Origin of the sequence: Priestia sp. FSL W8-0524 (assembly GCF_038005965.1) — a bacterium.
In the GTDB taxonomy this organism is placed as follows: Bacteria; Bacillota; Bacilli; order Bacillales; family Bacillaceae_H; genus Priestia; species Priestia zanthoxyli.
Map to the genome: position 1 here is coordinate 807,399 of NZ_JBBOUG010000001.1, position 115,343 is coordinate 922,741.

Sequence of the window (115,343 nt, forward strand, 5' to 3'; positions counted from 1 at the left end):
GAAAAGATGAGCTGGGAGGACTTGTAGCAAATATCAACCACCTTTCTCATTTTTTAAAAACATATGTGGCCGATTTAAAGAAAAGTCAGGAAGAAAGTGAGTACCATGCGTACCACGACTTTTTGACAGGATTGCCGAACAGAAGATATTTTAAAGAAGAATTAAACAGGCGCTTAATTGAGTCGAAGGAAAAGTCCATTCGTCACGTAGCCGTGTTATTTATGGATATAGACCGGTTTAAAGATATTAATGATACGCTAGGGCATTCAAAAGGCGATCAGCTTATACAGCTGATCGCCAACCGTATTAAAGAATGTCTGCCTCCTGCTAACAGCTTTCTTACAAGGCAAGGAGGAGACGAGTTTGTCATTTTATTCAGTGATTTTACACCGGAAGAAGTTAAAGGTATCACCGAGAAGATCATTGCATATGTTCAACAGCCCTGCTACATTGACAATGATGAAGTTTTCGTCAGTATCAGCAGCGGGTTAAGCTTTTATCCGGAGCACTCTACGAATTTGGACACGCTTATTACGTATGCAGATGTCGCCATGTATGCTTCAAAAAGACAGGGCGGCAATAAAGTAAGTATTTATCATGATTCGTTAAATCAAAAACAAGCTGAAAAAGTTCACATCGAAACGCGCTTGCGAAAAGCAATTCAAAAAGGTGACATTGACGTTTACTATCAGCCTAAAATAGAAGCAAAGCGCAATGTAATCACCGGCGTAGAAGCATTAGTTCGCTGGAATGACGCAGAACTTGGATTTGTTTCTCCGGAAGTATTTATCCCTATCGCAGAAGAAACTGGTTTGATTCAGTCTCTATGGGAAGTTGTCATGAAAAAAGCTTGTTCTCAAGTCAGCAAATGGAACAAGGATCGAAACGAAAAAATGACGCTAGCGGTTAACTTTTCTCCGCGGCAGTTTCAAGATCCGATTGTGTTAGTTAATGAAATACAGCAATTTCTTTCGCTTCATAGATTTGATTCCGCATGGTTTGAAATGGAAATTACGGAAAGTACATTGCTGATGAACGCGGAAGAAACGATTAAAGCTTTACATCTGTTAAAGAAATATGGTATATCAATTTCTATCGATGATTTTGGAACCGGATATTCTTCATTGAGCTATTTAAAAAAATTACCAATCGATTGTTTGAAAATCGACCGGTCTTTTATCCAGGATATTCAAGAAGATTACAGCAACAGTGAAATTGCGCAGGCGATTATCAGCTTATCTCAAAGCTTAAAGCTTGAAGTAATCGCAGAAGGTGTGGAAGAAGAATATCAAAAAGCGTTTTTAATGGAAAATGGCTGTGATCACATGCAGGGGTACTTGTTTAGCAAGCCTCTTGCTGCAAAAGATTTTGAAGCAGCGTTTTTAAATAGCTGAAGCAAAACCATCATTTAAAAATAAACTTACTAAGAAAAGGGAAGAGGACATAAAAAGATGGCACTTAGCACACAAAATTTAATTGCTCAAAAATTTTTAGAAACAGTAGGCACGAATTCAACTGAAATAGATAAAAAAATAGGTCAAGCTGACACATTTATGAATGCGGTGAAAGAACTGATAGATTTATGCGGAGATAATCCGGAAAGAGACGGCCTTGAAGAAACGCCGTACCGCGTGTTAAAGGCGTTTTTAGAATACACGGAAGGCTACCGTGAAGATCCGAAAGCTCATTTGGAAAAAACATTCGATGTGAATCACAATGAACTGGTATTGATACGAGATATTGAATTTCACTCAATGTGTGAACATCACTTTGCGCCGTTCTTTGGCGTTGCGCACGTTGGATATATACCGGATAAAAAAATCACAGGTTTATCTAAAATCGCTCGTACGGTAGAAGGATACGCAAAGAGATTTCAAGTTCAAGAACGTCTAACAAATGAAATTGCAGATGCAATCGAAGAAGTGTTAGAGCCGAAAGGAGTTATGGTAATTATTGAAGCGAAGCATATGTGCATGTGCGGAAGAGGAATTAAAAAATCTTCAGCTTCTACAGCCACTTCATCGGTTCGGGGAACATTTATGGAAAAACCAGAGGTTCGAGGAGAATTTTTATCTCTTTTACAGCGACAAATGTAAAGAAACAACAAGCCATATAAGCTGAGAAGCAGAAGCGAGGTGAGCTGTATGCAACACGTTGACGTACTGATTATTGGCGGAGGGCCCGCTGGCATCTCTGCTGCCGTGTGGTGTAAAAGGCTAGGCGTTGAGTGCTTGCTTCTTGAAGAGCAGGCACAGTTAGGCGGACAGCTTTTTACGATTTATAATGAGATTATTGATTATCCCGGAATACAAGCGGAAAATGGAATTGAGATGCAGCGTAAAATGGTTCAGCATTTTATCGATATGGACTGCTTATATGAAGCGAATACAAAAGTAATTTCCATTGACGAACGTTTTAAAACAGTAAAAGTAAAGCAGCAAGAAACTGAAAAGGAAATTGGCTATACGTATCTTATTTTAGCAACGGGTTCTAGTCAGCGAAAGCTCGGAGTGCCGGGTGAACAGCAAATGATTGACCGAGGAGAAGTGTATTCAGCTTCAGCAGACGGAGAACGGTTAACAGGTAAAAGGGTTGCTTTCATTGGCGGAGGAGACCGGGCGTTTGAAGGAGCACATCTTTTAGCATCAAAAGCAAAACAAGTATATTTGATTCATCGTTCTACGCATTTTAAAGCAAGAGAGCAATACGTTGAAAAAGTTCTTTCCGACCCCGGCGTTAAAGTGATGACAGACACCGAAGTGACCGCTATACACGGAAAGCATCGCGTCACATCAATTGATTTAAAAAGTAAAAACGGTGAGTCCAAGAATTTATTGGTAGACGCAGTGCTAATCAGACTAGGCGTAGCGCCCAATGTTGAACTTATTAAAGAAAAAGTCACGACTACACAAAGCGGGCTCATCGTCATTAATGAAGTGCATCAAAGCAGCAACCCATCTATTTACGCCATTGGAGACGCGTGCACGACTCCCTTGTTTTCTAGTATCAGTTCTTCAGCCGGTCAAGGAGCGATTGTAGCCAAGCATGTATCGAGTCTTTTGAATGATTGATAATATAAAAAAGCATCTATCAAATTGATAGATGCTTTTTTACGTAACATAGTAAAAGAAACATAGCAGAAGTACGTTCACAGGCAGACAAATCGTTTGGAAAAAAGCAGTGTAGTTTTGAGGCACAGCGCTGATTCTTTTTACTAAAATACACTCGGTAATGAAATTAAAAAGAACGATGATAGAAGCGACTGTTATATAAGTCCAGACGTTCTGCTGAAACAAACGAGTAAAAAGAGGCGAGAAAAGAAGCAGAAAAGCAGCGGTTTGAAAGGAACCCCTAGAAAATAGATCATGTTTTTTAACACTTTGATTCACGCTATCCCTCCTTTATATGTTTTATTTTACCAAATGAAAAAGACTTTAAAAACCTTTTCGGCTATCTTTACCTGAGATGTTCCTCATTTGGGGAAAGTAGGGTAAAATATATGTCAAATGTAACTTATTCTACTAGTATAGAAGAAATAGATAAAAGGAGGCAGCATGAGACCTTGCCAGATAAAAACACGGAGAAGGAGCAGTCGATCATGATCATGAAACATCTTGATCGTTTGAACACGCAGCTTTTAAAAGAATACAGTGAAGGTATTTTTTTTATCAACTGTGAAGGGGATATCATGTTTAGCAACGAGGCAGCCTTCAAGCTAACAGGAAACGAACACAAACAAAAAAGCCAGCAGTTGACAGCTCTTATACATAAGTCGAAACAACAGCAGGCCCAAGAGCTTTTTCAACGTGCTTTAAAAGGGGAAAAAGTTCATTTTTCAACGACAATCAATCATAAAACAAAAAAAGAACTTCATTTATATATTACGCTCATTCCTATTATCGTAAATGAGCAAGTTGCGGGTGTTTATGCCGTATGCAGAGATGATTCAAAAGAGCAGGAGCGCTCCAATCACATTTCTCAATTAGAGACGCATTTAAAAATGGAGCAAAAGCTTGCCAATGTGGGAAGCTGGTATTACGACGTGACGGAAGATAAAAGCTATTGGTCACCTCAGCTGTATAATATTTACGGATTAAATCCTGGTCAGCTCTTTACTCCTTCTTTTAAAGATGTTCTTCATTTTATTAAAGAATGTGATCAAAAAAGATTAAAAAAAGCAGTTACAGAGGCACTTTTAACGGGAGAAAGCTATAAAATTGAATACGCGCTAATGCGGCCAAACGGTGAAGAACGTACGGTGTTTGAACAAGCGGACGCAGTAGCAGATGAGCAAGGAAACATCACGCAGCTGATTGGCGTTGTTCATGATATTACCGAATCGAAAGTAATTACGAATGAATTAAAGCAAAAAGAACAGCAGTTTCAAACGATTTATAATAATTTGGATACCGGAATATGGTCCGTTGATGTGCAGCGTAATAAAGTGATTGTATGCTCCAGCGGTGTTAGCAACATTTACGGAGAAGATGTGATTAAATTTTTAGAAGATAGAGATCTGTGGGAAAGCTTTATTCACCCTGAAGATAAACCAGCTGTGGAAAAAGCGCAGCATCAGCTGCAAAAAGGAAAAGCAATTCGCCAGCAGTATCGAATTTATACAAAAACCGGAGAAATGAAGTGGGTAAAAGATCGATGCATTCCAACACTTGATGAGAACGGAAAGCTGGTGCGTATAGACGGCATCATTGAAGATATCACCGCAGAAAAAAAGTACATGGATCAAGTTGAATATCTTGCGACTCATGATCATGTGACAAATTTACCGAATCGAAGAAAGTTTGAAAAGAAATTAAAAAATTTCATTCGGCAAATGAAAAAAGAAAAAGATTCATTAGCGGTCTTTTATCTAGGACTGAATCGCTTCAAGCATATTAATGACACATTAGGCCACGACGTAGGCGATCGCCTGCTGCAGCGTATCGCCAATCGGTTAAAAAAGTTCGTAACGCCAGATGTGATGCTAGCTAGAGTAGGAGAAGACGAGCTTGCGATTTGTTTTTTATCTCTTGCACATATAAATGAATGTCAAAAACTAGCCGCAGCACTTTTTCAACAAATCGAAAAAGAAATTACGATTGACGACTTTTCTCTGTACGTCACAGCCAGTATAGGAATCAGTATCTACCCGCATGACGGTGAAGATGTGAAAACCTTATTAACGAATGCCAACCTTGCTATGCGCCGTGCAAAAGAAATTGGGCGAAGCGACTGGCAGCTGTATTCGCCGTTAATGGACAGCAAGACGTATAAAAGCTATCATCTGGAAAAAGGACTGCGGAACGCACTTCTGCAAGATGAGTTTTTTATTGAATATCAGCCAAAGGTTCATACAAACAGCAGAGAGATTGATAGTATCGAAGCGTTAATTCGCTGGAATCACCCAGAGTGGGGGCGCGTATCACCAGAAAACTTTATTCCATTAGCGGAAGAAACACATTTAATTATTGAACTCGGCGATTGGGTGATCGAGAACGTCTGCAAGCAGCTGCAGCAGTGGAAGAATCAAGGGTTACAAACCGTGCCCGTTTCGATTAACGTCTCGTCTAAACATTTGCTGAAACGAGGATTTGTAGAGCACGTTCAACAAACGTTAGCCCGTTACAACATCGACCCTTCATTCATTGAATTTGAAGTAACGGAAAGCTCCATTATTCAGTATGAAGAACACGTAAAAAAAGTGATGGACGAATTAAAGAAAATTGGCGTAACGTTTTCTTTAGATGATTTTGGCACTGGCTTTTCTTCGTTATCACACTTAAAAGACTTCGAATTTAACACGTTAAAAATCGACAAAACGTTTATTCAACACGCGACTGATAAAGGAAAGCAGCAGGCGATTACAAAAAGCATTTTGTACTTAGCTCATGCTCTTAACATGAAAGTGATCGCAGAAGGCGTTGAAACAAAAGAGCAGCTCGCCTTTTTACAAAAGCACGAATGTTCTTTTATTCAAGGCTATATCGTCAGTCAGCCGGCTGCTCCTCAAATAATCGCCGAATACTTAAAGAAACGATTTCTATAAACAAAGTGATGTCTCCATCGAGACATCACTTTGTTTACGCTTGAATAGGTTTTCTAAGCGTCCAAATTTGGTAAAACATATAAAGAGACTGATAGATTGTCAAATACGTCAGCAAGATCCAGCCGTTCATTAAGTACGGATAAATGGCTTGCTGTACGGAAGGGCTCGTTAAGTAGTCACGGAAATAAATGCATAGGACCACAATCATTCCTGTAAAGGCAATGCCCGTTAAAATCCCTTGCCCTAATTTACTGCGCGTTTTTCCGTTTTCCGCGTTGTATTGATTCGCCCAGCCGTCTTTTTTATTAGCCGCAAGCCTTTCCATCCATACTTGACCAAACGTAATTAAATTCACCCATAAATAAATTTCTGGACTAATCAAAAGACCGGCAAGTATTACATCAATCGGCCTGTGCATCGGCGTTTTGACAGCAAGCATAATATTTAACACAGAAGCTAACGCAATGGGAATGATCCAGAGCCACGACCAGTAAAATTGATCAGTCGCAAGCGCAGCCGATAACAATAAAATAAACAGTAGGCGAATAAGTAAATCACATAGCGTTTTGATCTGTGAACGCCACAGCTTTCCTTTATGCTTGGTTCTGACGTCCAAGTTTCCGTTTGTCAGTAAATCAACGGTTCCAGACTTCCATTTATTACGCTGTTCACGGTACGTATGATAGCTTCTCATCGAGTCCACAAAGCAGCGAGCGCCGGGACTGATTAACGTTTTCCAATTGGATTTTTGCAGCTGCCACGTCAGCAGCATATCTTCAACGTCGCTGTCATTTTGCCAAGGACCGTCAAGCTTATTTTCTTCCACTATATTTTGAAGCGCTTCCGGGCGAAACAGCGTAGCCTGACCGCCAAGTACGTACGTGCTTCCGCCGTGGTACTGAAGATCCAAAAGCCAGCTTGCCATATCCTGCTTTTGCTGATGTGTCCACCACCGGGCTATCGGTCCACCGTACTCGCCGCTTGCAAGCTTTTCCTCATAGTGCACATCATCTTTTGAAAGCGAGCTTTTCTTTTTAGGCATTCTCATCGTATATTTTGCCATCACGCCGCCGATGTTTCGAGACGTCATCAAATCTTCCCATAAATTAATGAGTGCTTTTGGAGCCAAGCGGCTGTCTGCATCCATCCCTAAAATCGCTTTAATTGACTCTTTATACAGCTGCTGATATTTCGTCAGCGTCGTATTATATAAATCCAGTGTATCTCCATATATCTTTTTCCAAGCCGTATTTAACGCGCCGACTTTTCGTTGTTTATTGCCTTCAGTGACCAGTACTTTTACATTTAAATCAAATTCATCTCCGGCCAGCTCCGCTTTTTCTTTTGTGCGGTCCGTACAGTTATCTGCAATCACAAATACATCAAGCTCCACATTATTTGGAAGAAGCTGATCGCCTAATCCTGCCAAGCAGTCGCGAATTGATTTTTCTTCATTGTGCGCCGGAATGAATGCCACAATGCGCGGCCTCATATACGAAGCTCCAATGCTTCCAGTAACGACACGCTGATTGTTCATGTTTTCCTTTACCCCCTGATATATCAGGAAACCCAGCTATCCTAGTCCTAAAGACCTTAGACCTGAAGTTTTGCGTCCCAGCCTTTCGACTGGTTTGCCTTTAACTGAACAAGTTAAGTTCACTACTATTTGTTTTCTTTAAAGAACGAAAATTCTAAAATGATACTATATAACGAATACCTTTTTTAGATTTTACCATAAAAATAGGTTGAATTACCCTAAAAAAGATTCGACAAATTTCGATATGTTTTTATAGCCGATTACGTTGGAAGCGGAAGGAAGGTTGAAAGAAGAATTTTTAATCAGTGAAGTGAAAAGAAAAAAATAAAAAGCGAAATACGTAAATATTTCGCTTTTCGTACGTATATCATCATTCTTTATAAGGAAATGGATCATGTTTATAGGTATGTATAAATGCTGTTGTGAAATTGATATTGTGTTTTATACTGAAGAATTGGCTGAGGCTTTCCCAGCAAATAGCCCTGTGCAAATGGCACGTTAAGAGCACACGCGGTAGCTAAATCTTTTTCATCTTCAATTCCTTCTAATATAAGGGTGGTATCGTCGACATTATAGTTTGTTAACAATTGAACAATTTGCTGTTTTTCTTTTGAACTTGCCAAATTCTTTGCGAAATATCGATCTAATTTAATGTATTTCGGTTTATACTCAATGATTTGTTTTAAGGTAGCAGACCCTGCTCCTACGTCATCGATAGCAATCGCGATGCCTGACTGGTTTAGCCATTGAATTTTATTTGCTAATTCAGGAGCGGCCCAGCTTGCCTGCTCTTTAGCAGATTCATTTAGCTCAAACACAATGTTTCTTTGAGCTTCAGGATGCTTCATCATTAATTGATAGAGAAAATATTCAAAACGAGGGTCCAATAAAGTGGAAGGAAACAAGTTAATAAAAAGCTGCTGCTCCGTAAACAGAGTAAAAGGAAATGCTTCTACCGCTCCTTCAATTGCCGCTGTGTCTATCTCATAAAGTGTCTGATTGAGCCGTGCATGTGAAAACAATTGTTCAATATTTAGCTTAGGATGATCTGAAACGCGCAGTAAACTTTCAAAAGCAAAAATACCCCACGTGTTCAAATCATAGATAGGTTGATAAAAAAAGTGGAATTTACGTTCTTTTAAAATATCTTTAAAATAAACTTCCATATGTCCCCCTTGCCGTGATGATTTAATTTATAACGTTAAAGTACGCTTTCTCCCGCAGCCCTCTTTTTTAACTACTATCTAAATCTAAAATACTATAATACATTTCCTTACATATTGTCTAATTCAAAAGAACTATAACGAGTAGCCATGAGGTCTTTTAATAGAAGAAACAGGCTACTTAAAGGAAAAGAAGGGTCATTTCAGTACAAAAATGAAGTATACTCACTTAAATATGTTTGTTCATCAAAGAGAGACAAATATGTTAAAATGTATTTTGTGTAAAATATAGGTTATTTTATCCATTTAGGAGGAGCGTATGAAAAAGAATGTTGTGCTAATTGTTAGTGCCTTCATGCTGACGCTAAGCTTAAGTGCTTGTAACAGCTTAGGAAATAAGGCGCAGGAAACAAACGAAGAAAAAGTAGTGGAAGCAGCGAGCAACGAGTCAACCGCTGAAGACAATAGTGGAGGTGAAAAAGCAACGCCGGAAGAAATAGAAGAAATGCAGCGTTTAGAAAAAGGGATTCTTTTATACGGTCAAAGCTTTAAAGGAGGCGATTACGGCGCAACCGTTGAACATGCTACGTACACAGTAACGCAAGAAGGTAAAGACAATCCAGGGATTATTTCCGCTAGAGTCACAATAAAAAACGTCCGTGAAGATTCAAAAAGCGTGGATCTTTCCAACATTCAGTTTTCTGTTAAAAATGAGAAGTCTGGAAAATTCTATGAAGGTCAGCCCCTTATAGAGGATGAGCAAAAATTCAAACAAGTGCCATCCGGTTATTCGCTCACATTTGATGTGAAATTCCTCATGAAAAACCCACCAAAAAATGTTAACCATTTTTATCTATACATGGATAGTTCAATCGATCCTTTTGAAGATACTCATTGGCAGCTTGATGGGTTGTCAGAGAGTAAACAGTAGGAATACTTGTTTTTAAATCAATTGCTATTAAATGGTTTAACACATAAATTGTAGGCATTGAATGAAATAACGGGTCTTTTCTGAAAAAAATATTATTGAAGTTGAGCTTAGTAAAGGGACAGGATAATGATCTATCCTGTCTCTTTTACTGTTAATTGTTTAACGTATGTAAAAAATCACTTAATGCTTCTGCTGTTGGAAACTTGAATGAATATCCAAAAGAAATTGGCTGTTTTCCGCCGTTTAACCGCTTGGGAAAGTGTTTTAAAGCTGTACTATGAACTTTTCCATCACTTTGACTTAAGTCTATATTAAATGAAAGAGGACTCACTACAAGATTTATTTCTTTTGTTGGCAGTAAATACACAATATCTTCAGTTTCTTGATGTTTATATTCAAGTCCTTTTGTTGTTTCGTTTGTTAGTTCATAGTTATGAGTTTCAAAAATATGTTGTAAATTGTACATGATAGGGGCTCCTGCCTTTTTAGTAATTATACATATTTTACAAGAATTAGAGGGGTTTTTGAATCACTATATTACCTCTAATTATTTATATATTGTTTGGGGATAATCCCCATTAAATAAATGAAAAGTTTTCTTGGGGGATTTTTTGTGTAAAAATAATCATTTAAAACCATTTTATGTATAAAGATAGGTATAAGATAATGGTTGAATTATATATTTGTAGAGGAAAAAGGTTTAACATGTGGAATTAGAAGTATATATCGGGAAAAGTACAAAACTAAATAAGCGGTTAGAGGGTAGGGGTGGGATATGGAAAGTGTTACTGCAAAAGGGAAAACGATAAAAGAAGCGATTCAAAAAGGGCTGGAATTATTAAATCTTTCCGATCAAGAAGTACATGTGGAAATTATTCAACCAGAAGCAAAAGGGTTTTGGGGAATGGGTTCAAAAGAAGCGCTTGTCAAGCTATCTAAACTAGAACAAACTCTATCGCCTATAGAAAGTGAACACGACCAAAAGTTGAATGACCCGCATTCAATGGATTCAGTACTCCATTCGAGTATAGGAAAAGCGTGGGTGAAAGATGGTGTAATATACAGTCAGCCTTCCGCTACACAGTTTCCGATTGTTACAATTTCCGATGGTATTCAGCTGTATAAAAACAAGCAGCTTGTAACGGAAAACCAAGCGGTGATTGTAGCGGGAGATATGCTGAAACTTGAGCTAGCACCAACGATAGCTCATGAAGAAACAAAGTGGGATGTTCGATTAGACGACACAAAACTAACAGCGTCGATAGACGTAGAGCCAGGTTATAAAGTGGTTCAAAAAATTAGTGACGTTGAACCGAGTCATCATATTGTTTTAAAAGTAGAAGAACAAAAAGAGGTTTATAACCATCTGCAGTATAAAGAAATCGCCCGAAAATTAGACGCCCTGCATATTACGTACGGGTTGAATCAAGTAGAAATGATTAAAGCAGTGGAAACGTTAGAACCAAGTACGTTTGAAGTGGCCAAAGGAGCAGCTCCCAAACAAGGAACAGATGGTTATATTGAATCGAAAACAAACGTTGATCTTCAGCAGCACCTACTAGAGAACGAAAACGGACGAATTGACTACAAAGAATCCAAAACGAATTCTACAGTGGAACCAGGAACAGTCGTCGCCATTATTCATCCTCCAACGTCAGGTCGTTCAGGATACACCGCCACGAATGAATTACTTCCTGCTACGAAAACCGTTCCGATTACTGTTCAGCCAAAACAAGGAGTCACAGTTGCCGATGAGAAAATAATCGCTACCGCATCAGGGCGTCCTCACTTCAGCTATAGTGGAAATCACGTGATGGTTTCAGTGTTGCCTACGCTCATCCACGAAGGAAATGTGAACGTATCGTCAGGAAACATACAGTTTACAGGAGATGTAGAAATTAAAGGAGAAGTGGAAGCAGGCATGCTAGTTGAAGCTGAAGGCAATATTCTCGTGGAACAAGCCGTAAATAAAGCAACGTTAAATGCTTCAGGAGCCGTTATTACCCGCAAAAATATCTTCAACTCAAACATATCGGCTGGAGCACATATGATCCTTGTTATCGAACTGAGTCATGTGCTTCAGAGTATTCACCACAGCATTGAAAAAATGAGTGCTTTATTAAAGCAGCTTGTTTTATCTTCAAGCTTTAAATCAAGTGATGTATCTTCAAACAACTTACAGCCGCTCATCTGTACGCTAATAGAGAAAAAAATGAAAGATTTTCCTATGCTAGTTAAAAAGTACGTGGAGCGAATTAAAAAAGAAGAAACAAATGTAAAAGAAAAAGAGTGGCATGAAGTCGGAACGGAGTTGACGACGTTATTTTTAACAGCATCCACACATTCGGTATCATTAGATACCATCATTCAATTAACTCATAAAATAGAGCGGCTTTGTGAACGAAACCAAACACAAGTTGCGCCCAACTCCTATATTCAAATTGAAAATGCCTCTAGCAGTCGTCTCTATTCTAGCGGCAATATTTTGGTGTTAGGAAGCGGATGTATCAATACGACCATTTACTCCGGAGGTATGGTAAAAGTGAACAGCACGCTTCGAGGCGGAAAAGTATATGCCGAATTAGGCGCTGATATTCACCGAGCAGGTTCCGACAGCGGCACTGCAACATTTATCGAAGTGCCAGAAGACCAAAAGATTTGTATTGAAACTGCCATGGAAGGCACAACCATCAAGATAGGAAGCAAAAAACACACCTTCAAAGAAACCATCAGACAAGTCACAGCAGCGCTTGATCCAAGCGGACGTTTGATGTTGGAGTGACGGCTAACTGAATAGTAAGTATGTGAAAGGGAGGGCTGATGCCTTTCCTTTTTGGTTTGTTTGTTTTATGGAGAGGGGGTTTAACAGGTAGAAAGCAAACCCGCACTATGAACGCTTCGGGGAAGTGTATTTAAAGAGGTGTAAGATAATGAAAAGGTTACTTTCTCATGTTGGAGAAGAAATAAGTGGTTTTAACAAACCTTTAAATATAATTTTATCGTTTGATATGAAATTTTACCTTTATTAAGGAGAAGGTTTGCCGAAAAATGTGGCAAACCTTCTTTTTAGTCTAAAAATATATATTTATAGGTCAAAGGTTTTGTTTTAGGTATTGGATATTTATTTTTTAGGGTTAAATATTGTATTTATAAGGAAAATAAATAGGTTTTATGTCATAATTATGGAAGTGTTTAAATTTTTTTGTGAAAGTTTTAAAAGTACATAATATGTCCAAGTGAAAGAGTAAACTGAATATACGATTTTGATCTTTGATAACTACATAAGAGTGAAGGTGTAACAAATGAGCATACAGCAAAATCAAACGTATCGTGTATTGTCTATGTATGAGCGGTTATCTAAAGGAGGAGTGTTAACAAAAGTTAATGAAGCCAATCGATTTGGTGTAGGAGAAAAGACAATTCAACGTGACTTGGAAAGCATTCGTACTTTTCTAGAGACTGAAAAAGTCAATCAGTTTCTTGAGTATGATCGCACTGAAAAAGTCTATAAGTTAAACGTTGATAATCAATCTGTTTTACGAAAAGAAGAGATTTTAGGTGTTGTAAAAATATTAGTAGAATCTCGTGCTTTTCCTAAAAACGATATGAAACAAATTATTAATAAATTAACAGACCAAGCGCTTCCCCAGGACCGAGTCTTTATTGAGAAGCTAATGCTGAATGAAGAGCACTTATATGTTGACTTGAAACATAAGAAATCACTTTTTGACTTATTATGGACATTGGCTGAAGCCGTTTACACTAAGCGAGTCATTCATGTGAAGTATAGGCGAGAACATGATAAAGAAGAAAAACAGCATATATTAAAGCCGTTAGGAATCATTTTTTCTGAGTATTATTTCTATTTAATTGCAGATCAAACAAAACGCAAAATGGACTTTCCGACTATTTATCGTGTAGATCGTATTGCTTCTTGTGAAGTTCAACCTACACGCTTTCGCTTTCCATATCAAGACCGATTTCAAGAAGGGGAATTTCGTCAGCGCATTCAATTTATGTATACAGGCGATCTACTAACAATCAAATTCAAGTTTACCGGTGCTTCTCCACAAGCAGTTTTGGACCGTTTACCCACGGCTAGAATCATAGATGAAAAAGCCGATTATACAATGTTCAAAGCCGAAGTGTTTGGAAATGGTATTAAAATGTGGTTATTAAGTCAAGGTGAATACATAGAGGTTTTAGAACCTGAAGGGCTAAGAAAACAAATCATGGAAAGTGCTATGGGGATGGTAGAGAAGTATCAATGAATGTTGAAGCAGTTAGATGTAAAAGTATGCTGATCCACCTATAAATAATCCTAAAATGATTGAAACCTAGCCATTTTATATTAGAGTCTATTAGTCTTAATAAACAAGTAGTGGATAGTTTAAAAAACTAGATAAGGAGCGTTAAATAATGTCTAAATACTGCAAGCTTTGCAAAGAGCTACACATGGATAATGAAATGTGCCCTTATCATTTACAACAATTAAAGCAAAATCCTAGCTTACTAACAGAAGCTGCTAATTTTACTTCCGTCTCTAGTCAATATCATTTAGTTACCTCACAAACGTTGGATGAAGTAGCAAGAGGAATTAATAAAGTAGCAGGTACGAAGTTAAGTTTTGAAGGTACACATCAATATATGAGAGATATTCAGGTGTTTAAACAGTTAAATGTAGATGGCTATTCTAAATCAGGAGTTTTTGAAAATGCAAAAACTGCTAAAAGCTATCTCGATAATGCTACTCAAGGGCAGCTAGACACATTAACAAAAAAATTAAATGGAACAGGTCAAGAAATAGATTGGCTTCGATGGAAAAACGGTCAATTCAGAAGTTTAATAGAAAAATCTAAACTTTTAGGCGAAGAAATGACAAATGCACCTGGTGTAGACGGCATAACGCTCAATCGCTTTGATGGAAAAACAATTAGTAGAACAACAATTAAAGCAGCAGAAAGTAAAAAAGGTTTAGGGACTAATGTAAACGATATCCTAAAAGCATTAAAAAACCGAACATTAAATCCTACCGATACTGTAGCAGGAATTGAAGGTACCGATGAAGCTTTACATAAAGCGCTAACTCGTAATATTGAAAAGGCGAGTCAAAACGGTGATATAGATTATGCAACCAGGCTTAAAGAAGCCCGAGCACATTTGAAAATACAAGAATTAAATCATACTGAAGGTGTAAAACAATCTACAAATCGATTAAAAGATAAAATAATGAAAGGGCAAGGTCATTCTACTGTAACTTTTCAAGAAGTATCAAAAAAAACTTGTCAAGGAGCGGTAATTGGTGCTGCAGTTGGCTTAACCGTTTCAAGTGTGACACATTATTTGAAATATAAAAATGGGGAAATTTCAGAGAAGGAAGCTTTTCAAGAAGTTGGTCGAGATACATTGAAAGGTGCCCTGGTAGGCGGAGCTATTGCTACAGTCAGTGTGTTTCTTCCTGGAGGGATATTAGGTTTTATAGCCGGAATAGCTGTAGGTATGTATATCAATAAAACATTAACTAATCTTTTAGACGAGGTGTTTGGAAAAGGATCTTACGCTGAAATTTTACATGCGTCAGGATATGTCTATGGGATGACGATCAGTCTTGCGGACATCATTAAAAGAATTGAAAAGGATGAAATTAAAATCCAAACGAATGAAAACAAAAGTAAAGCTAAATCAAGAAAAACGAATCAGAACTTGAATGAATTTGAATTTTTGATGAAAGGAAAGATATAGATAATGACCCAACAAGAATTAGTCATTGATTATGATTACTATGAGGCAAACCACTGCAGTTTTGAAGATTTAAAAGAAGCTTCCCTTAACTTAGCTTCAGCATCTCAAGAACAATTTGAACAAATGAAAAAAGAAAAATGGTTTAATCGTGTATTTGATATGGTGACATTATCAAATACATATGAGAAACGAATAGCTAATCAGATTGGAAATTTAGCTCAAGCTCAACAAATAATGTTGGAAATTCTTGTTCGTCTTTCAGAACGAGATGTAAGAATTTCTGATTTAGTAGTGGATGCTTTTGATAAAATAGAGAGACTATCAAGGGATAATGTATTATTAGCTAAACGAATTAATCTACTAGAAGAACGCTGTATTTTAGGCATTACAAAAGAAACAGATATCAGAGATTTGTCAGAGACAGAACAGGAAATTTTAGGAGGCACTCTTTTGGCTTTGATGCATGAATTTAATCATGTATCAGAAGAACAGCAGCAATATGCAAATACGGTACTCAATTATTTGGGTGTAGATGCTCAAACCATTCATGTACAGGCGTCTTTAGCTTCAATCGAACAAATTGAGGTAAAGAAAACAATCTTAACATCATGTCTCGAATACTGTTTCCTATATTCTCTTCATTTTGATTTATCAGAAGGAGTAGAAGCGATTATCGACGAGTTTGATTTTGGAAATAAAACGTTACGTGAAGTGAAAAACAAAGTAACATCTCTTTATAACCTGCGCAGTGTGAAAGGATTTATAGATAAATACAGTGAAATAGAGGAGATTGAAGAAGAATTTTATATTGAATTACCGGAATTGAATTTTGAAGAAGAGGAGGTAACACTTCAAGAGCTGAAGGTTACCAACATCTTGTACATTGCTCCAGAAGAAGAGAAAGTTTTCACAAATAATATCATTCATATCGAAGCTTTTATAAATTGTGAAGGTCACTTGAAATTTGATAACTGTGTTATTAACTATAATCAATCGCAAGGAATGAACGAAATAACGCTTTCTCAAAAAGCTAGCCTCACACTCTCTAACTGCCAGATAAACTGTCTAGGAGAAGATAAAAATTATTTTATTCAAGGAGAAAGTGAAAGTAAAGTTACTGTAGATAACAGTGAGTTTAACAACTGCACCAACTTCCTTAGCTTGAAAGAAGAATCTACTCTTCACATTAATAATTGTGCTATTTTTACTCCAGGAGAAAATTTTATTAACAGCAGGGGCTGGTGGGGGGGAATGACAGGAGAAATTTTAAATAGCAAAATACACTTTCTTGAGAACGACTCTAGGAGTGAAAAGTATAATGAATTTGCTGTCTTTCATAGCGAGGATCCTATATTTAATATAAGCGGCACAATGAATATTACTAACTGTGAAGTTGAAGGACGAGACAAATTTGTTGCAGAAAATTCTAATTATATTATTCTTGCCATTGAAAAATCCACGTACAGAAATTGCAGCTTTAAAAACATTAACAGATGTATAAACGGAGAAGCTACTATTGCTGAATGTAGCTTTGAATCATGTAAAAGTGTGATTACTCGGAGTTCAGAAATTGTTAATAGCTTATTTAAAGAATGTGAAAGAATTTTCACGGGGGATAATTTCTCAATAAAGCATAGTCAATTTGTAGATTGTCGAAATCGAATTGTTCATGGAGAAGGAATAAACATAGAGTTTTGTGAGTTTTATAACGTTGTGAGTGACTTTTCCGGAAGTGTAAGTCACGCTTGTTTTGAATTTATGTGTAGTGAAAATGCAGTTTCCAACAAAGTTTTTAAATGCTTATTCGATGGTGTGAAAGTAGATGAAGGGTTTCTTATCAAAGGATTCACCTCCAGGAAAATCTCTAGTCCTAAAGTTCTCGTTCAAGACTGTGACTTTAAAAATTGTACAACCAAACGCTCAACGAATGTAATTGTTAAAGAATATGACCACTATTATGGCTTATTTAATAAAAAAGTTGAAACAAAGCCCGTATCTATAAGAAATTGTAGAGGCCTAGAGGAAGTAAACGAAGGTAGAGATTATGCAGGAGAGTTTATGATTCGTGGAAAGACGCGAAAAGGTGTGAAAATTGGTGTTACGGTAGCTGGGGCGGTACTCGGAGCTCCAGGATTGATGGCTGGACTAGGGGTGGCGAAACTTCTAAAAGATAATGATTTACATCAGGAATAAGATTTTTATGTGCTAAGAAGGTTTTAAGGCTGTTATCATCTATTTGATTTTAAATGTTGAGTAGGTAGCACCTTTGCCTCCTCAAACTAGTAGTCAAAGCGCTTTTTAATTTAGCTCATTGAACTTTTCTAAAGACTTAGGTCACCAGTTAAAGTGATGTTTACCAAATATAAAATCGTTTCTGTTTATAAGAGAATCAGTTGTTTTGACTGTAGTAATCTAATGACTTTTCTGTTATATTTTAGAATTGTAAATTATTTTATTATAACCCAAGTAAAACCATTAGTGGCGTTACCCAGAATTTTGTAGGTTTTCTAACTAGATTATATAGCTTGTAACGCCCGAAAGACCATAGAAATTTAAAAATTCCTATGGTCTTTTTAGTAGTTTAAAATACGCAGAATGAAAATTTAAGTAAAAATAATAATTCATCTAAACAACTGAAGTCCCTTGTCGATATATAGTATGAACATATTTTCCTAGATAATATATGTTTAATAAAAATCACCCTCGCTAATAAGCGAGAAACTTCTTGCATACAAGGATGTAACCAAGAAGTAAAACAATTATATGGAGGTAAAGGAAAATGAGAATTAATCACAATATTACGGCGTTGAATACGTATCGCCAGTTTAACAGTGCGAACAATGCACAGAGTAAATCAATGGAGAAATTATCGTCTGGGCTTCGTATTAACAGTGCGGCTGATGATGCAGCAGGTCTTGCAATTTCTGAAAAAATGCGCGGGCAAATTCGTGGGTTGGATCAAGCTTCATCAAATGCACAAGACAGTATCTCACTAATACAAACTGCTGAAGGTGCTCTAAATGAAACTCATGATATTTTACAACGTATGCGTGAGCTTTCAGTCCAGTCTGCAAATGATACTAACACAGCAGACGACCGTGCTGAAATACAAAAAGAAGTTGACCAGTTAAAAGAAGAAGTTAACCGTATTTCTGATACTACTGAGTTTAATACAAAAAAATTATTAAATGGTAACGTTGCGAGTACCGCTACTGTTAGTGGAACAAACACTGCTAAGATCGATACTGCCGATGTTACTAATGCAAAATTAGCAAGTGGAGTTTATACTCTTACAGTGGAGAATACTGCTAATATTGAAATTACAGATGAAGTAGATGCTGGGACAGGAATCCAAACTGGTGATATTACTGCTACGGCGGCAAACGCAAAGTACGGCCAATACCAAGTTAAAGTATCAGACGATGCAGAAAATGCAGGTAGAAAAGTAGTAACTCTTATTAATTCTGCAAATGGAGAAGAAGTAGGCTCACAATCTAATGTCGATTATGGTACTGATTCAGTTACTTTAGGTGGTTTCGACATTGATACAACAAATGGTACAGGAAACGGAACTTACAGTTTTGAATACGAAGGGGACCATGACTTCAAATTAGCAGATGCTGATGGTAATACTATTGCTACACAAAGTTTTACAGATTTAAATAAATCTGAAGTAGAAATTGCTGGGGTTAAAGTTTCTTTTAACGGAGATATTGCAGACGGTTCAGATACAACAATTACAATAGCGAATAACTCTTTAGCTACACAAATCGGTGCTAACAAAGACCAAACTATGAATATTAATATTAATGATATGTCAGCAAAAGCTCTTGGTGTGAATGATCTTGATGTAACTTCACAAACTGGTGCAGAAACCGCTATTAAATCTCTTGATAGTGCAATTAAATCAGTTTCAGGAGAACGTTCTAAATTAGGTGCATTCCAAAATCGTCTAGAACATACAATTAATAACTTGAACACGTCTTCTGAAAACCTAACGGCATCGGAATCTCGTATTCGTGACGTAGATTATGCTTTAGCTGCATAAGCAGTAACAAGCACAGTCGTCCTAGCTGGTAACGGCTAGCGATTATAATCGGGTGAATTGCTGGAAAACCCTTAGAGCTTTTCTTGCCACAACGTAGTTGGAAACGACAGGCGTGACGGTTAAAAAAAGAAAAGATTGGGCAATCAGCAGCCAAGCTCCTGACTTGAAAAAGTGGAGAAGGTTCAACGACTAGGGTAGACCATCTAAAAGCTATGCTCAAGATGATGAAATCCATAGGTGAAACAATAACCATCAGTGTTGTGAATCCGAAGTGCCCGACCCCTCCTTATACATTAGGGTGAAGATATAGTCTAGTCATTTATGAAAGTAAATGTTCGCACGATGGCGAAAGAAATGATGGAACAAACTAAGAATTCAATTCTTTCTCAAGCATCACAAGCAATGTTGGCTCAATCTAATCAGTTGCCTCAAGGAGTTTTACAACTTTTGAGATAATGATTAAAGGGCGTCTAGCTTGGTAACGAGTTAGAGGATAACTGGGTGAACTGCTGGAACTTCCTAAAGCTTTATCAACCACAACGTAATCAGAAATGATAAGCGTAACGGTCTGAAAATGATAAAGATGCTACAATGGATAATCAGCAGCCAAGCTCCTGTGAGGAAACTTTGGAGAAGGTTCAACGACTAGAGAATACGGTCTAAGGTTAAAAACTATGACTATGAATCTCGTAGGGCAGTGAAAGCTGTTCGAAGTGCCCAGCTCCTATATAATAGGATGAAGATATAGTCTATTCTGTCATCGAAAGATGCAGTCGCAAAGCAAGCGAACCAACAACCACAAGGAGTTTTACAACTTCTTCGTTAATAAATCTTTAAGGAATTCTAGCTTGGCTAGAATTCCTTTTTATATTTAATACAAAAAAATTTACACCAGTAGTTTAAAAGTACTTCACAAAAGTTTTTTCTCCTTCAGTTCTCTAATTTTGTAAACAATTGACCAGTATGTTCGATTCATTGCTATAGCTATATTAGAGATTGGTTCTCCTTTTTTATGCAATACGATAATACAATTAATTTCTTCTGGAGAGTAGGACCTGTAGCGATCTGAACTTGAAGCAATAATTTCATAGCTAGGATATTGCTCGAGAAGTAATTGTTTTTCTTTGTTATAGCGCCAATACCAATTAGTTTTGTAAAACATGCTTGGACAAGTGTTAGTCACAGGAGAGATAAAGTCTAAAAATGAAAAGGTATGTTGTACAGATGTAAATCTTAACATATGACTATATCCAGATGGAGTAGAGCATAGTTTAAAGGAATAATTGAAAGCATCTTGGATGTGTTTTTGTAGTAAGTTGAGCTCACGTACAGGATAACATTGAAGAGCTAACATAATAGAGGGTGTAAGATAGATTCGTTTTTTGGTATGATTAATTCGTTTTGTAATTGATAGTGTACCATCATCCATATACAAGACAGCCAAAAAGTGAGGTAGAATACATGTTGGTAGTAACTTTTCAGGAACTTGTTTTCGATTTTTACTATTGTAAAAGTGTGGATATAGTTGTGTGAAAAGAGGAAGTGATCTAGAGCAAAGGCTATGACTTTTTTTATTGAAATATAATAAATCAGGAAGAAATAACTGTTTCCATTCACGATACTTTTCTTGAGCTTGTCCATAATGTTCACGGTAGCTATTATTTTTACGTCGACTATTTTTATAAATTTTTGTTATTTCACCGTCACCCATAATACTAGCTATTAAAACATTTTGTTGAATGGGAGATAACTGATACAAATCCATTTCGTTCACCTCAACTTATAATAAGAATGTATGTTCTTATTATAAGTTATAATGTTAAATAATTAAAAGATATAGTTTGTTTATAAGAAAAAAGAAAGTAAGTGTCCTATGAATATCGCACTCATGTCAATGTCACTAAGCCAAGGAAAAGTCCATCAGCAAGCTTCCCTATCCGTCATGAAAATGGCAATGGGAAATGCTGAACAGCAAGGAGAAGCTGTTAAGGAATTAATCAGCACCTCCAATGTAAAAGCACTTCAACAAGCCGCTCAGCCGCATTTAGGAGGAAATATTGATTTAAAATTATAGTTTCATCACTGCTAGATAAATGAAGTGTAAGGACACCTCATATAGTGTCCTTACTATGCAAAATGACCTTACCACATGAAGTAAGGTCATTTTGCATAGATAATATTATTGGCTTTTAATGCGTAGCCCCACCCGAAACCACAACATCCTCCTCAACCAAAATCGTCGTCTTCACCACACTCAACAACCCTTGCACAATCAAATCCAACGACATACTCGCTTTCCCTGGGTGATTGACAGCTTGTTCAGGAAGGTAAGGAATATGAACAAATCCTCCTTTAATACAACAGTTTTGAATCATGTTCATGAGCCCGTAGAATACGTGGTTACACACAAACGTTCCAGCAGTTTGCGATATGCTGCTTGGAATGCCTGCTTGGCGCAGATTTTCGACAGCTGCTTTAATTGGCAGTGTCGAAAAGTATGCGGCAGGACCGTTTTCGATAATAGGGCGATCAATGGGCTGCTGGCCGATGTTGTCAGGAATTCGTGCGTCGTCTACGTTAATGGCCACGCGTTCTACTGTAATTCCTTCTCGCCCGCCGGCTTGTCCAACGCAAATGACAATAGAAGGGCTAATGTCTTCTATATACGTATGAAGCTTCGCGATTGATTCACCAAACACAGTAGGAAGAGGTTTAGCGATAATGTGATAGTCTTCAACAGCTACACCGTCTAAAGCTTTTACCGCTTCTAAGGACGGATTAATACTTTCACCTTCGAATGGTTCAAATCCGGTTAGTAATACAGTTGTCATTCTATCAATCTCCTTTAAAAATGGTATACAAGGTAGTACATTAATAGCGTATTCACAACAAAAACGGATAAAGCAATCGGCACTTGAGCTTTAATTACGGCATTTTTGTCTTTTAATTCAAGCAGCATGGCAGGTACGATGTTAAAGTTGGCTGCCATTGGCGTAAGAAGCGTGCCGCAGTAGCCAGCAAACATGCCAAGTGCCGCCATAATCGCTGGATTTCCTCCGTGCATGTGTACGATCAGCGGAAGACCAATCCCTCCCGTAATAACGGCAAACGCCGCAAACGCATTTCCCATTACAATGGTAAACAGCAGCATTCCTAAGCAGTATGCAAGCACAGCAACAAACGCGTAGTTAGTCGGCAGTATATCACTTACAATATCCGAGACGACTGTTCCAACACCTGATTTTGAAAAGATACCGCCAAGCGCTGCGAGCATTTGCGGTAAAATAACTGCCCAGCCTACTGCTTGAAGCAAGCGGCTTCCTTCTTTAACTGGTACGTCCATTTTTGCTTTGGTAACGCCCATTGAGGCAATAAACGCAATGACAGCTGCGATTGCCAGTGAAATTAACGTAACTTTTTCTGGATCAATTAACGCCCAGTTTCCAAATTTAATTTTGCCAAAAAGAAGGGTACCGATAATTGTAAAAATAGGAATAAATAAAGCCGGTAAAAAGATTTTGTTTTTTAATCGCTGCGCGTGAGCCACGCGTTCTTCAGCAGGCGTTTCGGCTTCATTAGATTTAGTCACCCGGTTAAATGAAGCAAGCAGTACCATGATAATAACTAAACATCCTACATAAAAAGGCGGAATGACGTTGCCAAATAAAAACGTAATGGAAAACAATGCCCAGAATAGAGATGACCCTAAACGGTTAGGATGGTTGTGATCGCGTGCGATTCGAATTGCGATAAAAGCGACAATAATACCGAGTAAGTAGTAAATCGTATCAAGCATCAGGATGCTTTTCATTTAGCTCGCCTCCGTCTTTGAAGATGATGTTTGTTTGTGTTTCGTCATTTTTTTGTGAATTCTTCGGTCTAACTGACGGAAACGAATGGCGCTGATCAGCAGCGCTGCGATGGCTGTTGGAATACCCCAAAGCGCCATATCCCAGACGTCAACGTGAATCCCTACAGAGTCAAAAAATCCTTTCATTAAAAGAATTCCACCCGTTGCAATAAAGATATCTTCTCCGAAAAACCAGCCCGTATTTTCAGCTGCCGCTGCGTGAGCGCGGATATCTTCTTTGACTTTAGGCGGAAGCTCTCCGTATTTGGCACGGGCTGCGCCTTCAGACATAGGTGCCACTAACGGACGCACGGATTGAGCATGTCCTCCGATATTTAAGCCGACTGCCGCTGAGATTTCACGGATAAAAAGATATATAAGTAAAACATTTCCAGAAGAAGCGTTTTTCGCTTTTTTTATTAGTACTTCCGCTTGTTCCTTTAGCCCGTATTTTTCTAATACGCCAAAGATAGGAAGAGTAAGTAAAATAGCCATAGACATATAGCGGTTATCGACAAAGAACTGACCGAACATCGTAATTACTTCATGCAATGATAAGCCTGATACAAGGCCCGTCACGATGCCTGCAACAGTTACCACAAGCAGCGTGTTTAAACGAAATAAAAATCCCACTGCCACTAGCAAAACCCCAATTAATTTCAACATAAAAAATCCCCCTCCAGTATGTATAGACCGTGCTGCAAAGTCACCTCCATTGCTTTTCTAAAAAAACAAAGATGTTTTGAGTATAAACAATTCTGAAAATTAAAACAAGATGCTTAAATCATAAAATTATTTAAACAGTAAAACAAAAACTACTGGGTCTTAAAAATAGATTGTCGTCTATGTGAAGTGAAATTTATAGCTTTATAGAAAAAAGAAGTTTAAAAATGGTAAATGAAGGATTTTACACTAATGGGGGACTACTTTTTTAAAGAAAATAACGATATACATATTGAATAAAAATGAATAAATAGTAAAATGATAACTGGATTTCTAAAATAAATCTGTCCAGTATGAATATGTTTTCTAGTGGATTAGTAAAAAATAGAGAGAAAGAACTATCTATTTGTCTGATAATCAGAATATTTCTTTGAAATATAAGGTGAATAGTTATGTTAGCTGGTGAAAGAAGGGGTGTGTGTTGTCATGCAGGCAATACACGAAATTACATAGTTAGGTGGAATGATATGCTTTTGTCAGTAGTAGTACCTTGCTTTAATGAAGGAAATAACGTTCATTCATTTTATGAATATACGACCAACATTTTAGCAAGAGAAGATTTTGAGTATGAATTAGTTTTTGTGAATGATGGGAGTTCGGATGATACGCTTAGCTGCTTAAAAGAACTTTCAGATAGATATGAAGAAGTGTCTTATATTTCATTCAGCAGAAACTTTGGAAAAGAAGCGGCAATGCTGGCTGGACTGCAGTATGCAGAAGGAGATGCGGTTGTTTTAATGGATGGAGATTTACAGCATCCTCCAGAATTAATTCCACAAATGGTTCATTATTATCGTAAGGGCTATCATCAAGTCATTGCTAAGCGGAATCGAAAAGGAGATGCAGTTATTAAGTCTTCTTTGTCTAAGCTGTACTATAAAATGATGAATAAATTTGTTGATATTTCCTTGGTGAATGGAGTGGGAGATTTTCGCCTTTTAAGCAGAAAAGCGCTGAATGCCTTGCTTTCTTTAAATGAATATAACCGGTTTTCAAAAGGGCTGTTTTCATGGATTGGATTTAAAGAATATACGATTAACTATGAGAATGTCGTCAGAGAAGAAGGCGAAAGCAAATGGACGTTTAGTAAATTATTAAACTACGGAATTGACGGCGTAATTTCATTTAACAATAAGCCGCTGCGTGCATCGATTTATATGGGAATGGGTGTAACGGTTCTAGGATTTATATATGTCCTGACGATGCTTGTGAAAATTTTATTTGCAGGGATTGATGTACCAGGCTATTTTACATTAATATCCGCTATTTTAATTATTGGCGGCTTACAGCTGACGTTTTTAGGAATTATCGGGGAATATATTGGACGCATTTACTATGAGTCTAAAAAACGTCCACACTATATTATCGAAGAGGAGACAATGACGGCAAAACATGAAAATCATCAAAAGTGGCATACCCATGCTTAATGCTCAGTTTATACGTTTTGTGATTGTAGGATTTTTAAATACATTTAATTACTACGTAATTTATTTGATTTGCAATTATCTTTTTCATTTTGAATACTTAGTTTCGCATATTATTGGATTTGTGATTAGTATGATTGGCTCGTTCTTTTTAAATTCTTATTTTACATACAAGATTAGACCGACGCTAGCGCAGTTTTTTCAATTCCCTTTAACCTATGTCGTGAACATCACCGTATCAACTAGCGCACTATATTTATTGGTTGATTTAATGCATATGAACGAAACCGTATCGCCTATTTTGGCTTCGGTTATTGCTATTCCTTTTACGTTTGTTATTTCAAAAAAAATCTTAGTTCAAAAAGCATAGAGTAGTAGAAATCTGACAAAGGGCGTATTTTTGTCAGATTTTTATATGCAGTGTTAACTTTGGCTAAAAATAAAAGGCAGGTAACGCAGTTATGTTTGATCGAAAGAAAATTGGGATGCACGTCGTGGCAGCTGTCATCTTTATGCTCACCATCTTCAGCGTGTATTTTTATTTCTACTTATCCGAAGGTTATATGACCACACGGAATACGGATGCAACGGTTCAACTGCTGTTCTTTCGTTATTTTTTACATGAACAGTTTTTACATGGCGATTTCTTTTGGTCATGGAAATACGGTTTAGGAGGAGATGTGTTTGCAAATTTCAGCTATTATTATTCAACGTCCGTCTTTTTCCTCCTTACGTTATTTCTAAAATTAGATACGTTAAAAGATGTGCTAGCGCTCAATACAATCATCAGCGCATTAAAGCTTTTTTGCGCCATGATGTTTATGTATGCTTTGCTTCAACACAATAAGCGTTCGTACACTGCTTCCATTGTAGGAGCAATGATTTACGGAGGTTCTAGCTTTTTCGCTGGCTATTCCAACCGGTTTGATTTTATGGCAGAAGCATTTGTATGGCTGCCGCTGCTGATCCTTTCGTATGATCGCTTAGTGGATCAAGGTAAAAAAGGGTTGTTCATTTTTGCAGTATTTGTCGTGATAACAACAAACTTCTATTTTGGTTTCATGAGCAGCGTGTACTTAAATATTTATGCCGTGTTCAAATACTTTTTAGCTTCATCATCGTATTCGTTTAAAAGCTTTGTAAAGTATTATATAACGCTCATTAAATACTATATTGTTGGGTTTTTACTTTCAGCTTTTGCGTTTATTCCAACCGTGTACGCATTTCTACATGCAGGTCGATTTGATAAAGAGTATGATGTTCCGCTATTTTATACAAACATTTTTTATCATAATGTGGTGTATAACTTCTTTTACCCTTACTCGGCTTCGCAAACGCTTGGAATGTCGATTGTTGGGTTGATTGCTATTTTGTTAAGCGTACTGTATATCAAACAAAAAGAAATGCTGATTCGCGTATGCTTATTGCTCTTTATGATTGGACTGTATTTCTTCCCGTACGCTTATTCATTTTTTAACGGTTTGTCAGCTATGCAGCCAAGATGGATTTACATGCTGATTTTTACCTGTGGAATGGTAGCGGCATATGCAATTGACTATGATAAAAAAGGGTCAAAAGTACGGACGGTTTATTTATTACTCCTTCTTCTAGGCTTTTTATGGTACACAACCTACGTGCCATCACCAAAAGAGCTCCCGAATGATGGAGTTGAAATTGTCTTTTTTATAATTGTACTGTTCGCTTTTTTACTTCGTTTTCAACTGAAAAAAGCTGCCTTTTTTGTATGCGTAACAGCCGTTGCTATTGGCAGTATCGGCTACAACAACTTTATGATGTTTACGCAGGATCTAGGAGACGTGCTTGCTCAAAAAGAGTCGACGCTTCAAACGTTTTCAGGAAGCGGATATGACAGTGAAACGGATCAAGAAGTCATTAACTATATTACGCAAAGAGATGATTCGTTTTATCGTGTGATGTGGAATCAAATTAATAAAGAAAATATTCCGTTGTATTATAATTATCATGGATTCAGCAGCTATCAAAGTCTGATTCCAGATAATGTCCACAGCTTCTTTAAAGAAACGTATAATATTGCGCAAATGGACTCACCAAGCCGGTACAGTAATTTAGATCAGCGCCTGTATGTAGAAACAGCGCTTATGAACAAATATTATATCGTTAAAAGCGGTGATGCTTTCCAGCCGTATGGTTTTACGTTACTAAAAGAGTTAAACGGATATAAAATTTATAAAAATGATCATTTCCTTCCTGTTGGATTTATGTATAATCAAGCAGTTTCGACAAATCAATTTAATGAATTGAATGAAGTACAAAAAGATCAGCTGATGTTAAAAGCTGCAGTAGTTGAAAAGCAAGGGAACATACCGCAGTTTGATTTGAAAAAGCTTAAAAGCAAGCAGCTGCTTGAAGGAATGGAAAATGTAAAGCTTGACAATATCGATAAAAACGGAAATGTGTACACAGCAAGAGAAAATGCAGTGATGTGCATTCCGTTAACGACAAAAGAAACAGGCTCGGGCGAAACGATTCTTAAAATGACCTTTAAAAACCTTACAACAGGTTCGTTAAACTTAGTAATTAACGGAAGAAATTTTGAAAAACGTTCGGTCAACAACATTTATTCATATCCAAAAGACAGCTATGCATTTAATATTCAAAATGCTCAGCGTAACGGAGAGATTACAATCGGGCTATCACCTGGGCAGTATGAGTTTGACGATATGGAAGTGCTGTTTAACTCCTATAAAAACTATGCAGCATCAGTTGACGAGTTAAAACAGTCTGCGCTTCAACACGTGAAGTATGACGAAAATTCTTTACAAGGTGATATACATGCTAAAAAAGCAGGGATGTTATTTCTATCTGTTCCATACAGCAAAGGCTGGCATCTAAAAGTAGATGGAAAAGCTGCTGACTTTGAACAAGTAAACGGAACATTTATCGGAGTTCGTGTACCTAAAGGTAATCATGAAATTTCGATGAAGTATATAACGCCTTATTTTAAAGAGTCGCTGACAGTTTCACTTTTAACAGCTGCAGCAATAGGAATTTTGTTTGTAGTAAGAAAGAGAAAAAAAGCAAAAACTACATTTGAAAAAGAAGCGGCATAATAAATAGTGTAAAAAAGGCTTTGGGACTACGATTCCAAAGCCTTTTTTATACCTTTATCGTTGAATAGTCTATTCAATGATAAAGAGAAGTTTTGTAAAAGATAATTGTTCTAATGGTTTGAAAATACTTCTCCTAAAATCCAAAAGATGGTATGTAACGCTAAAAGGTATGAATATAGAATGATATATTTTTTATATGGATTATATGAAGGGTAAAAATAAACGAAAAAACACCGATAAATATATAGGAGTATAAAGTTTTCAACAGGAGGATACATACATGTTATTTTGTAAGGAATGTGGCAAGCAGTTAAAGAAAGGAGCGGAATTTTGCCAAGAATGTGGGCAACCCGTTGAACAAGACAGCCCCCAACAGACATCGGTTGAAGAAAATCGTATGGATACAAGAACCTCAAACCGCTCACCTCAGTCACCTAAGCAAATGTCTAAAAAGACAAAAGGAAAACTCATTGCTGCAGGAGTAGCGGTCGTTCTATTAATAGGGGGATATAAAGCGGGGGAGTACTTTACTGATAAAGATAGAATGATTGATCGCTTTGAAACAGCCGTACATAATAACGATCAGGAAACTGTGGCTCGTCTATTAAGTTCTCAGAATTCAAATTTGGAAATAAATAAAGACAATGTCAAAGGATTTATGGCGTATTTTCAAAAGCACCCTAATGAAGTGAACGATATGATAGAGTTACTAGAAGTAGAATCTCAAGCCATAGAGAAAGGAATTAATGTAAATAAAGCATTAAATAATAAATATGGATACGGTACAGAAGTAGTTCCTTTTCAGCTAGTACAGAGAGGGAAGACAGCTTTTCTTTTTGATAAATATACGATTGAAGCCAGACCGATGTATGTAGAAGTAGACACAGATTATAAAGATACAGCTATCTATATAGAGGGAAAGAAAGTAGGTACATCGGCATCTAATCATTTTTCTAAAAAGTATGGTCCTTACCTACCTGGACTTTATAAAGTAGAAGGAAAATATAAAACTGGATTTGTTGATTTAGTTACAAAAGAAACAGTCTCATTGATGGATGATACGAACAAAAAAAATGTTTCTTTAGATTTGGAAGGAGAAGACATTGCCTTTGACTTAGGAACAAACCCTTCAGATATGAAAGGTACATTGTTCATTGATGGAAAAAAGGTTAAACTCAATCCTTTTAAAACATCTGAATTTGGTCCTGTTGTAACAGATGGTTCAATGAATATGAAAGTAACAGCAACTTTTCCTTGGGGAGAAATGACGAGCCGAAATATCCCGATTGACAGTAATGAAATTCAGTACAATTTTGGTAGAGACAAAGATTTAGAAAAATCGCTAATGGAAACAGTAGCTGCTGAGAATAAAAACTTAATTAAAGTATATATCACAGGTAGGCCGAATGAATTAAAAAATGTTACGGATCATTACAAATATACGGTAGGGGAATCAGTTAGTGATGGTGGAACCGACACTGAGTATTCAAAACTTCAATACCTAGGCACAACCTTTGATTTAAATACAAGTGAATTAGAGTATACAGATGAAGGGCATTGGCAAGCTACCATAGACGGTAAAGAATCTTATAATATTGACTATGGTTCAGGTTTAGAAAAAGAGGACACGGTTGTTAAATACAAGCTAGTGTATGATGAAGAAAAGAAAAAATGGCTTCTAGACGATTTAGAAGATACATATGGATCATTTTCAGAAAATGTGAAGGAAATCAAGGAAGAACATCCAAAAGTATATCAAGTGCAAGCTGCTAAGTCAGAGGACAATAGTAATGACGATAGCGAAGTAACAGCTGATGATACTGATACAGATATTGAAGATAAGAGCGAATCAGTAGATGAAGGTTCATTAGGTACAGCTGATCTTACTCTGTTTATGACTGAATACATGGATGCAACAATGAAATCAATTAAAAACCATGACTTTTCGATTGCGGCGCCGTATATTGATCCGGCTGGAAAAAAGTATAATGAACAAAAAGAATATACGGCGTATTTAAACAAAAAGAATATTACAGAAGATTTATTAAATTTTGAGGTGACGAACGTAGAGCCGATAGCAAACGGTTATCAAGTAAATACTTCCGAAGAATATAACATCACATATGGTGACGGCAGTGTAAAACATAAAAAATTCAAAAGTGTGCATAAAGTTCTGCAGTTAGCTAATGGAAGCTTAGGTGTAAATGAATTGGTTAGCTCCACTGAAGTGAACTAAATAGGTTGCCTAATCCCAATGAAATAACAAAAGAGACTTGGCTCATTTAAGCAAGTCTCTTTTATTTACGAATATAAAGCTAAATCCAGTAACGGGGATACTGTCGATCTTGAAAAAAGTTGTTATAGACGGTAGAAATTAGTATAACTACACCTGCACAAAGCAGAATAACTCCTAAAAACCCCCAGCCTGCGCCCGTGTTAATGGCTACGATGGCACTGGCTGCAGCGGGAGGATGAACGGTTTTTGTAAGAATCATTAAAATAAGAACAAAAGCCAGTACAATCGCGATAGTAATTAGACTTCGATGAAATAAACTCCAAATAATAAGAGCTGAAATTGTCGCAAGAAAGTGACCACCCAGTACGTGGCGTGGCTGTGATAACGGACCTTTATGAGCGCCAAATACAAGAACGCAGCTTGCGCCAATCGGAGCAAGTGCCATGGGATATCCAAGCGCTAATGCAATTGAGCTGCTGATAATAATCGCAATTAAACCTCCTAGCGAAGAAACGACTGCATCCCTATAATTAATTTTTGGTTCTTCTTTTAATTCACCCTTCATCTTTTTAGCATAAGAGCTCAAGTACGACAGAAAGGGACTTTTCGTTTGAGGAAAACTCTTTTCAATCTCCATTACGTATTTCCTTTCTCCTTTGTAAGTAAACGTCGTTTGTCAAGTTGTATGTCAGAACATCTGCTATATTAATTTAGTTTATAAGAAAATAAGGATTAATGGAATAGGTAAAAACGTCATTATTAGATGTAATAGGATTATAAATAAGCAATTATTTATAAATCTAGAGAGGACTCTTATTATCTTAAATCATATACCAAATATTTTTTAGCTTATATCAAGTGTATACAAAAAAATATTGATGGTATAAAATACTAAATAAATAACTTATATTACTAAAAAAATAGTCTTTATGTCCATGTTGATGAATAATAGAGGAGAAGATTAATGAGAATTTTAGTTCATCCTGATCAATTGAGGGAAGTTTCAAAAGATTTCGTACACGCTAGTAAAGAAAATGAACAAATAGCAAGGAATTTAAAGTTGCAAATGAATCTCTTGGAACAAAGCTGGAGAGGTTCTGTTCAACAAGATTTTTTTAAGAATTTTATCCGTACACAGAAGATAATGCATGATTATGTGCTTCTTTTAAGCAAGATTGGAGAAGAGTTACTGAGTATTGCAGAACGATTTGAGGAAGCCGATGAAAATAAAGAAAGTAAAGTTGTGACTTGGGGCAAGTTTCTTCTAGATACTTATCATTTAGGAAACGGTTATGTAAAAGAATTAATACCGAGCTTAGCATCTATTACTAGTGGATTTCGCTTAAAAGAACGTAACGGGAAATTCATTGTATATGGAAAAAGAAATCCAACAACTTTTGTTGAGAAGTCATACATAAAGTGGAGAACCGAAAAATTGGGCATTCCATTGCATGCTACTGTGTATGACACTAACCCATTATCTACGAATAAATGGAAATTCGCTAAAAAAACATTAACAGATGGATTTAAAGGAGGAGCTCTTGCAGAAACATTAATTTCAGTAGGGTTAAATGGATATGAGTATACATGGGGAGGACACCGAGCCGAGGGAATAATGAGCAGTAGCTTTTTATCTTCAACTACTGTGGAAGTAGGCAAAGGTATATTAGAAACAGGTGTAAGTATGGGAGCCGGTGCATTAGCTACAGCTACTGTGGCAGCTACTGCAGGATCGGTTGTACCAGGTATTGGAACAGCTGTTGGATTTGGGGTAGGTTTAGGTGTAAGCATAGGCTTAGATATGCTTGATAACACGAGAGCGGGGAAAGCAGTTACAAAATGGACTGAAGATAAAGTTCAAGATGTATATCAGTCTATAGGAAAAAATCTAAAAAGATTAAGTCATGAAGTGCCAGAAACATTCGAGAAAATAGGAGGAACGGCTAAAGAGATTAAGAAAAATATAGGTTCTGCAGTTGACGATACAGTAGATGCAGTATCAGATACGTTTAAGGCTACCAGTAAGGTTCTTAATGGATGGTCAAAGGCATTATTTAATTAACGTTAAAAGATTATCAAAATGAGGAGAATGAAAAATGAATATACAAGTAGATTTACGTGACTCTAAATCAGTGGAGGAATATTCAGCCGAAATCTTCGCTGAAGAGGGGTTGAAATTGACAAAAGAAGATGCAAAAAAGTTTTCTTTTTTATACGAAAATAAGTGGATAGGAATCACTCAGTATAGCCATCGATTAGCCAGTGGATGGACTCAATCTCAGGAGTTCGTTGAGGTGCTAAATGAAAATTTAGAAAAAGCACATACTCTTGAGGAAGCAACTGAAGCACTCTTAACACAATTAAAGTTATTTGGAAAACAAGCAGTAGCTGAATTTGTGGGAGTATTATGCTTATTAGAAGCTAAGGCAAATATACATAAAAATAATGATGCAATCATTTCCGAAGTTAGATTGATGGAACGTAGCTATTTTGGCTATATGAACGATTTAGTGAACGCGTTGAACTTCGATACAAATGAAGATTTCTCTTTAATTAGACCGTTAAATGATGAAGCTAGTGGCTTTATTGAATGGATGTTTGGAGTAGTCGATATTAGTTTAATCAACCGTCGAGAGTTAATTAAGCAAGCCTTACAAAGTGAAAGTTACGATGAACTGATGCTGAAGCTATTAATTACAACTAGAGATTTGTTTGAAGACGCATCATTACTGTGTGGATATCTAGCAGTTAAATTAAAATTAGAAAAAAAATATGCTTCACTATTTTGAGAAAAGGTAGGATAACCCCAAAAGCTAATTAAGCTGTTTGGGGTTAAAATTGTAACTATTAATACCCCAATTCCTCATCATAACGATTGTTATCAGCCTCAAAGTCTTCTACTAATACATAAAAATCTTGTTCAAAAATATATTCAGGTTTTTCTTGAGATAAATCATTTGGGTTGTAATTTCAAGGATTCGGATACATATTTACTTCACAAATATCTTGGTTACACTGACGTACAGTTACTTGAAATATTTGAGGGGCTTTTTCAAAATCATGATTGTCCTTTAGTTCAGCCATAGCTGGAAGGTCCTCTTTTCTGCGAGCATGGAGATAATCGTACACTTTTTCTTTTTGGGATAAAAATGAAATTTTATAAGAAAGAATAAGTTTTTATGTTATTATAAGGAAAAATAATATAACTAAAGACTTAATGGTTTGTGAGTCTTTAGTTATGTGGAAAACAAGGAGGGATATCGATGTCATTTTGTAAGGAATGCGGCTCAAAGCTGCAGCCGGGTATGCAGTTTTGTAATGAATGTGGGACACCAGTTCAAACAGAAGAAGTAAGTAAAAGGAATGATTTGGAAGAGTCTAGAAAGAAGATGTCGAAAAAGAAAAAAGCAGGTTTTATTACAGTTGGAGCGGTAGCTGTGCTGCTGTTTGGTGGCTATAAAACCGGCGAGTTTCTGACGGACAAAGACCGAATGATTGAACAATTCGAAACCGCTTTAAATAATGGAGATGAAGGGAAAGTAGCTTCTATGTTGCATCCTGTTGATTCTTCTTTAAAAGTAACAAAAGATAACGTAAAGGGTTTTATGAACTATTATAAAAAGCATCCGGATGATCGAAAAGATTTAATTGGAGTGTTAAAGTCTCAGTCTCAGTACCTTGACCAAAGAAGTAGTAAGGCGGCGATGACTGCTTCTGGTGAAGCGACTGACGAATTAGGGCAGCTTGTTAATTTAGAGAAGAACGGTAAAAAAGCTTTTTTATTCGATAACTATGAGCTTAATGTCATGCCTGTTTATGTCACAGTTGGAACAGATTATAAAGGTACGGATATTTATTTAGATGATAAAAAAATAGGAACGGCTACGTCTGAAGATTTTAAGAAAACGTACGGGCCGTATCTGCCAGGTACATATACGATAAAAGGAAAACTAAAAACAGATTTTGTGGATTTAGTTAGTAAAGAAAACGTAACGTTTACAAGTCCGGACGGAAAAGAAAACGTTTCTCTCGATTTAAATGGTGAAGAAGTAAGTATAGATTTAGGAATTGATGATACAGATATGAAAGCGAAGCTGCTTATTGATGGAAAAGACGTGGGTATTAATCCGTTTAAAACTTCTTCATTTGGCCCGGTCGTAACGGATGGTTCTATGGATATGCAGGTGTCTGCTGAATTACCTTGGGGAAAGGTGACGACCAATAAAGTAGCTATCGATAGCAATGAAATGGTATATGATCTAGGACAAAGTAAAGAGTTGCAAGACATGTTGATTAATACCATTGTGCCCGAGACAAAAAATTTATTAAGTTCTTATACAGAAGGTACAACAAGTAAGTTGCAAAATGTTACACCTGAATATAAGGGAACAGTGAACGACGTAATTGCAGATTTTAAGACGTATGGTACTTATCTGAAAGATCAATACTTAGGAACGACTTTTGATTTGGATTCCACAAACCTTGACTATACAGACGACGGACAGTGGATGGCAACAATTTATGGAGAAGAATCACATAATTCCGATACATATATGGCAGGTGAAACACCCAGCTTAGAACAAACAGAAGAAGTGATGGAATATCAGCTAATTTATGATGAAAAACAAAAAAAATGGTTGATAGACAATGTAGAACCTTCTGATGAAGAGCTTTCAGACAATACAAAAGAGATGAAAGAGAATAAACCAGCTATATATCAAACAAAGTGGAAACAAGAATCAGCTTCTTCTAGTGAAGAGAAGTCTTCAAATGAAGCTGGTGATGAAGAAGACGATAGTCAAGCTGACAACGAAGATAATAGCACCAGTGAAGTTACGGAAAGTGATATTTCGTCGTTTATGGAGGAATATATGAATGCCACGATTGATTCTATTAATCTAGAAGACTTTTCGTATGCAGAACCGTATATTGATCCAAACGGAAAGAAGTATAAAGAGCAAAAAGACTATACAGCTTATCTGAATAAAAAGAATATTACAGAGGATTTATTAAATTTTAAAGTCACGGATATCGAAAAAGTAGATGATAACACGTTTAAAGTATTTACAAATGAAGAATACGATATTAGATACGATGATGGTAGTTTGAAAAACAAGACCTTCAATAGTATTCACACAGTAAAATATTTATCGTCGGGGAAATTGGCTGTAAATGAATTAATTAGTTCCACCGAAGTGAAATAAAGAATTTTATGGGGTTAAAATAAGTATTTTGGAGTCTATAAAAATATTTTTTGTAAATAATTAAATATTTAGTCCTAATTTAGTGAAGTTAGTGTATAATTCTAAAGGATGTAAAAATAGGAATATTAGACTCGTCTAATATTCCTATTAGTAAAAAATATAGGAGGATAAACAATTGCAGTGTTTAAATTGTGGACACCTAAATGAAGGTGGAAAATTTTGTGTGAAATGTGGAGCGAAGCTAGGAGAGGAGAGTACTGCAAACCAAGTCGCAGCAACAAATGAATCTCAATTGTCTAATACATATGCTCAATCTCAGCAAAGCGCAGTTTCACAGCCGGCTCAGCCAAATCAACATGTGGAAAATGCAAAACATATTTCGAAATTATACTTAGGTTATTTTATGCAAGGAATTAAGAGTCCAACTGCTGTTGCACAAGAAGTACGAGGAGAGCAGTTTATAAACGGCTTGATTACTCTCTTTTTGTATGCAATTAGTATCCCTCTTATGTTGTTTTTTGGATGGGAAGTTATTGTAGATAAATTTATAACTGCCATGAAAGAAGGAACGCTAGGTGTATGGGATACGCTACACGACTTTGGCTTGGGAGATTTTGATGCAAAAAGTTTAGAAGATTACATGGATCTGAGTTTTGTAGATATCGTAATTAAAAATAGCTTTTATCTTTTATTAGGTTTAGCTGTTATTGGATTAGTTGCTTTTGCAATGGTTAAGTTGAGCAAACAAACAATCTCATTGCAAGATTTTTTCGCTCGCTTTGGAACATTCTTAATTGTCCCTACGGCTATTTTCCTTTTAGGTGTTGTATTAGCCATTATTAAATCAGAACTATTCTTATATTTTGTGTTACTAGGATTACTTGGATTGTTTATTGCGGTACCTTTAACCATCGCAAGTTTTAAAAAGAATTCGTTTGGAGGCATTGATGGTCTTTACGGTGCTCTTGTGACGTATATCGCGATGGTCATTGTATTGTATATGGTAGGAGGAAGTATGCTTGATGAAATGAAAGAAATTATTGGGTATGCGGTTGGAGATGCCATTAAAGATTCGTGGTAAGTGCAATAAAAATGCGATTCAATGTAGGTGAAAGAGGCATCGTTTTCGCAACGATGCCTCTTTCAACATAGAAAAAATAGAATAGGAATGAACGGTTAGTGTGCTATTGCAAAAATACCCATATCAAATACCCGGCTTACGATAAAAAAATCAAGTGAGCGTTTCACCAATTATTATCCAGAATTTATTGCGCGACGAGCTTGGATATAAAGGAATTGTGGTGACAGATGATTTAGAAATGGGAAGGGTAAGCAAGCATTTTACGTATGAGAATCTAAGAATAAAGACCGTATAGGGGAGGGAGCGGACATACTATTAGTTTGCTATACCCTTAAAAATTAAGAAAAAAAACGGTATTTTAAAAGTAGTAAAAAATCACCAAATTAATGAGAAATGAATTTTAATTTATAAATTAAAGCAAGATATACCGCTTCACGTTAATCCTACAAAGGCTCAACAGCAGGTTGGAAAACAAGCGTCTTAAGACATTTTTCGTTTAGATAACAGGCTAACCTTTTTTGCATAAAAGGTTAGCCATGTTTTATATCTGATTTATATGGGGTGAATGGAATGAATTATACTGTACAAGCCACGCAGCAAACGCCTGCCTATATTATTTATTTAATTGATGTGAGTGCATCAATGAATATCCAAATGGGAGACAAAACACGAATTGAAATAGTCGAAGCTGCGCTCAATAAAGCCATTCGTCAAATGGTCTTTCGTTCAACAAAGGGAAGTAGAGTTTCTCCGAGGTATCGCATTTCTATTTTTGCTTATAGTGATCATGTCTATGATGTATTAGATGGTACAAAAGGCATTGATGAATTAGCTAGAAAAAGTGATGTGAAGCTGCGGACAGAAAGATTAACCGATACGGCTCGAGCTTTTTCCGTAGTAGAACGAAAATTAAAAGAAGAATTGTCTTATATAAAAGATTGTCCAGCGCCGCTTATTTTTCATATGACGGACGGCGAGTACACGGGAGAAGATCCAGAGCCTGTGGTGAATCGAATTATGAATATGAGAGTTAACGACGGACCTGTTCTAGTTGAAAATATTTTTATATCTGACGATGTAGTAGATGCCCCCATTGCGGACGTGAAAAAATGGACGGGGATTATGTCAGAGGACGTGTTAAAAGAAGATTACGCTAATAAATTAAAGAGGATGTCATCTCCTATTCCAGAGAGCTACCGAGAATTAATGATAGACGAAGGGTATTCGATTCAGCAAGGAGCTAAAATGTTGCTTCCGGGAACCAATCCTGAACTAGTGTCATTAGGCTTCCAAATGTCTTCAGCAACACCAATACGTTAAGCGAATTAAAGAGGTGATGGTGTGAAAAATAGAGAAGAATTTCAAGTGAATCAATTTCAAGAACTCTCTCTACAAATGAAGAAAAAAGGTCGGTTTCAGTATCGCTATGCTTATGCGAGGTCAGCTGAGTCGCAGTTAGAAAATGAAATAGGTCAAGATTATCTCGTTTACCGTTGTTCAGAAGATCAATTTGTTTTTGCTGTATGTGATGGAGTGGGCTTATCTTTCCACGGAGACGTAGCCGCTGCATTTTTAGGAGAGAAACTTTGTGAATGGTTAGAGAGGCAGGAAAGTCCAGAGGGATGGAATGAGTTGGAACTACAAAGCGCCTTATCCACATTTTTATCTGACTTAATCCCTGAAGCTACAAGTGAAGTTGAAAACATTCCATTAGATCCTAGCATTGGTGGTTTTCATAAAGAAGTGTTGGAAGAAAAAAGAACTCGTGGAAGCGAAGCTACTTTTGTTTGTGGACGAATCGATTTTTTAAATGTACAACAGTCTGAGCCAAAGATCCTCTTAGCATGGCAAGGAGATTCTAAAGTGAAATTGTGGAGGGGAAATCAAGATCGTTCTCAGTTGCTGAAAGCGCCGTTTTTGACAAATCAGAGGTGGTCGACAAAAAGAGGACCAGTCGGAGGGGAACCTCACGTATTTACTATGGACGCTTTGGAAAAGAATTGTATTGATAGACTGACAGTTTATACAGATGGACTTTCTGAATTAGACCACTTCACTTATCCTGTCAAAAATGAGGAATTAAAAAACATCATTCAACAAGCAAATAGCAAAGCAGAAAGTGATGATTTAACATTTTTAGAGATTGGGTGGAACAATGAATCTGTACTAGAAGAACAAAGCCATTCGTTGAAGCTATTATTTCAACGTAAATTAACAAGAGAAGACGATACTGTATAAAAACACAGGTTCCATTTAGTACAGATTAAATTAGCAGAGAAAGGAGAATACATTGTGACAAATATTTTAGTAACATTTATTTCTGAAAATATGATGGAAAAAGACTTAGAGCTACCAAACGATGTGGTGTGCGTGCATCTTGTTGAAAAATTAATAGAACAAATGCCATCTAGTAATCCACTTGAAGCAAATTTATACAACGTAGAGTTTTCATTAAATAAAGAAGAATGGCAAAAGGTAGACAATCATTATCGTTTATATGAAGTTGGAGTATGGGATGGTGTATATCTTCGTTTAGTGAAGAATAGTCGAACACTATCAGCACCTAGAGTGTCATTTGTTTCGGCCGAAGAAGAGAATACTCACGCTTTTGCGCAAGAAGAGCTGGGGACACATTCGTTAGAACGAATAAGAGAAGAAGTGAAGCCAAAAGAAGAAAATGCGTGGAAGGTAATTGAATAAACCTAAAGGAGTGAAGAATATGCTTGATAAATCACCGTATTTTCAACGGGCCCCTCGTGTAAAACGTACGTTACTTACAAAAGATATTACGATACATAGACCTTCTGCTGAACCGCAGAAGCCTTCTATGTCTATGGAACAATTGATTATTCCCTTAATTTCTACTGCGTTGAGTGTAGGGCTATTTTATTATATCTCGCAAAAAATGGAGACCGCTTCTTCCAGTACCTACCTTTTATTTATGATGGCATCGAGTGTACCCATGGTGTTTTCATTTCTCTACTCAATGTTTTCGTATGGAAGGTTAAAGTATCAGTATAAAAAAGAAATGAAGCGACGGGAAACGACTTATCTTGGTCACTTGCAAAACCATACGGGGGAGCTGAAAGATTTACAGCAGCAGCAAATGAAAGTATTATCAGCAACTAACCCCTCTCCTGATGAGTGTGTGAGACGTATTAGAGAACGTAGAAGCTCTTTATGGGAACGCTCACCTGAAAGTGATGATTTTTTAAATCTTCGAATTGGTCAAGGAGAGCAGCCGTTTCGAGTAAATATTAATGTTCCTATAGAAGACGGATATGAAATTGATCCGTTGATTTCAAAAGCTCAGGAAGTTTCCTTCAATCATCAGTCGATAGGCCCTTCACCTATTCAGCTCCCTTTATTTGAAAGTAAGGTAGTTGGAATCGTAGGAAGTAAGCAAGATATTATGAATATGGTTCGGTTGATTACGCTGCAATTAGTGACACATCATTCACCCGATGAAGTGAAAATTGCTTCTTTTTATCCAGAAGAAGATGAAAAAGAATGGGATTGGATGCGTTGGCTTCCTCATACGTGGGATGAGGGGAAAGAAAGTAGATTTTTAGCGAAGGACCAGCAAAATGCAACAAAGATGTTTGAACAGCTTTTTAGTAAATTGAATATTAGGAAAATTTATAGAGATGCAGAAGGAAAACAACAGCAGAATCTGCCTATATGGACTTTTTTCTTATCGGCTGCTCATTTTGTAGAAGAAGACCCGTTAGTTCCTCTGTTACTGAAAGAAGCAGATACAGTAGGAGCGTGTACGTTTTTATTTGCTGATCGAAAAGAAGCACTGCCTATGCAGTGTCAGTTAATTATTGAGGCTTCAGGAAATCAAGGTACGCTAATTCAGACATTATCTACGGGAAAAGAAAGCTTTGATCGTCAAGAAGTTTCGTTTCAACCGGATGTTTTTTCGTTGAAAGAAGCGGAGAAAATGGCACGAATGATGGCACCTATTCGTTTAAAACAATCTTCAGCTGAAGCTATACCGAAGGTGGTCACTCTTTTAGATTTATTTAACATTAATCGTATGGAAGAATTAAATCTGAAAGAACGGTGGGCGCAAAATCGCTATCCAACTTCTTTTCCTGTTCCTATTGGTTTTCGAGCAGGAGGAAAAGAGGTTCTCTTAAATATTCATGACAAAATTGAGAAAAATGGACATGGTCCACATGGATTAATGGCCGGAACAACTGGTTCAGGAAAAAGTGAAGTTATTCAAACAATTATTGCTTCTTTAGCGGTTAACTACCATCCTCATGAAATGGCTTTTATGCTCATTGATTATAAAGGAGGAGGAATGTCCAATACGTTTAGCGGATTGCCTCACGTCATTGCGACCATTACTAACCTGGAAGATGAGAATATTATCGAAAGAGCAAAAACTTCTTTAAAAGCAGAATTAGTAAGACGTCAGCAAATTTTTAATCGTGCCGGAAACCTTCAGCATATTGATGAATACTATCAATCACCTGAACGCATCCAAAACCCGCTGCCGCATTTGTTTATTGTCATTGATGAATTTGCGCAGTTAAAAAAAGAACAGCCTGAATTTATGGATGAGTTAATCAGTATCGCAGCCGTAGGACGAACGCTAGGAGTGCATTTACTACTAGCTACTCAAAAGCCAGCAGGAGTAGTAGATGATAAAATCTGGAGTAACTCACGTTTTCGCATTTGTTTACGTGTACAAGATGATGCTGACAGCAGAGATATGTTAAAAATTCCAAATGCTGCTCGTATTAATATACCTGGTCGAGGCTACTTGCAAGTAGGTAGTGATGAAGTATTAGAGTTGTTTCAATCTGCTTGGAGTGGAGCCCCGTATCTGGAAAAGGGACAAGAAGAAATTAAGATTGCTGAAGTAGCGTTAAGTGGAGAAAGAACAAAGAAAGCTGTGGTAGCAAAAGCCACAACCTCCACGCGCAAGCAGCTAGATGTTCTAAATGAATATATTCAGCAAGCAGCCATAGAGCAAGGAATTACTTCTCTTCAAGGGCCGTGGCAAGATCCGCTTCCTGAAGAATTATACTTAGCTGACCTACAAGGAAATGGAAAAGCAGAAACGAACGATGATTGGCTTCGTCCAGTCATTGGAAAAATCGACGACGTGGAAAATCAAAAGCAGTATTCGTTTAGAGTAAATTTAAATGAAGGTCATATGGCTATCTATGGAATGCCTGGAACTGGGAAAACAACCTTCCTTCAGACGTTAACGCTGTCGCTGACCTCTACCCATTCTCCGGAAGATCTTCATTTGTATATGTTGGACTTTGGCAAGATGCTTCGAGATTTTGCTAAGCTTCCACATGTGGGAGACGTCATGCAAGAGGAAGAGCATGAAAAAGTGAAGCGTTTTTTCATTATGCTGTCTAAAGAATTAACAAGAAGAAAAGATTTATTTTCTAAGCTTGGTACCAAAACATTAGCGACTTATCGTCAATCAGGTTACGAGAAGCTTCCAGCTATAGTCGTTTTACTAGATGGATATGCTACTTTCAGAAAATCATTTGAAGAACAAGAAGAGCAGCTAGAAATGATCCTTCGTGAAGGCGCGAATTTAGGTATCTATTTTGTTATCACAGCAAATAAAGTAACAGACTTTTATGAGAAAATTCGCAGTAATATTCCTTCTGGGGTTGCATATGAATTAGCTGATTCAAGTGACTATCATTCTATTGTAGGAAGAATAAATAAGGTGCCTTCACGTCTTCCTGCAGGTCGAGCATTTTCTAAAGGATCCATACCTCCGTTGCAATTTCAGACGGCACTCGCAACGGAAGGAGAAAGTGAAGTAGAACGTACAAAATTACTGCGAGAGAAAATCCAACAACTAAGGAATACTTGGACTGGAATGGAGGCTCCTGCTGTTCCGATGTTACAACCTGAGATTTCATTACCACATTTAATTGGTAGTACAAATCATTCAGCTGGATTTCCAGTTGGGCTTCAAATTGAATCTCTTGAACCATACTATTTGCGAATTGAAGATAACCCTACAACACTTGTTTCTGGAAGGATTGAAGGTGGAATTACGAGCGCGTTGAAAACGATTTTTCTTTCTATGTCTTCTACTCTTTCACCTGAGGAGCTTCATTTATACCTAATTGATGCTGACCCGACACGAGACGGAATTATGGCATATAGAAATCTTTCACATGTTAAAGACATTGGCTACCATGCAGAAAATGTAGAAAGAATTCTACAGGGTATAAGTGATGAACTTGATAAACGAGTAACGAACCTTTCATTTTTAGAAGAGGAACAGGCAGATTTGAGTACGGAAATCACTGTACCAAAGATCGTTATTATTATTGATAAGATTGATAAATTACTAGCTTTAGCTTCATTTGATAATGAAATTGAGAATTTGCTTTTAAAGATTATCAATCACAATAAAGGGAAAGACTGCTATCTAATCATAGGCGGTCAAGCAGACTATCTCTCAAGTAGCTATGATTCTGGTGTCGCTGATATTCGTAAAGCAGGATGTGGCTTTTTACTTGGTACGACAAATAGTACAGATCTTCAGCTTTTTAATATTCGTGTTCCTTATCAGGAATCTGACCAAGAGCTGCCTGCCGGCGAAGGATATTTCTATAAGCGTAAGAGCCAAAAAGTGAAGATAGCGTACCCTTATTCAGATGGTTATACGCCTGAAAAGTGGGTGAAACAACTAAACTACAATGTTTCTCCTCAACGATAATTTTTGAGAATTAACTATAAGAAAATAGTCATAAACTGAATGAGTGGTAATAGAAGATAAAATTGTTATATATGGTGAAAAAAGTATTTACTAGTAACATAGAATTATTATAAAATGAATATATATTTTCTAGAAAATGCTTTTTTATAGGAGGAAAGAATTATGGCGAGCAATCGCATATTAGTATCACCAGATGAATTAGAAAAGGTAGCAAAACAGTTTAAGGCTGCTTCTGATCAAAACCAACAAGCATCCACAAAATTATCTCAAACGGTATCTGCTATGAATAGTCAATGGGACGGTATGACATCAGAACGTTTTTTCCATGACTTTGAAGATTCTAAGAAAAAAATGAAACAGTACACGCAGCTGTTGGAGCAGGTTAGTACAGAGTTAAAACAAATTGCGCAACGCTTTCGTCAAGCTGATAACGTACGTTAATAGATTTGTAGATAAGGCCAGTATTCCTAAGAGTGCTGGTTCTTTTCTTGCATATCACAGCTGAAAAAATAAAAAAATGGAGGCTTATAAATGGCTTTTGAACCACAAGTAAATGCAAGCATCCGCTTTCGAGGTACAAATTATAAAATGGCGGAACATCCATCAGCTCCCGGTTTTCCTTATGGACAAGAGGGCAGGCAAGGTGTGGTGTATAAATTAAACCCTGAAAATAAAAATGAACACCCTGTTGCCTTAAAAGTATTCAGACCTAAATATCGAGTAGGGGGTATGAGTAAACAGGCAAGTATGCTTAATACCTATAAACACATCGCTGGCTTATCTGTTAGTAATCGAACAGTCGTTATACCTGAAACAGATAATGAGTTAGTTAATGAACACGAAGACTTGCTTTATAGTGCAATTATGCCATGGATTGAAGGGCCGACATGGGCTGACGTCATGCTAGAGAAAAAAATTATTACAAAAAATGAAAGCCTAGACCTAGCTAAGTCTTTAGGTGGCGTTTTAACAAGTATGGAAAAAGAGCAGCTAGCTCACTGTGATTTATCAGCTCCTAACATTATGCTACCAGGTTTAATCTCTTCTCATACTTCTTCTAAAGTGGAGCTCGTTGATTTAGAGCAAATGTTTTCAGCTAATATGGAAACACCTGACGCTATGCCTTTGGGATCTCCGGGATATGCAGTTCATAAAGCGATCCGTACAGGATTTTGGAGTGCAGAAGCTGATCGTTTTTCAGGCGCTATTTTACTTTCTGAAATGTTGGCATGGTGTGATGCAGACATTCGAGAGCATTCGTACGGAGATAGTTTTTTCGACCCGCAAGAGCTTCAAACTAAATCAGCTAGATACGAAATGATGATTGCTTCTTTAAGCAAAACGTGGGGAAATGAAGTAGCACAGTTATTCATTCAAGCTTGGCAAAGTGCAGAATTAACGGAATGTCCAAAGTTTAGTGAATGGCTAGCAGGGCTTCAAAATGTAAAAACTCAAACGCTAGGTTGGAATTTTAATCAGTCTAAGCAACAGCATCAAAATGAAAGCGTAGCTAGAACTCAAGAAGGGCAAGAAGAACTGCTACAAAAAGCTGGCGAATTGGAAAGAATTAAAGACTATAAAGGTGCCTTGAATTTATATCAGACGGTATGCGAACGCTTGAATCCAAATGATGCCCTCTATAAAGAATTACAGCTTGTAATTCAACAGATTCAACAAAAGATGAATGAACATCAGCAAACAAACAAACAGCCGCAGGCAACAAGTTCTGCGCCTCCAAAAGAAGCGGTACCATCTCAACCTCGTGTACAACAAGCAGCGAATCAAGTACATAATCAGTCTAATTATCGCGGTGAGATAAATCATACAGAAAAGACAAAACCGAAAAAGAAGAGGTTTAAAAAGTTTAAAATATTATCGGTTTTAGTATTAGTATTGGCAGCAGTAGGTTTTGTTAGCTATCAATTTAAAGAAGATTTGCCTTATGTAGGAACATTCTTTAAAACAGCAAAAGGATCAACAGCAACAGTAGGAGCTAATGCGGAGGCAGATAGTCAAAGCAGTGCAACAAGCAGCGGAAAAGAAAGCAAAGAAACAATTTCGCTGTGGTCAAAAGATCGTATGGCGCAAAGCGGTGAGTGGGATACAAGCGAAAGCAATCATAGTGTCTACCTTACTAGCGGCAGTAACGGTGAATACGTATCCTATGATTTACTTAGTTACCAAGCAAATAAAGCAACGTTAACTGGAAATATTGCCTTAACGGATGGAATTGCGGCCGAAATAGATGTGATAGTGGATTCTAAAGTAATTTATAAAACAAAAAAGCTCAGTCAAGACAAAAACGTAACGTTAGACATCGATGTGCCTAAAGGTCGTATCCTAACATTTAAAGTTAAAAACAAAAGTGTAAGCGGAGATAGTTCTAAAACCACGGCTATTAGTTTGAATGATTTAACATTTAATCTTTACAGCTACGATCAACAAAAAGAACCAAAGAAAATGGAAAGTTTTTGGAGCGATAATGTATATTCTTCTGCTGGAGATTGGGACAGCAGTAGTTCTTATCATTCAGTGACCTTATCAAATGGAGAAAATAGTTCCTATGTTACGTATAATTTAGAATCGTTTGGTGTTAAAAAAGGATTCGTCACGGGCGGAATTGTTCCAAATGGAGGAATTCCTTTTAAACTAGAATTTTACGTAGACAACAAGCGAGTAGCTGTGACAAAGCAACTAAAAGGGAATGGTACGCCTATTCCGTTTAACATTCCTGTAGATGGAAAAATATTTACAGTCAAACTTGTTAATAACAGCGTTAGTGGAAATAGTGCTAAAAATACTGGTGTTGTTTTGCAAGAGGTGCTTCTAAATATTAATGAACAAGTGAAAGATTCGGAAAAGAAAGAAGAAAGTTTGTGGGCAAACGGCACGTCATCTGAAGAAGGTGATTGGGAATTCAGTGAATCCTACCATGATATATCGATTACCCGTGGGAATAATGGAGAATATATTTCCTATGACTTAAGTGATTCTGGTATCCAAGACCGTGTAGCAAAAGGAACCCTAATTTCTAACTCAGGAATTCCATTTCATTTAGAATTTAAAGTAGATGGAAAAGTGGTGGAAAAGACAAAAGAGTTTGATCCAGCGACTGATGTACCAGTTCCATTTGAGTTTCCAGCAGATGGAAAGCTGTTGACGGTAACTTTAGTAAACAACAGCGTAGATGGTAACGATGAAAAGACAACTGATTTTACGCTTAGAGATTTTGTAATTAAAGAAAAATAAAGTAAAAAGCCAACTTTTATAGTTGGCTTTTTAACTGAAGTGATTTCCGCATCCGCCGCAGAATTTGGCTTTAGCGTCATTTTGTGTTCCGCAGTTTGTGCAGTGCTTAATAGCGGCTTCTTCTTCAGGAGTGGGTGGAGCTTCGACTTGAAAGCTGTGACCGCAGTTTGAACAAAACTTGGTTTCGGACGTACAAATACTGGAGCATGTTGGACATTCTTTCTCATCACGTAATTCTTTAATTTTGTATTCAAGCATGAGAATATCTTTCTTAATGGAAGAAATATCACGGCAGGAGGAAAAAATTTCACTTTCGTTTTCTGCAAAATTATCATGTTCGAAGGATGAATAAACGAGTTTACCAATTTCATGTAACGAAGTTTGAATCGTTTGTTCGTGCCCTTGAATCTGAGAACGAATTTTGTTAATTTCAATTGTTACCTGCGCTTTTTTGCTTGCCTCTGTTGCTCCTTGTTTCAGCTTATCTAAAAAACCATTAGACATTTTTCTCTCTCCCAACTGTAAGGTATTCACTTTAGTTAGTTATGACCTATATAAAGGAATTACTTTACTTAGATGTATGTAAAAAGTGGTTAAAAAACCACCATCAAGTGAATATTTTACCATAAAAATAAGTAATAAGGTATAAGTAAAATGATCTTCTAATGAATAAAAATGCATGGTTTCCCTATACGGTATGCGAGGTGACCCTTGCCTTTATACAGAGTGAACAATCAGGTGTATAATAAAGTTAGAGGTGACTAAATTATGTATCTAGTAGACTACCATCATCACACGAACAATTCATTCGACTCACAGGCAGTCATGAAAGAAGTGTGCGAGCAAGCTGTAAAAAACGGCATAGACGAAATTTGTTTTACCGAACACTTTTCATTAAATCCATTAGCGCCAACGTACGGTCATATGGATTTTGATAAATATGAACGAGAACTAGCGGAATGCAGAGATCAGTTTCAAGATCAGCTAGTGATTAAAAAAGGAATTGAAATTTGTGAGCCGCACTATTTAAAAGAAAAATATCAAAAAACAATGAAGCAAGAGAACTTTGATTTTATTTTAGGTTCGGTGCATAACATTAATAACATCAAGCTTCGCAAACATTTAGAACTCAACGACAAAGAAGCGATTTACCGCGCTTATTTTAACGAGATGTATAAGCTAGTAAGCGACGCCGACATTGATGTATTGGCTCATTTAGATTTAATGAAGCGCTATGCGTTTGAGCAATACGGTATTTACGACTTTCATCAATTCAAAGATATTCTGGCAGATATTTTGAAAAAAGCAATTGATTGCAATATTGGAATTGAAATTAACACTTCAGGCATAAGAGGGAAGCTTGGTGAAGCATTGCCGGCACTTGAAGTTGTTGGGCTGTACCGCGATTTAGGCGGAGAAATCTTAACGATTGGATCTGATTCACACTTTGCAGAAACCGTAGGAGCACATATGAAAGAAGCGGTTGAAATGGCAAAACAGTGCGGATTTACGGAGATTTATACGTTTGATCAACGCAAGCCAAAAGGAATTCGTATTTAATATGAGCGTATTTAACTTTCTTCATAATGAAAAGCATAAATTTCTTCCGTTGAAAGAAAAAGAGGTAGAAACCGCAGAGCAAAGATTAGGAACGAAATTTCCAGCAGAGCTCCGTCAATTTTATGTAGAAATAGGATATGGCTTTGCGAATAGGGATGAAACAACTGCTTTTCAGCGAATTATAGATCCAGACAGCGCAGTAGATTTGCATTTACGCCAAGACTTTTATGAGCATGATCCTGATTTAGATATGTATGATGAAAGAGAAGGCTTTATTTTCTTTGAAGTCGTAGAAGGATTGTATTTTGAAGTAAGGTGGAGCACAGAGGCTGCTTCGCCAGTGTACTTTATGGATACAAGGATATCAGACTCTCTTCAAGCGTTTTTCGAACAGCTTGATAAGGATGCTCATTTCTATGAGAAAATGTTAGAAGAATAATAATAACTGGAAAAAGCACGCTCTGATTCGAGCGTGCTTTTTTAATTTAGTTCCGCTTGAGCTCCGACAAAAACCTCCGGACTTCTTCAATAGTCAGCCCCAGCGTGCGAGCTGCTTTCATAAGACTTACCCACTCTTGATCGATTGACAGTACATTTTCTTTTTTCATTACGATTCATCCACCCTTTGCCAGGGAACCCAGCTATCATAGCCAAAAGCGGCCTTAGACCTGAGGCTTTGCGTCACTATTTTTCAATAGTTTTGCCCTTATCTGGATAATTTGTAATAGTATTCTTAGCATACAGTTATTTTACAAAATAATATTTGGAAAAGATGTCGAAATAGGTCGATAGTCATAAAAAAATTACAAGTCAATTAATTGACGTATCAGTTTGTTTTACGGAACTTTAAATAATACTGAAATTCAATAAATTCTTCTTTGGTCATGCCGTCTTGAATGGCTCGTTCAATTAAATGAAGCCACTCTTGATTGAGGGCTGGCTTTGAAGTTAGAGTCGGACAGCTGATGTCTCCTTCAATTAATTCATCAATTGTTGTATGAAGAGAAGACGCGATTTTATCAAGCATTTGAAGGGAAGGATTATTATTTAACCCTTTTTCTAAATGAGATAAATACGATTTTGAAATATGGGCTTCTTCAGCTAAGCGTGTAATAGAATAGCCTTTTTTTAGTCGCAAATTCTTAATCTTTTTCCCTATCACATTCAGTTCATCCTCTGCTTATGGATTTTTGTTCATTATAACGCATAAACGTGCGTTTTGTGTATATCAAAATATAATATTAATAATATTTTGTTCTTTATAAAGAATATCATGGGTGCAAAATCCCTTTTTAGTTTTAAAATGCTCACATGCTGACATTCGACCTTCGAAGATTGAACGAAGCATGAAGTTTTATGTAAATAAAAATTCACAAACGTACTATGGATAGAACAACCCCTATGACCGATAGATATAACGAAGTGTGAAAGTGAAAGCAGGAGATAAATCAGCGAAAAGGGGAAATGTTATGGGGGCATTACGAAATCTGAGTATCTATCGAAAGCTGCTAGTAATGGTTATAATTTCAACAATTTCACTTATTGCAGTCGCGGTGATTAGCTATTTTTACACACAGCGAATTGCTGACAGCTCGGAGTCTATGTACAATGACCGCCTGCAGCCAATCAGGCAGTTAGGGCAAATTCGTACGAATAATCGAGCGATTGATGCGAATATGCTTGAAATGATTTTATCGAAAGATGAAAACTATCAGCGTAAGCGCCTCGATGAAATTCAAGAAAAAGAAGCTGAAAATAACAAGCTCATGGCGCAATACGAAAAAACATTTATGCTGGATAATGAAAAAGAAAAGCTCGATGTGTACAAAGAAAATATTAGTAACTTAACACAAGCAAGAAGTGAAGCCATACAGCTTGCTCAAGATGAAAAAGAAGATGAAGCCTATAACGTTTTTTCTAAACAAATCGTCACGCTGCGTACGACCATAAACAACACGCTAGATGATCTTCAAACGATAAACAATAACGAAGCAAAAAGCATTTATCAAAAAAATAAGCAAAGCGTAAAATCAGCCGTAACCACTCTTTTACTCGTCAGCGCGTTAGTCATCCTACTTACAATAGGAATTGGACTTCTGATTGCACGCATGATTACAAAGCCGTTAAACGATATTAAAAACCTCATGGAAACAGCAAAAGACGGGGATTTTCAAGTGCAAGGCACCTACGAATCCAAAGATGAAATTGGCTTACTTACAGCATCATTTAATAAAATGATTGGCGGATTAAAAGAAATGATGATGTCCGTTGGAAACATTTCATCAACGGTGGCCGCTTCTTCAGAAGAACTAAGCGCCAGCGCAGAACAAAACAATAGTGCCATTGAACATATTTCAAGCATCACTGAAAAACTAGCCTCAGGATCCAACCATCAAGTGAATCAAATTCAAGAAAGCTCCACCATTATTCACCGCATTACGAACCAAACATCAGAAGTTGTTGAAAACGTCGAGCAAATCACTAAGCGAGCACTCGACACAGCTGCGATTTCAAATAGCGGAACAGCGACCGTTGAAACAGCAGCCAAACAAATGAAATCAATCAACGAAAATGTCACTGAACTCTCATCTGTTTTTCAAGGTCTTAGCGACCACTCAGCTAAAATTAGTCAAATTAACGAGGTCATCACAACGATTGCTGACCAAACAAATCTGCTTGCTTTAAATGCAGCTATTGAAGCCGCAAGAGCGGGAGATCACGGCAAAGGCTTTGCTGTTGTTGCAAGTGAAGTACGAAAACTAGCAGAAGGCTCATCTAACTCAGCAAATCAAATTAAAGACCTGGTTGCGATTATCCAAAGCGAAACAGCTCGGACGCTGCAGTCAATGACGACCACCAAAGAAGAAGTAAAAGAAGGTCTAGAGGTAGTCGAACAAGCAGGTACGTCGTTTATGCAAATTAACGAAGCCGTACAGCATGTAGTGGACCAAATTCAGCAAATTGGAAGTGCAATTCACAGCTTGGCCAAAGATACGCTCGAGGTCCAGGGGGCGATTCATGAAGTGAACGGCATCGCCGAAGAAGCGGCAGCCGGGGCGCAAAACGTATCGGCTACAACAGAAGAACAACTTGCGTCCATGCAAGAAATCGCATCCTCTGCGATGGATCTAGCGAATATGTCAGAAGAACTTCAAGGACTCATTGCTCAGTTTAAAATATAAGAAAAAGCATGAAGCGCTCGCTTCATGCTTTTTGCTTACCGTATCATTTTTTATTCTACTTAGCTGCAGGCTTTCTCACTTTATACAGAAGAAACAATAAAATAGCTCCGCCTAATGAATCAATCATCACATCTACAATTCGTCCGTCTCGTCCAATAATAAAAGCCTGATGAATTTCATCTAAAAAGGCAAATGCAGCCAGACAAAGCCATGCTTTTAGATAACGATAGCGCTGTTTCTGTAAATTCCAGTAAAAAAGCAGACCCAACATACCGAAAAAAGAAAGGTGAGCAATTTTTCGAAGAGTAAATTCTAAATCAAATCCGTATGTATACGACGTATAAAATTCACTTCCAGGACGCAGAATGGACCAAAGCGTAGTGTTATGATTCCACACGGAAGAATTTGTCCACGTAGAAGGATCGGTTACTAACAGGTGAGGAGTATGGGAGAACTTTGAAATGGATAAAAGCATAAGAACTAATAAGACCCATTTTAACATGATAAACTAACTCTTTTCTCTATCAAATTTTCTTTTAATCATAGAAAAAAATTAAGAAAAAAGCAAGAAATTAATAAGCATTTTATGAGGTATGATACGGGGTAAATTACTTAAACATGCACAAATTAAAGAAATAAACCGCTACCATAAAAGCTAATTTTTTTAAAAAAAGGTTTTTTTTTAGGTAATTTAAAGGTATATTCATGAACAGTTCATACAATACAAATATGATAGATATATAGACCCTTGAAATGGAGAGATGAATGTGAAGTGGAATGATACATACAATAAATGGCTTATGTCAGAGTCTATATCTGAAAAACTTAAAAGTCAATTACGCTCAATGAGTGAGACAGAAAAAGAAGACGCATTTTATAAAAGCTTAGAATTCGGTACGGGTGGCATGAGAGGGGAAATTGGCCCTGGAACAAATCGTTTAAATATCTATACGATTCAAAAAGCAACGACAGGGCTTGCGCGCTACGTAGAAACGCAAGGTGAGAACGCCAAACAGCAAGGGGTAGTTGTTGCTTACGATTCACGCCACAAATCACCAGAGTTTGCGCCAGAAGTAACAAGCTCTGGTGATTTGTGGCATAAAAACCTACGTTTTTGAAGAACTACGTCCAACGCCAGAGCTTTCATTTGCCGTACGCTATTTACAGGCGTTTGCTAGAATTGTCATTACAGCTAGCCATAACCCCCTGAATACAACGGCTATAAAGTATATGGAAAAGACGGTGCACAGCTTCCGCCTGCTGCTGACTATATTGCTTCTTACATGGATGTAATTGAAGATATCACTTACGGATATTAAAGTGAATTGCTTTATTATAAAAAAGGAGGAACGAAACCTGAAATAGAGCTAAAAATTAAAGCGTAAAATAAAAGAACTTGAGCGAGAAAATGAACATTTACGTGCATGAAATTTATTTTAAAAAAGAAGTTAAACAGTCAACTCTATCTTAGCTTACGCTCTCGTGAATAGCTATAATTCTTCATTATTTTTTATAAAATTAGTATTAGAACCTTGACTGACAACACCTGGAACTGTCAAATTAATCAAAACATTGTTATAAACTGAACTGTTATTAACCCATTGGTTTAAAAAAATAGCGTTGTTACTTATATTATTAGCATTAATGTTCTTAATCTTATTTTTAACAATTTTAACATTTGTTGCTTTTACAATAGCTATACCATTGCAAGGATTAATTCCGATATTAGTATCAATTAAATTATCTTCTATGAGTATATTATTAGCAACACTTTCTGTTACTTCTCTAAAATTTAAAATTCCGATACCATATCCGTTAGTGAAATTATAAATTTTGTTTTTAATAATTTTAATATTGGAAGGGCCATTCTCAATTCCGATACTTCCTGTATCTGCTCCAGAAATAGAATTGCTTTCAAATAAAACATTTTTACTATTAGATCCGTTTGCTACAAGTGCTACATCTTTAACGTTTGTGACAATATTTTCTCTTGCCAAAGAGTTACTACCTTGAAAAAAAATTGCACCGCCATCGGAGTTTTCAAAAAAATTGTGTATAACTTGTATGTTATTTGATAAGCCGATAAACCCGAAAGCGGTATTTAAGTTTTCACCTTTTCCATTGAGGTTAATAACGTGACAATTTTTAATCACTATATTGGAAGAATTTTCAAACCATAAAACAAAATTATTGCGTGGATCCTTAGTAAGAAAATCTTTATTACCATCAAATTTAAGGTTCGAAATGGATATATCATTAACGGTATTTGAGTAAAAAAAGCCTTGTCCTAATTTATTGGATTTAAAGTTAGAACTTAGCTTTATTAGTGCATTTTCCCCTCGTATATTAAGGGGGTGTTTGATAACTAAAGGCTTACTAATTAAGTAAGTTCCTTGGGAAAATTCTAAAGTTTTTTGTTCTTTCTCTGCAAGAATAATAAGCTTCTGGATTTTTTGAGTTTGATCAATGGTGCTGTTTGGGATAATATTAAAGGATTTTGTCTTTAATACTTTTGGAGATTCGTCAGTTAAACTCTTGGTTGTAAGAAAGATTATAAAACATAGAATAAGCAAAGCTAATGCAGTGGTTATGTATTTTTTACTCAAGGTGTTCATCTGTCCTTTCTAAATCAATTATATTCATTTTATATAAATAAGAAATTTTTGTCTATTTGCATACCTAGAGTGATTAGTATTCAATGATTAAAATTACTTATAATGTAATTTGTTATCTTATTCAAATAGATATATAGTTTTTAAGGCGTGTTACTTTTGAAATCAATTCGGCGTGGAATTTCAAACAGCTGTACATAAAAAAGTAATGTCATACCGTATCTTATCTTGTCACTAATAGTCAAGCATTGTAATATTTTAAAACTTTTTAGATGATAAAAAGGTCATAAGAGTGGTTATATAATACATTTTAAGAATTTCGACAAAATAAGACATTGAACCTATTGAAATGTTATGGTAACATTTCATAATGTTAGTCGAATTAGGACTTTTGAGGGGGATGGCTTATGATCGATATACATTGTCATATTCTTCCTGGTGTAGATGATGGTGCGCAAACGTTTGAAGATAGTATTTTAATGGCTAAAGAGGCTGCTTCACAAGGAATAGATATAATTGTTGCAACTCCTCATCATCACAATGGTAGATACATAAACGAGAAAGAAAACATTATTGAATTAGTAGATAAATTGAATGAAAGGTTACTTGAAGAAAGAATTCCTATCACTATTCTTCCAGGGCAAGAATCTAGAATATACGGAGAGGTTTTAGAAGATTATTTGACAAATAAAGTTCTGACGTTAAATAATACACACAAATATATTCTTATTGAATTTCCTTCAAATCAAATACCACGTTTTACTGAGCAATTATTTTTTGATGTCCAGGCAAATGGTTTAACACCAGTTATCGTTCACCCAGAACGCAACAGCATTTTAATAAAAAATCCACACCTTTTATATAAATTTGTTAGTCAAGGTGCTTTGACACAAGTGACAGCAGCTAGCCTAGTAGGTCAATTTGGTAAAAAAATAAAAAAATTCTCTTTTGATTTAATAGATTCAAATTTAGTCCATGTACTTGCTTCAGATGCACACAATGTTTCTGGAAGAAATTTCAACATGAAAGAAGCTGAAGATATAATTAAATCAAAATATGGACAAGAAGTATTGTATTTTTTCCATGAAAATGCTAATGCAATGATTAAGGGAGAGCGATGTTTTACATATCCACCAGAAGAAATTAAAAGAAAAAAAATACTAGGGTTCCTTTGATTTAAATTGTCAGTAATTATTGAGAGGCTCATATTCAGTTAAGTATTTGTGATTTTTAGTTAAGTTGTAAGTATGATAAAAAATCATATTAACGCATTTTCAGAGTGAGATCAAATTCCCTATTTGTATCTTAAATATTAGAAAAGAAAGGATTAAATTTTAATGAAAAAAGTAAGAAAAGCTATTATTCCAGCGGCAGGCCTGGGAACACGTTTTTTACCAGCGACAAAAGCGATGCCAAAAGAAATGCTCCCTATAGTAGATAAGCCAACCATTCAGTATATAGTTGAAGAAGCAATAGAGTCAGGAATTGAAGACATTATTATTGTTACAGGTAAAGGAAAGCGTGCTATAGAAGATCATTTCGACTATGCTCTTGAATTAGAAAACAATTTGGCTGAAAAAAAGAAATATAATTTGTTGGAAAAAGTTAGACAATCGTCCAATATAGATATTCATTATATTCGCCAGAAGGAGCCTCGAGGTTTAGGGCATGCAGTATGGTGTGCACGTAATTTCATCGGAGATGAACCTTTTGCAGTCTTATTGGGGGATGATTTGGTGCAAGCACAGACACCATGCTTAAAACAATTGATGAATGAATATGAAAATGTCCATTCATCCATAATAGGAGTTCAAAAAGTAAAAGAAGACGAAACACAGAGGTATGGGATTATTGATCCTATATCAAATAATAATCGTCTCTATCAAGTACGCAACTTTGTAGAAAAACCTGCTTTGGGTACAGCTCCTTCAAACTTAGCAATTATGGGTAGGTACGTACTGACTCCAGAAATATTCACTTTCTTAGAAGAACAAGAAATAGGTACAGGTGGAGAAATTCAACTTACAGATGCTATTCAAAAATTAAATACGCTACAATCAGTGTATGCTTACGATTTTAAAGGTACTAGATACGATGTGGGTGAAAAAATAGGCTTTATCCGCACCACTCTCCAATTTGCCTTGCAACATGAGGAGTTACGTGAAGAGGTTCTAACTATAATAAAAGATATAGTTCAAAAAGAAATAGTAGTTGGAAAATAAAGAAGTTTGGGGGAATATGAGTGCTTAAAAGTAGAATTGTATCCCAAGCTCACGAGGATCAACAGAATAGTGATATTTCTGTAAATAATCGTTATGGATACACATTTTTAAAGAGAAGTGTAGATATTTCAGGAGCAATAATAGGAATTCTAGTTCTGTCATTAATACTCCTCACTATTGCTGTATTAATAAAGATAGAAGATCCTAAAGGCCCAATCTTTTTTTCCCAAAAGCGAGTAGGGAAAAACGGCAAGATATTCCGCATGTACAAATTTCGTTCAATGATAGTAAACGCAGAGGAAAAATTACAAGAGCTTCTTAAAGAAAATGAAACTACTGGGGCAATGTTTAAAATGAAAAATGATCCTCGAGTGACTAAAGTAGGGGCTTTTATCCGAAAAACAAGTTTAGACGAGCTTCCTCAGTTATGGAACGTTTTAAAAGGAGAAATGAGTTTAGTTGGACCTAGACCTCCTTTAACAAGGGAAGTAGCAGAATACACTGCTTATCAAAAGCAAAGATTAGCAGTTCTTCCGGGATGCACAGGGTTGTGGCAGGTAAGCGGGAGAAGCAATATTGGATTCGAAGAAATGGTCGAATTAGATTTGCAATATATACAAACAAGAACCTTCTTTTTAGATATCAAGATTATATTTAAAACGTTTCAGGTAGTATTTTTAAAGGATGGAGCTTACTAAATAACTTTAGATTTTTTGCTACATACTATAAATAGATTAAGCTCGGGAGCATAGTTAGATGATAAATAATGGTTTAAATAGATTTAAAAAGGATGCTTTGATATATGTCCTAGCAGTTACAGTGCCAGCTCTCATTGGAGTTTTTTCATTATCCTTGTATACAAGGATATTTTCTACTCAGCAGTTTGGTAAATATAATTTGGTGTTGATTACCAGTTTGTTTATTACTACGCTGTTTTCGCAGTGGATTCAGCAAGCGATTCAGAGATATCGCCCTGAATATAAAAATAAAAATAGGTTACGAGAATTTAATGCCAATCTAACTGTATTACTCTTAGTAGTTATTATAGTTATTTTTATATTAGGGATAGTATTGGCAGGGGCGCAAAGCTTTTATATAAGTTATCAGAAATATTATGTAGCTGCATTTTTATTGATTATAAGTCAATTTTTATTTTTAACTTTAGGAGAAACTATGCAGTCAGATTTTAAAGTTAGACAATTCAAAAATTTCAATTTGATTAATGCAGTTTCAAAGATAGTAGTGGGGATACTTTTAATTTATTATGTTAACCCACATCCTTCAAGTATTATATATGGGCTAGTTATCTCACAGTTTTTATTAGTTATTCCTATGGTGAAAGAAAATGAGTTAGGTCTAACTATTGTTCAATACACAAATATATCATCCTTTTACTCATTCCTTAAAAAGTTTTTCAAATATGGATTTCCGATGATAGGGTGGTTTATAGGAAACACGGTGTTGAATCTATCTGATAGATACATGTTAGAGCTTTTTGAAACAAGTAAGGCTGTGGGGATTTATTCTGCAAATTATTCCATTGTTTCATCAGGGCTTGGTCTTTTAACAATTCCTTTATTAAACGCTGCACATCCAATTATCATGAATATGTCACATAAACATAGTGAAAACAAAAAGGAAATTGAGAATACTATATCGTTTTTTTCAAAAGTATACTTGACTATATCTGTTCCACTTATATTCTGTGTCTTGATTTTTCATAAAGAAATTGCAACTATCTTATTGGGACCTGAATTTCGAGAGGGCTCTATAATAATACCTATTCTTTTTATAGGTACTACTGCATGGAATTTAGCTATGTATGGTCATAAAGGTTTTGAAATTATGGAAAAAACTAAAATTATGCTTTTTTTCGTAGTGATTTCGGCAGTAATAAATGTAATTTTAAATTTTATATTAATACCTAAATATAGTTATATTGGTGCAGCATTTTCTACCATGATAAGCATGTTTATTTATCCTATTTTAATCTTTGTTTTTTCAGGTAAGTTTATAAAATGGAAATTACCTTATGGTTCCGTAATAAAAATAATTTTTGGTGCTTTTTGTAGTATGTTAGTAAGTCTTCTGTTAAAACCGTATATATTCGGCCAAGTTTTATTAGAATTAATAGTTGGTGGCCTGATCTACATCTTAGTATATTTAACTATATTAATTTTGACAAAAGAATTACCTATAAAACAAATAAAAAAAATATTAAAAATATAAAGTCTGGAAGAGGTATAATATGGATTTTGTGAAAAATAACCAAGTATCCATAGCGATGTGTACTTATAATGGTGAGCAATTTATTAAAGAACAATTGGATAGTATTTTACATCAGACACGAATTCCTAATGAGTTAATAGTGTGTGACGATGGTTCTACTGACAATACTCTTAAGGTGTTAGAAGAGTTTCAGGAAATAGCACCATTTAAAGTTGAGGTAGTAAGTAACAGGCATCAGTTAGGGAGTACAAAAAATTTTGAAAAAGCAATGCTACGTTGTACGGGAGACATAATATTTTTATGTGATCAAGACGACGTGTGGGATGAAAATAAAATTGAGGTGATTGAATCTCAATTTATCAATAACCCTAGTGCGTATATGGTTTTTACAGATGCCAATATGGTAGACGAAAACTTAAACAGTTTAGGTTATTCGCTTTGGGAATCAATTAAATTTAGCTCAGGTAAACAAGAAGAGTATAGAGAGAAATCATTAGATATACTTATCAAATCAAATGTTGTGACAGGTGCTACTATGGCATTTAAACAAAGCTACTTACAAAGCATAGTACCTATTTCTGAATTTTGGATTCATGATAGCTGGATAGCCTTTTTATTAAGTATTGAAAAAGATAAAAAAGTAATTCCTCTAAATGAGAAACTCATTAGCTATCGTCAACATAACAATAATCAGATAGGAGCAACTAAAAAAAATATAATTAGCGTAGTTAAACAGTTAAAAGAATTTAAAGCTTCTATAGTCTGCCATGATCAATATCTCCAGTTTAAATCAATCCAGCACTTTTTACTAAAGGATGGAAACCGTATAGACGAAAATACTGAAGCAATATTGAATGAGAAGATAAATCATTTGAAAGTTAGAAAAGAGCTGTCTAATAATATACTCTTTAGGGTCTCTAAAATTTCCAAAGAATTCAATAGTAGAGGCTATAGCAAATTCTCAAATGGTGTAAGTAGCGCTATAAAAGATATCTTTTTTTATTAATAGTAAAAATAAACGTTGTAAGGTGATTTATTTTGATTCAATTAATTTATAAAGCTACTTTCTTATTACTCATATTTGTTATAGCAGCTATACCAAGCGGAAGTATTAAGGGGGTCCCATTGGACTTAATGTTGGTGAGTCTATGTGGTATTTTTTGGTTATTAATGCTTTTGAAAAAAAAATTCAGGTTAAAAAAAGTAAATGTTCTCTTTTTTACAATATATGTAGTGACCACAGCTGTAAGTCTTTTAATTTCGGTAATAAATGGATTTTATAATACGTTTCTTCAAGAGTATATGTTGATTCTATCCCCTGTGGTTATATTATGTCTTTACAGAAGCGAATATGTTAGAGGAATCTCTATCGTCAAATCCATAATTTTGGGTAGTTTATGTTATTCATTGTTTAAAATCTTAATGGTTTTCCAAATAGCTCAAGGTAACATATCGTTTGAAGATTTCACTAATTTATCTAAAACATTATTTGGTGTGAGTTTTATAACAATGTTAATAGATCCTACTTATAAAATAATAAGAATTTATTACGTAAGTGATTTTATAGTTGCAATTACACCATTGTTGATTTTTAGTAGTAGTTTCAAAAATGTCAAAAAAGTGTATAAATTTTCTCTTTTAACAGTTTTTTTAGTTAGTATTTATATAGCCTATTCACGGTATCTAATAATAATATATGTGTTTGCAGTATTTTTTGTCTTTATTAAAAATTTTAATAAAATAAGCAAGGTTTATAAAACTTGCTTATTCATAATAGGGTTATTTATACTTTTTATTTTCAAAGATAATATCCTAATTATCTTTGAAACCTTCTTTAATCGATTTTTATCTGATGATAATGCAAGCTCAGACATTGTAAGAGTAAATCAAGTTGACATGTTATTGAACATATTGAGTAGCCATTTGCTTTTTGGTACAGGAATTGGAGGATATGATAATCAGTTCTTAAGGTCTTCTACTGAGTTGTTTTCTTATGAATTACAATGGCTTGCTCTAATGTTCAAGATGGGATTGGTTCTATTCATAGTTTTGATTACTAGTATAGTAGGATTTTTAATTACGAATATAAAGTTTAATATAGAATCTACCTTTTTTATCGTATTAATATTTAGCGTGGGTATATTTAATCCTTATCTTCAATCGCTAATATTTGGTGTAGTATTACTATCCATACTTGTTTTGTACTCCAATGAAAGAAAGGATAATTTAAATTAATATGAATAAAGTTTCGATTGTTATGGCTACGTACAAGCCAAATCTAGAATATTTTAAAAAGCAGTTATCCAGTTTAAATAAGCAAGAATATTCTAATTTAGAATTAATAATTTGTGATGATTCAGCAGATGAAATTTTATTTAGAGAAATTGAAACTATAGTTAAAGCAAATGTTACTGCATTTAAAGTGAACATCGTGAAAAATAAACAGAATTTAGGTAGTAACAAAACTTTTGAAAGATTAACCTCTTTAGCAACAGGTGAGTACATAGCTTATTGCGACCAAGATGACATATGGGAAAGTTACAAAATTAAGAAGTTAGTAGAAGAACTGGAAAGAACGCACAGTATAGTATGTTACTCTGATTTAGCAGTTATCAATGAAGAAGATGAAGTTATTTCTAATAGTTTTAAGAAATTTTCCAAACGGTTAAATCACATACATGGAGAAAGGGTATACCATTATTTTCTAAGAAGAAATAGTATAACTGGCTGTACAATGCTAGTAAATACTGAAATTGCTAAAAAGAGTATTCCTTTTCCAAGCTATGATGAATATGTACATGATCACTGGCTAGCTCTGTACAGCTCATGCTATGGAAGAGTAGCCTATGTAGAAGAGCCACTTATAAAATATAGAATCCATTCCAATAATCAAATTGGAGCTAAAGTACTGTTTAATATAGACCGTAAGCATGAATATTTAACTAATAAATTGTATGTTGAGAGAAAAAAAGTTGAAACTTTAAAAAGACATAGCTTAAGTAATGAGAATAAAGATATTGAATATGGGATTAAGTGCTTTGAGACTTTTGTAAGAGAGAGAATAGAATTTTTTGAAGATCTCAGTTTTAAAACCCTCTTTAAATTTTTAAGGCATTTACCTTTTGATCCAATACTAATTACTTTTGAATTTCTTGTAAGAGTATTACCGAATTTTCTCTCTCATAAATTGATTCAAAAAGCAAAAAGTTAGTTGAAAGAAGTGAGAAAAATAAAAATATCAATTATTATTCCAACTTATAATGCTGGAGGAACTTTAAGTGACATCCTCAATAAGTTACCTGCAAACATAGAAACTTTAATTATTGATTCATCCTCCAGTGATAATACTACAGATATTGCAAAGTCTTTTAATTGCAAAGTAAATGTAATTGATAAGAAAGCATTTAATCATGGTGGAACTAGAAACGTAGCTGCTCGAATTGCTACAGGGGACATTTTAGTTTTTCTTACTCAAGACGCTATTCCAGTAGGAGAAGAGGCTATTGAGAAGATTACTTCCCCATTTTTTGAAGATGAAAGTATAGGTATGGCTTATGGTCGTCAGCTACCTCATAAAAATGCAAAAATTATGGGCAGTTTTGCTCGTTTACACAACTATCCCGAAAAGAGCATAATAAAAAGTTTCAAGGATAAAGATAGTCTAGGGATAAAAACGGTATTTTGTTCTAATTCTTTTGCTGCTTACAGAAGAGAAGCTTTTGAAAAAGTTGGCATGTTTCCTAACAATGTGATTTTAAGTGAGGATACCTATGTATGTGCCAAGATGATTCTTGCTGACTATAAAGTAGCTTATACAGCTGATGCTACAGTTTATCATTCTCATGATTATTCCATAATTGAAGAATTCAAAAGATATTTTGATATAGGAGTATTTTATGGAAGAGAAGGCTGGATAGTAAATGAATTTTCTCAAGCTGAAGGTGAAGGAATAAAATTTGTATTAGAGCAATTTAAATTTTTATTAAAAAATAAAGCTTCACACTTAATTATAGAATTGTTTTTAAGAAATGCTATGAAATATATAGGTTATAAATTAGGTCAAAATGAAGAGCGACTTGCGTTGAAATTAAAAAAAGCAATAAGCATGCATAAGGGATATTGGGAAACTAAATAAAGTATATATTTGAGGAGGCAATATTTTATGAAAGGTATTATTTTAGCAGGTGGTAGTGGTACTAGATTATATCCTATTACAAGATCAATTTCTAAACAATTAATTCCGATTTATGATAAACCGATGATTTATTACCCATTGTCAGTTCTAATGTTAGCTGGGATTAAAGATATATTAATTATTTCTACTCCTACTGATACTCCGCGTTTTGAACAGTTGCTTGGCGATGGTAAGGATTTAGGTATTAATTTAAATTACGAAGTACAAGAGTCACCTGACGGTTTAGCCCAGGCATTTATTATTGGCGAAGAATTTATTGAAAATGATTCAGTGGCTCTTATCTTAGGAGATAATATTTTCTATGGTCATGGATTTACAAAAACATTAGAGCGTGCAGCAAGTCGATCCGAGGGTGCTACAGTGTTTGGATACAATGTAAAAGACCCTGAACGTTTCGGTGTAGTAGAATTTGATGAAAAAGGCAAAGCCGTTTCTATTGAAGAAAAACCTGCAGATCCAAAATCAACTTATGCTGTCACAGGCCTCTATTTCTATGATAACGACGTAGTAGAAATTGCCAAATCTATTAAACCATCAGTTCGTGGTGAACTAGAAATTACTTCTGTTAATGAAGAGTATTTACGTCGCGGAAAGCTTCAAGTGGAGTTACTAGGACGTGGGTTTGCATGGCTCGATACAGGTACTCATGAATCGTTATTAGAAGCGTCTACATTTATTGAAACTGTAGAAAAGCGCCAAAGTTTAAAAGTAGCATGTTTAGAAGAAATAGCTTTTAGAAAAGGATATATTACGAAAGAACAGCTTGTTCAATTGGCTGAGCCATTAAAGAAAAATGAATATGGCCAATATATGCTACGTTTAGCTAATCAAAGTGCATTAGAAGAAATGTTGGTAGGAGGAAAAGCATGAATATTATTAATACAAAATTTGAAGATGCATTCTTAATTGAACCAAAGGTTTTTGGAGATCATAGAGGTTTCTTCACAGAAAGCTACAACAAAGAGCTGTTTGAACAAAACGGAATTGATATGAACTTTATTCAAGACAACCATTCATTATCTCAGCAACCAGGCACTTTGCGAGGCATGCATTATCAGCTAAACGACAAAGCGCAAACAAAACTTGTACGTGTAACACGAGGTGCGATTTATGATGTGATTGTAGATATTCGAAAGGGTTCACCTACGTACGGGCAATGGCAAGGGTTTATCTTATCAGCAGACAATAAACGTCAGCTTTTAGTACCAAAAGGTTTTGCACACGGCTTTTGTACAATTGTAGAAAATACCGAGGTTCAATATAAAGTAGACGAGCTATATTCTCCAGAGCATGATAGAGGCATCGCTTGGAACGATCCGGCTTTAAATATTGATTGGCCGTTTAATAATCCGGTTCTCTCTGATAAAGATACCAAACATCCAACTTTAGCAGAAGCAGATAATAATTTTACTTGGGAGTGATTCAATAATGAATATTTTAGTAACAGGTGGAGCAGGTTTTATTGGAAGTAATTTCGTACGTCATATGGTAGAAACATATCCTAGTTATGGTATTGTAAACTATGATTTACTTACATATGCAGGAAATCTTGAAAACTTAAAAGATATTGAAAGTCATGAAAACTATACGTTTGTAAAAGGTGATATTAACAATAGAGAACTTGTAGATCATTTAGTTAAATATCATGATATTGATGTAATTGTGAACTTTGCAGCAGAATCACATGTTGATCGCAGTATTACAGAGCCAGATATTTTTATTAAGAGTAATGTGTTAGGTACACAGGCGCTATTAGATGTAGCAAAAGCTAATAACCTGAAGAAATATGTACAAGTATCAACGGATGAAGTATATGGTTCACTAGGTGAAACAGGATATTTTACAGAAGAAACGCCTCTTGATCCAAACAGTCCTTACTCTGCAAGTAAAGCAGGGGCTGATATGCTTGTGAGTGCGTACCATGAGACATTCGGCATGAATGTTAATATCACAAGATGTTCAAATAACTATGGTCCTTATCATTTTCCTGAGAAATTGATTCCATTAATGGTAACGAATGCTCTAGAAGGAAAAGAACTTCCTATTTATGGAGATGGTAAAAACGTTCGTGATTGGTTACATGTAAAAGATCATTGCGCTGCTATTGATTTGGTTATTCATAAAGGAGAGCCAGGAGAAATTTACAATGTAGGCGGCCACAATGAACGAACAAATAATGAAATTGTACATTTAATTGTAGATAAACTTAATGCTCCAAAAGAATTAATTAAGTTTGTAGAAGACCGCCTTGGACATGATCGTCGCTATGCAATCGATCCTACTAAATTAACAACAGAACTTGGTTGGAAGCCAAAGTACACGTTTGATACAGGCATTGTTGAGACAATTCAATGGTATTTGGATAATCAAGATTGGTGGAAAAACATTAAATCAGGTGACTATGTAAACTACTATAACAAACAATATGGTGATAAATAATGAGTCAAAAAGTCTTAATTACAGGAGCGAATGGGCAACTTGGTAAGGAGTTAGTTGAGCTCTTTACTGAAAAAGGTTTTGAAGTCTATGGGTTTGGTCGAGATAAGATGGATATTACAAACCAAGCACAGGTTGAAGAAATTATTAGTGCTGTAAAGCCAAATATTGTTCTTCATTCGGCTGCACATACAAAAGTAGATTTAGCTGAGTCGGAGCCTGAACAAGCATATCTTATTAATGCATACGGTACACGCAATGTTGCTGTAGCAGCAGAAGCAGTAGGAGCAAAGCTTGTATATGTAAGTACGGATTATGTATTTGATGGTACTAACGATGAACCTTATAACGAATTTTCTCCAACTTCTCCTTTAGGAGTGTACGGAAAATCTAAATTAGCCGGTGAACAATTTGTGCGAGATTTACATTCTAGATTCTTTATTGTGAGGACTTCTTGGGTATATGGCAAGCATGGAAATAATTTTGTTAAAACTATGTTGAAGCTTGGAAAAGAAAAAGAAGAGTTATCCGTGGTAGCAGATCAAATAGGTTGCCCTACGTACACTTTAGACTTAGCTAATTCTATTTTAGCGTTAGTAGATACTCGGAAATATGGGGTATATCATATTTCTAATGGTGGAAGTTGTTCTTGGTACGAATTTGCTAAAGCAATTTTCGAAGAAACACAAATTAACGTAAAGTTAAAGCCTTGTACTACTGAAGACTTCCCAAGGCCCGCTGCTCGCCCAGCATATTCAGTTTTTAAACATATGTCTCTAAAAATGAATGGTTTTGAAGAGCCAAGACACTGGAAAAGTGGTTTGAGACATTTTTTAACTCAATAAAATTAATAATATGAAACTTTTATCTCTATATTATTTATTAAAAAATGTAAAAAAATAATAATACTACCAAAATGATATAGATAAAAGTATCTATGTCTATTATAATAGAAGCTATATTGTTTTTAATTATAATAGACGTATTTGGAGGTCATCATGGAAGAAACCATTAGCTTGAAAGACTTGTTTCAAACACTAAAAAAGCGCTTGTGGTTAATTGCTTTAATTACGATTATCGCTGCTATTATCAGTGCTGTTGTGAGCTTTTTTGTCATTACGCCAATTTATGAGTCAAAGACTCAAATTCTTGTTAATCAAACAAAGTCTGATCAGCAGCTGTATACGGGAAATGAAGTACAAACAAACATTCAATTAATAAATACCTATAATGTTATCATTAAAAGCCCAGCAATCTTAGATAGAGTAAAAGATGAGCTCAATTTAGATCGTAGTGTAGAGGAACTTAATAATCAAATTCTTGTTAGCAGTGCTACTGACTCTCAAGTAGTCGAAATCACAGTGCAAGATCCATCTCCACACGTAGCTGCTCAAATTGCAAACAAAACAGCTGAAGTATTTAAAACACAAATCTCGAAGATTATGAAAGTGGATAACGTAAGTATTCTTTCAAAAGCGGAAGTTAAAGATAATGTTTCACCTGTTAAGCCACAGCCTCTTCTTAATATTGCTATCGCGCTTATAGTTGGTTTAATGGTTGGGGTGGGTCTTGCTTTCTTACTAGAGTATTTGGACAACACTATCAAAACCGAGCAAGACATTGAAGGTATTCTAGAGCTTCCAGTAATAGGTGCTATCACTAACATCAAAGAAGTACCGAAAGCAACAAGCACAGCAACAAGAACACCATTAAATACTCGGGCTCAGCAAAGAGGTGAAACGTATGGCTCGTAAACGAAAAGATCAGAAAAATGATAAATTACTTACGTTAAAGCGTCGTTTATTGGCTCATAATAGTCCTAAAGATCCTGTTGCTGAACAATACCGTACAATTCGTACGAATATTCAGTTCTCCGATGCTGATCAAGACATCAAGTCTATTGTGTTAACTTCAACAGGTCCTGGAGAAGGAAAGTCAACAACGGCTTCGAACTTGGCAACCGTTTACGCTCAGCAGGGGCTTCGCGTGTTGTTAATAGATGCAGACTTGCGTAAGCCAACTGCTCATTATACGTTCCGTTTAGAAAACCATGTTGGCTTAACGAATGTATTAACAAAACAGTCTACGCTGGGACAAGCTGTTCAAGCAACAGAAGTACCAGATCTGTCTTTGCTTACAAGCGGTCCTATTCCGCCTAATCCGGCAGAGTTACTTGCATCAAACAATATGACGGAACTTTTGAAAGAAATGAAAGCACAGTTTGATATGGTTATATTTGATACCCCTCCTGTATTGGCAGTAGCGGATGCACAGATTTTAGCGAATCAAGTAGACGGTTCGATTCTTGTCGTTAGCAGCGGCAAAACGGATAAAGAAGCTGCAGTAAAAGCGAAAGAGCTTTTACTAAAAGCCAATGCAAAAGTATTGGGTGCTGTATTAAATAATCGTAAAATGGAAGAAGGCAGTGACTACTACTATTATTACGGTGTATAAGTTTATGTAAAGAAACCCCTCCAGCTTCGGCTGGAGGGGTTCTTTTTAGTTTAAGTTTAAGTTTTCTTTTAAAGTAGTTGAAATTTTTGTGCGTTCTGCCTCTGGTACGTTATAGTAATAAATACCGTTCATCTTTCCACCTGTACCATTGATTTGAATGTGCTCGACGTTATTGCGTGCTTCTTTGTAGTTCGATTGAATTTCTTTCATGTCATCAAACGTTAAGTTTGTTTTGACGTTATCCCCAATCGCATCTAAGATAGTTCCATAGTTTGTAAGAGATTTAATGCTTGCTCCTTCATCGATAACTGCTTGAATAATTTGCTGTTGACGGGATTGACGGCCAAAATCACCGCGTGGATCGTCATAGCGCATACGAGAGTACTTTAATGCGTTTTCTCCATTTAACTCAAGCTTTCCTTTTTCAAAGTGATGTCCTTCATATGTGAAATCTAATGTGTTATTTACAGTAACGCCACCAACTGCATCTACAATATCTTTAAAACTCTCCATATTTACTTGTATGTAATAATCAATTGGTACATTTAAGAAATTTTCTACCGTTTTAATGGACATATCAACGCCACCGAATGCATAAGCATGATTGATTTTGTCTTCTTTTCCTTTGCCGACAATTTCAGTACGTGTATCACGAGGGATACTGACCATTTTGACCGCTTTTTTATCTGGATTTACTGTTAGCAGCATCAGTGAGTCTGAACGTCCGCGATCCGCTCCTCGTTGATCTACACCTAGCAGCAAAATTGAAATTGGATCATGTTTAGCCAGACTTACTTTTTCAGAACGTTTGTCCGATTTTTCACGGTTCAATGGTTCATGCGTACGATTAAAGGTGTTCGCCACTGAACTATACACGGAATACCCATAAATTCCTACACCTAAAATAAGAAGAACTATAATACCTAAAGCAATTTTAAAACCTTTTTTCTTTTTTGATTTGCGCTTTTTTCTCCTGCGCTGTACTTCATGTTCTTTTTCCATTTTTTGTCGTCCTTTACAATTTTTTAGAAGAAAATTTTGTGTATTTCATCATGTGACAAAATACACAACTATTCTTCTATCTTATCAAAAAAATTGTCATTTTTAATCATTTTTTATAAAAAAACAGTAAAAAATATATTATAATGGAAAGACAAGTAAAAAAATAAGGGAGTTAGTTTATGAAAGTATTTGTGAATATCTTTGCGGCTGTTGTGCTAATCGTTACTATTGTCGCAGGTAAAATGTATTGGGATCATCAGAAACCCGCAGAAGCTTCTAGTGAAAGCACGTCAAGTAGCAGCTCTAGTAAAGTGACTAGTGGAAATTGGGAAGACTATGCAGAGAATCTTCCAAAATCCGTGAAAGAGAAGTTAAAAAGTGCAGAGGCATCAGGAAAGCCGATGAAGCTATTAATTGTAGGCTCACAGGCAACATCTACTGATTCTAAGGCTTGGCCTGAAACTTTAAAAGAAACGTTAAATAATACATACGGTTCACTTATAGAAACGAGCGTACTAGAATACAAAGACGAAACAACGCTTGATTTTGTTCGTAACCAAGGTTACAAAGATATTATTAAGGAAAAACCCGACGTGTTGTTATTTGAACCATTTTTATTAAATGATAATGGCGTGGTAGGCATTACAAACACATTGGATAATTTAAATGTGATCATGTCTCATATTACAGAGGCTGATAAAGACCTTGTAACGATTTTACAGCCATCTCAGCCAATTTATAATGCTAGCAATTATCCAAAAGAAGCAGAAGCTTTAGGTGAATTTGCGAAAAGCAATGGCTATGAGTATGTCAATCACTGGAGTGCATGGCCTGACTATAAGTCAGAGAAAATATTAGATTATTTAGTAGAGAAGCAGCGCGTTCCAACAGCTAAAGGCAACAAAGCGTGGGCTAGCTATTTAGAAGAATATTTTACAGCATCTTAAACCTGTCTTTTGACAGGTTTTTTTATAGAAAAGTTAGGAGGAACCTCAAGCAATGCCTACAGAAAATCTGCATCTTATTCAAGTTCACTGGGAAGGTCACTATCGCATAACGGATTTGCATTCTTTAAAAAATGAAGAGACTGATTATGGGGTTTATCAAATATACGGAAAGCATCCTGTGTATGGAAGCGACGTGCTTTTGTACATTGGAAAAGCGGATTATCAAACGTTAGGAAAAAGAATTTTACAAGAGGATTGGCTCGATACTAATGACTCGAACAATACGAAAATCTACGTTGGCCGATTGCACGGGCCTCATACTCCTTCCATGGAACAGTGGTCGTTAGAAATTGATTTGGCTGAACGTCTATTAATCTATGTTCATAAACCCGCTTATAATGCGAGAAGTATATCGTCTCTTCCAGATGCAGAGATGCAGCGCGGTCACGTATTAAATTGAGGCATCATCGTGATCTTTTTCCTGAAATTTCAGGAAGCAGATGGACGAGTAAGTTAGATTATACTGTTTATGAGCCGTATAGATGGGTATAAGTAATAATAAAGACTTCCTTCTATTCACAATATTCAAGCGGTATAGAGCAAACAAAAAGAATGTGTAAATTTTATGTGAAAAGCTGAATCGCCCGCTTTAAAAAGATTGAAAATTGCCAAAAATAGTATTAAGATTAAGTATAATTATTGTTATTAAAGGGGGCATGTGCTGTGATTGATTTATATACAAATATTTTGCCGAATGTAGGCAAAGGACCACGCGATAAGACTGCTTTTCTAGCAATGGCCAAGTCACTAGTGAATCAAGGCGTGACGGCTGCTGTGGCAGCTCCTCTGTATGAGAGTGAAGGTGCTGATTCATCAAGCATTTTAATGCATATAGCCGCAGCGAACGAAAGCCTGCAGCATTCATTTATTCCTCTTACCATTTTGCCAGGACAAAAGGCAATCATTCATCATCATCTTGTTCAAGCTTATGAACAAAATGCCGTCGTTACGATTAATCAAACCACAAAGTACATGCTCTTACAGCTTTCAACTGAATATACGATTAGCGCTACGGAACAAATTTTTTATCAGCTTCAATTAAAAGGGATTGTCCCTATCGTTAGTGAACCCGAGAGAAACGCTTTATTTTTAGATAAACCTGATGAACTTTATGAACTTGTCAAAAAAGGAGCCATCGTTCAGCTGTCTGCCGGCAGCTTAACCGGTCAAAATGGACGTAAAGAGAAAAAAGCCGCGCTTTCTTTTATAAATAATGGACTCGCTCATGTGATTGCATCGGGGGTATGCGGTGATACGTACGAACAGTATGCGTTGCCTAAAGCATACGATATGCTATCTAAACAGTTTGGTACACAAACTCTGTACAAGTTTATGGAAAATGCAGATTATGTTGCAGAAGGCCGAGCAATTTTCAAAGAACAGCCAGAGCGAATAAAAAAAGGAAAAATACTAGGTATATTTTAATTTATAAAGGTCTATTCGTTACGAATAGGCTTTTTGTTGTGGTTCTAAAGGTTATTATTCTGGTAAAAGAAGTATGCTAAAATAATGAACGATAGAAAAGAACTTCCAGATACTAATCGCAGAGATATAAGGAGAAGATTTTGTGATCGACATATATACTCACATGCTACCGAGAGTAGAGGGTAGAAAGCAACAATTTATAGACGCAGCTAGGCATTTAGTGAATCAAGGTGTAAAAGCAGTGGCCACGACGTTAGATAAAGAAACCAACACGCCTCTTTCTCTCTATGTAAAAGAAGCAAACCAAACGTTAAAAGATAACCATATCCCACTTACAATCGTGGAAGGAACGGAAGTATTGGCAAATCGTAACTTTGCAGAATCGTATCATCTTCAAGAAAGTTTCCCTACTTCACAAGAGAAATATATGATTCTAACCATTCCTGCTCAGGAAGAACCATCTTATCTTAAAAACTTATTATATGAGATTCAGTTAAAAGAAATTGTTCCAATTATTAGTGAACCTGAACGTCACCCATACTTCTTAGAACATAAAGACGGACTGTACAAATTTGTTAAAAAAGGAGCTGTTATACAATTATCCTCAGATAGTATTATTGGTAAAAACGGCAAGCACGCTAAAAAAGCCGCAATGCAGTTTATTGAACACAATCTTGCTCACGTGATTGCTTCTGGTGCAAGTTTGGATAACTACAAGCAGCATTCATTACGTCAGGCTTATGATGTAATCAGAAAAGAAAAAGGAGCTGAGACAGCTCAGCTGCTGATGGAAAATGCTGAAGCTACATTTAATGGTCAAGGCATTCATATGTTACCGCCTGAACGCATCAAAAAAACAAAATTCCTAGGAATCTTTTAAATTTTCCCTTTGTACCCTGATTAACTTCTGTTTAATCAGGGTATTTGCATACAAAGACCTATTTCAATCCCTTCTTTTCTCATCATTATTTGGAGTTATTTTACAAATTTTGTTTGCGTTTTCACAAAGATTAATAGTAAAATATTGTTAGTTAAGTAGATGACAGGAAAGTACGCGGTTTTCCGGGGTTCATGGTGGTAAATGTCGAGAAGAATACATAGTTTCACACTAGAAATCGTCGTAGAATAGAGCTATACAAAGCGCAGGGAGGGAAATAAAGTGATTGATATTCATACGTACATATTGCCCAATATCGATAGCGGACCTGAGGAAGTAGACGGCTTTTTGAAAATGGCACGCTCCTTAGCGGATCAAGGCGTTCAGTCTGTGGTGGCGACGCCGCTTTATGATAGCGATCAAGAGTTTATGAAACACCATTTATTTCTCTATGTAAATGCGGCTAATGAATGGCTTACAAATTCATGTGTTCCTCTACAAGTATTACCAGGTCAGCTTGTCCCTTTATCACCTCAGCTTCTGCGAAACTATGAGCGAAATCAGCTTCTTACACTTAATCACACCGATAAATATTTATTTCTTTCACTGCCTGAATATGATATCTCACCTTATTTTGAAAAAACGCTGTATGATCTTCTCACAAAAGGCGTTGTGCCTATTCTACGTTCACCAGAATGTCATCCGATTTTCCGAGATCACCCTGAGCGTTTGTATGAGCTTGTTAAAAAAGGCGTGCTCGTTCAGCTAAGCGCTGCTAGTATTCTCGGTTTAAACGGAAAGAAAGAAAGAAAAGCGGCCTGTACGTTTATTAAATACCGCTTCGCCCACGTGATTGCCTCTGGCGTTCATGCTCGCAATTACCACGACTATTCACTTTCAAAAGCGTATGATTACATTTCCGATATGTACGGTGCGTCAGAACTTTATTTTTTTATTGAAAATGCAGAGGCGATTATCGACGGTCGTCCGGTGCATCAATTAGAGCCTGAGCCGATGAAAAAATTTAGTTTATTTAAATTATTTAGCTGAAAACAAGGGACTTTTCCATAAAAACGGGAAAGTCCCTTGTTTTGTCTTTCTTTCATTGTGGTATGGAATAGAAACAAAGTTAAAGAAAGGAAGGCTGAATATGATAAAAACTACAGCTGGAAAAGCAGCTATGTCGGTTTTAAAAGAATGGAAGATTGATCATATTTTCGGTATGCCCGGAGATTCAATCAATCATTTTATGGACAATCTGCGAAGTGAAAAAGATGAAATTGAGTTTATTCAAGTCCGTCACGAGGAAGTAGGCGCACTTGCGGCATCTTCTTACGCTAAAATCACGGGTAAAATCGGCGTGTGTCTGTCAATTGGAGGGCCGGGTGCGATTCACTTGTTAAACGGCTTATATGATGCCAAAGCAGACGGTGCACCGGTGCTAGTGCTAGCTGGACAAGTGCCTCGTGCGAAGCTTGGCAATGAATCGTTTCAAGAAGTGAACTTAGAACGTGTTTTTGACGATGTGTCGGTGTTTAATCACCGAGTAGACTCGCCAGAATCATTTCCGCATCTGCTGCAGCAAGCGATTCGAACGGCTTATGCCAAAAAAGGTGTCGCGGTGCTAGTGATTCCAGACGATATTCCGTCTTCAACGATTAAAATTGATAAAAAAACGCCAGTTGCCAATGTATCAAAAACAATTTCTCACAGTGACCCGGAAGATGTAGCTAAAGCGCTTCTAGCCATTAAATACGCAAAAAAACCGGTTATTTTAGCAGGAACAGGTGCAAAGCACGCTAAACTTGAATTAGCGCAGTTCGCGGAGAAAATTGCGGCGCCGATTATCTTTACGCTTCCGGGTAAAGGAATACTGCCTGATCATCACCCTTATAATCTAGGTCAGCTCGGTCAAATTGGGACAAAGCCGGCGTATGAAGCGATGGAAGAAACCGATTTGCTGATTATGATTGGAACTTCGTTTCCGTACCGTGAGTTTTTACCGGACGGGGTTGAAGCGATTCAGCTGGACTCTGACGCCACACAAATTGGCAGACGCTATCCTGTATCCATCGGATTAGTCGGAGACTCTAAAACGACCCTGTCGCAGCTTGCGCATAATTTAGATTATCAAGAAAACCGCCGTTTCTTAGAAGAGTGTCAAGTTAATATGGAAAACTGGTGGAAGCACGTAGAAAAAGAAGAAAATGAAGTGAGTACGCCAATTAAGCCGCAGCAAGTCATTCCTAAGCTGCAAAAAATCGTTGATGATGATGCGATTGTATCTGTTGATGTCGGGAACGTGACGGTATGGATGGCAAGACATTTCCGCATGACGAATCAAAAATTTGTGATTTCAAGCTGGCTGGCAACGATGGGCTGCGGACTTCCGGCTGCGATTGCAGGAAAGCTTGCTCATCCTGAAAAACAATCGGTAGCCGTATGCGGTGACGGAGGCTTTACGATGGTCATGCAAGACTTTGTGACGGCTGTGAAGTACAAGCTGCCGATTGTTGTCGTCGTCCTTAATAACAGTGAAATCGGGATGATTAAATATGAACAAGCTATTCAAGGTCACTTGGATTACCAAACGCAGCTTGGTGAAATGAACTTTGCGAAGTTCGCTGAATCATGCGGAGGAATCGGCTACCGCGTTGAAAAATACGAAGAGCTCGAAACCGCTTTTGAAAAAGCAGCGCTTGCGAATGTTCCTGTAGTGATTGATGTCGTTGTTGCTGATGAACCGCCGCTTCCAGGCAAAATTTCATTCGGACAAGCGGCCAATTATTCGAAGCACATCATGAAAAAGTTCTTTAAAGAACATGAGCTCGAAATGCCGCCGCTTCGAAAAGGACTAAGCAGAATGCTTTAATCAGTGACTCTCCTTACAGGAGAGTCTTTTTAGGAGGGATATCGTGGGAGTGTTTGAAATCATTTTACTTATTTTTGGTGCGGTCATGATGCTTGTGATTATAGTGCCGGTTATTATCGCTATTATTCTTTGGATGAAAGATGAAAAACAAGAAGAGCATTCGGTTTTGAGAAACTATCCGCTGCTCGGAAAAATGCGCTATATTTTTGAGAAAATGGGGCCTGAACTGCGTCAGTATTTATTTTTAAATAATAACGAAGGCAAGCCGTTTTCTAGAAATCAATACGAGCAAACCGTTAAGTCAGGTAAATATCTCAACCGAATGATGGGATTTGGCTCAGAGCGCGATTTTAGCGAACCGGGCTATTATATTCGAAACGCGGTGTTTCCAAAGCAGCGCGATGAAATGAAAGCGGATAATACGCAAAAAGTCAAAACAAAAGTATATAAAATGGACGCCGATAACTTATTTAGCCGAAGAGAGCACCGAGAAGAAAAAGAAGCGAATCCGTTTTATTTGCGAGATGAAGATGCGGTCATTATAGGTCCTTTATGCAAAAAGCCGTTTGTTGTAAAAGGATTAATCGGCCAGTCCGGCATGAGCTTTGGAGCGCTTGGTGACCACGCGATTACCGCTTTATCCCTAGGGTTAGGACGAGCAGGCGGCACGTGGATGAACACGGGAGAAGGCGGATTGTCACCTTATCATTTAAAAGGAAACGTCGATATCATTTTTCAAATTGGCCCTGGGCTTTTTGGCGTTCGGACAAAAGAAGGCGAATTTTCGTGGGAAGAGTTTAAAAAGAAAAGTGAAATGAAGCAAATCAAAGCGTTTGAAATTAAGCTCGCCCAAGGAGCCAAAACGCGAGGCGGTCACGTAGACGGTTCAAAAGTAACGGAAGAAATTGCTGAAATCCGCAACTTAAAGCCGGGAGAATCTGTAGACAGTCCAAACCGTTTTAAAGAGTTCGCGTCGTATCCTGAAATGTTCCAGTTTATTGAAAAACTTCGAGATGTAGGCGGCAAGCCAGTAGGCATTAAAATGGTTGTCGGAAACACAAATGATCTTGAAGAAATGGCGGCGTATATGAAAGAGACAGGAAGCGGTCCTGACTTTATTACGATTGACGGAGCAGAAGGAGGAACGGGCGCATCGTTTCAAGAATTAGCAGACGGAGCGGGGGTACCGCTGTTTTCAGGACTTCCTTTTGTGGATGACCTGCTTAAAAAATATGGCGTTCGTGATCAAGTAAAACTTTTTGCATCCGGCAAGCTGTTAACGGCTGATAAAATTGCTACGGCTTTATCACTGGGCGCTGACTGCGTAAATATTGCCAGAGGCTTTATGTTTTCTGTTGGCTGTATTCAAGCGCAAGTTTGTCACAATAACCGTTGTCCAGTGGGCGTAGCCACAACAGATCCAAAGCTGCAAAAAGCGCTTATTATTGAAGAAAAGTCATACCGCGTGTGCAACTACGTGCTGTCATTACGTGAAGGATTGTTTAATTTAGCCGCAGCTGCCGGCATTGATTCACCAACGAAGTTTTCAAAGAAGCACGTGGTGTTCAAAAACAGCAGCGGACAGTTAGCTGATATTGCTACAAAAGAAAAGATGTACGTATAAAAAAGCTGCCGGTTGGCAGCTTTTTTATTGTCTTCTTTGAAGCAAATGCAGGCAAAACTCTAAGTCTTTTTGAAGGTGTTCCTGCATTAACGCTTCCGCTTTTTCAGCATTGCGTTCTTTAATCGCGTTATAAATGTCTTCATGTTCGTCAATTAAAAACGGGCGGTTGTAAAACACCACGGTATGACGGAATAAGTAAATGATGGACTGCATGCGGTCGATGATATTAATCATTACGTCATTGTTGCTTGAATTCACAATAATAGCGTGAAAACGTTCATTCGCGCTCATAATGTCTTCAAACGAGCCGTTTCTTCCGATGTCTACGCATTCCTTTAACTCTTCTAATTCGTTATCAGACAAAAAAGTTGCCGCAGCTTTAGAAGCTGAGCCTTCTAGCAGCATTCGCACTTCAAACAAGTTGCGTAAATCTTTTTCTGTCGGCGACACCACTTTTTTTCGAACAATCAGTCCTTCATATTCTAAGCGTCTAATGGAATCACGAATCGGCGTTCGGCTGAATCCAAGCTCGCTCGCTAATTTTTCTTCGACGATTTTTGTACCGCCTTCAAGCTCACCGTTTAAAATTTTATCTCGAATCATCTCATAAGAAGGGTGATGAGACGAACGAGAACCTTGATTTCTTAACATACTCTACTTCACCTCTAGCATTCGACACGAGAAAATCTCGTCTCTTTCTCTCTTTATTTTTAATCATTTTGTACGCGTATACCCAAATCATACTATAACTTGTGAAAAGGTGGGACGGAAAGTTTCGCTTTTAGAAATAAATTTCATTTAAAAAAAGGCTAGACAAATAAATAGAATGCGAATATGATGAGTGTATACAAAATCATCAGAAATGTATACAAAAAATATTTTAACGTATACATTATTTTTTAAAACGTATTTGAAAACGTATACAACAAGGGGAGGAAACGAAAATGACAAAACGCGTTGGATTTATTGGACTTGGAATTATGGGAAAACCGATGACGCTCAATTTATTAAAAGCAGGCTTTGAGGTAACGGTTTACGATATTAATAAAGCAGCAGTAGAAGAAGTGAAAGCAGCAGGAGGATTTGGAGCAGAAAGTCTTGCTGAAGTTGCAGTGAACAGCGACGTGATGATCACGATGCTTCCGGCTTCACATCATGTAAAAAGCGTAGTGCTTGGAGAAGAAGGGTTAATTCATAGCGCAAAAGAAGGAAGCGTTATCATCGATATGAGCTCCATTTCACCGGTAGCATCAAAAGAAATTGCCGCTGAACTTGCACAAAAAGGAATTCACATGCTAGACGCTCCGGTTAGCGGCGGAGAGCCAAAAGCAATTGACGGCACGCTTGCGATTATGGTCGGGGGAAATGAGCATATCTTTGAAAGCGTTTCACCTATTCTTCATGCGATGGGAGCAGAAATAACGCTTGTTGGAGACAACGGAAGCGGCGTAACGGCTAAGCTTGCGAACCAAGTGATTGTGAACTTAAACATTGCAGCAATGTCTGAAGCGCTTGTACTAGCAGCCAAAGCAGGCATTGACGTTGAAAAAATGTATCAAGCGATTCGCAGCGGATTAGCAGGAAGCGCTGTATTAGATGCAAAAGTACCGCTTATTTTAGACCGCAACTTTGTAGCAGGAGGACGCATTGATATTAACTTAAAAGATATGACAAACGTGATGGAAACGGCTCATGACATTGGCGTACCGCTTCCGCTTTCAAGTCAGCTTGTGGAAATTTTCCACGCGTTAAAAGTAGACGGAAAAGCAAGCGATGATCACGGCGGAATTGTGCAGTACTATGAAAAATTAGCAAACGTTGAAGTGAAAAAGAAGGTGGAAGCATGATTAAACAAGATGAAAAACGTCTTGTAAGCGACGTGTTTAAAGACATTCCAGCGGTCGATGAAGTACTTGTGCAAAAAATGCTCGACGAAGAGCTTCTTACGTTTAATCAAAAAATCATTGTCCTAGATGATGATCCAACGGGTGTTCAAACGGTTAACGGTATTTCCGTGTACACAGACTGGAGCAAAGACAGCATCAAGCAAGGGTTTTTAGAAGAAAATTCAATGTTTTTTATTCTAACAAATTCACGCGGATTTACCGCTTCTGAAACGGAAAAAGCCCACGCGGACATTGCCGCTGTTATTACAGAGGTAGCGGCTGAAGTAGATAAAGAGTTTTTAATTATCAGCAGAGGTGATTCCACTCTTCGCGGTCACTACCCGTTAGAAACAGAAGTATTAAAGAAAACCGTTGAACAGCACTCGAATCAAGTCCTCGACGGCGAAGTGATTTTTCCTTTCTTTAAAGAAGGCGGACGATTCACAGTTGATAACATTCACTACGTGCAAGATGAAGACTACTTAGTGCCGGCAGGAGAAACGGAATTTGCAAAAGACCGTACGTTTGGCTACAGTAAGTCTCATTTAGGCGAGTGGGTAGAAGAAAAGTCAGAAGGAAAATTCAAAGCAAGTCATACGACGTATATTTTGCTCGGGAGCATTCGCGCACTTGATTTAGTGACGATCACAAATCAGCTAATGGAAGTGAAAGACTTTAACAAAGTAGTTGTGAACGCAGTGGATTATGTAGACGTAAAAGTTGTGACGATTGCACTTCTTCGTGCGATGAAGCTTGGAAAGCACTTTATGTATCGAAGCGCTGCGGCTTTAACAAAAGTAATGGGCGGCGTGAGCGACAAAGACCTTTTAACAAAAGAAGAGCTCATTAAAGAGAAGTCGTCAAACGGCGGATTAATTATGGTTGGTTCACACGTTAAAAAAACAACGGAGCAGTTAGAAGAATTAAAGAAATGCAGCTTCATTGAATTTATTGAATTTGACTGTCATCTTGTCTTAGAACCTGAAAAGTTTGAAGAAGAAGTGAATCGTATTATCAATGAAGCAGAAAAGCTTATTTCTAAAGGTCAAACGGTGGCTGTGTATACAAGACGCGAGCGCTTAGATCTTGGTGAAGGAAAAAAAGAAGAGGAGCTTAAACTATCGGTGAAAATTTCAGATGCAGTGACAAGCATTGTTCGCCGCTTAAACGTTCGTCCAAACTTTATAGTCGCAAAAGGCGGCATTACATCAAGTGATATTGGTGTAAACGGATTGTCCGTAAAGCGCGCGACGGTTGCTGGACAAATCAAGCCGGGCATTCCGGTATGGGTAACGGGAGAGGAAAGCAAGTTTCCAGGCATTGCGTATATCATTTTCCCTGGAAACGTCGGAGCCAAAACAACGCTTCGTGAAACGGTTGAGTTATTAAGTAAATAAGCAGAAGTGAACGTACAAGGTGCGTTCACTTTAGAAAATGTTTGAAAGCGTATACATTATTTGGATGTACGTGCATGAAAAATGGTCACACTAAGGGGATGAACATATGAATTCAGTATTCGGATTAAGTCATGAAGCAAGTCTTTTGCTGTATGCGATTGTATCGATTGTCGGACTAATCTTTTTAATTGCTAAGTTTAAAACAAATCCGTTCGTAGCACTAATTGTTGCGGCTTTGTTTATGGGTCTTATTTCAGGAATGAAGCTGCCTGATATCGTAACGGCTTTCCAAGAAGGAGTAGCGAGCGTATTAGGATTTATCGCGATTGTTCTTGGTCTTGGAACGATGTTAGGTAAAATGATGGCAGAGTCAGGCGGAGCCGAGCGTATTGCCCGCACGTTAATTAAAATATTCGGTGAAAAGAACGTACACTGGGCAATGATGGTTGTAGCCGTTATTTGTGGTATTCCAGTCTTTTTCCAAGTTGGTGTTGTATTATTAATTCCACTTGTGTTTGTAATTGCCAAGCATACGGGTACGTCACTTATTAAAATTGGTTTATCATTAATTGCCGGCTTAGCCGTTGTTCACAGTTTAGTACCCCCGCATCCGGCAGCGATGCTAGCGGTGGATATCTTCAAAGCAGATTTAGGTAAAACGATTTTGTATTCATTAGTTGTGGCTTTCCCAGCTGCAGCAGTGGCAGGTCCTATTTACGGATCGTTCATTTCACGTCGTGTTCACGTAGAGCCAACGGGTGAAATTATGGAGCAGTTCACAGAGTCGAAGCATAAAGATCTTCCTGGTTTCGGCATTACGTTATTCACCATTTTACTTCCAGTACTATTAATGCTTTTAGCAACGATCACTGGGTTTGTTTATCCAGAAACAAGTACGATTCGCTATGTAACAAACTTTATCGGAAGTCCAATCGTTGCGCTGTTAATTTCGCTAGTGTTTGCTTTTTATTCGTTCGGTTTTGCAAGAGGGTACAACAAAGACGATTTATTAAAATTCACAAACGAATGTCTTGGACCCGTTGCTTCAATCATTCTAATCATTGGTGCAGGCGGCGGTTTTAATAAAATTTTAACAGCAAGCGGTGTAGGTGACGCGATCGCGGGATTTGCTCAAGATGCACATCTTTCTCCTATCGTGCTAGCGTTTGTAATTGCAGGGTTAATTCGTGCAGCAGTTGGTTCAGCAACAGTAGCAATGACAACAGCAGCAGGTATTGTCGCACCGATTGCAGCAACCATGCCAAACGTAAGCCCAGAGCTGCTAGTACTGGCAACAGGCGCAGGTTCTGTAATGCTATCGCACGTAAATGATTCTGGCTTCTGGTTAATCAAAGAATTCTTCAACATGTCAGTGGCTCAAACGTTAAAAACGTGGACAGTGATGGAAACGATTCTATCATTTGCGGCGTTTGCAATGGTTCTTATTTTAGACATTTTTATTTAAAAGAAAAGCGCTGGCTTCAGCGCTTTTTTCTTTGGATTTGAAATATATTCAAAATATTTCAAATAATGAGAAAAAAAGACTAGATTTTTCCCGTTTCGATAGTATAGAATAGTTATAAAGTAGCAAAGGGGGTAGATGTATGACAAATGATGAAAAGTATCAAATTGGTTTGACGACAAAAGCATTAATTCCAGTGAATGATCCTGTGCACCGAACGAAGGTGCTAGATGAAGCAGGAGAATACATGCTAAGTAAGACGTGTAAGCAATTATTAGAAGAAGCGTGCATTCGAGAATTAAGTACGTTTAAAGGGTCTATTGCCGCCGTTCGAAAAATGTTTCCGTACAAACAGCTTACGCCGCTTGTTATTAATCGTTCACAAGCCATCATTGCATTTCCGACATCTTCGCCAAATGACTATGGCTGCGCTTGGATTTTTGCCTCTCATGTTCATACTTCACACACGCTTGCTACAGTTGATCCAACCTCCATGCTAATTCACTTTAAAGATGGAACGTTCATTCCAGTTAAGCTTTCTTATTATAGTTTAGAAAAAAAGCTGGCCAGAGCAGCTGTTATTCGTAATTATTGTTTAGAAAGTCCGGTTGTCTTGGCATAATGCGTTCGATTTATCGAATAAACTTGTCCTACATATGAACAATCGTTTGGACTACACATATGAACCGAAGGAGGAAGCTTATCATAAGCTTCCTCCTTTTCTTACTCTTGAAGAAGCGAGGCCTTTAGCTTTTTGCGAGCTGCTTTTCCCCAGTTTTTAACGGCTCCCGTGGAGACTCCGTATTTGTAGGCAATATCTTTATAAGAGTAGCCTTCTAGCAGATGTTCGAGTACATAGATTTTTTCTCTTCCCGTTAAGTGTTCGATATGCTGCTTGATGATTTCACTTTCTAGCGGAACGGGAAGAGCGGGATCTTCGTTCAGTGAAAGCAGGTTTTGCTCAGCCGGTGTTTCACGTTCTTCGTATAAAATGGTGCCTTTTAAATGAGAAAGGATCGTACCGCGCACGGTTGTGTAGGCATAAGCAGAAAAAGATCCTTTGCTTTCGTCAAATTTTTGATACGCTCTCCACAAACCAATTAACGCAATTTGATAATATTCGTCGTAGTCTTTGTAAATGTGAAATTTTTTAATCATCGACACAATTAATGGATGAAAAGATGAAGCAATTTGATCAAACGAGCTTTTTTGCATGTAGCAGTCCTTTTTCAAAAACGCGTTTTTGCTGTATTCCGCCGGTATCTCTACTGTACAAGGAGAAGATCACATGCGCGAATGAGCATACATTATGTTTTCTTTTTAAGAAACGTGACGTAATTTCCCCGGAAACTTCACGTTTCGCTAGGAAATATGCGAAGTATACGTGTATTTGTAGAGATTTTACGTACGAAAGGTCCCCCATTCCAATTTCTACTAATCTATACTATTTATATATCGATGTAGCAACTCTACCATCACGGAAGAGCGGTGATGGTAGAGTTGCTAGACCTAAGCGGCAGTCACCCTCCCTTGCGGGTTTGTGCCTGCCGCATAGGTGAACCTTTTTGGGCAAATTCAGTGAAGTATTTTTGTGGTTGTCCTTTTGTGTTTTCTATTGAATGTAAGTTGGGTGGGCAGAATATAGTTGGTTTTTAAAAAGTGGGTAAAGGGGAGATTGAATGAAGGCGATGGTTGGGGTAAATGTGGCGGCGGCTGTTTTGTGCGGGGCGGTGATGTATGCGGGGACGCAGCACTGGCAGGATCAAAATGAAGCGCAGGCAAGTGAAGTAAAAGCTGCTGTTGTACATAAAGAAAAACAGTTTTCCGATGTATCTGCTTATACAAAAAATCTTCCAGACTTTATTACAAAACAAATTGAGTCATCTATCGCAAATAAAAAGCCTCTGACTCTTGTGCTTGCCACATCCGCGAAGGAAGCAGGGTGGCCTCAACAGTTAAAAAAAGAGCTAGCAGCTACATATGGAAGTGATGTATTTACGGTTAAAACCCTTTCATACGGCAGCCAAACAACGGATGAGCTTTTATCCTCACATATTGCCGATCAAATTAATCAACTTCAGCCAAACATTATTCTGTTTGAAGCACCTCTTAAAAATGATTATCAGCACCTTACGCTAGATGAGACGCTTGAAAATACAGACAAGCTGATTCATCAGCTTAAAGACTTGAAAAAAACCCTTATGATTCAGCCGTCACAGCCATATATTTCACAAACGGAGTCCTATGAAGAAGGGGTAGAAGCAATCAGGGGAGTCTCTGAAGCAAACTGGGTATATTATATGAATCACTCGCTCATTTGGCCGTTTCATTTAGGAGAGTATATAAATAAAGATAGCGGTAATTTAACGAAAAAAGGAAATGAAGTGTGGGGAGAGTATGTTGTGAATTGGTTTACAGGAGAATAAAAGACAAGCTCTATTTCTTTTGAAATAGAGCTTGTCTTTTATAATTTTATTAGATTATGACTTTTCCTCGTTTTATAGTAATAATTTTGTTTATTTCTACACTTATAAAGCTTAACGCCAAAAATCTCTAAAGGAGTCCAAAATTTCTTAACGTTTATGAGTGGCATTCTGATTCTCCGTTCTGTTCTTTATAAAGGTATATATATTTCATTATAAAGAATAAGAGAGTGATAGTAAATACTATAAAGAACGGTTTGTTTAAAAAATTCTTTATAAAGAATTTTTGAGATTTTTATTTTTGACTTATCACATTTAGAAGTGATTTTTATCATAGCTCAGGTTATTTATTCTTGCTAAGTTAATGTTGTGAAAAACATCACAAAATAAAATGAAAAGGATGATCCAAATTAAAACGTAATTAGAGCACTTATTTTTTTTGCTTGCTGTTAAAGCAATGAAATCGCATACATACCATAATAGTGTTAGATAACCTAACACATAAGTTGAACGATTCAGAAAATTCATATATCTTAAATATATCTTTAAAGATGCATAGAAAATATATCTTTGAAACAAGCAGGTATAGATGCCAGGGGAGGAATGGAAGATGCAAAAAAAGAAACTCGTATTGATTGGAAATGGAATGGCTGGAGTTCGAGCGATTGAAGAAGTATTGAAGGTTTCAAGCGAAGCGTTTGAAATTACGATTTTCGGAAGCGAGCCGCATCCGAACTATAATCGTATTTTACTGTCAAAAGTGCTGCAAGGAGATACGAATGTTGAAGACATTACGTTAAACGATTGGAACTGGTATCAAGAAAACAATATTACATTGTATACGGGCGAAACGGTTACTAGTATCGATTCAGTAAAAAAAGAAGTAGCGACAAACAGCGGCAGAGTAGAATCATATGATGAATTAATTTTAGCAACGGGCTCTCTTCCTTTTATTCTTCCGATTCCAGGGTCTGATAAAAAAGGAGTTACGGCTTTTCGAGATATAAAAGACACGGATGAAATGCTGCAGGCTTCTCAGCAGTATAAAAAAGCAGCGGTTATTGGAGGCGGACTGCTTGGATTAGAAGCGGCGCGCGGGCTGTTAAATCTAGGGATGGATGTATCTGTGATTCATTTAGCTCCGTATTTAATGGAACGTCAGCTCGATCCAACAGCCGGCAAATTGCTTCAAAACGAATTAGAAAAACAAGGCATGAAGTTTTTGCTTGAAAAACAAACGGCGGAAATCGTCGGCGATGAGCGAGTTGAAGGATTATCTTTTAAAGACGGGACGTTTTTAGACGCTGATTTAGTCGTGATGGCCGTTGGAATTAAGCCAAATGTCCAGCTTGCAAAAGAAGCGGGACTTGACGTAAACCGAGGAATTGTTGTGAATGACTATATGCAAACGGATATTCCAAACATCTACGCGGTTGGAGAATGTGCAGAGCATAGAGGAATGGTATACGGATTAGTGGCACCTTTGTATGAACAAGGAAAAGCATTAGCAAAAGCAATTTGCGGGGCAGAAAAAGTGCCTTATGAAGGATCGGTTTTATCAACGCAGCTAAAAGTATCAGGTGTTGAAGTGTTCTCGGCAGGAGACTTCACGGAAGATGAAGAGAAAAAAGCAATCAAAGTGTTCGATGAACAAGACGGCATTTATAAAAAGCTTGTTTTGCGAGGCAATCAAATCGTAGGAGCCGTTCTTTTTGGAGACAGCAGCGACGGAAATCGACTGTTTTCAATGATTCAAAAGCAAGAAGATGTATCTGATGTAGCAAAAGTGTCGATTTTACAGCCATCTGGCGGTAACGCGGGTGAAAGCTTAGTAGCAAGCATGAGCGCGGATGATATTATTTGCGGCTGTAACGGCGTCACAAAAGGTACGATTGTGGAAGCTATCCAAAAACAAGGATGCTCATCGGTTGATGAAATCAAAGCTTGTACAAGTGCCTCTCGTTCTTGTGGCGGATGTAAACCGCTTGTAGCGGAAGTGCTTCAGCATACGCTTGGCGCTGACTTTGACGCAGCGGCTCAAAAAGAAGCGATTTGCGGCTGTACGACTCTTTCACGAGATGAAGTTGTCGAAGAAATCAAAGCAAAAGGACTTTCGCATACGCGTGAAGTGATGAATGTACTTGAATGGAACAATGAAGAAGGCTGTTCGAAATGCCGTCCGGCGCTAAACTATTATTTAGGTATGGTGAATCCAACCGGATACGTTGATGAACGAGAATCACGATTTGTGAATGAACGCATGCACGCCAATATTCAAAAAGACGGCACGTATTCTGTTGTTCCTCGCATGTACGGAGGCGTCACAAACGCAGAAGATTTACGAAAAATTGCAGATGTTGTTGATAAATATGAAATTCCGCTCGTAAAAGTGACGGGTGGTCAGCGTCTTGATTTGTTTGGTGTTAAAAAAGAAGATTTGCCTAGCGTATGGGAAGAGTTAGATATGCCTTCTGGCTACGCGTACGGTAAGTCGCTGCGAACGGTGAAAACATGCGTCGGCGAACAGTTTTGCCGTTTTGGCACGCAGGATTCAATGAGCGTTGGAATTGCGCTTGAGAAAAAATTTGAAGGATTATGGACGCCTCATAAAGTGAAAATGGCTGTATCTGCTTGTCCAAGAAGCTGTGCTGAGTCAGGTATTAAAGATATTGGCTTCATTGGAATTGACGGCGGCTGGGAAATTTACGTGGGCGGAAATGGAGGTACGCATCTTCGCGGCGGAGATTTGTTGTATAAAGTAAAAACAGACGAAGAATTGATGGACATCACAGGAGCTTATTTACAGTATTACCGAGAAACGGCTAATTACTTAGAGCGTACGTCTGCATGGATTGAGCGCATGGGACTTTCGCACATTCAGTCCGTGCTTGATGACGCGGAGACAAGAAGAGAGCTGAATATGCGTATGGACGAAGCGTTATCTACGTACCGTGATCCTTGGAAAGAAATCGTCGAAAGCAAAAAAACGAAAAAAGAGCTGTTTGAAACAGTTGTCACATCATAATGCTGGGGGGAAATAAAGATGGTGAATAAAAACATTACAAAAGTATGCGTAGGGTCTATTCATGATTTTCCGGTAAGCCTGGGTAAAACAGTGAAAGCAAACGGAAAAGAAATTGCGGTGTTTAAGCTATCAAGCGGAAAAATCCGGGCAATTGAAAATCGCTGCCCGCATAAAGGTGGGGTACTAAGTGAAGGGATCGTGAGCGGCGACTCGGTGTTCTGTCCGATGCACGACTGGAAAATTTGCTTGCATGACGGAAACGTGCAAGACCCTGACAGTGGCTGTGTAGACGCGTACGAAGCGTCTGTTGAAGGAGATTTACTATATCTTTTAATTGAAGAATAAGTACCGTGGCGCGTTGACTTTCAACGCGCCACAAAAATTCAAGGGGACACACTAAAAGGAGCGAAGCAAAAATGAGAACAGGAAAAGTGTACATTGTAGGAGCCGGACCAGGAGATCCAGATTTGCTAACGATAAAAGCAGCCAAATGTTTAGAAAAAGCAGACGTTATTTTATATGACCGATTAGTGAACCCTGTTCTTCTTCAGTATGCAAAAGAAGGAACGGAACTCGTCTACTGCGGGAAAAAGCCCGGTGATCACTGCGTTTCTCAAGAGGATATTCATGATTTACTTGTATTCTACGCAAGAAAAGGAAATATCGTCGTGCGGTTAAAAGGCGGAGATCCGTTTATTTTCGGAAGAGGCGGGGAAGAAGCAGAAGTGCTCGTTCAAAATGGAATTCCATTTGAAGTCGTTCCAGGTATTACAGCAGGCATCGCGGCACCGGCCTATGCTGGAATTCCTGTGACCCATCGTGAGCTGAGCCGTTCGTTTGCTGTTGTGACGGGACACTGCTTGAGCGGCAAGCCGGAAAGTATTCGCTGGGAGCATTTAGCAAAAGGAGTTGATACGCTTGCGATTTATATGGGCGTTAAAAACTTACCGTATATTTGCCGTCAGCTTTTAGACGCGGGAAAAAGCGCAGGTACGCCGGTCGCTCTTATTGAGCAAGGGACGTCGCTTTATCAGCGCACGGTTACAGGCACTCTTGGTACAATCGTAGATACGGCTACTGAACAGCAAGTGAGTAATCCCGCGATGATTGTGATTGGTGAAGTGGTGAAGCAAGCTTCTGCTCTTTCTTGGTTTTTGGAAAAAACAGAAGAAAAAGTATGCGTCTAAGATGAATAAAAGGAGGAAGCGCTTTTGCTTAAGAATTCACTGCAGTTAATGAATGAGTTAGCCCGTGAAAAAACGAAGCTTGTGAATGATCATTTGCCGAGTTATTTGCTTTTAGCCGTGCTAGCGGGTGCTTACGTAGGACTTGGCGTTATATTAGCTCTATCGGTAGGAGGGCCTTTAGCTTCTGCTTCTTTACCGGTCGTTTCTCTTGTGATGGGGTTATCATTTGCTGTTGCTCTCCTGCTTGTTGTATTTGCAGGAGCTGAATTGTTTACGGGGAATCATATGGTTTATACGGTCAGTAGGCTATCAGGAGTCACCACATGGAAAGATACGTTCAAAAACTGGACGTGGTGTTTTATCGGAAATGCGATAGGAGCGTTTGGGCTTTGTTTGTTAATTACCGGAACCGGTTTGTTTAAAGGAATTGAACCGAACCATTTACTCATGACGCTGGCAGCTAAAAAAATGAATTTGCCGGTTAGTGAATTGTTTTTTCGCGGCATCCTTTGTAACTGGCTTGTTTGTCTTGCGATTTGGACGGCTTCGCGCACTAAAAGCGATGCGGCAAAAATCATGCTTATTTTTTGGATGCTGTTTGCATTTGTTGCTTCAGGATACGAGCACAGCGTGGCAAATATGACGTTTCTTGGCCTGGCTTTACTGCTTCCGCATCCAGATACGATTTCGGCTGCTGGACTATTTCATAATTTAATTCCTGTTACGCTCGGAAATATCATAGGGGGAGGAGTGTTTGTAGGAAGCCTCTACTGGTTTGTGAACGCTAGGCAGCTAAAAGAAGCTAAAAAGCAGCCGGCTTCTCTCTCAGCTGACTTGGATTCTGCTAAACTGTCTAAATAGCAAAAAAACCGCTCTTTGTACCATATAGTCTGCTTTTAAAGCTATCATCACGGTATTTTAGAGCGGTTTTCTTCTATATAATATAAACTGCTTAAAGCGTATTCACATCTATACGTATCGAACAAGCAGTATTCTTCTTCATTTTATAGAAACAGGAAGTCTGTGAGAATTGAATCCGGACAGATTCTGTTGAAATGAATGTGTGAGGGTGCAGATATCATCGAAGAGGCAGAGGGCATCTTAGAATTTTAATGTTGTTTGGCATTTTATGCTCTTTTTGAGCATCTTTAAAGCAGTTGTACATTGCTTTGCTGCCTAAATGATTAGCGGAGTGAATCGTGATTCGATCGGCATATAAATGGTGTTTTACCATAAAATGCACGAGCATTAGTCCATTCCGTGTCTTGCTGAGTAAATCGTGATCGAGTGACAAATGTTCAACCTCGAATGATCTTAGCAGATCAATACATTCGTCAATCGTTTCGGCTAAAACATGACCGTCAGGGCACTTGCGATAGTCGTCTAGAAAAACATTGATTTTCATGACTGATTCTCCCTTCCTTGCCTTGTATTTAGTGTAACATACATAATGTCATATACCTACCTAAGTCTATTCGACACGTTTTAAGCTATTCCTTCTTAAATAGGGGTAAAAACACGAATTTTTATCATTATTTGCATATTCACGGCGAATAAACAGGAAATAAGGAAAGAGATGTCGAACGAAAAATCAATAGAGAGACAGTTTAAACTGGAAATTAACTTTTTTTATTCTGTGATCTTTGTTTAACAAGGTCATTTAAATCCCAGATTTGACAAGGGATGGAAAAGGTTTAATGAATAAAAGATTGTGAGAAAAAAACGATAATTTGCGATTTTTTTAAAATAAATTGGAAATTTCTCTTTACGAAAAAGATGTTTGGGACGTATAATTTGATTTAAGGATTTTTTGGAACATAGTATGACAATATGACAAAAAAGAAAAGTAAGGTGAATAGAATGGGTAAGTTATTTAGTATCGGTGAAGTATTAATTGATATGATTCCAGCTCAAAAGGGTCTTCAATTGAAAGAAGTGGAATCGTTTACGCGTGTGCCAGGCGGAGCGCCGGCAAACGTTGCAGCAGTTGTTGCTACATACGGTAATGAGTCAGCGCTTATTACAAAAGTTGGAGAAGATGCGTTTGGAGACTTTCTAGTAGATACGCTTCGTGAAGTAGGAGTAGGTACTGATATGGTCTATCGTACAGAAGAAGCAAACACAGCCTTAGCTTTCGTTTCCCTGCGTGAAGACGGAGAAAGAGATTTCAGCTTCTATCGTAATCCTTCAGCAGATTTATTGTTAACGGAAGACGAAATTAACCCTGATTGGTTTGCAAGCAACGATCTTCTTCATTTCTGTTCGGTTGATTTAGTTAAAAGTCCTATGAAATACGCTCATATGAAAGCGATTAAAAGCATGAAAGAAAAAGGCGGAGTTATCAGCTTTGATCCAAATGTACGTCTTCCACTGTGGAAAGACCATGAGCTATGCCGTCAAACGATTTTAGAATTTATTCCTCAAGCGCACATTGTCAAAATTTCAGACGACGAGCTAGCGTTTATCACAGGCATTGAAGATGAACAGCAAGCGATTCAGTCTCTATTTACAGGTGACGTTCAAGTAGTGGTGTTCACAAAAGGTGCAGAAGGCGCAACGCTTTATACAAAAGAAGCTGTCTATGAATCAAACGGTTACAAAGTAGCGGTTGTTGATACAACAGGTGCAGGAGATGCGTTTATTGGCGGATTCCTTTATCAGCTATTAAGCCGCGATGTGTCACAAGAAAACTTAACGGCTATTCTTGACTCTGACCACGACGCTATTTTGCGCTTTGCAAATGCAAGCGGTGCCTTAACGACAACTGGAAAAGGTGCGATCAGTTCAATTCCAGCTAAAGAAGTAGTAGAGCAATTTTGTAAGCCTGTAGCTAACTAAAATGAAAAGGCTTTATCTCTTCTTATTTTCAATCAGCAGAGGCGTCCGTTTCTGCTGATTGCAGATTACATAAGAGGGAGAAGCAGGCTGCGGAGCAAGAAGAAAAAAATTTTTTCTGTTTTTAAAAAATAATCAAAAAAATTTCTAGCTAAACAATAAATGTTCGTGTTAGTATAATACGAGCAGCAAAAAGTAGCAGTTTTACCACTATTTATGAAAACGTTATATATTTTTATCGATGTAGAAAATTTGATAGGATCAAAGAGCGATCCTATTAAATTTTCTAGACCTTTTGGGGAATATTCAAGGGAGTATAAGTGCTTGGCTCTTTGCCCTTAATGAGAGAAAAGCAACAGGTCGTTACATACGATGTACATAGATTAGAAATAGGAAAGTAGGTTAAGAGAAAGATGGATATTTTGCTAGGTGTTCTTCCTTCCGTTGCGTGGGGAAGCATGATTTTAGTTAGTATGAAGATGGGCGGTGGACCTTACAGTCAAACGCTTGGAACAATTATTGGAGCTTTGATTCTTTCATTTGTTCAGTTTATGATTGTTCAGCCGGTGTTAACACCAACTCTTGTTATTGTCGGAATTGTTTCAGGTTTGTTCTGGTCAGTAGGTCAAAGCAATCAGTTTAAAAGTGTTCCATACCTTGGCGTTTCAAAGTCAATGCCGATTTCAACGGGTATGCAATTAGTATCAACAGCTCTTTTTGGTGTTATTGTATTTAAAGAATGGTCAACGCTTCAAACGATTGTGCTTGGATCTATTGCGATTCTTTTAATACTAGCAGGCGTTGTGCTTTCTTCATTAGACGGTAAAAAAGAAGGAGCACAAGGGACTCCAGGACAAACGAAAAAAGGAGTTATCACTCTTATCATTTCAAGTCTTGGATTCTTAGTTTACGTAGTTATCGCACGTATTTTCAACGTAGACGCATGGGCAGCACTATTCCCGCAAGCAATTGGTATGTTAATTGGCGGTTTAATCATTACATACAAACATAAGCCATTTAACAAATATACGATTCGTAATATCTTACCAGGTCTAATCTGGGCATCTGGAAACATGTTCTTATTCTTATCTCAATCAAGACTAGGCGTAGCAACAAGCTTTTCATTATCGCAAATGGGTATCGTTATTTCAATTTTTGGCGGTATTGTCTTCTTGGGAGAAAAGAAAACAAAGCGTCAATTATTTTATGTATCTCTTGCGAGTGTGCTGATTATTTCAGGCGGTATTTGTATCGGCCTCGCAAAAGCCCACGCTTAATATATCGATGTAGAAAAACCCCCATGGCTAGAGTGCAGCCATGGGGGTTTTTCTAGACCTAAGGTTTTGAGGCACCCCTTGCGGGGTAGCCTCAAAACCTTAGTTAAAGTCAAATTCAAAGTCAAATCCATAGTGCTCTTGGAGATTTCCAAGCTGTACGTTTGTGTGAGTGTTTCTCGTTCTTAAGTATGATTGTTTTTCATTCTTTGTTAGGAAGCTGTTTGGTGTGAAATGGCTTATAGTAGTAGGAAAGGATGGGGGAGAGGCTATGATTAAGAGTATTTATGAGACGCATGTACAGGTTCGGAGTTTGGAGGATTCGATTGAGTTTTATAGACATCTTGGGCTGACGTTTGTTCATAAAATTGAAGAGCGGCGCTGTGCTTTTTTCTTTGTTGGGGAACAAAAGCAAATGCTTGGTCTTTGGGAAACAGACGAAAAAGAGTTGAAAAGAAGTCACTTTGCTTTTGGAATTGAAGCCGCAGATATTCATGAAGCGTTAACGTGGCTGCGTTCAAAAGGTATTGAACCGGAAGAAACGTCGTTTGGAAAGCCGCAAACAGAGCCGATTGTTCATACGTGGATGCCAGCGGCGTGCGTGTATTTTAATGACCCTGACGGCAACGGCTTGGAGTTGATTACGCTTTTGAATGATAAGCCCGTTATATCTAAGGATTTTCCTTATTTAAGTGAATGGAACAAAGAGACTGGAACGAAATTATTTTAGCTCAAGTGAAAAACGAACCATTGATCAAAGTGTTTGATTAGCGGTTCGTTTTTTTTGTTATGGTTAACGTAGGTTTGGTCTGTTTTGTTCCTTCTAGCAGTTGATTGGAGTCATTTCGTTATGTCTCCATCTTTTTATGTATCATAAACGTACAATTGACATATTTATAAACATATAATATATTTGTTTATAAATTAATAAACAAAATAGAAAGGTGTCTATTTATATGGTAAACGATTTGTTTTGGGAATCATCTTTTGAAGAGATGAAAAAAGGATACGGGGAAAGCGAAGATCACTACCACTGCTTACTGTGCGGTGAAAGCATTGAAAAAGGCATTATTTATCCGGTGGAAGGAGTTTTTTATGAAGCAAAACGCTATATGAAGCTTCATGTGGAACAGCAGCACGGGTCTGTGTTTCATCATTTAATAGGGCTAGATAAAGAAGTAACGGGTCTTTCTGATCATCAAAAAAATTTAGTGAAGTTTTTTAAAGAAGGAAAAAGTGATAGTGATATTCAAAAAGAAATGGGAATCGGCAGTTCATCCACCATTCGGAATCACCGCTTTACCTTAAAGAAAAAAGAGCGTCAGGCAAAAGTGTTTTTAACGCTGATGGAACTGTTAAACGACGGGGAAGAAGAGAAGGCGGTACCCGTAACAAATACGGCGCCTAGAAGAAGTCAGCGCTACAGCGTCAGTGATGAAGAGCGTGAAAAAATTTTAGCGAAGAATTTTCCTCAAGGTTTAAACGGACCGCTTCGTACTTTTCATTTGCAAGAAAAACACCGTCTTGTTGTTCTTGAAGAATTAAGCGGGCATTTTGAGTTTGGCGCAACGTATACCGAAAAAGAAGTAAATGATAGGTTAACACCTTTTTATGACGATTATGCGGTGCTGCGACGCTATTTAATTGAGTACGGTTTCTTAGAGCGCAGCGCAGACGGAAGCAGCTACTGGAGAAAAGGAGAGACAGAGATGAGTATGGACTCAAAAGACTACAAAAAACAAATGAAGCAGCTAGCGAAAGAAGTAAAAACAGAAGGCGGCGTGTATCAAATTAAAAACCTTCACAACGATAAGATTTATATTGGCTCTACGCCTAACATCAAAACGTTAAACGGCGTAAAGTTCACGTTAAAGACGAACACTCATCAAAATAAAGAGCTTCAAGATGAGTGGAATACGTATGGTGCGGATGCTTTTTCAATTGAGATGCTGGAAACGATTAAAAGAGAAGAAGAAAAAGCACTTTCAAAAAAGGATTTGCTAAAACTAGAAGCGAAATGGTTAGAGAAGCTGCAGCCTTACGGCGAAAAAGGCTATCATTCGCCGAAAGCTGATACAAAGGAGAAATAGGTGTGAAGAATCAAGATGTGAAAAGTGAAGTAGTGGAATCAGAAAAATCCGTCAGTAAGCTGATGCTTGTGTTTTTGATTCCGCTCATGTTAAGTAATGCCATGCAGTCCGTTGGTCAGCTGGCGGGAAGTATTATTGTCGGAAGAGCGCTTGGCGTTGATGCGTTAGCCGCTATTTCCGCGTTTTTTCCTCTGTTTTTTCTGCTCGTGTCGTTTTCGATTGGAATTGGGTCAGGAAGTTCCATTTTAATCGGGCAAGCGTACGGGGCACAAAATGAAAAACGAGTGAAAGAAATTATCGGTACCACGCTCACGTTTACCTTTTTAGTCGGAATTGTGCTTGCTGTTTTGGGAAGCATATTTGCCCCGGAGATTCTTCGGATTATGGGAACGCCGGCTAATATTATTGACGTAACGGTTCACTATGCGCGCATTTTGTTTGTGGCGATTCCTGTTTTGTTTTTATACTTTGTTTATACGACGTTTATGCGCGGAACCGGAGACTCTAAAACGCCTTTTTACTTTTTAGTTGTGAGTACGGTCTTAAACCTCATTTTTCTTCCGATTTTAATTTTTGGATGGATCGGAGTGCCGAAGCTTGGCGTGTACGGCGCTGCGTACGCAACGGTGTTTTCAACCGTATTAACGTTCATTATTATGATTGTTTATTTACGCAAGAAAAATCATCCGCTAAAGTTTGATTCCTCTATTTCATTAAAAATGGACGGAACGCTGTTAAAGCTGCTTATGCGTTTAGGGATTCCCGCGAGTATCAATATGATTTTAGTTTCTCTTTCTGAAATTGCGGTTATTACGTTCGTAAACGGATTTGGCTCAGACGCTACAGCAGCGTACGGAGCAGTGAACCAAGTAGCAAGCTATGTACAAATGCCGGCAATCAGCTTAGGAATTGCGGTTTCTATTTTTGCCGCGCAGTCGATTGGTGCCAATAAATTTGAGCGTTTAAAAGAAGTGATTCGCTCTGGAATTATGCTGAATTACGTCATTGGCAGCGTATTGATTTTACTTATTTATCTCTTTTCTAATCAAATTTTAGCACTGTTTTTAACAAGTCAGCATACGCTCCATATTGCCGAAGAGCTGTTAGTGATAACGCTTTGGAGCTATTTGATTTTCGGTCATGCGCAAATTATTACTGCTACGATGCGAGCAAGCGGTACAGTGCTTTGGCCTACGGTATTTAGCATTATGGCGATTTGGTGTGTGGAAGTACCCGTAGCCTACGTGTTATCGCAGTTCACGTCTCTTGAAATCAAAGGGATTTGGATTGGATATCCAGCGGCGTTTGTTGTCAGCTTAATCCTGCAGTACAGCTATTATCAATTTGTATGGAAGAAAAAGAAAATTGAACGTCTTGTCGGATAAAAAACGAGCGGAAACGCTCGTTTTTTATTTTTTCTAATTAAAACACCCTTAGCAAAGAGTTTTAATAGGATAGTGCATATAACTTTTTAATGAAAAGAGGGTATGACACTATGAGTAAATCTGGATTTGTACCGGATAATTCAAATATCAAAAAAAGCTCAGGAACGCCTAATCTGTCAGTGAACTATAAGCAAAATGTCCTGTTCAAACGAAACGACCAAAATATAGCGTATCAACTAACCTCAACTCAGCTGCCGGCAATGCTCGGAGGTGCTTTTGTTGATTTATATATGACGAAAGGGCATATGAGAGAACCGCACTGGCATCCAAATGCGTGGGAATTAGATGTCGTCGTTTCAGGTGAAGTGCAGGTGTCTATCTTGGACCCTGATACAAGCAGCATGCACAATTATCGAATAAAAGAAGGCGAAGTTGTTTTTATACCGATGGGCTGGTGGCATTGGATCGAACCGCTATCGGAAGAAGCGCATCTGCATCTCTTTTTTAACAATGATCAATTTGAGTCTACAGAAGGATCCGACGTGCTGCGTTTAACCCCTCCGATCGTGTTTCAAAAAGCATACGGAGTAAGCGCAAATGAAGTAGCAGAAGCCGTCGCTCCGATTACCGATACGGTTGTGATTGGACCGCCTGACAATAAGAAATTTTATGAGATGAATCAAGTAAGTGAGTATAAAAGAAATGGAAGTGAGGAGCAGATCATCGTCAAAATTAATGAGAAGATACTGCCTTCTGAAGAAGAGCAAGACGTGTAAGGGTTTTTTTAATGAGTTTAACGGAAATTCTGCCTTACCTCTATACCTTTTTTCCCTCCGAGCCAAATCAAATGGCTCAAGAAATCAAGTAAACAAACCTATGATTTATCATAGGTAAGAAACATCACGATTATGGTATCTTCGAGTAATCTCCTATATGACTAGGTTTGACTATGCATATAATAAGCAAACCTAGTTTACTTAACCAGAATTACCAGTAGTTAATTTGGTTAAAATTCTATAAAACTAGCGTTTTGAGGAACTTTTTCAACATCAAAAATTCTCTGTGAAAGGTATACGCTTAGGTATATTTACATGTTTTTAAGTTAGTAGATAATTTGTCCAAGAGCTTGTCAACACCCTACATATACTAGTATTGGTAATTAAATATCTAGTAGGAGTGGAGTATAGTATATGGGATCAACACACCTAACAGGGCGAGTAATCTTTAAGGGTGACCCTGGTTATAAAGAGGCAGTTAAGAACTGGAACCCTTATGTTGATGTCTTTCCTCTTGTCTTTGTTTTTGCACAAAATTCGTATGATGTTAGTAATGCTATTAAATGGGCTCGTGAGAATAATGTACCACTGCGCGTCAGAAGTGGTCGTCACGCTCTCGATAAGAACCTTTCAGTAGTGAATGGTGGACTTGTTATTGATGTGAGCGACATGAATAAAGTTCACTTAGATAAAAAAAATGCAATTGCTGTTGTTCAAACAGGAGTGCACGTAGGCCCGCTTGTAAAAGGTTTGGCTCGTGAAGGTTTTATGGCGCCGTTTGGGGATAGCCCAACTGTTGGAATCGGAGGAATTACGATGGGAGGAGGATTTGGCGTACTCTCACGGTCGATTGGCCTTATAAGCGATAACCTTGTCGGTTTGAAAATGGTAGATGCACATGGCAAAATTATTGAAGCGAATAAATCTTGCAATGAAGATTTATTTTGGGCATCTAGAGGTGGTGGAGGCGGTAACTTTGGATATAATACTCAATACGCGTTTCAAGTTCGCCGTGCACCTAAAACCGCAACAGTTTTTAACATTATTTGGCCATGGGAACAGCTAGAAGCAGTATTTAAAACGTGGCAGAATTGGGCACCGTTTGTAGACTCACGACTAGGATGCATCCTCGAGATTTTCAGCAAAGTCAACGGCTTGTGTCATGCAGAAGGTATCTTTTTGGGTTCAAAAAAGGAGCTAATTCAATTATTAGAGCCTTTAACAAATACAGGTACTCCATCACAAATCGTGATAGAAACATTACCTTATCCAGACGCTATAGATTTCTTAGACCCTGACGAACCAATCCCTGGTAGATCTGATCAAAGTGTTAAATTTTCCTCATCATGGGGACTTGATTTATGGCCGGAAGAGCCTATTTCAATCATGAAGAAATTCTTGGAAGAAGCTCCCGGTACAGAGTCCAACTTCTTTTTTATAAATTGGGGCGGTGCGATAAGTAAAGTACCAAGCCACAAAACAGCCTTTTTCTGGCGCAGCCCCTTGTTTTATACTGAATGGACTGCTAGTTGGGAAAAGAAATCCGAAGAAGCTGCTAGCCTTGCATCAGTTGAAAAAGTACGTCAGATGATGAAGCCTTATGTAACAGGTTCATATGTTAATGTTCCTGACCAAAATATTGAAAATTTCGGAAAAGCTTATTATGGATCAAACTTTTCAAGGCTTCGAGAGGTAAAGGCGAAATATGATCCGGAAAATTTATTTCGTTTTCCGCAAAGCATACCGCCATCATCATGCTGAAACTTTTAGTCATTAAATAAGATCTCTTAGGCTTGGAACTGACCTTTGATTGGTAAGCGGCATCTATCAATCGAAGGTCAGTTTTTATATAGAAAAATCACATTCTCTATAAGCTAGCAAAAATCAAAAAGGATTTAATTATGCATCTACATATAACTCATACGCAATAACCGCAGGAATCAATCTCCTGCGGTTATAAAAACAGCTCGCTGCGTTCTAAGTGCTTATACAGCCGGGTTGTGACTTGTTTTTGATTCCATTCGTTTTGCGGAAACTGCTGCTTGTCTACGTGTGCAACGGCCGGCTTGTAGGTTTTTTGAATCCGTTTGATATCATTAAAGGTTGCATTGGTTTCAATGTGATCAGCGAGCGTAAATACAAGAGAATGCAGCTTTGTAACATTGGGAATCGTAGCAGCTTGACTGAAAATAGCTTTCGCTACGGACAGCTGTCTTTCATGCGCAGTAAAGACGTCTTGTTCATTACGCTCTTTTAAAAAAACAAGTGCTTCTTTTCCGTTAAGGCGAATCGATCCTTTTGGAAAAACAATGTTGCTGTGTTCAAAAGCACGTTTGTTTGTGACGATAATGCCGCCTAATTTATCTACAGCATCGACGACTGACTGCTGATCCATTTTGACATAATAATCAACAGGAAGCTTTGCATATGTTTCGACTTTCTTTACAACAGCATTCATATTTCCTTGGTGATAAATGGTGCGCAGTGTTTCGTTGCCGAGCTGAGTTGACCCTGGCAAGTGGGTCATTTTTATTGATTCATGCTGCTTATTAACAGTCATATATACAAATGACGTATTTTGATGGTTTTCTTGAATTAAAAGCAAGGAAAACGGTTGTCCTTTTTTTAGATTGACGTGTGTTTTGTTACCATGCTCAAGCGGTACATACGTTTGATCAACGGCAGCTTTCACCGTATGATAGCCTGCAAATGTGATGCAGACAAAACTGACGAGTAAAAATAGTACGAGACCGCCAATCCATTCTTTTTTTGCTTTACTGCTCATCGTCTCACCTTTTTTCTATCGAAGTCGTTCGTAGTATTGCCATCTTAAAAGGGGAGTAAAACAACTGAGCGCTATTTTTCTTGCGTATCTCGTTTTTTCTTGGCGTAGGTTTTGAGTTCTGTAATTAAAATTGCTTGTTCTTCCACATCGTTAAACGCTTCAATGCCATAAAGGTATTCGGTGTGCCGTTTTTCTTTCCACACGCAAAGTCCGGTAATATGGATCGGTTTTTCATTTAAATAAAAGCTGATTTTTAGCTGGATTTGATGATTGAAAATAGGTAAATCAAGCGGCGTAATTATTTTGATTCCTTTTGGTGAAAGGTCGATAACAGACAAAGGACCGGGCTTAGAATCGATTTCTTTGTTGTCGTATTTAGCAATGGAAAACGTTCCAACAATGGGAGTCTCAAATAAAAAGCGAAACGGTTCTTCACGTTTAAAATGCATGTATCATCAGTCCTTTTCGTAATCTAAGTTTGTTAAGTAAGTATTCGATGAAAGTCTAAAAATTCCTACACGTTTTTCCCCATCACCCATATAATGTTTATCGATGTAGAATATCTACCATGGCCATAGACCGGCCATGGTAGATATTCTAGACCTAATCGTAGGTCACCCCCCTTGCGGCGTTGGTGGCCTACGATTAGGTGAACCTTTGGGGGAGGATTCAGGCGGTCTTAGTTATCGATTGCCATTTGTGAGTACTTTTGGATTATTAAATAGCGGGTATATTAGTAAAGCATTTTTAAAAACAAGCGTATTATAACTGCTTTTATAGCATCGGAAGTTTTGTTTGAAACTTTAAATGGTGAGGGAAAGGTTTTGAAAAAAGCGCTACGCTAGAGTTAGATTGTATGTTAAAATTAAACTTTGTGAAGTAGCTGTATTACAAGTCAGCGTTCCTTCAACTAATTAGGAGGTGAGATGAATGGGCACTGATGACCCCATTTCGATGAAGGTTACTGCAAAACAAGATAGGGGCAGCAAAGGTGTATGTGTTCCTCTCATTTCAACGAAGGAAAATACTCCTTAATGCCTCAATGACGTGAGGTGAAAAATCAATGATTAAAACATACTTATATGATGATGAAACAAAAGAAATGGTAACGAATCTTGATTTAGGAGACGTGCATGAGAAATTGCGCAATCCTGATAATTTGCTGTGGATTGATCTGTATGATGTCCACGGACAAGAGCTTGCTCAAATTGCTAAATTATTCGATTTTCACCCATTGGCGATTGAAGACTGCTTACACGACAGTCCTCGCGCTAAAATGGATGATTACGAAGACTATAAATTTTTCGTTTTTCACGCGCTTCGCTATAATGAAGAAAGTGATGACGAGATTACGACGCTTGAGTTAAATGCCTTTGTCGGATCAAATTACGTAGTGACGATTCATAAACATAAAATGGGCTGGCTTCGCAAAATGGATGCTGTGTGCTCACGCTATCCAAAGTTTATGAACCGCGGCGCCGACTTTTTATTATATGCGTTGATTGATGGCATCACGGACGAATACTTTCCGATTTTAGACCGAATTGACATGCGTATTGATGAATTAGAAGATGAAATCTACAACAAAGAAGTGCGCGGAGTGACGGAAGAGTTCTTGGCGTTAAAAAGAACGATTATCTTAATCCGTCGCGTTATTCTGCCTCAGCGCCGAATTTTCTTAACGGTTAATGGAAAGTGGAAATTCGATATACGAGAAGAAAATGTTCCTTTCTACATTGATTTGCTTGACCACTTAGAGCGTATTGTAGACTCTGCCGAAACGTTTAGAGACCTCGTAAACAGTGCGCTTGATACGTATTATTCTATTACCAATGCAACTTCATCTGAAAAGCTGAATGTCTTAACGTTAATTTCAACGATTATGCTTCCGCTAACGTTCGTAACCGGATTTTTTGGAATGAACGTACCGATTCCATATCAAAATTCCCACTGGGCTACTGCTGTTATTATCGTTATGTTAATTGTGTTAACGTGGGGAATGTGGAAATACTTTAAAAACAAACAGCTGTTATAACAAAAAGGCACTTGGCTATAAGCCAAGCGCCTTTTTTCTTTATTTTGTCACTGTTTTTGTTGTTGCCTTACTCGTATTGTTCGCTTTGTCTTTTGCGGTTACGCTTAAGACTGTTTTTTCTTTTTGCTTTTTAATTTTTACTGAGTATTGTCCTTTGCTGTTTGCAGCAGCAGAGCTAATGCTTTTTTTGTTTACTGTTACCGTTACGGTAGCATTTGCTTCTGCTTTACCTGTTACAGCCGTGCTTTTTGTTGTGACAGCATTTACGCTTGGTGCAGCAGGGGGAGTTTTATCACTTACTTTTACAGTCGTAGCTTTACTTGTGTTGTTAGCTGCGTCTGCTGCTATTATGCTGATTGCTGTACCTGCTTTTTGTTTTTTAATCGCAATGCTGTACTGACCTTTTGCATTGGCTTTTGCTTTGCCGATTTCTTTGTTGTTCACTTTGGCTACAACAGATGCATTTGCTTCAGCTGTTCCTTTAATAGCTGTATCCGCGTCGCTGACTGGATTCACTTTAGGTGCATTTGGAGCAATAACGTCAAGCACCGTTACTTTTACTTCTTCACTTTCTTGTTGTTGGCTGTTTGTAGCCGTGATGTACAAGACTGTGTTTTCTTTTTGTTTTGGAATTTTTACTTTGAACGCGCCTTTTGCATCAGCTTTTGCCGAAGCAATCACTTTTTTAGCGCTGTTTTTAACATTTACCGTAAAATTCGCTTTAGACGTTCCTGTTACGTATTCATCTTTATTCGTCACGGCTTTTACCGCTGGTTTGGCAGGTGCTTTTTGAACAACTGCACGAATGCTCGTACTTGCTTTTCCGTTTGTGACAACTACTTGTAAAACGGTATCAGCTTTTTGAGCTGGAATGTTCACAGAGAACGTATTTTTTGCATCAGCTTTAACTGTGCCAAGTGTTTTTGAGCCGTTCATTACTTTAACAGTTGAACCGCTTTGAGCTTTACCTGTAACCACTTTTTGCGTGCTGACAAATGTATTTACCTGCGCTTGCAGCTGCTGTGCACTTACTGCGCTGTACGCATTTAAACGTCCCCATCCTGACACGTAATCGTAGCCTGGAGCAGGGGGTTCTGCTGGACTTTCTTCGTCATCGTATACAGGAGCATCTTTTTCATCAAATTTAATATCTTTAGCTGTATCCGTTAGGCGTTTTTCAACGTCTTTTGGCTTTAAGCCTGGGTTTTGTGATAGCAATAATCCCGCAACGGCTGCCACGTGAGGTGTTGCCATGGATGTTCCGCTTAAGTAAGTAACGTTTCCGTCTGGAACAAGACTTGGAATATCAGAGCCTGGAGCTGTAATATCTAATCCTTTTCCATAGTTTGAGTAGTCAGATACGATATCTAAACGGTTTGATGCGCCTACTGAAATCGCATAGGCAGATGAAGCAGGGTAAGAGAGTTCTTCCATACCGTCGTTTCCGCTTGCTGCTACAACCGTTACGTTATGATCGTATGCATATTTTAATGAATATTCAAGCACGCGGCTGTAAGATCCGCCAAGGCTTAAGTTAATGACTTTTGCACCGTGGTCAACCGCGTATTTAATACCGTACGCAATTTGTTCTGTATCTCCACTTCCAGATGCGTCTAGAATTTTAACCGGTAAAATTTTTGCATGAGAATTAATGCCGGCCATTGAATAGTTATTGTTTGCAGAGGCTGCAATAATACCTGCTACATGAGTTCCATGTCCATTGTCATCAGTTGCATTTGACGAACGATCCACGTAGTTATAGCCTGTTTTTGTATCCACCACGCCTTTTAAATCAGCCAGTGATGAATCGACGCCCGTATCCGCAACGGCAATAACCGTATCTTTTAACTTTTGACCGTTTAGTAATTTTTCAAGTGATTCATATTGAATATCGGCATGCTGCGTACCGTCATTTTTACCCGTGTTATTTAATGACCATTGATACGGATATTGTGAATCCATTGAAAGAGCGTGGTACTCTTGGACCGGCTCAATAAATTCAGTTTCAGGAAGTGCCTGAATTTGTTTTGCCGTCATTTTACCTTGAGCAGACGACGTGCTGAAGCTTTTTCCATTGCTGTCATCTAATTGAATAACAAACATATTATCAAAAGAAGCAGCTGATTGTTTTAATTTATTAATAGATTCAATGCCTGCTGATTTTGACTGTGCTTTTGTTTTAAATGATTTAGCATTTGCACCATCTTTTAATTTAACAATATAGCGAGTTTCAGCTTTTGTTGAAACGCTGTTTGTGCTGACTAACTTAGCTCTTACTAATACAGACGATACGTTTAAGTCCGTTACGTCTTTTAATTTGGTCTGCGCTGCTACTTTTTCTAAGTCTTTCTTTAAAGCAGCCGGAACGGATTTATAAGCGATGCTGTATAAATCATTGATTGCTTTTTGATCAGCACTTGTAATCATATATGTGCTTGATGCGCCGTTTTTCGCCACATCTGTAAATAAACCTTTTAGCTGAACTAAATCTTTGTATACTTGTTCACGCATCGATTTATCAATAATCATTTTAGAGCTGATAAACGGAGCGGCTTTGTAGTAAAGAGAAGAAAGGTCCTTTCCGCTTGCTGTTTTTGAAAGCACAGCGTCACGAATCGTACGCAAATCTTTTAAAATACCTTTTCCGTTTTCTTTTTGGCTTGTACTTAATTCAGCAGGGCATTCTTCTTCCATCATTTGAGAAGGAGGAAGTGAAGCGCCTTCATAGCTGATTGTGTAAGGAACTTCTGTTTTTGATTCGGGCTGTGGTTCTGGAGAAGTTGAACCATCTTCCGCACCTTCTTCAATCATGTCGTCTTCGCTTCCATAATACTCAACTTTCACATAATAAGGGCCAGTCCAAGCGATTGGAAAATCTAGCTGAGCAGGCTCATCTTTGTAAGAGTATCCCATATAACGGTCAAATGCCACGTTGTTTTTGGCATCTTCAAGACTAGAGTAAATCGTGATATTTACTTCATCATCACTTTGAAGCTTAATTCTGTAGTGTGAAAACTTTGCTACCTCTTGCTTAGAAGGATTAATTTTGTACCAATGTGTTTGTTCTGGTTCTGTAAATGTTCCTTTTGCTGCTTTACCAATGCTTAATGTTTTTTCATTAGCAGGAGGATTGCCTGCCGCTTGTGTTTTCAGTAAACCTAATTGGCTAAAACACAAGGTAAACATTAAAGCAAAAGCAATAAAACGATAAATTGACCCTTTTTTCATGTTAAACCTCCAAAAAAATATAGTAAAAAACAGGAATTACATACCTATCAAACCATAAAGTTTAAAAAATTGTAAATAATTCCTGTTGCTTATTTTAGTATTTTGTCAAGTTATTAATCTCGTATAAGAAATGGTGAGATAAGTCCTAGTTGCAAAAAGTAGAAAAAATTGGAATAATAAAGATTGAGCCTATTTATAAGAGGCGAAAGTACGCTGAAAAGGGAAGAAGGGAATGAGAATTATTTTTAAAAGCAGAATCTGTTGGAGAAAATCTGATCGGTTTCTTTTTACCTGTGTTTATAAAGAGGAAATCGGGCTATATAAATAAAGATTGGAAAAATTTTCAGTCTAATTAAGTTCATTTGTAGCATATAATACGAGCTGGATTTCTTTTATAATAAACAAAAGCAAAGAAAGAGCAAATGGTGAAAAGGAGTGAAAGAAGTTGTCAAATGTGATGCAACGACAAGAAAAACGAATGAAGTTTGATGCCGAACAGCTTGCACCCCTTGATATTGATAAAGAGACAAAGAAGTTGCTAACAGAAAAAGGATTGCCCAAAGAAGCTTCACCATTTCTAGAGTTCGTTTCATCCAAAGGAAAGCTAACAACGCTATGCGAAACATTTGAGTTATCATCTCGCTACCAGCACTATTGGTTTTTAGGAACAACCGGCGCTGGAGATCCAATTTGTCTTCATCAAAAAAACGGTTCGGTTGTGCTGCTCGATACGTCCAACGATGACTGTGAGCGTTTCGTGAATACAACTTTTCCGCAGTTTTTAGCATGCTTAGATGTGTTTGAAGAGCTAGTAGAAGAAACGATTCAAGCTAACGGAGAATCTGCATACTTAGAGCGACACATTCCTGCTGAGGTGCTGCAGCGATGCAAAAAACGTATGAATGAAATTGATGAAGCTTGCTTAGCCCCTTATTCTTTTTGGTTCAAAGAACTTTCTTTTTAATAATATAGTAGAAAAATAGACATGGCCGCTTTGGTCATGTCTATTTAGTTGTGGCTGCAGGGCTATTAATATAGATAGAATAAATAAAAATGATAGTATATAATGGATATAAATTCCTTTTTTAGAGAAGGAGGAGGGTGTAAATGATTTCTTTATTTGGATTAATGGGTGCTTTCTTCGTGCTGCTTTTTGGTGCGTCGTATTTCTTCTATAGAAAGAACTCCCCCGTGCAGTACGGAATTTCACTTAGCAGCATGCTAATAAGCATATTTCTATTTCTATATAGCATATTTGGAGTTGGCGGCTTTGAAGGAATGGGTCTTGGTGCTTTAGCGGCTGCTTTGTTTTTGGCGTCGGTTCTGAGCTTGTTCGTCAGCGTTCTTTTTAATATCATAAATGGACGAGGGAAAGGTGCTGTATAAAATGGGAGAGATAACCTTTAGAGAAGCAGTGCGAGAAGATTTGGATCAAATTGTTGAAATGCTCGCGGATGATATGCTCGGAAGCAAACGAGAGCGCTACGAATTACCGCTTCCAGACTGTTATGTCCAAGCATTTCAGGCAATTGATGCGGATCCAAACAATGAACTGATTGTCGCATGTAAAGATAGTGAAGTAATAGGTGTTCAACAACTAACCTTTACGCCCCACATTGCAAGACAAGGCGGGTGGAGAGCCACGATTGAAGGAGTTCGAACCGCTTCGTCACAGCGTGGAAAAGGGGTTGGCTATCAGCTGATTACGTGGGCGATTGAACGAGCGAAAGAACGTAATTGTCAGTTGATACAATTAACAACGGACAAGGAACGATCGGAGGCTTTGCGTTTTTATCAAAAGCTTGGATTCACAGCTTCTCATGAAGGATTAAAGCTCCATTTGTAATTCGCTGTTAATGGTTGTATCCCTGTGGTAAGAATTTTTTGATTAAAATGAATTTTTTAGTTTAGTTCAATTGAAACGTGGTATACAGATAGTACAGAGCCGATAGAAATTTTTCTAAGGCTACTGTGAATGGTAAATACTTAGCTTCATGAAGGGACTGGTTTAGTTTTGGAATACTTAACAGCAACTTCAGCAAACGTATTACCTCACATGAAAAGCAGATATTCTGATCTGACAATTGGCACTCTCGTTATGAACCGATATACGTAGCGAAAGGGCCTCACAAGGGCAAATGAACATGAAATAATTAGCATGATATGAAGGGAAGAACCTGCATCAGTTTTGATGCAGGTTCTTTTTTGTGAGATGCGGCAAGAAAACTTATATAAAGCTTCGGCAGGTATTTACATGTAAAATTTATAGGTATGGTAAACTATTCGAAATTGTATCGGCACGAAAAAGAAAGGAGGAGTTCTATGGATACACGCGAGCTCTTTTATTACATTTATCAAAAGAGTGTCACAGCGGAAAAACATTATTTACCATGGGCACTTTCTATGCTGGAGCACGAACAGGATTCTTTATCTCTTTCTATTTTAGCTTCTCTCCAACCACCTTATAATCTCTTTGAAATAGAAGATTATTTTCAGCGTACTTTAAAAGAGCTTTCCTTATTGAAACCGAGTGAACAGGAATGTACAGATTACCTGATTTATACGCGGCTTCAAACGATTGTGCAGTATGAAGAGAGAGCGCTAACAGAAGCCAATCACTTATACAACATGTTCATTGAACTTGACTATCCGACCAAGTTAGTAGGTTGGCTTGAAATTAGTGATATGATAGATGACTATCAGTACGGAGACAATTATTTTAACATTACGGATGAAATCATACATACGATAATTATGAAAGAAGCTAAAAGCCAGCTAGAACATTACCGCAAAAAAATCTTCAAATGAATGCACTACGAAATTTCTTATAACTTATTTGACACTTAAGGTATAAAAGAGTATACTTATGTTAAACATAGTAATTATGTCGGATAAGTAGGTTATGGTGCTGTGAACAAGACTTCTACTGATAAAGAGGAGATCTAGTCCAAAACGTACAGTCCGACTTTGATGAGATGCTTTCAAGCATCTTTTTTTTGTGCAAAAAAACAGCCGCAGGGGCTGTTATAGGGCAGTAATTCTTCCTTTGTAAGCATCAATCAACCGCTGGTTATGTTCATCTGAACCTTCCATGTTTCCGCTTAAAAAGACAGGAGGCGTGATGCCGCGGCTGAGCAGTTTTTGTATGGCTTTAGATAGGACATCATTTAGGATAGCGCCTCCAATTACAGTAGAACCAGAAGCGAAGGAAATGTCTTGCTGATGAAGAAGAACGTCTCCTTTTGGAATATGATTATTAATAACAAGATCCACGACATCATGAAGGTATTTTCCGCTTTTATGTCGCGAAGCCCGGCTCGTGGCATAAGAAGGAGAGGTAAGCCCGATAACAAAGGCGCCTTTTTCTTTTGCAATTAAAGCTACATCAATCGGAACGGGATTTACGCCCGATGTAGAAATGACAATCATGATATCGCCTGGTACGATATCTTCTTTTTCCATAAAGGTGGAGGCATAGTCGTTTTTACGCTCCAGCTGTGAAGAGCGCGAAGCTCCTTTATGAAGCATCAGTTCTTCCACAAAAATAGGATGAATCGGCGCAAGCCCTCCAGAACGGTAAAACACTTCTTCCGTTAAAATATGAGAATGACCGCATCCAAATAAATGAATGAGGTGATGAGAAGCTAATTGCTGTGAGATTTTCTCGGCTGCGGATTCTATTGCCTGCTGTTCATGCGCCTCCACTTTGGCAAGCAGTTTTGTTAGTTCCTGTAGATATAAACTAGACATAAAAAAACTCCTTAGTTTTAAGATCGTGTCATGTTAATCGTAAACTTATAGCGGTCTGCTCGGTACGAAGACTTCACCACTTCAAGCGGCGTGCCATCTTGCAAATACGTATTTCGTTGAATCAGTAGAACGGGTGAATATGAGTTAATTCCAAGATGCTTCACTTCGGTTTCAGAAGCTAAAATGGATTCTAACGTTTGATTGGCTTCGCCAATATTTAGGCCTAGCTCTTCTTCTATATAGCGGTAAAGAGAGTCGTTAACAATGGATTCTGTTAACCCTTTGACTAAGTTAGCGGATACATATACGCTTTCGAGCGCCATTGGCACGTCGTCAGCTAAACGAATACGCTTGATTTCATAAACAGGTGCATGAAGAGAAATGTGCAGCTGCTCGGCAATTTTTTCTGAAGCCGCAATGATTTCAAAGCTCAGCAATTTACTGCTTGGCACCATTCCGCGCGCTTTCATATCTTCTGTAAAACTCGTTAATCCAACGAGCTGCTGCTCCAGTTTTTTTTCAGATACAAAGGTGCCGCGGCCTTTTTGACGATATAAATAACCGTCGTTTACTAAATTGTTAATCGCTTGGCGAACGGTCATTCTGCTGATTTCAAATCGTTCTGCAAACTCTCGTTCAGAAGGAAGCGAATCATTTGGTTTTAACTCTCCGTTTTCAATTTGTTTTTTCAACTGTTCTTCAATTTGATAATAAATCGGAAGAGGTGAGCTTTTATCAATCACTTAAGTTCTCTCCTTTATGTAAACCTCCTCATCTAAAAAAGACGAGGAGGCTATAAATTAAACCGTAGTCGATACTTTACTTAAAGCTTCTTGGTCCGCAATAATTGTAACACAGTGATGCTTCTTTAAAATAGAAGCAGGGAAGTCTTCTGTGATTTCTCCGTTAAGCAGCTGATACATCGCTTCTGCTTTGGCTTCCCCGGAGATAAGCAGTAAAATTTCTTTGCTTTTCATAATCGATTCAATTCCCATTGTAATAGCCTGAGTAGGCACTTCGTCAAGAGAATTAAAGTAGCGCGCATTGGCTTTTCGCGTTGACTCTTCTAACGTCACAATATGAGTAGGAGAGTTGAATGACGTACCAGGTTCGTTAAAGCCAATGTGTCCGTTTTGACCGATTCCAAGAATCTGAAGGTCAATGCCTCCGTGATTTTGAATCATTTCATCGTAGCGGCGGCATTCTTCTTCAGGCGTATCAGCCAGCCCGTTAGGAACGTGCGTGTTGCTTACGTCAATATCAATGTGATTAAATAACGCATCTGCCATATAGTAGTGATAGCTGTTTGGATCTTGCGGCTTCATTCCCACATATTCATCTAAGTTAAAGGAAGTAACGTGTTTGTAAGACGTGCCGTGCTCTTTATGATCTTGAATTAAACGATCATATAATCCTTTCGGCGTGCCTCCCGTTGCAAGTCCCAGATTCATATTTGGTTTTTCATGAAGTTTGCTAATCAGCATATCAGCTGCTTTTGCACTCATTTCACTGTAGTTTTTCACTTGGATGATATTCATTGTTAGTCCTCCTTTTGAAAGCTCAATGTGCCTCGGCAAAATGTCATTTCAACATCTAAGTTTTCATTTAACACCACGATATCCGCATCTTTTCCAATTTTGAGGCTTCCTTTTGTATCGAACAGATTAAGCTGTTTTGCTGGGTTTTCAGCGGTCATTTTTACGATGTCTTCCAATGAACAGTTCGTAAAGCTCATCGTGTTTTTAATCGCATCGTTCATCTTTAAGATGCTTCCTGCTAATGTTCCATCTGCAAGGGTAGCCGTTGTGTCGTTTACGTGAACAGGCTGTCCTCCTAAATCATACGTACCGTTTTTTAGCCATTTGGCACGAAGAGAATCCGTGATAAGAATCATGCGTTCACTTGTAATTTGATCGTACGCAAGCTTGACCATTTCAGGTCGGCAGTGGATGCCGTCTGTAATCAGCTCTACAAATAATTCATTTCTCAAATAAGCGGCGCCTAATACGCCGGGCTCTCTATGGTGAAGACCGCGCATGCCGTTATATAAATGCGTAATATGAGAAGCTCCTGCTTCGATGGCTTCACCAACTTGATCATATGTGCTGTCGGAGTGGCCAATAGAAGCGACGACGTTTGTTTCTTTTAAATAAGAAGTAAGAGATAAGCCGTTTGGCTGCTCTGGAGCTAACGTAACAAGTTTAATATGTCCTCCGGCTGCTTTTTGCCACTCTTGAAACAGTGCCACATTCGGATCTTGAATGTGAGTAGGGGGCTGCGCGCCCGCACGTTTTGGTGAAATAAACGGACCTTCTAAGTGAATACCAACTACTTCAGCATCCGCATCTATTTGCTCTTCGATATAAGCGCCCGCGTTGCGAAGTGCTTTTTCAACCGCTTCATTCGACTGCGTCATAGTAGTTGCTAAAAAGCTCGTTGTACCTTCTTTTGGAAGCGTGCGCGCCATTGTTTTTAATGCTTCTGCTGTACCGTCCATAGCGTCCGCATTGTTAACGCCATGAATATGCACGTCAATGGCACCAGGAATCACTTTATAGGAAGGAGAAAGCTCAATTACATGGTCTTTCGGCTGACGTACGTATTGATGGATCTCTCCGAGTTCAGTAATTTTCTTGTTCGTTAGTTTAATATACCCGTTTTTTAATGTCTGATTTTCACTATAAACGGTTACATTATAAATAATGATGGATGAATGTGTATCCATACATACACTCCTTTGCTCGTTGTATTGATTTAAGTGTAACGCTTTTTGGAATAGTTGTCTAGACCAGTTAATTCTTTTTTGTGAGTTAGAAAGTTTTGTAAGGGCTTTTAACATTGATATAGAGAGGTTTTTAAAAAGAAAATTGGTATAGACAACTATATATTTTATGTGCTAGTATGAGTCCATGCAGTAAAACCGCCTTTATTTCAGCTGATGATGTAATCATAGGACAGGGATGAATGCGGTAACTTGTCATCCGATAAATATTGTTACGAAAATCCTTGCTCGTAACATCGGGTTAAATACGTTATACAAAGGAGATAGAAACATGCTGAATTTTTTACAACGTATTGGTAAATCGCTTATGCTGCCAATCGCAGTATTACCTGCTGCGGCATTGCTTCTTCGTTTGGGTCAAAAGGACTTATTAGATATTCCATTTATGGCTCAAGCCGGAGATGCGATTTTTGCGAATTTAGCACTACTGTTTGCACTCGGTATTGCTGTAGGGCTTTCAAAAGATGGAAGCGGCGCAGCAGCACTTGCCGGAGTCGTCGGTTATTTTGTTCTAACAAAAGGAACTGTAGCTATTGATAAAGATATTAATATGGGTGTACTCGGCGGGATTGTCTCAGGTGTAACGGCTGGTTTACTATACAATCGTTTCTCAGCGATTAAGCTGCCCGAGTGGCTCGGCTTCTTTGCAGGAAAGCGGTTTGTACCGATTATTACTTCAGTCGTTATGCTTGCGCTTGCAGGAATTTTCGGGGTTATTTGGCCGCCGATTCAAGATCAAATTAACAACTTAGGAACGTGGATTACAGGAGCAGGAGCGCTTGGTGCAGGTATATACGGATTTTTAAACCGTCTGTTGATTCCAATTGGACTGCATCACGTGTTAAACAGCTTAGTATGGTTTGTATTCGGAGACTATCACGGCGTAACGGGAGATTTGAATCGCTTCTTTAAAGGAGATCCAACGGCAGGAACGTTCATGTCTGGATTCTTCCCGGTTATGATGTTTGGTTTACCGGCAGCTGCGCTTGCGATGATTGCAGCAGCTAAAAAAGAAAAACGCAAACAAGTCAGCGGTATGTTAATCGGACTTGCGGTTACTTCTTTTTTAACAGGAATTACGGAACCAATTGAATTTCTATTTATGTTCGTAGCACCGCTATTATACGTTATTCATGCCGTTTTAACGGGAATTTCGATGGCTTTAGCCGTTGCTCTTGGCATTCACGCTGGATTTGGATTTTCAGCAGGTGCCATTGACTTCTTCTTAAACTACGGAATTTCACAAAAACCGCTGCTGTTAGCGGGAATTGGCATTGTATATGCGGTCATTTACTTTGTCATTTTCTACACGCTGATCAAAGCATTAAATTTAAAAACACCGGGACGTGAAGATGATGAAGAAGTAGACACATCAAACGAAACGGTTGTAGCAACAGGCGATAAATATGTGGATATGGCATCGTATTTTATTGAAGATTTAGGCGGAAAAGAAAACTTAACCGTAATTGATAACTGTGCGACTCGTCTTCGCTTACAAGTAGCTGATGCTAGCAATATTAATGAAGCTGCCTTAAAGCGCCACGGAGCGAGAGGAATCATGAAGCTCAATAAAACAAATGTTCAAGTCATTGTCGGAACAGAAGTAGAGTTTGTTGCAGACGCAATGAATCAATTAGTTAAATACGGCACAGCGTCAACCGCTGCACCTGTTGAACAACAGGCTGTTCAAGCAGATGCACACACAGAGTTTGTGTTACCGTTTGAAGGCGTTGTAAAGCCGCTTAGTGAAGTGGAAGATCAAGTGTTTTCACAAAAGATGATGGGCGACGGCTTTGCGATTGAACCGATTGAAGGAACGCTCGTATCACCGATTAACGGTGAAGTCATGACCGTGTTCCCAACAAAACATGCGATTGGCTTAAAAACAGCAGAAGGAATTGAAATCCTGATTCACGTTGGATTAGATACTGTGAATTTAAAAGGAGAAGGATTTCAAGCGCTTGTTCAAGAAGGTGACAGCGTTCAACAAGGAACACCTCTTTTACAGGTGGATTTAGAGTATGTTAAAAAGCATGCACCGTCTATTGTGACACCAGTTGTATTTACCAACTTGCCAGCGGATAAAGAAGTGAAGCTGTTAAAAACAGGCTACCAAAAGCAAGGTACAAAAGACGTTATTACATTTTAATAAAAAGGCTGGAACAAACCTGTTCTAGTTAAAAGAAGATCCGAACGATTCATCGTTCGGATCTTTTTATGGTGATGGTGAACGTAGATTCAATCTATTTAGTTGCTTCTGGCTGTTGATTGGAGGGCAAGGCGAAGACTCCTGCGGGAAAAGCGGAACAGGTGAGACCCCGCAGGAGCATAAGCGACGAGGAGGCTTACCGGCCGCCCGCGGAAAGCGAAGCCTTGCACGGAAATCAACAGCGTTGTTGCAAGCAATCAGCTCATGTATCCTATTTGTTCGTTTTTATATGGGGTGATCTAGTTACGTTTCAATCTCTTTTTCTTTTCTTCATAATTGAGGGAATTTTGTGTTAAAATTTAGGGTGTTTGATACAGCTAGTGCGCAGCAGAGAGGGAGTAGAACAAGTGAAAAAAGAAACGGCATTATTCAGAGTAAAGGTGACAGCATGTTTATTATAGGAGCATTAGTCAATGGATTAGCAATTGTTGTCGGAACATTAATGGGCAAGCTTGCTCACCGCATTCCTGAAAAAGTAAGCGTGACGGTGATGCAAGTGATGGGGTTATCCGTTATCACGCTTGGTTTGCAAATGGGTTTTAAAAGTCATCAGTTTTTAATTGTAATTTTGAGTTTAGCCATTGGAGCGGTTATTGGTGAGTTCATTGATTTAGATGAAAAGCTAAACCTTTTAGGCAATATGATTGAACGAAAATTTCAATCTCAGCAAAACGACAAGCAAACATTTAGTATGTCACAGGGCTTTGTGACAGGAACGCTGATCTTTGTTATTGGAGCGATGGCGATCGTCGGGGCATTAGACAGCGGAATACGCGGCGATCACAGCGTATTGTTTACGAAAGCGGTGATGGATGGGTTTATCTCATTGTTATTAACGACTACGCTTGGAATAGGCGTCATTTTCTCAGCGGTGCCCGTATTTCTGTACGAAGGTATCATTGCGCTATTTGCTACGCAAATTAATGCGGTTGTGCCGCAAGATTTAATGAATAGTATCATTGCCGAAGTCACAGGAGTAGGCGGCGTGTTAATTTTAGCAATTGGAATTAATTTATTAGAAATTATTAAAATTAAAGTTGCCAATTTACTGCCTTCGATTTTAATTGCGGTTGTGATTGTAGTTGTACAGCATACATATTTTTTATGAAGAAAAAGCTTGTGAATAGTATTCGCAAGCTTTTTTGTATCTATATGAGCAAAAGTTAAGGTAATAGCAGGTATAAAGTGATACGTGGATAATGGTATAGGATGAACAGAAAAACAAAAAGGAGGATTAAAAATGCGGAGTCCTGTTTTCAACAAAATGAATACGGTATTTATCCACGTCTCCAATTTAAAGTCTTCAGTAAAATGGTATAGCGAGCTACTGAGTCAAGAATACAAGATGAGCGAGGTGAAGAACCCCGTTTATAATCTTAAAATTGATGGAGAAACAGGATTAACGCTAGACGCAGGACCTGAAGGAACAGAAAAACAAATAGTGGCTAGTCTCCATCCAATTTTTAATTTCCATACGGAAGATATTAAAGACGCCTATGAATTTGTTAAAGGAATGGACTATACGATTGATTCTCCGATTACTTCTTTTGATGATTTTTCGTTTTTTACGATAAAAGATCCGGATGGACATGTGGTCATGATTTGTACAGGATAAGTAGTTAGCTCCAGAAGTTTAAGGTATAGTATACTAATAATAAAACCCTAATGATATGAAGTAAGGAGAAATACTGCTTATGAAAGACAATCAACAGATTACAGCTCTTATTGCTGCACAAGTGGAGAAGTTAGCACGTCAATTTGGCTATGACTTTTTATCTGAAAAACAAGGGAATCAAACGCTTTGTCAAATTCTTCAGCGAGATGAAGACGGATCTATTTTGGCAACGCCGCTTAGTTTTCATTTACATATGAATGAAGACAAAGGAACGGGAGATATTATTTACTACCATGAACAAGGGGAATTTAAGCGTCAGCAAGTGAATGTATATGAAGAAAACAGCCTTGTGAACGTGTTGTTATTTATCCAAGAGCGGTTAAAGGTCAATCGATAGAAGCGAGTTTCCTAACATATGCAAGAAAAAAAGCAGGGAGCTCCCTGCTTTTTTCTATGAATTG

At 37.5% G+C, this 115,343-nt stretch carries 103 protein-coding genes, 1 pseudogene and 2 riboswitches (2 of these 106 cut by a window edge); of the genes and pseudogenes, 78 read left to right on the plus strand and 26 right to left on the minus strand.

Translation table 11 applies throughout. From position 1 onward, the window contains the following. The 3 genes in view from NST66_RS04035 to NST66_RS04045 are tightly spaced (at most 57 nt apart) and all read left to right on the plus strand, a layout consistent with a single transcriptional unit that may run on beyond the window. A protein-coding gene (locus tag NST66_RS04035) for an EAL domain-containing protein (protein ID WP_340843081.1) crosses the window boundary here: on the plus strand, positions 1–1,394 show its 3' portion. Its footprint begins 1,138 nt before the window's first position; the window shows 1,394 of its 2,532 coding nt (coding positions 1,139–2,532); the start codon falls outside the window, past its left edge; it ends in the stop codon at positions 1,392–1,394. Positions 1,395–1,451: 57 nt separating this feature from the next. Beyond that, positions 1,452–2,096, plus strand: coding sequence for a GTP cyclohydrolase I FolE (gene folE, locus NST66_RS04040; RefSeq protein ID WP_025749591.1), 645 nt, complete (start codon positions 1,452–1,454; stop codon positions 2,094–2,096). A gap of 48 nt (positions 2,097–2,144) precedes the next feature. Next, a complete protein-coding gene (locus tag NST66_RS04045) occupies positions 2,145–3,071 on the plus strand; it encodes an NAD(P)/FAD-dependent oxidoreductase (RefSeq protein ID WP_263034502.1) in 927 nt (308 codons plus the stop codon). 39 nt (positions 3,072–3,110) lie between these two features. Here NST66_RS04045 and NST66_RS04050 read toward each other — a convergent pair whose 3' ends face one another. Then, positions 3,111–3,389 carry a hypothetical protein gene (locus NST66_RS04050; protein WP_263034501.1) on the minus strand — a complete coding sequence of 93 codons (279 nt, stop codon included), beginning with the start codon at positions 3,387–3,389 and terminating at the stop codon, positions 3,111–3,113. Between the two features lie 209 nt (positions 3,390–3,598). On the opposite strand from NST66_RS04050, the gene NST66_RS04055 reads away from it, so the two are divergent. Continuing rightward, positions 3,599–6,043, plus strand: a complete 2,445-nt coding sequence (locus NST66_RS04055; RefSeq protein WP_340843082.1) for a sensor domain-containing protein — start codon at positions 3,599–3,601, stop codon at positions 6,041–6,043. 34 nt (positions 6,044–6,077) lie between these two features. Here NST66_RS04055 and NST66_RS04060 read toward each other — a convergent pair whose 3' ends face one another. Together NST66_RS04060 and NST66_RS04065 are read right to left on the minus strand one after the other, a co-directional pair. Then, the gene (locus tag NST66_RS04060) at positions 6,078–7,580 is read right to left on the minus strand and encodes a glycosyltransferase family 2 protein (RefSeq protein ID WP_340843083.1); all 1,503 of its coding nucleotides are present in this window, start codon (positions 7,578–7,580) and stop codon (positions 6,078–6,080) included. Positions 7,581–7,603: 23 nt separating this feature from the next. Beyond that, positions 7,604–7,689, minus strand: a riboswitch (cyclic di-GMP riboswitch). A gap of 289 nt (positions 7,690–7,978) precedes the next feature. Beyond that, complete coding sequence (locus tag NST66_RS04065) at positions 7,979–8,746, minus strand: EAL domain-containing protein (RefSeq protein ID WP_340843084.1); 768 nt, start codon at positions 8,744–8,746, stop codon at positions 7,979–7,981. Between the two features lie 316 nt (positions 8,747–9,062). On the opposite strand from NST66_RS04065, the gene NST66_RS04070 reads away from it, so the two are divergent. After that, on the plus strand, positions 9,063–9,674 hold the full coding sequence (locus tag NST66_RS04070; protein ID WP_340843085.1) for a hypothetical protein: 612 nt from the start codon (positions 9,063–9,065) through the stop codon (positions 9,672–9,674). Between the two features lie 151 nt (positions 9,675–9,825). Here the strand turns inward: NST66_RS04070 and NST66_RS04075 are convergent, their stop codons facing one another. Then, a complete protein-coding gene (locus tag NST66_RS04075) occupies positions 9,826–10,140 on the minus strand; it encodes a hypothetical protein (protein WP_340843086.1) in 315 nt (104 codons plus the stop codon). Between the two features lie 309 nt (positions 10,141–10,449). Here NST66_RS04075 and NST66_RS04080 point away from each other — a divergent pair, with 309 nt between their 5' ends. The 6 genes from NST66_RS04080 to NST66_RS04105 all read left to right on the plus strand — a co-directional run bounded on the left by NST66_RS04080 (position 10,450) and on the right by NST66_RS04105 (position 19,920). After that, the gene (locus NST66_RS04080; RefSeq protein ID WP_340843087.1) at positions 10,450–12,456 is read left to right on the plus strand and encodes a FapA family protein; all 2,007 of its coding nucleotides are present in this window, start codon (positions 10,450–10,452) and stop codon (positions 12,454–12,456) included. A 520-nt stretch (positions 12,457–12,976) separates the two neighbouring features. Beyond that, complete coding sequence (locus NST66_RS04085) at positions 12,977–13,945, plus strand: helix-turn-helix transcriptional regulator (protein ID WP_340843088.1); 969 nt, start codon at positions 12,977–12,979, stop codon at positions 13,943–13,945. A 184-nt stretch (positions 13,946–14,129) separates the two neighbouring features. Further along, complete coding sequence (locus NST66_RS04090; protein ID WP_340843089.1) at positions 14,130–15,416, plus strand: hypothetical protein; 1,287 nt, start codon at positions 14,130–14,132, stop codon at positions 15,414–15,416. Positions 15,417–15,419: 3 nt separating this feature from the next. After that, positions 15,420–17,609 carry a hypothetical protein gene (locus NST66_RS04095; protein WP_340843090.1) on the plus strand — a complete coding sequence of 730 codons (2,190 nt, stop codon included), beginning with the start codon at positions 15,420–15,422 and terminating at the stop codon, positions 17,607–17,609. Positions 17,610–18,195: 586 nt separating this feature from the next. Continuing rightward, positions 18,196–19,464: a flagellin N-terminal helical domain-containing protein gene (locus NST66_RS04100; RefSeq protein ID WP_241096920.1), complete on the plus strand. Its 1,269-nt coding sequence runs from the start codon at positions 18,196–18,198 to the stop codon at positions 19,462–19,464. A 354-nt stretch (positions 19,465–19,818) separates the two neighbouring features. Next, complete coding sequence (locus NST66_RS04105) at positions 19,819–19,920, plus strand: flagellin (RefSeq protein WP_275037572.1); 102 nt, start codon at positions 19,819–19,821, stop codon at positions 19,918–19,920. A gap of 454 nt (positions 19,921–20,374) precedes the next feature. On the opposite strand, the gene NST66_RS04110 is transcribed toward NST66_RS04105, so the two are convergent. Beyond that, positions 20,375–21,229 (minus strand): DNA endonuclease, encoded by an 855-nt coding sequence (locus NST66_RS04110; RefSeq protein WP_340843091.1) that lies wholly within the window; start codon positions 21,227–21,229, stop codon positions 20,375–20,377. Between the two features lie 108 nt (positions 21,230–21,337). On the opposite strand from NST66_RS04110, the gene NST66_RS04115 reads away from it, so the two are divergent. Further along, complete coding sequence (locus NST66_RS04115) at positions 21,338–21,538, plus strand: YjfB family protein (protein ID WP_340843092.1); 201 nt, start codon at positions 21,338–21,340, stop codon at positions 21,536–21,538. Between the two features lie 115 nt (positions 21,539–21,653). Here NST66_RS04115 and pcp read toward each other — a convergent pair whose 3' ends face one another. The 3 genes from pcp to NST66_RS04130 are packed head-to-tail and all read right to left on the minus strand — an operon-like array spanning position 21,654 to position 23,980. Next, positions 21,654–22,295 carry a pyroglutamyl-peptidase I gene (gene pcp / locus NST66_RS04120; protein WP_340843093.1) on the minus strand — a complete coding sequence of 214 codons (642 nt, stop codon included), beginning with the start codon at positions 22,293–22,295 and terminating at the stop codon, positions 21,654–21,656. Positions 22,296–22,309: 14 nt separating this feature from the next. Further along, positions 22,310–23,275, minus strand: coding sequence for a DUF979 domain-containing protein (locus NST66_RS04125; protein WP_340843094.1), 966 nt, complete (start codon positions 23,273–23,275; stop codon positions 22,310–22,312). Next, on the minus strand, positions 23,276–23,980 hold the full coding sequence (locus tag NST66_RS04130) for a DUF969 domain-containing protein (protein ID WP_302892624.1): 705 nt from the start codon (positions 23,978–23,980) through the stop codon (positions 23,276–23,278). Between the two features lie 524 nt (positions 23,981–24,504). Between NST66_RS04130 and NST66_RS04135 the strand changes: the two genes are divergently transcribed. The 4 genes from NST66_RS04135 (at position 24,505) to NST66_RS04150 (ending at position 30,789) form a co-directional block, all read left to right on the plus strand. Continuing rightward, positions 24,505–25,464, plus strand: coding sequence for a glycosyltransferase family 2 protein (locus tag NST66_RS04135; protein ID WP_340843095.1), 960 nt, complete (start codon positions 24,505–24,507; stop codon positions 25,462–25,464). Beyond that, positions 25,457–25,831 (plus strand): GtrA family protein, encoded by a 375-nt coding sequence (locus NST66_RS04140; protein ID WP_328105536.1) that lies wholly within the window; start codon positions 25,457–25,459, stop codon positions 25,829–25,831. Before NST66_RS04135 ends, NST66_RS04140 begins: the two co-directional genes overlap by 8 nt. 91 nt (positions 25,832–25,922) lie before the next feature. Beyond that, the gene (locus NST66_RS04145; protein WP_340843096.1) at positions 25,923–28,553 is read left to right on the plus strand and encodes a YfhO family protein; all 2,631 of its coding nucleotides are present in this window, start codon (positions 25,923–25,925) and stop codon (positions 28,551–28,553) included. A 280-nt stretch (positions 28,554–28,833) separates the two neighbouring features. After that, on the plus strand, positions 28,834–30,789 hold the full coding sequence (locus NST66_RS04150) for a zinc ribbon domain-containing protein (RefSeq protein ID WP_340843097.1): 1,956 nt from the start codon (positions 28,834–28,836) through the stop codon (positions 30,787–30,789). Positions 30,790–30,868: 79 nt separating this feature from the next. Here the strand turns inward: NST66_RS04150 and NST66_RS04155 are convergent, their stop codons facing one another. Further along, positions 30,869–31,426 carry an HPP family protein gene (locus NST66_RS04155; RefSeq protein WP_340843098.1) on the minus strand — a complete coding sequence of 186 codons (558 nt, stop codon included), beginning with the start codon at positions 31,424–31,426 and terminating at the stop codon, positions 30,869–30,871. Between the two features lie 327 nt (positions 31,427–31,753). Between NST66_RS04155 and NST66_RS04160 the strand changes: the two genes are divergently transcribed. From NST66_RS04160 to NST66_RS04205, 11 genes are all read left to right on the plus strand, one after another. Then, positions 31,754–32,851, plus strand: coding sequence for a WXG100 family type VII secretion target (locus NST66_RS04160; protein WP_340843099.1), 1,098 nt, complete (start codon positions 31,754–31,756; stop codon positions 32,849–32,851). Between the two features lie 34 nt (positions 32,852–32,885). Continuing rightward, positions 32,886–33,578 carry a hypothetical protein gene (locus NST66_RS04165; RefSeq protein WP_340843100.1) on the plus strand — a complete coding sequence of 231 codons (693 nt, stop codon included), beginning with the start codon at positions 32,886–32,888 and terminating at the stop codon, positions 33,576–33,578. Positions 33,579–34,052: 474 nt separating this feature from the next. Continuing rightward, positions 34,053–35,993: a zinc ribbon domain-containing protein gene (locus NST66_RS04170; protein WP_340843101.1), complete on the plus strand. Its 1,941-nt coding sequence runs from the start codon at positions 34,053–34,055 to the stop codon at positions 35,991–35,993. A gap of 223 nt (positions 35,994–36,216) precedes the next feature. Then, positions 36,217–37,074 carry a zinc ribbon domain-containing protein gene (locus NST66_RS04175; RefSeq protein ID WP_340843102.1) on the plus strand — a complete coding sequence of 286 codons (858 nt, stop codon included), beginning with the start codon at positions 36,217–36,219 and terminating at the stop codon, positions 37,072–37,074. 154 nt (positions 37,075–37,228) lie between these two features. Then, positions 37,229–37,369, plus strand: coding sequence for a glycoside hydrolase family 3 N-terminal domain-containing protein (locus tag NST66_RS29265; protein WP_445326386.1), 141 nt, complete (start codon positions 37,229–37,231; stop codon positions 37,367–37,369). A 275-nt stretch (positions 37,370–37,644) separates the two neighbouring features. Continuing rightward, on the plus strand, positions 37,645–38,394 hold the full coding sequence (locus NST66_RS04180; protein ID WP_114894449.1) for a vWA domain-containing protein: 750 nt from the start codon (positions 37,645–37,647) through the stop codon (positions 38,392–38,394). A gap of 21 nt (positions 38,395–38,415) precedes the next feature. Beyond that, complete coding sequence (locus NST66_RS04185) at positions 38,416–39,312, plus strand: PP2C family serine/threonine-protein phosphatase (RefSeq protein ID WP_340843103.1); 897 nt, start codon at positions 38,416–38,418, stop codon at positions 39,310–39,312. A gap of 54 nt (positions 39,313–39,366) precedes the next feature. Further along, a complete protein-coding gene (locus NST66_RS04190) occupies positions 39,367–39,774 on the plus strand; it encodes a hypothetical protein (RefSeq protein ID WP_098248510.1) in 408 nt (135 codons plus the stop codon). Positions 39,775–39,793: 19 nt separating this feature from the next. Then, positions 39,794–43,792, plus strand: coding sequence for a type VII secretion protein EssC (gene essC / locus NST66_RS04195; protein ID WP_340843105.1), 3,999 nt, complete (start codon positions 39,794–39,796; stop codon positions 43,790–43,792). Between the two features lie 162 nt (positions 43,793–43,954). Further along, complete coding sequence (locus tag NST66_RS04200) at positions 43,955–44,233, plus strand: WXG100 family type VII secretion target (RefSeq protein ID WP_340843106.1); 279 nt, start codon at positions 43,955–43,957, stop codon at positions 44,231–44,233. Positions 44,234–44,323: 90 nt separating this feature from the next. Then, positions 44,324–47,041: a hypothetical protein gene (locus NST66_RS04205; protein WP_340843107.1), complete on the plus strand. Its 2,718-nt coding sequence runs from the start codon at positions 44,324–44,326 to the stop codon at positions 47,039–47,041. A 30-nt stretch (positions 47,042–47,071) separates the two neighbouring features. Here NST66_RS04205 and NST66_RS04210 read toward each other — a convergent pair whose 3' ends face one another. Further along, positions 47,072–47,545 carry a zinc ribbon domain-containing protein gene (locus NST66_RS04210; RefSeq protein WP_098248506.1) on the minus strand — a complete coding sequence of 158 codons (474 nt, stop codon included), beginning with the start codon at positions 47,543–47,545 and terminating at the stop codon, positions 47,072–47,074. 264 nt (positions 47,546–47,809) lie between these two features. Here NST66_RS04210 and NST66_RS04215 point away from each other — a divergent pair, with 264 nt between their 5' ends. Both NST66_RS04215 and NST66_RS04220 read left to right on the plus strand, forming a co-directional pair. Continuing rightward, positions 47,810–48,601 carry a histidinol-phosphatase HisJ family protein gene (locus tag NST66_RS04215; protein ID WP_340843108.1) on the plus strand — a complete coding sequence of 264 codons (792 nt, stop codon included), beginning with the start codon at positions 47,810–47,812 and terminating at the stop codon, positions 48,599–48,601. Next, on the plus strand, positions 48,567–49,040 hold the full coding sequence (locus NST66_RS04220; RefSeq protein WP_340843109.1) for an SMI1/KNR4 family protein: 474 nt from the start codon (positions 48,567–48,569) through the stop codon (positions 49,038–49,040). The genes NST66_RS04215 and NST66_RS04220 overlap by 35 nt, the downstream gene beginning before the upstream one ends. Before the next feature lie 46 nt (positions 49,041–49,086). Here NST66_RS04220 and NST66_RS04225 read toward each other — a convergent pair whose 3' ends face one another. Then, positions 49,087–49,209, minus strand: coding sequence for an anti-repressor SinI family protein (locus NST66_RS04225; RefSeq protein WP_340843110.1), 123 nt, complete (start codon positions 49,207–49,209; stop codon positions 49,087–49,089). Between the two features lie 20 nt (positions 49,210–49,229). Then, positions 49,230–49,316, minus strand: a riboswitch (cyclic di-GMP riboswitch). Positions 49,317–49,427: 111 nt separating this feature from the next. Further along, positions 49,428–49,763 carry a helix-turn-helix domain-containing protein gene (locus tag NST66_RS04230; RefSeq protein WP_340843111.1) on the minus strand — a complete coding sequence of 112 codons (336 nt, stop codon included), beginning with the start codon at positions 49,761–49,763 and terminating at the stop codon, positions 49,428–49,430. A 307-nt stretch (positions 49,764–50,070) separates the two neighbouring features. Between NST66_RS04230 and NST66_RS04235 the strand changes: the two genes are divergently transcribed. After that, on the plus strand, positions 50,071–51,783 hold the full coding sequence (locus NST66_RS04235) for a methyl-accepting chemotaxis protein (protein WP_340843112.1): 1,713 nt from the start codon (positions 50,071–50,073) through the stop codon (positions 51,781–51,783). A gap of 55 nt (positions 51,784–51,838) precedes the next feature. Here NST66_RS04235 and NST66_RS04240 read toward each other — a convergent pair whose 3' ends face one another. Then, on the minus strand, positions 51,839–52,285 hold the full coding sequence (locus tag NST66_RS04240) for a VanZ family protein (RefSeq protein ID WP_340843113.1): 447 nt from the start codon (positions 52,283–52,285) through the stop codon (positions 51,839–51,841). A 265-nt stretch (positions 52,286–52,550) separates the two neighbouring features. Here NST66_RS04240 and NST66_RS04245 point away from each other — a divergent pair. Continuing rightward, positions 52,551–53,084, plus strand: a pseudogene (locus tag NST66_RS04245) (phospho-sugar mutase); the annotation flags it as partial. A gap of 189 nt (positions 53,085–53,273) precedes the next feature. Here NST66_RS04245 and NST66_RS04250 read toward each other — a convergent pair. Next, positions 53,274–54,389 carry a right-handed parallel beta-helix repeat-containing protein gene (locus NST66_RS04250; RefSeq protein WP_340843114.1) on the minus strand — a complete coding sequence of 372 codons (1,116 nt, stop codon included), beginning with the start codon at positions 54,387–54,389 and terminating at the stop codon, positions 53,274–53,276. Positions 54,390–54,802: 413 nt separating this feature from the next. Between NST66_RS04250 and NST66_RS04255 the strand changes: the two genes are divergently transcribed. From NST66_RS04255 to NST66_RS04320, 14 genes are all read left to right on the plus strand, one after another. Continuing rightward, positions 54,803–55,570 (plus strand): tyrosine-protein phosphatase, encoded by a 768-nt coding sequence (locus NST66_RS04255; RefSeq protein WP_340843115.1) that lies wholly within the window; start codon positions 54,803–54,805, stop codon positions 55,568–55,570. Between the two features lie 162 nt (positions 55,571–55,732). After that, positions 55,733–56,617 (plus strand): UTP--glucose-1-phosphate uridylyltransferase GalU, encoded by an 885-nt coding sequence (gene galU / locus NST66_RS04260; RefSeq protein WP_340843116.1) that lies wholly within the window; start codon positions 55,733–55,735, stop codon positions 56,615–56,617. A gap of 20 nt (positions 56,618–56,637) precedes the next feature. After that, the gene (locus tag NST66_RS04265) at positions 56,638–57,315 is read left to right on the plus strand and encodes a sugar transferase (protein ID WP_340843117.1); all 678 of its coding nucleotides are present in this window, start codon (positions 56,638–56,640) and stop codon (positions 57,313–57,315) included. Between the two features lie 58 nt (positions 57,316–57,373). Next, positions 57,374–58,846 (plus strand): lipopolysaccharide biosynthesis protein, encoded by a 1,473-nt coding sequence (locus NST66_RS04270; protein ID WP_340843118.1) that lies wholly within the window; start codon positions 57,374–57,376, stop codon positions 58,844–58,846. A 19-nt stretch (positions 58,847–58,865) separates the two neighbouring features. Further along, positions 58,866–59,852, plus strand: a complete 987-nt coding sequence (locus tag NST66_RS04275; protein WP_340843119.1) for a glycosyltransferase family 2 protein — start codon at positions 58,866–58,868, stop codon at positions 59,850–59,852. A gap of 32 nt (positions 59,853–59,884) precedes the next feature. Beyond that, on the plus strand, positions 59,885–61,081 hold the full coding sequence (locus NST66_RS04280) for an O-antigen ligase family protein (RefSeq protein ID WP_340843120.1): 1,197 nt from the start codon (positions 59,885–59,887) through the stop codon (positions 61,079–61,081). A 1-nt stretch (position 61,082) separates the two neighbouring features. Then, positions 61,083–62,057: a glycosyltransferase family 2 protein gene (locus NST66_RS04285; RefSeq protein ID WP_340843121.1), complete on the plus strand. Its 975-nt coding sequence runs from the start codon at positions 61,083–61,085 to the stop codon at positions 62,055–62,057. A gap of 9 nt (positions 62,058–62,066) precedes the next feature. After that, positions 62,067–62,981, plus strand: a complete 915-nt coding sequence (locus NST66_RS04290; RefSeq protein ID WP_340843753.1) for a glycosyltransferase family 2 protein — start codon at positions 62,067–62,069, stop codon at positions 62,979–62,981. 27 nt (positions 62,982–63,008) lie between these two features. Next, positions 63,009–63,911 carry a glucose-1-phosphate thymidylyltransferase RfbA gene (gene rfbA, locus NST66_RS04295; protein WP_340843122.1) on the plus strand — a complete coding sequence of 301 codons (903 nt, stop codon included), beginning with the start codon at positions 63,009–63,011 and terminating at the stop codon, positions 63,909–63,911. Beyond that, the gene (gene rfbC, locus NST66_RS04300) at positions 63,908–64,462 is read left to right on the plus strand and encodes a dTDP-4-dehydrorhamnose 3,5-epimerase (RefSeq protein ID WP_340843123.1); all 555 of its coding nucleotides are present in this window, start codon (positions 63,908–63,910) and stop codon (positions 64,460–64,462) included. The genes rfbA and rfbC overlap by 4 nt, the downstream gene beginning before the upstream one ends. Positions 64,463–64,469: 7 nt before the next feature. After that, a complete protein-coding gene (rfbB, locus tag NST66_RS04305) occupies positions 64,470–65,480 on the plus strand; it encodes a dTDP-glucose 4,6-dehydratase (protein ID WP_340843124.1) in 1,011 nt (336 codons plus the stop codon). Then, entirely contained in the window at positions 65,480–66,322 is an 843-nt protein-coding gene (gene rfbD, locus NST66_RS04310) for a dTDP-4-dehydrorhamnose reductase (RefSeq protein WP_340843125.1), read from the plus strand. The genes rfbB and rfbD overlap by 1 nt, the downstream gene beginning before the upstream one ends. Positions 66,323–66,475: 153 nt before the next feature. After that, positions 66,476–67,231 (plus strand): YveK family protein, encoded by a 756-nt coding sequence (locus NST66_RS04315; protein WP_340843126.1) that lies wholly within the window; start codon positions 66,476–66,478, stop codon positions 67,229–67,231. Continuing rightward, positions 67,221–67,931: a CpsD/CapB family tyrosine-protein kinase gene (locus NST66_RS04320; RefSeq protein WP_340843127.1), complete on the plus strand. Its 711-nt coding sequence runs from the start codon at positions 67,221–67,223 to the stop codon at positions 67,929–67,931. The genes NST66_RS04315 and NST66_RS04320 overlap by 11 nt, the downstream gene beginning before the upstream one ends. A gap of 45 nt (positions 67,932–67,976) precedes the next feature. Here NST66_RS04320 and tagU read toward each other — a convergent pair whose 3' ends face one another. Then, positions 67,977–68,933, minus strand: coding sequence for a polyisoprenyl-teichoic acid--peptidoglycan teichoic acid transferase TagU (gene tagU / locus NST66_RS04325; protein WP_340843128.1), 957 nt, complete (start codon positions 68,931–68,933; stop codon positions 67,977–67,979). A gap of 179 nt (positions 68,934–69,112) precedes the next feature. Here tagU and NST66_RS04330 point away from each other — a divergent pair, with 179 nt between their 5' ends. From NST66_RS04330 to NST66_RS04360, 7 genes are all read left to right on the plus strand, one after another. Then, positions 69,113–69,880 (plus strand): SGNH/GDSL hydrolase family protein, encoded by a 768-nt coding sequence (locus NST66_RS04330; RefSeq protein WP_340843129.1) that lies wholly within the window; start codon positions 69,113–69,115, stop codon positions 69,878–69,880. A gap of 52 nt (positions 69,881–69,932) precedes the next feature. Then, on the plus strand, positions 69,933–70,340 hold the full coding sequence (locus NST66_RS04335) for a hypothetical protein (RefSeq protein ID WP_340843130.1): 408 nt from the start codon (positions 69,933–69,935) through the stop codon (positions 70,338–70,340). 263 nt (positions 70,341–70,603) lie between these two features. Then, positions 70,604–71,365 carry a tyrosine-protein phosphatase gene (locus NST66_RS04340; RefSeq protein WP_340843131.1) on the plus strand — a complete coding sequence of 254 codons (762 nt, stop codon included), beginning with the start codon at positions 70,604–70,606 and terminating at the stop codon, positions 71,363–71,365. Positions 71,366–71,507: 142 nt separating this feature from the next. After that, entirely contained in the window at positions 71,508–72,245 is a 738-nt protein-coding gene (locus tag NST66_RS04345; RefSeq protein ID WP_340843133.1) for a CpsB/CapC family capsule biosynthesis tyrosine phosphatase, read from the plus strand. Between the two features lie 279 nt (positions 72,246–72,524). Then, entirely contained in the window at positions 72,525–73,292 is a 768-nt protein-coding gene (locus NST66_RS04350) for a tyrosine-protein phosphatase (protein ID WP_063247626.1), read from the plus strand. A 100-nt stretch (positions 73,293–73,392) separates the two neighbouring features. Then, a complete protein-coding gene (locus NST66_RS04355) occupies positions 73,393–75,114 on the plus strand; it encodes a pyruvate oxidase (RefSeq protein ID WP_340843134.1) in 1,722 nt (573 codons plus the stop codon). An 85-nt stretch (positions 75,115–75,199) separates the two neighbouring features. Continuing rightward, positions 75,200–76,738: an FMN-binding glutamate synthase family protein gene (locus NST66_RS04360; protein ID WP_340843754.1), complete on the plus strand. Its 1,539-nt coding sequence runs from the start codon at positions 75,200–75,202 to the stop codon at positions 76,736–76,738. A gap of 24 nt (positions 76,739–76,762) precedes the next feature. Here NST66_RS04360 and NST66_RS04365 read toward each other — a convergent pair whose 3' ends face one another. Then, positions 76,763–77,389 (minus strand): GntR family transcriptional regulator, encoded by a 627-nt coding sequence (locus NST66_RS04365; RefSeq protein WP_340843135.1) that lies wholly within the window; start codon positions 77,387–77,389, stop codon positions 76,763–76,765. Between the two features lie 293 nt (positions 77,390–77,682). Here NST66_RS04365 and garR point away from each other — a divergent pair, with 293 nt between their 5' ends. The 4 genes from garR to NST66_RS04385 all read left to right on the plus strand — a co-directional run bounded on the left by garR (position 77,683) and on the right by NST66_RS04385 (position 82,105). Continuing rightward, positions 77,683–78,585 carry a 2-hydroxy-3-oxopropionate reductase gene (gene garR, locus NST66_RS04370; protein ID WP_340843136.1) on the plus strand — a complete coding sequence of 301 codons (903 nt, stop codon included), beginning with the start codon at positions 77,683–77,685 and terminating at the stop codon, positions 78,583–78,585. After that, positions 78,582–80,021 (plus strand): four-carbon acid sugar kinase family protein, encoded by a 1,440-nt coding sequence (locus NST66_RS04375; RefSeq protein ID WP_340843137.1) that lies wholly within the window; start codon positions 78,582–78,584, stop codon positions 80,019–80,021. The genes garR and NST66_RS04375 overlap by 4 nt, the downstream gene beginning before the upstream one ends. 106 nt (positions 80,022–80,127) lie before the next feature. Then, entirely contained in the window at positions 80,128–81,486 is a 1,359-nt protein-coding gene (locus tag NST66_RS04380) for a GntT/GntP/DsdX family permease (protein WP_340843138.1), read from the plus strand. 139 nt (positions 81,487–81,625) lie between these two features. Continuing rightward, complete coding sequence (locus NST66_RS04385) at positions 81,626–82,105, plus strand: competence protein ComK (RefSeq protein WP_098627383.1); 480 nt, start codon at positions 81,626–81,628, stop codon at positions 82,103–82,105. Between the two features lie 101 nt (positions 82,106–82,206). Here NST66_RS04385 and NST66_RS04390 read toward each other — a convergent pair whose 3' ends face one another. Further along, complete coding sequence (locus NST66_RS04390; RefSeq protein WP_098433576.1) at positions 82,207–82,698, minus strand: sigma-70 family RNA polymerase sigma factor; 492 nt, start codon at positions 82,696–82,698, stop codon at positions 82,207–82,209. Positions 82,699–83,162: 464 nt separating this feature from the next. On the opposite strand from NST66_RS04390, the gene NST66_RS04395 reads away from it, so the two are divergent. The 5 genes from NST66_RS04395 (at position 83,163) to NST66_RS04415 (ending at position 88,979) form a co-directional block, all read left to right on the plus strand. Continuing rightward, positions 83,163–83,909, plus strand: a complete 747-nt coding sequence (locus tag NST66_RS04395) for an SGNH/GDSL hydrolase family protein (protein ID WP_340843139.1) — start codon at positions 83,163–83,165, stop codon at positions 83,907–83,909. A gap of 607 nt (positions 83,910–84,516) precedes the next feature. Beyond that, complete coding sequence (gene nirB, locus NST66_RS04400) at positions 84,517–86,931, plus strand: nitrite reductase large subunit NirB (protein WP_340843140.1); 2,415 nt, start codon at positions 84,517–84,519, stop codon at positions 86,929–86,931. Positions 86,932–86,949: 18 nt separating this feature from the next. Then, positions 86,950–87,276 (plus strand): nitrite reductase small subunit NirD, encoded by a 327-nt coding sequence (gene nirD / locus NST66_RS04405; protein WP_340843141.1) that lies wholly within the window; start codon positions 86,950–86,952, stop codon positions 87,274–87,276. Between the two features lie 71 nt (positions 87,277–87,347). Beyond that, a complete protein-coding gene (cobA, locus tag NST66_RS04410) occupies positions 87,348–88,118 on the plus strand; it encodes a uroporphyrinogen-III C-methyltransferase (protein ID WP_340843142.1) in 771 nt (256 codons plus the stop codon). 24 nt (positions 88,119–88,142) lie between these two features. Further along, positions 88,143–88,979 carry a formate/nitrite transporter family protein gene (locus NST66_RS04415; RefSeq protein WP_340843143.1) on the plus strand — a complete coding sequence of 279 codons (837 nt, stop codon included), beginning with the start codon at positions 88,143–88,145 and terminating at the stop codon, positions 88,977–88,979. 217 nt (positions 88,980–89,196) lie between these two features. Here the strand turns inward: NST66_RS04415 and NST66_RS04420 are convergent, their stop codons facing one another. After that, on the minus strand, positions 89,197–89,523 hold the full coding sequence (locus NST66_RS04420) for a cyclic-phosphate processing receiver domain-containing protein (RefSeq protein WP_340843144.1): 327 nt from the start codon (positions 89,521–89,523) through the stop codon (positions 89,197–89,199). 455 nt (positions 89,524–89,978) lie between these two features. Between NST66_RS04420 and NST66_RS04425 the strand changes: the two genes are divergently transcribed. The 7 genes from NST66_RS04425 to NST66_RS04455 all read left to right on the plus strand — a co-directional run bounded on the left by NST66_RS04425 (position 89,979) and on the right by NST66_RS04455 (position 98,239). After that, positions 89,979–90,956 (plus strand): carbohydrate kinase family protein, encoded by a 978-nt coding sequence (locus NST66_RS04425; protein ID WP_340843145.1) that lies wholly within the window; start codon positions 89,979–89,981, stop codon positions 90,954–90,956. A gap of 410 nt (positions 90,957–91,366) precedes the next feature. After that, the gene (locus tag NST66_RS04430; protein ID WP_014461163.1) at positions 91,367–92,230 is read left to right on the plus strand and encodes a GRP family sugar transporter; all 864 of its coding nucleotides are present in this window, start codon (positions 91,367–91,369) and stop codon (positions 92,228–92,230) included. A 268-nt stretch (positions 92,231–92,498) separates the two neighbouring features. Continuing rightward, positions 92,499–92,957 carry a VOC family protein gene (locus NST66_RS04435; RefSeq protein WP_340843146.1) on the plus strand — a complete coding sequence of 153 codons (459 nt, stop codon included), beginning with the start codon at positions 92,499–92,501 and terminating at the stop codon, positions 92,955–92,957. Between the two features lie 226 nt (positions 92,958–93,183). Continuing rightward, entirely contained in the window at positions 93,184–94,317 is a 1,134-nt protein-coding gene (locus tag NST66_RS04440; protein ID WP_340843147.1) for a DUF2087 domain-containing protein, read from the plus strand. Between the two features lie 62 nt (positions 94,318–94,379). Further along, entirely contained in the window at positions 94,380–95,702 is a 1,323-nt protein-coding gene (locus NST66_RS04445) for an MATE family efflux transporter (RefSeq protein ID WP_340843755.1), read from the plus strand. 110 nt (positions 95,703–95,812) lie between these two features. Beyond that, complete coding sequence (locus tag NST66_RS04450) at positions 95,813–96,478, plus strand: cupin domain-containing protein (protein ID WP_340843149.1); 666 nt, start codon at positions 95,813–95,815, stop codon at positions 96,476–96,478. 414 nt (positions 96,479–96,892) lie between these two features. Continuing rightward, entirely contained in the window at positions 96,893–98,239 is a 1,347-nt protein-coding gene (locus tag NST66_RS04455) for an FAD-binding oxidoreductase (protein WP_034270467.1), read from the plus strand. Between the two features lie 193 nt (positions 98,240–98,432). Here NST66_RS04455 and NST66_RS04460 read toward each other — a convergent pair whose 3' ends face one another. Together NST66_RS04460 and NST66_RS04465 are read right to left on the minus strand one after the other, a co-directional pair. Then, positions 98,433–99,263: an LCP family glycopolymer transferase gene (locus NST66_RS04460; RefSeq protein WP_340843150.1), complete on the minus strand. Its 831-nt coding sequence runs from the start codon at positions 99,261–99,263 to the stop codon at positions 98,433–98,435. 71 nt (positions 99,264–99,334) lie between these two features. Continuing rightward, the gene (locus NST66_RS04465; RefSeq protein WP_063247608.1) at positions 99,335–99,712 is read right to left on the minus strand and encodes a PilZ domain-containing protein; all 378 of its coding nucleotides are present in this window, start codon (positions 99,710–99,712) and stop codon (positions 99,335–99,337) included. A 614-nt stretch (positions 99,713–100,326) separates the two neighbouring features. Here NST66_RS04465 and corA point away from each other — a divergent pair. Further along, the gene (gene corA, locus NST66_RS04470; protein ID WP_013055874.1) at positions 100,327–101,298 is read left to right on the plus strand and encodes a magnesium/cobalt transporter CorA; all 972 of its coding nucleotides are present in this window, start codon (positions 100,327–100,329) and stop codon (positions 101,296–101,298) included. A 39-nt stretch (positions 101,299–101,337) separates the two neighbouring features. On the opposite strand, the gene NST66_RS04475 is transcribed toward corA, so the two are convergent. Then, positions 101,338–104,526, minus strand: a complete 3,189-nt coding sequence (locus NST66_RS04475) for a S8 family peptidase (protein WP_340843151.1) — start codon at positions 104,524–104,526, stop codon at positions 101,338–101,340. A 454-nt stretch (positions 104,527–104,980) separates the two neighbouring features. Here NST66_RS04475 and NST66_RS04480 point away from each other — a divergent pair, with 454 nt between their 5' ends. The 4 genes from NST66_RS04480 to NST66_RS04495 all read left to right on the plus strand — a co-directional run bounded on the left by NST66_RS04480 (position 104,981) and on the right by NST66_RS04495 (position 107,334). Continuing rightward, entirely contained in the window at positions 104,981–105,490 is a 510-nt protein-coding gene (locus NST66_RS04480) for an SUKH-4 family immunity protein (protein ID WP_223546654.1), read from the plus strand. 143 nt (positions 105,491–105,633) lie between these two features. Next, positions 105,634–105,912, plus strand: a complete 279-nt coding sequence (locus NST66_RS04485; RefSeq protein WP_335563645.1) for a YesK family protein — start codon at positions 105,634–105,636, stop codon at positions 105,910–105,912. A gap of 1 nt (position 105,913) precedes the next feature. Then, the gene (locus NST66_RS04490; RefSeq protein ID WP_182420780.1) at positions 105,914–106,372 is read left to right on the plus strand and encodes a GNAT family N-acetyltransferase; all 459 of its coding nucleotides are present in this window, start codon (positions 105,914–105,916) and stop codon (positions 106,370–106,372) included. A gap of 476 nt (positions 106,373–106,848) precedes the next feature. Continuing rightward, entirely contained in the window at positions 106,849–107,334 is a 486-nt protein-coding gene (locus NST66_RS04495; RefSeq protein WP_340843152.1) for a hypothetical protein, read from the plus strand. A 216-nt stretch (positions 107,335–107,550) separates the two neighbouring features. Here the strand turns inward: NST66_RS04495 and NST66_RS04500 are convergent, their stop codons facing one another. From NST66_RS04500 to nagA, 4 genes are read right to left on the minus strand one after another with little or no spacing between them, the layout of a single operon-like run. Beyond that, positions 107,551–108,276, minus strand: coding sequence for an SIS domain-containing protein (locus NST66_RS04500; RefSeq protein WP_099330728.1), 726 nt, complete (start codon positions 108,274–108,276; stop codon positions 107,551–107,553). Positions 108,277–108,293: 17 nt separating this feature from the next. Continuing rightward, a complete protein-coding gene (locus NST66_RS04505; protein WP_034270436.1) occupies positions 108,294–109,019 on the minus strand; it encodes a GntR family transcriptional regulator in 726 nt (241 codons plus the stop codon). A gap of 57 nt (positions 109,020–109,076) precedes the next feature. Further along, positions 109,077–109,814 (minus strand): glucosamine-6-phosphate deaminase, encoded by a 738-nt coding sequence (gene nagB / locus NST66_RS04510; RefSeq protein WP_340843153.1) that lies wholly within the window; start codon positions 109,812–109,814, stop codon positions 109,077–109,079. A gap of 2 nt (positions 109,815–109,816) precedes the next feature. Beyond that, positions 109,817–111,001 carry an N-acetylglucosamine-6-phosphate deacetylase gene (gene nagA, locus NST66_RS04515; RefSeq protein WP_340843154.1) on the minus strand — a complete coding sequence of 395 codons (1,185 nt, stop codon included), beginning with the start codon at positions 110,999–111,001 and terminating at the stop codon, positions 109,817–109,819. 328 nt (positions 111,002–111,329) lie between these two features. Between nagA and nagE the strand changes: the two genes are divergently transcribed. The 5 genes from nagE to NST66_RS04540 all read left to right on the plus strand — a co-directional run bounded on the left by nagE (position 111,330) and on the right by NST66_RS04540 (position 115,279). After that, positions 111,330–113,207, plus strand: coding sequence for an N-acetylglucosamine-specific PTS transporter subunit IIBC (gene nagE / locus NST66_RS04520; protein WP_155008304.1), 1,878 nt, complete (start codon positions 111,330–111,332; stop codon positions 113,205–113,207). A gap of 115 nt (positions 113,208–113,322) precedes the next feature. Continuing rightward, positions 113,323–113,505 (plus strand): hypothetical protein, encoded by a 183-nt coding sequence (locus NST66_RS04525; RefSeq protein ID WP_080754389.1) that lies wholly within the window; start codon positions 113,323–113,325, stop codon positions 113,503–113,505. A gap of 150 nt (positions 113,506–113,655) precedes the next feature. After that, the gene (locus NST66_RS04530; protein WP_033579488.1) at positions 113,656–114,375 is read left to right on the plus strand and encodes a DUF554 domain-containing protein; all 720 of its coding nucleotides are present in this window, start codon (positions 113,656–113,658) and stop codon (positions 114,373–114,375) included. Between the two features lie 132 nt (positions 114,376–114,507). Further along, complete coding sequence (locus NST66_RS04535) at positions 114,508–114,882, plus strand: VOC family protein (protein ID WP_155008303.1); 375 nt, start codon at positions 114,508–114,510, stop codon at positions 114,880–114,882. Positions 114,883–114,961: 79 nt separating this feature from the next. Then, complete coding sequence (locus NST66_RS04540) at positions 114,962–115,279, plus strand: hypothetical protein (protein ID WP_013082157.1); 318 nt, start codon at positions 114,962–114,964, stop codon at positions 115,277–115,279. Positions 115,280–115,333: 54 nt separating this feature from the next. On the opposite strand, the gene NST66_RS04545 is transcribed toward NST66_RS04540, so the two are convergent. After that, positions 115,334–115,343, minus strand: partial view of an iron-sulfur cluster biosynthesis family protein gene (locus NST66_RS04545; protein WP_013055888.1) — the 3' portion only. It continues 308 nt past the right edge of the window; only the last 10 of its 318 coding nucleotides appear in the window; the start codon falls outside the window, past its right edge; its stop codon occupies positions 115,334–115,336.

What these genes read in the sequence shown, in the direction of transcription:
- folE (WP_025749591.1), top strand. Translation starts at nt 1,452, where the DNA reads ATGGCACTTAGCACACAAAATTTAATTGCTCAAAAATTTTTAGAAACA.
- NST66_RS04045 (WP_263034502.1), top strand. Translation starts at nt 2,145, where the DNA reads ATGCAACACGTTGACGTACTGATTATTGGCGGAGGGCCCGCTGGCATC.
- NST66_RS04055 (WP_340843082.1), top strand. Translation starts at nt 3,599, where the DNA reads ATGATCATGAAACATCTTGATCGTTTGAACACGCAGCTTTTAAAAGAA.
- NST66_RS04060 (WP_340843083.1), bottom strand. Translation starts at nt 7,580, where the DNA reads ATGAACAATCAGCGTGTCGTTACTGGAAGCATTGGAGCTTCGTATATG.
- NST66_RS04065 (WP_340843084.1), bottom strand. Translation starts at nt 8,746, where the DNA reads ATGGAAGTTTATTTTAAAGATATTTTAAAAGAACGTAAATTCCACTTT.
- NST66_RS04070 (WP_340843085.1), top strand. Translation starts at nt 9,063, where the DNA reads ATGAAAAAGAATGTTGTGCTAATTGTTAGTGCCTTCATGCTGACGCTA.
- NST66_RS04075 (WP_340843086.1), bottom strand. Translation starts at nt 10,140, where the DNA reads ATGTACAATTTACAACATATTTTTGAAACTCATAACTATGAACTAACA.
- NST66_RS04080 (WP_340843087.1), top strand. Translation starts at nt 10,450, where the DNA reads ATGGAAAGTGTTACTGCAAAAGGGAAAACGATAAAAGAAGCGATTCAA.
- NST66_RS04085 (WP_340843088.1), top strand. Translation starts at nt 12,977, where the DNA reads ATGAGCATACAGCAAAATCAAACGTATCGTGTATTGTCTATGTATGAG.
- NST66_RS04090 (WP_340843089.1), top strand. Translation starts at nt 14,130, where the DNA reads ATGGATAATGAAATGTGCCCTTATCATTTACAACAATTAAAGCAAAAT.
- NST66_RS04095 (WP_340843090.1), top strand. Translation starts at nt 15,420, where the DNA reads ATGACCCAACAAGAATTAGTCATTGATTATGATTACTATGAGGCAAAC.
- NST66_RS04100 (WP_241096920.1), top strand. Translation starts at nt 18,196, where the DNA reads ATGAGAATTAATCACAATATTACGGCGTTGAATACGTATCGCCAGTTT.
- NST66_RS04105 (WP_275037572.1), top strand. Translation starts at nt 19,819, where the DNA reads ATGATGGAACAAACTAAGAATTCAATTCTTTCTCAAGCATCACAAGCA.
- NST66_RS04110 (WP_340843091.1), bottom strand. Translation starts at nt 21,229, where the DNA reads ATGGATTTGTATCAGTTATCTCCCATTCAACAAAATGTTTTAATAGCT.
- NST66_RS04115 (WP_340843092.1), top strand. Translation starts at nt 21,338, where the DNA reads ATGAATATCGCACTCATGTCAATGTCACTAAGCCAAGGAAAAGTCCAT.
- pcp (WP_340843093.1), bottom strand. Translation starts at nt 22,295, where the DNA reads ATGACAACTGTATTACTAACCGGATTTGAACCATTCGAAGGTGAAAGT.
- NST66_RS04125 (WP_340843094.1), bottom strand. Translation starts at nt 23,275, where the DNA reads ATGAAAAGCATCCTGATGCTTGATACGATTTACTACTTACTCGGTATT.
- NST66_RS04130 (WP_302892624.1), bottom strand. Translation starts at nt 23,980, where the DNA reads ATGTTGAAATTAATTGGGGTTTTGCTAGTGGCAGTGGGATTTTTATTT.
- NST66_RS04135 (WP_340843095.1), top strand. Translation starts at nt 24,505, where the DNA reads ATGCTTTTGTCAGTAGTAGTACCTTGCTTTAATGAAGGAAATAACGTT.
- NST66_RS04140 (WP_328105536.1), top strand. Translation starts at nt 25,457, where the DNA reads ATGCTTAATGCTCAGTTTATACGTTTTGTGATTGTAGGATTTTTAAAT.
- NST66_RS04145 (WP_340843096.1), top strand. Translation starts at nt 25,923, where the DNA reads ATGTTTGATCGAAAGAAAATTGGGATGCACGTCGTGGCAGCTGTCATC.
- NST66_RS04150 (WP_340843097.1), top strand. Translation starts at nt 28,834, where the DNA reads ATGTTATTTTGTAAGGAATGTGGCAAGCAGTTAAAGAAAGGAGCGGAA.
- NST66_RS04155 (WP_340843098.1), bottom strand. Translation starts at nt 31,426, where the DNA reads ATGGAGATTGAAAAGAGTTTTCCTCAAACGAAAAGTCCCTTTCTGTCG.
- NST66_RS04160 (WP_340843099.1), top strand. Translation starts at nt 31,754, where the DNA reads ATGAGAATTTTAGTTCATCCTGATCAATTGAGGGAAGTTTCAAAAGAT.
- NST66_RS04165 (WP_340843100.1), top strand. Translation starts at nt 32,886, where the DNA reads ATGAATATACAAGTAGATTTACGTGACTCTAAATCAGTGGAGGAATAT.
- NST66_RS04170 (WP_340843101.1), top strand. Translation starts at nt 34,053, where the DNA reads ATGTCATTTTGTAAGGAATGCGGCTCAAAGCTGCAGCCGGGTATGCAG.
- NST66_RS04180 (WP_114894449.1), top strand. Translation starts at nt 37,645, where the DNA reads ATGAATTATACTGTACAAGCCACGCAGCAAACGCCTGCCTATATTATT.
- essC (WP_340843105.1), top strand. Translation starts at nt 39,794, where the DNA reads ATGCTTGATAAATCACCGTATTTTCAACGGGCCCCTCGTGTAAAACGT.
- NST66_RS04200 (WP_340843106.1), top strand. Translation starts at nt 43,955, where the DNA reads ATGGCGAGCAATCGCATATTAGTATCACCAGATGAATTAGAAAAGGTA.
- NST66_RS04205 (WP_340843107.1), top strand. Translation starts at nt 44,324, where the DNA reads ATGGCTTTTGAACCACAAGTAAATGCAAGCATCCGCTTTCGAGGTACA.
- NST66_RS04210 (WP_098248506.1), bottom strand. Translation starts at nt 47,545, where the DNA reads ATGTCTAATGGTTTTTTAGATAAGCTGAAACAAGGAGCAACAGAGGCA.
- NST66_RS04215 (WP_340843108.1), top strand. Translation starts at nt 47,810, where the DNA reads ATGTATCTAGTAGACTACCATCATCACACGAACAATTCATTCGACTCA.
- NST66_RS04225 (WP_340843110.1), bottom strand. Translation starts at nt 49,209, where the DNA reads ATGAAAAAAGAAAATGTACTGTCAATCGATCAAGAGTGGGTAAGTCTT.
- NST66_RS04235 (WP_340843112.1), top strand. Translation starts at nt 50,071, where the DNA reads ATGGGGGCATTACGAAATCTGAGTATCTATCGAAAGCTGCTAGTAATG.
- NST66_RS04240 (WP_340843113.1), bottom strand. Translation starts at nt 52,285, where the DNA reads ATGTTAAAATGGGTCTTATTAGTTCTTATGCTTTTATCCATTTCAAAG.
- NST66_RS04255 (WP_340843115.1), top strand. Translation starts at nt 54,803, where the DNA reads ATGATCGATATACATTGTCATATTCTTCCTGGTGTAGATGATGGTGCG.
- galU (WP_340843116.1), top strand. Translation starts at nt 55,733, where the DNA reads ATGAAAAAAGTAAGAAAAGCTATTATTCCAGCGGCAGGCCTGGGAACA.
- NST66_RS04270 (WP_340843118.1), top strand. Translation starts at nt 57,374, where the DNA reads ATGATAAATAATGGTTTAAATAGATTTAAAAAGGATGCTTTGATATAT.
- NST66_RS04275 (WP_340843119.1), top strand. Translation starts at nt 58,866, where the DNA reads ATGGATTTTGTGAAAAATAACCAAGTATCCATAGCGATGTGTACTTAT.
- NST66_RS04285 (WP_340843121.1), top strand. Translation starts at nt 61,083, where the DNA reads ATGAATAAAGTTTCGATTGTTATGGCTACGTACAAGCCAAATCTAGAA.
- rfbA (WP_340843122.1), top strand. Translation starts at nt 63,009, where the DNA reads ATGAAAGGTATTATTTTAGCAGGTGGTAGTGGTACTAGATTATATCCT.
- rfbC (WP_340843123.1), top strand. Translation starts at nt 63,908, where the DNA reads ATGAATATTATTAATACAAAATTTGAAGATGCATTCTTAATTGAACCA.
- rfbB (WP_340843124.1), top strand. Translation starts at nt 64,470, where the DNA reads ATGAATATTTTAGTAACAGGTGGAGCAGGTTTTATTGGAAGTAATTTC.
- rfbD (WP_340843125.1), top strand. Translation starts at nt 65,480, where the DNA reads ATGAGTCAAAAAGTCTTAATTACAGGAGCGAATGGGCAACTTGGTAAG.
- NST66_RS04315 (WP_340843126.1), top strand. Translation starts at nt 66,476, where the DNA reads ATGGAAGAAACCATTAGCTTGAAAGACTTGTTTCAAACACTAAAAAAG.
- NST66_RS04320 (WP_340843127.1), top strand. Translation starts at nt 67,221, where the DNA reads ATGGCTCGTAAACGAAAAGATCAGAAAAATGATAAATTACTTACGTTA.
- tagU (WP_340843128.1), bottom strand. Translation starts at nt 68,933, where the DNA reads ATGGAAAAAGAACATGAAGTACAGCGCAGGAGAAAAAAGCGCAAATCA.
- NST66_RS04330 (WP_340843129.1), top strand. Translation starts at nt 69,113, where the DNA reads ATGAAAGTATTTGTGAATATCTTTGCGGCTGTTGTGCTAATCGTTACT.
- NST66_RS04335 (WP_340843130.1), top strand. Translation starts at nt 69,933, where the DNA reads ATGCCTACAGAAAATCTGCATCTTATTCAAGTTCACTGGGAAGGTCAC.
- NST66_RS04355 (WP_340843134.1), top strand. Translation starts at nt 73,393, where the DNA reads ATGATAAAAACTACAGCTGGAAAAGCAGCTATGTCGGTTTTAAAAGAA.
- NST66_RS04360 (WP_340843754.1), top strand. Translation starts at nt 75,200, where the DNA reads ATGATGCTTGTGATTATAGTGCCGGTTATTATCGCTATTATTCTTTGG.
- NST66_RS04365 (WP_340843135.1), bottom strand. Translation starts at nt 77,389, where the DNA reads ATGTTAAGAAATCAAGGTTCTCGTTCGTCTCATCACCCTTCTTATGAG.
- garR (WP_340843136.1), top strand. Translation starts at nt 77,683, where the DNA reads ATGACAAAACGCGTTGGATTTATTGGACTTGGAATTATGGGAAAACCG.
- NST66_RS04375 (WP_340843137.1), top strand. Translation starts at nt 78,582, where the DNA reads ATGATTAAACAAGATGAAAAACGTCTTGTAAGCGACGTGTTTAAAGAC.
- NST66_RS04380 (WP_340843138.1), top strand. Translation starts at nt 80,128, where the DNA reads ATGAATTCAGTATTCGGATTAAGTCATGAAGCAAGTCTTTTGCTGTAT.
- NST66_RS04385 (WP_098627383.1), top strand. Translation starts at nt 81,626, where the DNA reads ATGACAAATGATGAAAAGTATCAAATTGGTTTGACGACAAAAGCATTA.
- NST66_RS04390 (WP_098433576.1), bottom strand. Translation starts at nt 82,698, where the DNA reads ATGCAAAAAAGCTCGTTTGATCAAATTGCTTCATCTTTTCATCCATTA.
- NST66_RS04395 (WP_340843139.1), top strand. Translation starts at nt 83,163, where the DNA reads ATGAAGGCGATGGTTGGGGTAAATGTGGCGGCGGCTGTTTTGTGCGGG.
- nirB (WP_340843140.1), top strand. Translation starts at nt 84,517, where the DNA reads ATGCAAAAAAAGAAACTCGTATTGATTGGAAATGGAATGGCTGGAGTT.
- nirD (WP_340843141.1), top strand. Translation starts at nt 86,950, where the DNA reads ATGGTGAATAAAAACATTACAAAAGTATGCGTAGGGTCTATTCATGAT.
- cobA (WP_340843142.1), top strand. Translation starts at nt 87,348, where the DNA reads ATGAGAACAGGAAAAGTGTACATTGTAGGAGCCGGACCAGGAGATCCA.
- NST66_RS04420 (WP_340843144.1), bottom strand. Translation starts at nt 89,523, where the DNA reads ATGAAAATCAATGTTTTTCTAGACGACTATCGCAAGTGCCCTGACGGT.
- NST66_RS04425 (WP_340843145.1), top strand. Translation starts at nt 89,979, where the DNA reads ATGGGTAAGTTATTTAGTATCGGTGAAGTATTAATTGATATGATTCCA.
- NST66_RS04430 (WP_014461163.1), top strand. Translation starts at nt 91,367, where the DNA reads ATGGATATTTTGCTAGGTGTTCTTCCTTCCGTTGCGTGGGGAAGCATG.
- NST66_RS04435 (WP_340843146.1), top strand. Translation starts at nt 92,499, where the DNA reads ATGATTAAGAGTATTTATGAGACGCATGTACAGGTTCGGAGTTTGGAG.
- NST66_RS04440 (WP_340843147.1), top strand. Translation starts at nt 93,184, where the DNA reads ATGGTAAACGATTTGTTTTGGGAATCATCTTTTGAAGAGATGAAAAAA.
- NST66_RS04445 (WP_340843755.1), top strand. Translation starts at nt 94,380, where the DNA reads ATGCTTGTGTTTTTGATTCCGCTCATGTTAAGTAATGCCATGCAGTCC.
- NST66_RS04450 (WP_340843149.1), top strand. Translation starts at nt 95,813, where the DNA reads ATGAGTAAATCTGGATTTGTACCGGATAATTCAAATATCAAAAAAAGC.
- NST66_RS04455 (WP_034270467.1), top strand. Translation starts at nt 96,893, where the DNA reads ATGGGATCAACACACCTAACAGGGCGAGTAATCTTTAAGGGTGACCCT.
- NST66_RS04460 (WP_340843150.1), bottom strand. Translation starts at nt 99,263, where the DNA reads ATGAGCAGTAAAGCAAAAAAAGAATGGATTGGCGGTCTCGTACTATTT.
- NST66_RS04465 (WP_063247608.1), bottom strand. Translation starts at nt 99,712, where the DNA reads ATGCATTTTAAACGTGAAGAACCGTTTCGCTTTTTATTTGAGACTCCC.
- corA (WP_013055874.1), top strand. Translation starts at nt 100,327, where the DNA reads ATGATTAAAACATACTTATATGATGATGAAACAAAAGAAATGGTAACG.
- NST66_RS04475 (WP_340843151.1), bottom strand. Translation starts at nt 104,526, where the DNA reads ATGAAAAAAGGGTCAATTTATCGTTTTATTGCTTTTGCTTTAATGTTT.
- NST66_RS04485 (WP_335563645.1), top strand. Translation starts at nt 105,634, where the DNA reads ATGATTTCTTTATTTGGATTAATGGGTGCTTTCTTCGTGCTGCTTTTT.
- NST66_RS04490 (WP_182420780.1), top strand. Translation starts at nt 105,914, where the DNA reads ATGGGAGAGATAACCTTTAGAGAAGCAGTGCGAGAAGATTTGGATCAA.
- NST66_RS04495 (WP_340843152.1), top strand. Translation starts at nt 106,849, where the DNA reads ATGGATACACGCGAGCTCTTTTATTACATTTATCAAAAGAGTGTCACA.
- NST66_RS04500 (WP_099330728.1), bottom strand. Translation starts at nt 108,276, where the DNA reads ATGTCTAGTTTATATCTACAGGAACTAACAAAACTGCTTGCCAAAGTG.
- nagB (WP_340843153.1), bottom strand. Translation starts at nt 109,814, where the DNA reads ATGAATATCATCCAAGTGAAAAACTACAGTGAAATGAGTGCAAAAGCA.
- nagA (WP_340843154.1), bottom strand. Translation starts at nt 111,001, where the DNA reads ATGGATACACATTCATCCATCATTATTTATAATGTAACCGTTTATAGT.
- nagE (WP_155008304.1), top strand. Translation starts at nt 111,330, where the DNA reads ATGCTGAATTTTTTACAACGTATTGGTAAATCGCTTATGCTGCCAATC.
- NST66_RS04530 (WP_033579488.1), top strand. Translation starts at nt 113,656, where the DNA reads ATGTTTATTATAGGAGCATTAGTCAATGGATTAGCAATTGTTGTCGGA.
- NST66_RS04535 (WP_155008303.1), top strand. Translation starts at nt 114,508, where the DNA reads ATGCGGAGTCCTGTTTTCAACAAAATGAATACGGTATTTATCCACGTC.
- NST66_RS04540 (WP_013082157.1), top strand. Translation starts at nt 114,962, where the DNA reads ATGAAAGACAATCAACAGATTACAGCTCTTATTGCTGCACAAGTGGAG.